This is a genomic window from Gemmiger sp. An50 (assembly GCF_002161595.1).
Lineage (GTDB): Bacteria > Bacillota > Clostridia > Oscillospirales > Ruminococcaceae > Allofournierella.
In genome coordinates, this window is the sequence record NZ_NFID01000019.1 from 1 (window position 1) to 80929 (window position 80929).

The 80929-nt window shown below is 54.0% G+C and carries 72 protein-coding genes, 1 tRNA gene and 4 pseudogenes; 38 read left to right on the plus strand and 39 right to left on the minus strand.

The window, feature by feature from the left end:
* Positions 1 to 142 precede the first annotated feature (142 nt).
* The 3 genes from groL to B5G03_RS14410 all read right to left on the minus strand — a co-directional run bounded on the left by groL (position 143) and on the right by B5G03_RS14410 (position 3432).
* Complete coding sequence (gene groL, locus B5G03_RS14400; protein WP_087182379.1) at positions 143 to 1774, minus strand: chaperonin GroEL; 1632 nt, start codon at positions 1772 to 1774, stop codon at positions 143 to 145.
* A 71-nt stretch (positions 1775 to 1845) separates the two neighbouring features.
* Entirely contained in the window at positions 1846 to 2133 is a 288-nt protein-coding gene (locus B5G03_RS14405) for a co-chaperone GroES (RefSeq protein WP_058963032.1), read from the minus strand.
* Between the two features lie 318 nt (positions 2134 to 2451).
* The gene (locus tag B5G03_RS14410) at positions 2452 to 3432 is read right to left on the minus strand and encodes a diacylglycerol/lipid kinase family protein (RefSeq protein ID WP_087182380.1); all 981 of its coding nucleotides are present in this window, start codon (positions 3430 to 3432) and stop codon (positions 2452 to 2454) included.
* A gap of 168 nt (positions 3433 to 3600) precedes the next feature.
* Here B5G03_RS14410 and B5G03_RS14415 point away from each other — a divergent pair, with 168 nt between their 5' ends.
* The gene (locus B5G03_RS14415; RefSeq protein WP_087182381.1) at positions 3601 to 4314 is read left to right on the plus strand and encodes a DUF421 domain-containing protein; all 714 of its coding nucleotides are present in this window, start codon (positions 3601 to 3603) and stop codon (positions 4312 to 4314) included.
* Positions 4315 to 4378: 64 nt separating this feature from the next.
* Here B5G03_RS14415 and B5G03_RS14420 read toward each other — a convergent pair whose 3' ends face one another.
* Both B5G03_RS14420 and B5G03_RS14425 read right to left on the minus strand, forming a co-directional pair.
* Entirely contained in the window at positions 4379 to 4918 is a 540-nt protein-coding gene (locus B5G03_RS14420; protein ID WP_058963037.1) for an NADH peroxidase, read from the minus strand.
* 141 nt (positions 4919 to 5059) lie between these two features.
* Complete coding sequence (locus tag B5G03_RS14425; protein WP_087182382.1) at positions 5060 to 5590, minus strand: Gx transporter family protein; 531 nt, start codon at positions 5588 to 5590, stop codon at positions 5060 to 5062.
* A gap of 214 nt (positions 5591 to 5804) precedes the next feature.
* Here B5G03_RS14425 and B5G03_RS14430 point away from each other — a divergent pair, with 214 nt between their 5' ends.
* The 5 genes from B5G03_RS14430 to B5G03_RS14450 all read left to right on the plus strand — a co-directional run bounded on the left by B5G03_RS14430 (position 5805) and on the right by B5G03_RS14450 (position 11463).
* Positions 5805 to 6287: a DUF4358 domain-containing protein gene (locus B5G03_RS14430; RefSeq protein WP_087182383.1), complete on the plus strand. Its 483-nt coding sequence runs from the start codon at positions 5805 to 5807 to the stop codon at positions 6285 to 6287.
* 80 nt (positions 6288 to 6367) lie between these two features.
* Positions 6368 to 7795 carry an MBOAT family O-acyltransferase gene (locus tag B5G03_RS14435; protein WP_087182384.1) on the plus strand — a complete coding sequence of 476 codons (1428 nt, stop codon included), beginning with the start codon at positions 6368 to 6370 and terminating at the stop codon, positions 7793 to 7795.
* A gap of 13 nt (positions 7796 to 7808) precedes the next feature.
* On the plus strand, positions 7809 to 8966 hold the full coding sequence (locus tag B5G03_RS14440) for a DHHW family protein (protein ID WP_087182385.1): 1158 nt from the start codon (positions 7809 to 7811) through the stop codon (positions 8964 to 8966).
* Positions 8967 to 9106: 140 nt separating this feature from the next.
* A complete protein-coding gene (locus tag B5G03_RS14445; RefSeq protein WP_087182386.1) occupies positions 9107 to 9784 on the plus strand; it encodes a winged helix-turn-helix domain-containing protein in 678 nt (225 codons plus the stop codon).
* Positions 9781 to 11463, plus strand: a complete 1683-nt coding sequence (locus B5G03_RS14450; RefSeq protein WP_087182387.1) for an ATP-binding protein — start codon at positions 9781 to 9783, stop codon at positions 11461 to 11463. The genes B5G03_RS14445 and B5G03_RS14450 overlap by 4 nt, the downstream gene beginning before the upstream one ends.
* Before the next feature lie 109 nt (positions 11464 to 11572).
* On the opposite strand, the gene B5G03_RS14455 is transcribed toward B5G03_RS14450, so the two are convergent.
* The 7 genes from B5G03_RS14455 to B5G03_RS14485 form a co-directional block, all read right to left on the minus strand.
* Entirely contained in the window at positions 11573 to 13465 is a 1893-nt protein-coding gene (locus B5G03_RS14455) for an ABC-F family ATP-binding cassette domain-containing protein (RefSeq protein WP_087182388.1), read from the minus strand.
* Between the two features lie 21 nt (positions 13466 to 13486).
* Positions 13487 to 14434: an alpha/beta hydrolase gene (locus tag B5G03_RS14460; RefSeq protein ID WP_162613427.1), complete on the minus strand. Its 948-nt coding sequence runs from the start codon at positions 14432 to 14434 to the stop codon at positions 13487 to 13489.
* Positions 14400 to 15140, minus strand: a complete 741-nt coding sequence (locus B5G03_RS14465) for a YjjG family noncanonical pyrimidine nucleotidase (RefSeq protein ID WP_087182390.1) — start codon at positions 15138 to 15140, stop codon at positions 14400 to 14402. Before B5G03_RS14465 ends, B5G03_RS14460 begins: the two co-directional genes overlap by 35 nt.
* A gap of 158 nt (positions 15141 to 15298) precedes the next feature.
* A complete protein-coding gene (locus B5G03_RS14470) occupies positions 15299 to 15625 on the minus strand; it encodes a hypothetical protein (RefSeq protein WP_087182391.1) in 327 nt (108 codons plus the stop codon).
* 72 nt (positions 15626 to 15697) lie between these two features.
* A complete protein-coding gene (locus B5G03_RS14475) occupies positions 15698 to 16660 on the minus strand; it encodes an NAD(P)H-dependent glycerol-3-phosphate dehydrogenase (RefSeq protein ID WP_087182392.1) in 963 nt (320 codons plus the stop codon).
* Positions 16661 to 16769: 109 nt separating this feature from the next.
* A complete protein-coding gene (locus B5G03_RS14480; RefSeq protein ID WP_087182393.1) occupies positions 16770 to 18407 on the minus strand; it encodes a GDSL-type esterase/lipase family protein in 1638 nt (545 codons plus the stop codon).
* 35 nt (positions 18408 to 18442) lie between these two features.
* On the minus strand, positions 18443 to 19090 hold the full coding sequence (locus B5G03_RS14485) for an HAD-IA family hydrolase (protein ID WP_242962476.1): 648 nt from the start codon (positions 19088 to 19090) through the stop codon (positions 18443 to 18445).
* Between the two features lie 149 nt (positions 19091 to 19239).
* Between B5G03_RS14485 and B5G03_RS14490 the strand changes: the two genes are divergently transcribed.
* Together B5G03_RS14490 and B5G03_RS14495 are read left to right on the plus strand one after the other, a co-directional pair.
* Positions 19240 to 20691, plus strand: coding sequence for an alanine/glycine:cation symporter family protein (locus B5G03_RS14490; protein WP_087182395.1), 1452 nt, complete (start codon positions 19240 to 19242; stop codon positions 20689 to 20691).
* A gap of 37 nt (positions 20692 to 20728) precedes the next feature.
* Positions 20729 to 21049 carry a DUF1904 family protein gene (locus B5G03_RS14495; protein WP_087182396.1) on the plus strand — a complete coding sequence of 107 codons (321 nt, stop codon included), beginning with the start codon at positions 20729 to 20731 and terminating at the stop codon, positions 21047 to 21049.
* A gap of 51 nt (positions 21050 to 21100) precedes the next feature.
* On the opposite strand, the gene B5G03_RS14500 is transcribed toward B5G03_RS14495, so the two are convergent.
* Positions 21101 to 21673, minus strand: a complete 573-nt coding sequence (locus B5G03_RS14500) for a chromate transporter (RefSeq protein ID WP_087182441.1) — start codon at positions 21671 to 21673, stop codon at positions 21101 to 21103.
* Complete coding sequence (locus tag B5G03_RS14505; RefSeq protein WP_087182397.1) at positions 21673 to 22248, minus strand: chromate transporter; 576 nt, start codon at positions 22246 to 22248, stop codon at positions 21673 to 21675. The genes B5G03_RS14500 and B5G03_RS14505 overlap by 1 nt, the downstream gene beginning before the upstream one ends.
* A gap of 257 nt (positions 22249 to 22505) precedes the next feature.
* On the opposite strand from B5G03_RS14505, the gene B5G03_RS14510 reads away from it, so the two are divergent.
* The 5 genes from B5G03_RS14510 (at position 22506) to B5G03_RS14530 (ending at position 28522) form a co-directional block, all read left to right on the plus strand.
* Positions 22506 to 24140, plus strand: coding sequence for an efflux RND transporter periplasmic adaptor subunit (locus B5G03_RS14510; protein ID WP_087182398.1), 1635 nt, complete (start codon positions 22506 to 22508; stop codon positions 24138 to 24140).
* A complete protein-coding gene (locus B5G03_RS14515) occupies positions 24137 to 24865 on the plus strand; it encodes an ABC transporter ATP-binding protein (protein WP_087182399.1) in 729 nt (242 codons plus the stop codon). The genes B5G03_RS14510 and B5G03_RS14515 overlap by 4 nt, the downstream gene beginning before the upstream one ends.
* On the plus strand, positions 24852 to 26159 hold the full coding sequence (locus tag B5G03_RS14520) for an ABC transporter permease (RefSeq protein ID WP_087182400.1): 1308 nt from the start codon (positions 24852 to 24854) through the stop codon (positions 26157 to 26159). Before B5G03_RS14515 ends, B5G03_RS14520 begins: the two co-directional genes overlap by 14 nt.
* A 94-nt stretch (positions 26160 to 26253) precedes the next feature.
* The gene (locus B5G03_RS14525; protein WP_087182401.1) at positions 26254 to 26964 is read left to right on the plus strand and encodes a response regulator transcription factor; all 711 of its coding nucleotides are present in this window, start codon (positions 26254 to 26256) and stop codon (positions 26962 to 26964) included.
* Between the two features lie 52 nt (positions 26965 to 27016).
* Positions 27017 to 28522, plus strand: coding sequence for a HAMP domain-containing sensor histidine kinase (locus B5G03_RS14530; protein WP_140401716.1), 1506 nt, complete (start codon positions 27017 to 27019; stop codon positions 28520 to 28522).
* 234 nt (positions 28523 to 28756) lie between these two features.
* On the opposite strand, the gene B5G03_RS14535 is transcribed toward B5G03_RS14530, so the two are convergent.
* The 6 genes from B5G03_RS14535 to B5G03_RS14560 are packed head-to-tail and all read right to left on the minus strand — an operon-like array spanning position 28757 to position 32916.
* Positions 28757 to 29398 carry an HAD hydrolase-like protein gene (locus B5G03_RS14535; RefSeq protein WP_206423633.1) on the minus strand — a complete coding sequence of 214 codons (642 nt, stop codon included), beginning with the start codon at positions 29396 to 29398 and terminating at the stop codon, positions 28757 to 28759.
* Entirely contained in the window at positions 29385 to 30212 is an 828-nt protein-coding gene (locus B5G03_RS14540) for a PTS system mannose/fructose/sorbose family transporter subunit IID (protein ID WP_087182404.1), read from the minus strand. The genes B5G03_RS14535 and B5G03_RS14540 overlap by 14 nt, the downstream gene beginning before the upstream one ends.
* A 1-nt stretch (position 30213) precedes the next feature.
* A complete protein-coding gene (locus B5G03_RS14545) occupies positions 30214 to 30966 on the minus strand; it encodes a PTS mannose/fructose/sorbose/N-acetylgalactosamine transporter subunit IIC (RefSeq protein ID WP_087182405.1) in 753 nt (250 codons plus the stop codon).
* Between the two features lie 25 nt (positions 30967 to 30991).
* The gene (locus tag B5G03_RS14550; protein WP_087182406.1) at positions 30992 to 31462 is read right to left on the minus strand and encodes a PTS sugar transporter subunit IIB; all 471 of its coding nucleotides are present in this window, start codon (positions 31460 to 31462) and stop codon (positions 30992 to 30994) included.
* The gene (locus B5G03_RS14555; protein WP_087182407.1) at positions 31462 to 31887 is read right to left on the minus strand and encodes a PTS sugar transporter subunit IIA; all 426 of its coding nucleotides are present in this window, start codon (positions 31885 to 31887) and stop codon (positions 31462 to 31464) included. The genes B5G03_RS14550 and B5G03_RS14555 overlap by 1 nt, the downstream gene beginning before the upstream one ends.
* Before the next feature lie 15 nt (positions 31888 to 31902).
* On the minus strand, positions 31903 to 32916 hold the full coding sequence (locus B5G03_RS14560; RefSeq protein ID WP_087182408.1) for an SIS domain-containing protein: 1014 nt from the start codon (positions 32914 to 32916) through the stop codon (positions 31903 to 31905).
* Positions 32917 to 33112: 196 nt separating this feature from the next.
* Here B5G03_RS14560 and B5G03_RS14565 point away from each other — a divergent pair, with 196 nt between their 5' ends.
* On the plus strand, positions 33113 to 33859 hold the full coding sequence (locus B5G03_RS14565; protein WP_087182409.1) for a GntR family transcriptional regulator: 747 nt from the start codon (positions 33113 to 33115) through the stop codon (positions 33857 to 33859).
* 14 nt (positions 33860 to 33873) lie between these two features.
* Entirely contained in the window at positions 33874 to 34575 is a 702-nt protein-coding gene (locus B5G03_RS14570; protein WP_087182410.1) for a GntR family transcriptional regulator, read from the plus strand.
* Between the two features lie 251 nt (positions 34576 to 34826).
* On the opposite strand, the gene B5G03_RS14575 is transcribed toward B5G03_RS14570, so the two are convergent.
* From B5G03_RS14575 to B5G03_RS14585, 3 genes are all read right to left on the minus strand, one after another.
* Positions 34827 to 35495, minus strand: a complete 669-nt coding sequence (locus B5G03_RS14575) for a PIN domain-containing protein (protein WP_087182411.1) — start codon at positions 35493 to 35495, stop codon at positions 34827 to 34829.
* A gap of 48 nt (positions 35496 to 35543) precedes the next feature.
* Positions 35544 to 37652, minus strand: coding sequence for a glycogen debranching protein GlgX (gene glgX, locus B5G03_RS14580; protein ID WP_242962479.1), 2109 nt, complete (start codon positions 37650 to 37652; stop codon positions 35544 to 35546).
* A 161-nt stretch (positions 37653 to 37813) separates the two neighbouring features.
* The gene (locus tag B5G03_RS14585; RefSeq protein WP_087182413.1) at positions 37814 to 38155 is read right to left on the minus strand and encodes an arsenate reductase family protein; all 342 of its coding nucleotides are present in this window, start codon (positions 38153 to 38155) and stop codon (positions 37814 to 37816) included.
* Positions 38156 to 38290: 135 nt separating this feature from the next.
* Between B5G03_RS14585 and B5G03_RS14590 the strand changes: the two genes are divergently transcribed.
* From B5G03_RS14590 to B5G03_RS14600, 3 genes are all read left to right on the plus strand, one after another.
* Entirely contained in the window at positions 38291 to 38773 is a 483-nt protein-coding gene (locus tag B5G03_RS14590; protein WP_087182414.1) for a GNAT family N-acetyltransferase, read from the plus strand.
* 66 nt (positions 38774 to 38839) lie between these two features.
* Entirely contained in the window at positions 38840 to 39601 is a 762-nt protein-coding gene (gene yaaA, locus B5G03_RS14595) for a peroxide stress protein YaaA (protein WP_087182415.1), read from the plus strand.
* A gap of 52 nt (positions 39602 to 39653) precedes the next feature.
* Entirely contained in the window at positions 39654 to 40118 is a 465-nt protein-coding gene (locus tag B5G03_RS14600) for a peroxiredoxin (protein WP_087182416.1), read from the plus strand.
* Positions 40119 to 40239: 121 nt separating this feature from the next.
* Here the strand turns inward: B5G03_RS14600 and B5G03_RS14605 are convergent, their stop codons facing one another.
* The gene (locus tag B5G03_RS14605; protein WP_087182417.1) at positions 40240 to 41526 is read right to left on the minus strand and encodes an L-cysteine desulfidase family protein; all 1287 of its coding nucleotides are present in this window, start codon (positions 41524 to 41526) and stop codon (positions 40240 to 40242) included.
* Positions 41527 to 41737: 211 nt separating this feature from the next.
* Here B5G03_RS14605 and B5G03_RS14610 point away from each other — a divergent pair, with 211 nt between their 5' ends.
* From B5G03_RS14610 to B5G03_RS14630, 5 genes are all read left to right on the plus strand, one after another.
* Entirely contained in the window at positions 41738 to 43849 is a 2112-nt protein-coding gene (locus B5G03_RS14610) for a sigma-54 interaction domain-containing protein (RefSeq protein ID WP_087182418.1), read from the plus strand.
* A 325-nt stretch (positions 43850 to 44174) separates the two neighbouring features.
* Positions 44175 to 45344 carry a MalY/PatB family protein gene (locus B5G03_RS14615; RefSeq protein ID WP_087182419.1) on the plus strand — a complete coding sequence of 390 codons (1170 nt, stop codon included), beginning with the start codon at positions 44175 to 44177 and terminating at the stop codon, positions 45342 to 45344.
* 53 nt (positions 45345 to 45397) lie between these two features.
* Entirely contained in the window at positions 45398 to 46663 is a 1266-nt protein-coding gene (locus B5G03_RS14620; RefSeq protein WP_087182420.1) for a dicarboxylate/amino acid:cation symporter, read from the plus strand.
* 144 nt (positions 46664 to 46807) lie between these two features.
* Positions 46808 to 47176 carry a RidA family protein gene (locus B5G03_RS14625; protein ID WP_058963076.1) on the plus strand — a complete coding sequence of 123 codons (369 nt, stop codon included), beginning with the start codon at positions 46808 to 46810 and terminating at the stop codon, positions 47174 to 47176.
* A gap of 33 nt (positions 47177 to 47209) precedes the next feature.
* Entirely contained in the window at positions 47210 to 47461 is a 252-nt protein-coding gene (locus B5G03_RS14630; RefSeq protein ID WP_087182421.1) for a glutaredoxin, read from the plus strand.
* Positions 47462 to 47706: 245 nt separating this feature from the next.
* On the opposite strand, the gene B5G03_RS14635 is transcribed toward B5G03_RS14630, so the two are convergent.
* From B5G03_RS14635 to B5G03_RS14665, 6 genes and pseudogenes are all read right to left on the minus strand, one after another.
* Positions 47707 to 47798: transfer RNA gene (locus B5G03_RS14635), tRNA-Ser, on the minus strand.
* A 133-nt stretch (positions 47799 to 47931) separates the two neighbouring features.
* On the minus strand, positions 47932 to 48258 hold the full coding sequence (locus B5G03_RS14640; protein ID WP_087182422.1) for an alpha-helical endospore appendage domain-containing protein: 327 nt from the start codon (positions 48256 to 48258) through the stop codon (positions 47932 to 47934).
* Positions 48259 to 48363: 105 nt separating this feature from the next.
* Positions 48364 to 48714, minus strand: coding sequence for a desulfoferrodoxin family protein (locus B5G03_RS14645; RefSeq protein WP_242962482.1), 351 nt, complete (start codon positions 48712 to 48714; stop codon positions 48364 to 48366).
* A gap of 145 nt (positions 48715 to 48859) precedes the next feature.
* A complete protein-coding gene (locus tag B5G03_RS14650) occupies positions 48860 to 50482 on the minus strand; it encodes a recombinase family protein (protein WP_087182424.1) in 1623 nt (540 codons plus the stop codon).
* A gap of 72 nt (positions 50483 to 50554) precedes the next feature.
* A pseudogene (locus B5G03_RS14655) lies at positions 50555 to 50872 on the minus strand (plasmid recombination protein); the annotation flags it as partial.
* 182 nt (positions 50873 to 51054) lie between these two features.
* Positions 51055 to 51306: pseudogene (locus B5G03_RS14665) on the minus strand (replication initiator protein A); the annotation flags it as partial.
* A gap of 133 nt (positions 51307 to 51439) precedes the next feature.
* Here B5G03_RS14665 and B5G03_RS18190 point away from each other — a divergent pair.
* The 8 genes and pseudogenes from B5G03_RS18190 to istB all read left to right on the plus strand — a co-directional run bounded on the left by B5G03_RS18190 (position 51440) and on the right by istB (position 57290).
* A complete protein-coding gene (locus B5G03_RS18190) occupies positions 51440 to 51679 on the plus strand; it encodes a DUF4241 domain-containing protein (RefSeq protein WP_481808420.1) in 240 nt (79 codons plus the stop codon).
* Positions 51573 to 52223 (plus strand): annotated as a pseudogene (locus B5G03_RS14675) (hypothetical protein); the annotation flags it as partial. The gene B5G03_RS18190 and the pseudogene B5G03_RS14675, both read left to right, overlap by 107 nt.
* Before the next feature lie 79 nt (positions 52224 to 52302).
* Positions 52303 to 53151: a hypothetical protein gene (locus B5G03_RS14680; RefSeq protein ID WP_087182426.1), complete on the plus strand. Its 849-nt coding sequence runs from the start codon at positions 52303 to 52305 to the stop codon at positions 53149 to 53151.
* Positions 53152 to 53176: 25 nt separating this feature from the next.
* Positions 53177 to 53527, plus strand: a complete 351-nt coding sequence (locus B5G03_RS14685; protein ID WP_087182427.1) for a DUF6547 family protein — start codon at positions 53177 to 53179, stop codon at positions 53525 to 53527.
* Between the two features lie 15 nt (positions 53528 to 53542).
* Positions 53543 to 54373, plus strand: a complete 831-nt coding sequence (locus B5G03_RS14690) for an immunity protein Imm33 domain-containing protein (RefSeq protein WP_343286907.1) — start codon at positions 53543 to 53545, stop codon at positions 54371 to 54373.
* Positions 54374 to 54401: 28 nt separating this feature from the next.
* Positions 54402 to 54680, plus strand: coding sequence for an Imm32 family immunity protein (locus B5G03_RS14695; RefSeq protein ID WP_087182428.1), 279 nt, complete (start codon positions 54402 to 54404; stop codon positions 54678 to 54680).
* A gap of 997 nt (positions 54681 to 55677) precedes the next feature.
* Positions 55678 to 56547: pseudogene (locus B5G03_RS14705) on the plus strand (Mu transposase domain-containing protein); the annotation flags it as partial.
* A gap of 2 nt (positions 56548 to 56549) precedes the next feature.
* Positions 56550 to 57290: an IS21-like element helper ATPase IstB gene (gene istB / locus B5G03_RS14710; protein ID WP_087182442.1), complete on the plus strand. Its 741-nt coding sequence runs from the start codon at positions 56550 to 56552 to the stop codon at positions 57288 to 57290.
* A 432-nt stretch (positions 57291 to 57722) separates the two neighbouring features.
* On the opposite strand, the gene B5G03_RS18090 is transcribed toward istB, so the two are convergent.
* The 7 genes from B5G03_RS18090 to B5G03_RS14750 form a co-directional block, all read right to left on the minus strand.
* Positions 57723 to 60902, minus strand: a complete 3180-nt coding sequence (locus B5G03_RS18090) for a suppressor of fused domain protein (protein WP_343286908.1) — start codon at positions 60900 to 60902, stop codon at positions 57723 to 57725.
* A 60-nt stretch (positions 60903 to 60962) separates the two neighbouring features.
* Positions 60963 to 61211 (minus strand): hypothetical protein, encoded by a 249-nt coding sequence (locus B5G03_RS14725; RefSeq protein ID WP_058964321.1) that lies wholly within the window; start codon positions 61209 to 61211, stop codon positions 60963 to 60965.
* Positions 61212 to 61220: 9 nt separating this feature from the next.
* Positions 61221 to 62225: a hypothetical protein gene (locus B5G03_RS14730; RefSeq protein WP_087182429.1), complete on the minus strand. Its 1005-nt coding sequence runs from the start codon at positions 62223 to 62225 to the stop codon at positions 61221 to 61223.
* Positions 62226 to 62236: 11 nt separating this feature from the next.
* Entirely contained in the window at positions 62237 to 64669 is a 2433-nt protein-coding gene (locus tag B5G03_RS14735) for a DUF6892 domain-containing protein (RefSeq protein WP_087182430.1), read from the minus strand.
* A gap of 66 nt (positions 64670 to 64735) precedes the next feature.
* Entirely contained in the window at positions 64736 to 65062 is a 327-nt protein-coding gene (locus B5G03_RS14740) for a DUF5713 family protein (RefSeq protein ID WP_087182431.1), read from the minus strand.
* Positions 65063 to 65073: 11 nt separating this feature from the next.
* Positions 65074 to 65643: a DUF6138 family protein gene (locus B5G03_RS14745; protein ID WP_242962485.1), complete on the minus strand. Its 570-nt coding sequence runs from the start codon at positions 65641 to 65643 to the stop codon at positions 65074 to 65076.
* Positions 65606 to 66115 (minus strand): TetR/AcrR family transcriptional regulator, encoded by a 510-nt coding sequence (locus B5G03_RS14750; RefSeq protein ID WP_242962486.1) that lies wholly within the window; start codon positions 66113 to 66115, stop codon positions 65606 to 65608. The genes B5G03_RS14745 and B5G03_RS14750 overlap by 38 nt, the downstream gene beginning before the upstream one ends.
* A gap of 341 nt (positions 66116 to 66456) precedes the next feature.
* Here B5G03_RS14750 and B5G03_RS14755 point away from each other — a divergent pair, with 341 nt between their 5' ends.
* Entirely contained in the window at positions 66457 to 68391 is a 1935-nt protein-coding gene (locus tag B5G03_RS14755) for an autotransporter outer membrane beta-barrel domain-containing protein (RefSeq protein WP_087182432.1), read from the plus strand.
* Positions 68392 to 69010: 619 nt separating this feature from the next.
* Here B5G03_RS14755 and B5G03_RS17645 read toward each other — a convergent pair.
* Entirely contained in the window at positions 69011 to 70357 is a 1347-nt protein-coding gene (locus B5G03_RS17645; protein ID WP_087182434.1) for a hypothetical protein, read from the minus strand.
* A gap of 523 nt (positions 70358 to 70880) precedes the next feature.
* Here B5G03_RS17645 and B5G03_RS14770 point away from each other — a divergent pair.
* From B5G03_RS14770 to B5G03_RS14790, 5 genes are all read left to right on the plus strand, one after another.
* Positions 70881 to 72413, plus strand: a complete 1533-nt coding sequence (locus tag B5G03_RS14770; RefSeq protein ID WP_087182435.1) for a type I restriction-modification system subunit M — start codon at positions 70881 to 70883, stop codon at positions 72411 to 72413.
* A complete protein-coding gene (locus tag B5G03_RS14775) occupies positions 72413 to 73513 on the plus strand; it encodes a restriction endonuclease subunit S (protein WP_087182436.1) in 1101 nt (366 codons plus the stop codon). Before B5G03_RS14770 ends, B5G03_RS14775 begins: the two co-directional genes overlap by 1 nt.
* 15 nt (positions 73514 to 73528) lie before the next feature.
* Positions 73529 to 74446 carry a dCTP deaminase domain-containing protein gene (locus B5G03_RS17165; RefSeq protein ID WP_140401718.1) on the plus strand — a complete coding sequence of 306 codons (918 nt, stop codon included), beginning with the start codon at positions 73529 to 73531 and terminating at the stop codon, positions 74444 to 74446.
* 110 nt (positions 74447 to 74556) lie between these two features.
* Positions 74557 to 75732: an HAD family hydrolase gene (locus B5G03_RS14785; protein WP_087182438.1), complete on the plus strand. Its 1176-nt coding sequence runs from the start codon at positions 74557 to 74559 to the stop codon at positions 75730 to 75732.
* A 12-nt stretch (positions 75733 to 75744) separates the two neighbouring features.
* Positions 75745 to 79122 carry a DEAD/DEAH box helicase family protein gene (locus tag B5G03_RS14790; protein ID WP_087182439.1) on the plus strand — a complete coding sequence of 1126 codons (3378 nt, stop codon included), beginning with the start codon at positions 75745 to 75747 and terminating at the stop codon, positions 79120 to 79122.
* Between the two features lie 87 nt (positions 79123 to 79209).
* Here B5G03_RS14790 and B5G03_RS14795 read toward each other — a convergent pair whose 3' ends face one another.
* Complete coding sequence (locus B5G03_RS14795; protein WP_087182440.1) at positions 79210 to 79401, minus strand: hypothetical protein; 192 nt, start codon at positions 79399 to 79401, stop codon at positions 79210 to 79212.
* Between the two features lie 499 nt (positions 79402 to 79900).
* Here B5G03_RS14795 and B5G03_RS14800 point away from each other — a divergent pair.
* Positions 79901 to 80929 (plus strand): hypothetical protein (locus B5G03_RS14800; RefSeq protein WP_206423635.1); only part of this gene is annotated, 1029 nt, incomplete at its 3' end.

Consider the following 80929-nt stretch of genomic DNA (forward strand, 5'->3'; position numbering starts at 1 on the left):
TAAAAAAGCAACGCCAAGTGCGGTTGGCGTTGCTCATTACGCACCTTTAGGTGCTGCTGGAATAATGGCCCTTATAGGGCCGTTCTGCAAACCCCACGTTCAACGTGGGGTTATGATTTGGGTTATGAGGTTTTGATACAGCTTAGTACATACCGCCCATGCCGCCCATATCGGGAGCAGGCGCAGCAGCGGGCTGCTCGGGCTCGTCAGCAACCAGGCTTTCGGTGGTCAGAACCATGGAGGCAACGCTGGCGGCGTTCTCCAGAGCGGAACGGGTCACCTTGGTGGGGTCCACGATGCCGGCCTCGATCATGTCGCAGTACTGCTCCTTCTGAGCGTCAAAGCCGTAGTTGGACTTGCCGGAGCTCAGGATCTTGTCGATGATGACGCTGCCCTCCAGACCGGCGTTCTGAGCGATCTGGCGCAGAGGAGCCTCCAGAGCCTTCAGAACGATGCGGGCGCCGGTGCGCTCGTCGCCTTCCAGCTCGTCGCATACCTTCTGCACAGCAGGGATGGCGTTGATGGCAGCAGTACCGCCGCCGGCCACGATGCCCTCTTCCACGGCAGCCTTGGTGGCGTTCAGAGCGTCCTCAATGCGCAGCTTCTTGTCCTTCATTTCCACTTCGGTGGCAGCGCCCACGCGGATCACGGCAACACCGCCGGCCAGCTTGGCCAGGCGCTCCTGCAGCTTCTCGCGGTCGAAATCGCTGGTGGAGCTTTCCATCTGGGCACGGATCTGGTTCACGCGCTCCTTGATCAGCTCCTTGGCGCCAGCGCCATCCACGATGGTGGTGGTCTCCTTGGTCACCTTGACCTGACGGGCACGGCCCAGCATGTCAACGGTGGTCTCCTTCAGATCGTAGCCCAGCTCCTCGCTGATGACCTGGCCGCCAGTCAGGATAGCGATATCCTGCAGCATTTCCTTGCGGCGGTCGCCGAAGCCGGGAGCCTTAACGGCCACGCAGGTGAAGGTGCCGCGCAGACGGTTCACGATCAGGGTGGACAGAGCCTCGCCCTCGATGTCCTCAGCGATGATGACCAGCTTCTTGCCGCTCTGCACGATCTGCTCCAGCAGAGGCAGCAGATCCTGGATCACGCTGATCTTCTTGTCGGTGATCAGGATGTAGGCATCGTCAATGATAGCCTCCATCTTCTCGGTATCGGTCACCATGTAGGGGGTGATGTAACCGCGGTCAAACTGCATGCCTTCCACGACCTCGGAGTAGGTCTCGGCGGTCTTGCTCTCCTCGATGGTGATCACGCCATCGGCGGTTACCTTCTCCATAGCCTCGGCGATCAGCTCACCCACGGTGGCGTCGTCGGCGGAAACAGTGGCAACACGGGCGATGTCCTTGGAGCCGTTTACCTTCTGGCTGTTGGCAGCAAAGGCAGATACAGCAGCCTTCACGGCCTTCTGCATGCCGCGCTTCACATCCATGGGATTGGCGCCGGCGGCAACGTTCTTCATGCCCTCGTGTACCAGAGCCTGGGCCAGAACAGTGGCGGTGGTGGTACCGTCGCCAGCGATGTCGTTGGTCTTGGTGGCCACTTCACGGACCAGCTGAGCGCCCATGTTCTCGAACACGTCCTTCAGCTCGATCTCCTTGGCGATGGTCACGCCGTCGTTGGTGATCACGGGGCTGCCGAACTTTTTGCCCAGCACCACGTTGCGGCCCTTGGGGCCCATGGTGATGCGAACGGTATCGGCCAGGGTATCAATACCAGCGGAAAGGGCCTTGCGGGCGGCCTCGCCATGCAGAATCTGTTTTGCCATAATGAATCTCTCCTTTTATTGCGGGATGCGCAGTGCGCATTCGATCAGTCGATGTTGAACAGGAACGGAGGTTACTCCTCCACGATGGCCAGAATGTCGCTCTGGCGCACGATGGTGCATTCCTCGCCGTCCACCTTTACCTCGGTGCCGGAGTACTTGCTGGTGAGGACCTTATCGCCCACCTTGACGATCATCTCCACTTCCTTGCCGTCTACCATGCCGCCGGGGCCAACTGCCAGCACCTCGGCCACCTGGGGCTTCTCCTTGGCGGAACCGGCCAGGATGATGCCGCTCTTGGTGGTTTCCTCAGCTTCAACGGTCTTGATCACAACGCGATCTGCAAGAGGCTTGATTTTCATGGAAGATATCCTCCTATTCAAAAATAAATTTAATGATAACAATTTGTTTAGCACTCATTCTCCCCGAGTGCTAATGTATATTTTAGTCGCTCTTCCCGGAAAAATCAAGTGGATAAATAAAAAAATTTTTGTGAACAAACCATGATTTTCCCTTGTGAAATTCCATTGTGCTATCCTGCACCTTTTTTCGATGTTATCTTTGTTCTTTTTTAGCAATACCGGCCTCCGCTTTGCTGACGCCCTCCATCCCCGCCGGCCGGCACAAAGAAAAGGCAGCAGGATGGAGCCGATCCATTCCCACTGCCCTTTTGTTTGATGTTACGAAAGCCTTTCAATGCAGGCGGTATCCCTGCGCAGCGCAGGAAGCTCCGCGCTCAGAACGGAACGCGGCAGCACAATCTGAGCAGCAGCAGGCAGCACACGTGCCCGCAGGCTGTTATAAGGGGCGCATTCCCCGTCCCGCGTTACCACGATGGGATTTCCATCCAGTGTGTCCAGCTGCAGGCGGCGCACCTTTCTGGCAATGATGATATCGCGGTAGGCGGGAGCCACCTGGCCGCCCTGCATGTGCAGGCCTTTTTGATAGTCACCGATCAGGCGGGCGATTTGCAGCCGGCTGATTTTTCGTACCAGGACCAGCTCCAGCAGGCCGTCGTTCATGCAGGCCTGGGGAGCGGCCAGAAAACCTCCGCCGTAGGTGGAACCGTTGCAGAGCGCCAGCATCAAAAAATCGCCGGTAATGACCTCGTCATCCGCACAGACCCGCAGCCGGTGACCCAACGGCCCGCTTACCGCCTGCAAAATGGAGAGCTTATAGGCCATGGACCCGCCGCACAGCGGAATCCGGCGGAACTTCGGAATGCCGTAGGCAACCTGGGCGTCCAAACCGGCGGAGCAGATCGCGGCTGCAAGACCCTGATCCGTCTCGATCAGATCCATGGGGACCGCATCGCCCTGAATCAGGTTTTCCAGATCCAGAAAGGGAGCGCTGCCCCCGAAATTACGCACAAAGTCGTTTCCGCTTCCGCAAGGCACACAGGCTGTCTGGGCGTTTTCGAAACCGTAAGCGCCTCGCAGCACCTCATTCAGAGTGCCGTCGCCTCCGCAGGCATACAGACGGACGGGCTCGCCCTGCTCTGCCTGCTGCCGCGCCAATTCCACTCCATGGCCGGGTCGTTCCGTCAGCAGGATTTCGTACTCTACCACCTGCCGGACCGCCGCCTGAATGATCTGGGGTACCAGCGAACCGCTGGCATCTGCCTTCCCTGAAACGGGATTTACAATAAAAACATGCCGCAACGGCCATGCCCTCCTGTCGGCGCTTCCGCGCACCATACTATGATGGACCTATTATACAAAATCCGGTCCGGTTCGCCAAGTCTTCCTTTTCATGAATAATCCCCGAATGCTTTGTTCATACTCACAACAGATACCGCGGCCTCCTTGCCGCAAGAAAGGCCGGATGCTATGCAGATCTTTACCGAAGTGGGAAAAATCACCATCACAAGTCTGGTTTCCATTGTGGTCCTGTTTGGTTTGTGCAAACTGGTGGGCCAACGCCAGATCAGCCAGATGAGCCTGTTCGATTACGTAACCAGCATCACCATCGGTTCCATTGCCGCTGAACTGGCTACCGACCTGGAGGCCTGGTGGCAGCCGCTGACCGCCACTGTTGTTTATGGAATCGCTGCACTGTGCATCGACTGGTTCACCTGCAAGTCCATTGCTCTGCGCCGCTTTTTCAATGGCCGTCCGGTGGTGCTGTATCAGAACGGAAGGCTTTATCCCGAAAATCTGCTGCGCGCCAGGCTGGATCTGAACGAGTTTTTGAGTCAGTGCCGTGTGGCCGGTTATTTTGATCTGAGCCAGCTGGAATCCGCTGTTCTGGAGACCAACGGACAAATCAGCTTTCTGCCCGCCGCTCAATTCCGCCCGGCCACACCGTCTGATCTTCAGCTTTCCCCTCAACCGGAAGGCCTTTGGTGCGCGCTGATTCTGGATGGCTCCCCTCTTGCGGATAATCTGGAGTCCATCGGGCACAATCCTGCCTGGCTGCAGGAGCAGCTGACGGCCCGGGGCTATAAAAGCCCGAAAGAGGTATTTCTGGCCATGTACGGCCCAGAGGGTCAACTAAAGCTTTACCCCAGGCAATGCCGCCCGGAACGAGATTGGTTTGAATAAGCGAAAAAGGGCGTGCAGCAAAAGCTGCACGCCCTTTTGTATTCCGTCAGTAACCGGGAACCAATTACTTGAAGTAACGGTTCAGCAGGCCCTGCATGCCGCGGCCGTGACGAGCCTCGTCCTTAGCCATCTCATGCACGGTGTCGTGGATAGCATCCAGGCCCAGCTCCTTAGCCTTCTTGGCCAGGTCCATCTTGCCGGAGCAAGCGCCGCACTCGGCGTCAACACGCATCTGCAGGTTCTTCTGGGTGCTGTCGGTCAGAACCTCGCCCAGCAGCTCGGCGAACTTGGCAGCATGCTCAGCCTCTTCGAAAGCGTAGCGCTTCCAGGCCTCGGCGATCTCGGGATAGCCCTCACGATCAGCAACGCGGCTCATAGCCAGGTACATGCCAACCTCGCTGCACTCACCGTTGAAGTTCATGCGCAGGCCCTCGATGATCTCCTCGGGAACGCCCTCCTTGGCGATGCCAACCACGTGCTCGGTCACGTAGGTGTTCTCGGTCTTCTCAACGAACTTATCCTTGGGGGCCTTGCAAACGGGGCAGAAATCGGGAGCAGCGCCCTCGGCGATGTAACCACATACGGTGCAAACAAACTTGGACATAGTATTCATCCTCCAATATTTTAAATTTCAGCTCAATGACTCGGAAGCGGCTCGTAAATAGGAACCGTTCTTTGTTATGGTTAAAGTATAGCATCAAAGTATAGTTTCGTCAAGCACTATTTTCAGATTATTTTAAAAAAATTACAATTTCTTTATATTGAAGCCCATTCGGCCCAGCGCAGGCAGCAGCGCGGACAGGCTGGAGCTGGTCACCAGGCCCATGGCGAGGCCGGAAACGATAAGCACCGGGGCGTAGGTCAGAGCCAGCGTGCTGCTGAGTACGATGCTGGCGCCGATGAGCTGCCCGATGTTATGGGCCAGCGCTCCGCAGACCGACAGAATAAAGTATGTGATGTGCTTGCCGAACAAACGGAACAGCACCCACATGACCAGCAGCGACAGCAGTCCCCCGCACAGCGACAGGAATCCAGCCACCACGCCGCGGGTAAGCATTACGAAAAAGGATTTGAGCAGCGCCAGGCTCAACGCCTGCTTTGCCCCCATAAAAAACAGCGCATACATGACCACGATGTTTGCCAGACCGATCTTTACGCCGGGCATGAGCCCCAGCATAGGCGCGATGGCAGATTCCGCAAAGGAAAGGGCCATCGCCAGAGCGAACAGAAGGCCCGACAGCGCGATCTGTCTTGTTTTGTTTTGCGAAGAACGCATGAATTCAAACTCCCCTTATAATATAGTGCCGATTTGAGGCGATAACAATCCAGTTTGATTGTAAAATGCCTGGCTGGTTCTGTCAAGCGCATCCCGAACCGGCCCCGGTGAATAAAGTGTAAATTTTCCGTCAATGCTACCGGTACAGCTTGCATTTCCACTTAATATAGTATAGAATCAATTACATAACTTTCCAGGAAAGGAAGAAGAATCAATGAAAAAACTTATCGCAATCGCTCTGTCTGCCGCCGTTCTTGCTCTTGGCCTGGTTGGCTGTGGCGGCAAGGAAAGCAGCAAAGCATATAATCTGAACGACATCGTTACCGCTGTGGAGAGCGCGAACCCCATTGCCAATCCCCGCGACGTGGACGACAACTTCATTACCCTGGACATGCTGCTCACCAAGGACAACATCGAAGAGTACGCCGGTAAGGTTTCCAACGACCAGGCCGACAGCGCTCTGATCGTTGCCGTTAAGGCTGTGGAAGGCAAGGGCGACGCGGTCAAGGCCGAAATGGAAACCTACAAGACCAGCATCTCCACCGGCGGCCTGTACTCGGAGTTTGCCGACAAGGAAGCTGCTGCCAAGGATGCCCGCATCGTACAGCAGGGCGACTACGTTGTGATGGTGGTTGCCAACACCAACGGTGCGGACTACAGTGCCATCGACACCGCTCTGGACGAAGCGCTGAAATAATCCCCCACCAAGACAATGCTTTTGGCCGGTATCACCAGACGGCGGTACCGGCCTTTTTTTTGTAAAGGAGTGTCGCAAGCTTGCTGTTCAGTACCATTCTGTTTTTGTTCCGCTTTTTGCCGATCACGCTGGCGCTGTATTACATTGCACCTTACAAGCTGAAAAACCTGGTTCTGTTCATCTGCAGCCTGGTGTTCTATTCCTGGGGTGAGGTACGCTTCTTCCCGGTGATGGTCGTGCTGATCCTCATCAACTATTTCTCCGGCCTTGCCATCGAACGGTTCGATCATTCGGACAAGATGCGCCGAGTCTTCCTGATCGTTTCCATTGTGGGCAGCCTGTCCATGCTGGTGTTCTTCAAGTACACCAACTTCATCATCAGCACCATCAATGCGGTCACCGGGCTTTCCATCGGTATGGTGGAAGCGGCTACTGTTCTGCCGCTGGGTATCAGCTTCTACACCTTCCAGACCATGAGCTACTCCATCGACGTATACCGCCGGGATGTGAAGGCTGAGCACAATATCATTGATTTCGGCGCGTATGTGGTTATGTTCCCCCAGCTGATTGCAGGTCCCATCGTGAAATACCGTGACGTGGCTGCTCAGTTGCATGTATACGAAAATCGTTACCGCCTGAAACAGATCGAAGAGGGCATCTGCCTGTTCGTATTTGGTCTGGCCAAAAAGGTCCTGATTGCGGACACCGTGAGCAAGCTGTGGTATGACATTATCGGCACCTACAACGACCAGCACGTTCTCACCTCGGCGGGCGTGGGACTGGCGAACGCCAGCACACCGCTGGTCTGGCTGGGTCTACTGGCCTATTCCCTGCAGCTGTATTTTGATTTCTCCGGTTACTCGCTGATGGGTATCGGTATGGGCAAGATGCTGGGCTTCGATTTCCCCATGAACTTCAATATGCCCTATATTGCCCGCAGCATCACCGATTTCTGGCGGCGCTGGCATATGACGCTGTCCGGTTGGTTCCGGGAATATGTGTACATCCCCCTGGGCGGCAATCGCCGGGGCCTGAAACGCCAGATCTTCAACATGTTCGTGGTCTGGACCTTGACCGGCATCTGGCACGGCGCCGACTGGAACTTCATCTTCTGGGGCATTTACTATTTCATCCTGCTGGCCATTGAGAAGATCTTCCTGCTCAAGAAGCTCCAGACCGCCCGTATTTGGCCCCACATCTACACCTTGCTGCTGGTGGCCGTGGGCTGGGCGCTGTTTGTGGGCAACGAAGACGGCGTGGGCCTGGCCCTGCTGATTCAGAAGCTGTTCATTCCCTCCGGCGGTGTTTCCTGCCTGTATTTCCTGCGCAATTATGGCGTACTGCTGGTGGTGGCGATCATTTGCTGCACCCCGGTGCCCCTGCGCATCTACGACTGGCTGAAAAAGCACACGGTGCTCAAGATCGTTGTGGTATTCGCCCTGCTGCTGATGTGCATCGCCTACATTGTGGCGTCCACCAACAGCCCGTTCCTGTATTTCCGTTTCTAAGGGAGGGGATCGCATGAAAGAAAAATTGAAAGAGCTGAAGCAGTATCCCCTGTTGGTGCTGTTTTTCCTGTTTATTTTCTGCTTTATGATTGCTGACGGGCTCTGGCCCAAGCGTGCGGAATCCGAGCTGGAGCGTCGGCCGCTTGCTCAATTCCCTGACTTCAGCTTCTCCAGCCTGGTGAAAAATGAATGGACCGCCAAATACGGTGAGTACACCAAGGATCAGGTGATCGTGCGCGACAGCTGGCTGAAGGCTCAGAGCCTGTGCGAAAGCCTGCTGTTCCAGAAGGAAGAGATCGGCGGCGCGATGATCGGCAAAAACGACGCGCTGTTTACCAAGATGTTCGCTCTGACCCCCACCGAAGAAAAGCTGCTGCAGAAGAACACCACGCTGGTACAGCAATTCATCGAAAAGTTCCCCGGTCAGGTTACCTTCCTGCTGGCCCCCTCCTCCAGTGTGATTAATGCGGAAGAGCTGCCCGCCAACACTCCCATGCTGGACGAGAACGCCCGTTTGGATGGGATTTTCTCCACCGTGAGCGAGGCTGACAGCCTGGATCTGCGGGATTCCTTCACCGCGGCCAAGGATGACGTTCAGCTGTATTACGACACCGACCATCACTGGACAAGCTACGGCGCATATCTGGCCTACCAGCAGTTCTGCCAGCTGCGCGGCCTGACTCCCATGGAGGTGACCGAGAGCAACTACACCATCGTGCCCGATTTCTACGGCACCACCTATTCCAAGGCGCTGTACTGGAAGAGCAAGCCGGATAGCATCGCGTATCTGGACCTGCCCAACGCCATGACCGTGTGGAACGTCTCCCCCACCTTTGAGCTGACCGAAAACTTCACCGCCACCATGTACGACAAGTCCAAGCTGGAGCAGGGCGACAAATACGCTATGTTCCTGTATGGCAACAACGGCTACTCCACCATTGAGGGCGATGGCGAGGGCAGTATCCTGGTGGTAAAGGACAGCTACGCCAACAGCTTTATCCCCTATCTGACCGCGAACTACGCCCGTATCGGAGTGATCGACCCCCGTGGCTTTGGCCTGAGCGTGGCGGACTTTGCCCAGCAGGAGGGCTACGACGAGGTACTGCTGCTGTTCAACTTCCAGTCCTTCAAGGAAAGCACCTTCCTGAGCTGCCTGAATATTCCCAATTGACAAAGCTGCATAGTATCGTAAACGGAGGGGCGTATTGCCCCTCCGTTTTTACGTAGTTTTTACATTGAACTTAATGAAAACATTGCCCAGATGTTTTATACTTAACATGAGCAACGATTTTGAGGAGGCCTTGAAAACCTATGATCTATATTCTGGAAGACGACAACAGCATTCGGGAGCTGGTTACCTATACCCTGAACCGTTCCGGCTATGAGGCCAAGGGCTTTGACCTGCCCTCGCTGTTCTGGGCCGAGATGGAAAAGCAGATGCCGGATCTTCTTTTGCTGGACATCATGCTGCCGGAAGAGGACGGCATCCATATTCTGAAGCGCCTGCGGGCAAATTCCGCCACCAGCCAGCTACCGGTGATCATGCTCACCGCCAAGGGCAGCGAGTATGACCGGGTGACCGGCCTGGACAGCGGTGCCGACGATTACATTCCGAAACCCTTCGGTATGATGGAACTGGTGGCCCGGGTAAATGCTCTGCTACGCCGCGCCAAGCCCCATACCACCCCTGACGAGTACCAGGTGGGTGAGATCGAGCTTTTCCCCGCCCGCCATCAGGTGCTGGTGAACAAGGAAGAGATCTCTCTGACCCACAAGGAGTTCGAGCTGCTCAGCGTTCTGATGCAGCAACCCGGCATCGTGTTCACCCGGGAAAAGCTGCTCAATCAGATCTGGGGCTACACCTTCGAGGCGGAAAGCCGCACGGTGGACGTACATATCCGGACGCTGCGCCAGAAGCTGGGCGAATGCGGCAGCTACATTGAGACCGTGCGCGGGACCGGCTACCGGATTCGGGAGAACGGCGTATGACAAAACGGATCTTCAGCGCCATTTTTACGGTTACTCTGTCCACCCTTCTGGTGGGAATGATTATCCTGATCGCCATTCTGATGCCCTATTTTGAGCAGCAGCTGGCCACCGAGCTTTCCACCGAACTGGGATATCTTTCCCGCGGGGTGTCCCAATACGGCGAGGACTTTCTTTCCACCATTGACCCGGGTAATAGCCGAATCACCCTGATCGATGCCGACGGCACGGTTTTGTACGACAGTTCACTGGATGCCTCCACGCTGGAAAACCACGCTGACCGCGAGGAAGTCAAGCAAGCGCTTGCCTCCGGCACCGGCGAAAGTGTGCGCTATTCCACCACCCTGCAGGAAAAGACTCTCTACCGGGCGCTTCTGCTGCCCAGCGGCGATGTGCTGCGCATCGCCTGTACCCACTATTCCAGCATGGGCATCTTCCTGCTTTTGATCCAGCCGATTCTTTTGATTCTCACCTTTGGCACGGTGCTTTCGGCTGTGATCTCCTACAAGGTTTCTCACCGGCTGACCCGGCCGCTGAATGAGATCGATCTGGAGCATCCACAGGTGCCCGAGGATTACGACGAGTTCACTCCCCTTCTGCGGCGGCTGAACCACCAAAACCGCCAGATCAAGGCTCAGCTGATGGAGCTGGGCGAGCAGCAGGAGCGTTTTGCCTCCATCACCGAAAATATGAAAGAGGGCTTTCTGGTGCTGGACCGTACCGGCACCGTACTTTCCCACAACACCAGCGCCGGACAGCTGCTCCATGCGGAAGCCCCTCTGATGGGCCGTGATATGACCCACAGCCCCATTGAGGAGCTGAACATCGCCATTTGGGACGCACTGGAGGGCCAGCACACCGAAACCCTGATTCCCTTGTTCGGCCGGATGTGCCAGCTGTTCGCCAACCCGGTCTACCAGCAGGATCAGCTCACCGGCACGGTAATCGTGCTTCTGGACGTGACCGAAAAGCAGGAGCGGGAAACGCTTCGCCGGGAGTTCAGCGCCAACGTTTCCCACGAGCTGAAAACTCCGCTGACCTCTATCTCCGGAATCGCGGAGATCATGAAGAGTGGCCTGGTGGACCCCAACGACGTACCCCATTTTGCCGGAAAGATCTATGATGAATCCCAGCGGCTGATCCATCTGGTGGGTGATATCATCAAGCTGTCGCAGCTGGATGAAAACTCCATCCCCTACACCGCTGCCCCGGTAGATCTGCTGGAACTGGCCCAGAACACCCGCATTCAGCTGGAAAATCCCGCCGCAAAGCAGCAGGTAACGCTGCAGGTAGAGGGCGAACCGGTGGTGATCGAGGGTGTGCTGCCGGTATTGGATGAGATGCTGTTCAACCTGTGTGACAACGCCATCAAATACAACAAGCCCGGCGGCCATGTATGGGTCAGCGTGAAACACACCCCGGACGGGCCCACCCTTACCGTAAAGGATGACGGCATCGGTATTCCCACGGAGGACCATGAGCGGGTATTCGAGCGATTCTACCGTGTGGACAAAAGCCACTCCAAGGCCATCGGCGGTACCGGTCTGGGCCTTTCCATCGTGAAACACAGCGCGGCCTATCACAACGCCCGCATCGAACTGGAAAGCGCCCCCGGCAAGGGTACCAGCATCCGGCTGATCTTCCCGCCCAACCGGGAAGTCCACAATCAGGAAGAGGACTGAGCCGGGTTTCTCATATGCGCCAACTAATTCGATAAAAAAGAACGCCCACGGCAGATATGCCGTGGGCGTTCTTTTTTTGCTTTTATGAAAATCGGGATACGAAATGGCGTCATTCCGCCTGTTCGTACTGCTCCTGCTCTTCCAGCAGCTTTTCCCACTCGTCGAACAGCTCCTGCTGATGGAACCGGCTGTCTTCCAGCTCGTCGCACTTGTCCCGCAGCAGCACATGGTCCCGCAGCACCTCCGGGCTGGCGATCTCGTTTTCCAGCTCCACGATGTGTGCGCCCAGAGTCTCGATCTCGTCCTCCACGGCTTTAATACGGGTGCGCAGCTCCGCTTTACGCCGACGCTGCTCCTTACCGTAGGCTGCTTTGCCTGCGGGGGCCTTCTCCTTTTCCTCCTTGGGAGCGGCAGCGGCCGGGTCTTCCCGGTGCATCATCCGCTCATAGCTGGGATAAAGGGTCGCGTTCCCATCCTCCACATACAGGATCGGGCATTCCAGACTGTTCATCAGATAGCGGTCATGGGTGATGAGCAGCAGGGTGCCCTCATAAGCCATCAGAGCCTGGGTCAGACTCTCACGGGTATAGATGTCCAGATGGTTGGTGGGCTCGTCCAGGAACAGCAGGTTAGGCCGTTCCAGAACAATCTCCGCAAAACGCAGCCGGGCAAGCTCGCCGCCGGACAGAGCGCTGCAGCTTTTGAACACCTCTTCACCACGGAACCCGAAACGGGCCAGGTGGTTGCGCACCTCCAGCTCGGTGAAACGGGGCCATTTATCCCAAATGGCGTCGATCACACGGCCACCCCGGCGCATCTGCTGCTGTTCAAAAATGCTGGCCTTTGCGCCCGCACCCAGACGTACCATACCGCCGGAGGGCTTACGCTTGCCATCCAGCACCTGCATCAGCGTGGATTTGCCCGCACCGTTGGGACCGGCAATTACCAGCCGTTCTCCGCGCAGCACCTGCAGGTCGAAGGGATGCAGCAGTACCCGCTCGCCGATTTTCACGCTCAGGTTCTTGATGGTGAGCAGCTCCTTGTAAGGAGTAACATCAAACTCAAATTTGAAGTTCAGCTGCTGGGGCCCGCTGCGTGGCTTTTCGGTAATTTCCATTTTCTCCAGCTGCTTGCGGCGGCTTTGAGCCATTTTGGTTGTGGAGGCACGCACCAGGTTACGGGCGATGTAATCCTCCAGCTTCTGGGCTTTGGCCACATCCGCGTCGTGCTGCTTCTGCTGCAGTGCCACCGCGGCTTCCTTCTGCGGCAGATAGGCGGAATAGTTGCCCTTATAGCTGGTGAGCTGATGATCCTCCACCTCCCAGATTCGGGTACAGACCGAGTCCAGGAAATAGCGGTCATGGCTGACCACCAGCACCGCACCGGAATAGCCTTTCAGATATTCCTCCAACCATTCCATGGTGGCAAAATCCAGGTGGTTGGTGGGCTCGTCCAGGATCAGAAGATCCGGCCCCTGCAGCAGAAGCTTCGCCAGACGCAACCGGGTGTGCTCACCGCCGGAAAGCACCGACACGCCCTTGGTGTAGGTTTCCGGACCGAAGGCCATGCCGCTGAGCACCTTCTTGATCTGGATGTCCATATGATATCCGTCCGCCGCGTCGATCACTGCCGAAAGCTCCGCATGCTTGGCCAGCAGCTGCTCGTCGCCGGGGTTCTTTTCCAGCTTGTTTTCCAGCACCTGCATCTGCTCCATGGCGCTGAGCACCGGCGCAAAGGCACTGCGCATCTCGCCGTACACATCCAGGGTGGGGTCCAGCTTGCTGTTTTGTTCCAGATAGCCCAGAGTCACTCCGCGGCTGATCTGATACTCGCCCTCATCGGGCAGATACTCGCCGCAAAGCAACTTGAGCAGAGTGGTTTTACCGGCACCGTTTTCGCCCACGATACCAATGCGCTCACCCTTTTCCACCGTGGCATTGATGTCGTGCAAAACCACGGTGTCGCCAAAGCTTTTTCCTAAGTTCTGTAATGATATGAGCATATGATTCCTTACTACTCTCGTTTATTCCTTCCGTTCCAGGCATTTTTCGGCCCAGGCCAACAGGTCCTGATAGACCTGTCGGCGATTTGTTTCGTTCAGCATCTCGTGACGGCCGCCCGGATACAGTGTAAGGCGAACATCCTTTACACCGGACTGACGCAGCATTTCCGCCACTTTTTTCACACCCCTGCCGTAATCGCCCACCGGGTCCATGTCGCCGGAGAAAAGCCAGACGGGCAGATCCCGGCGGATCTTCTGTGCCCATTGCAGGCTGCTCACCTGCTTCAGGGTAGAAAACAGCTCATGGAAGGCACTCACGGTAAACACAAAGGTACATTTGGGATCTGCGCTGTAGCGGTCCACGATCTGCTCGTCCCGGCTGATCCAGTCGTAGGGAGTACGGGGATTGGGAACCTTTTTCAGGTAGGTTCCGAAGGCTAATTTATTTACCATCTTGGATGTAAAGGAAGAACCCTTCACAGAGGAAATCCACCCGCTGAGACGGATTCCCACGTTCACCAGCGGGTTCGGCCCACCGGTGCCGCTGATGATCAGCGCGTCCATTCCGTCCGGGTATTCCGCAGCGAACCAGCGGGCAAAGAAGCTGCCCATGCTGTGCCCCAGAAGGATCAGCGGAAGGTCCGGATACCGTTTGCGGGCAAGCAGATTCATGGTGTGCAGGTCGCGCAGCACATAAAAGCGCCCATCCTTCTCGCCAAAGTATCCGTCGATGCCCTCTTCCCCACTGGTCTTTCCGTGGCCCAGGTGGTCGTTGCCGCATACCACAAAGCCATGCTGCGCCATAAACTCCGCAAACTCCCGGTAGCGCTCGATGTGCTCGCACATGCCGTGGCTGATCTGCAGGATTGCCTTGGGCGTGATGCCCGGCATGGTGTAGAAATATCCGGCGATGGCGTCCTTACCGTTGCTGGATTTAAAACTGATGCTTTCGGTTTTTAAGTCCGACATTTTGCAGCTCATCCTCCTCCATCACGATGGAATACAGTTCCTGCCAATTGTGAATGATATGGGTAGGCTTATTGCCCTCCTCCGGTTCGGGCTGTTGGTGAAAGTTACACCAGCAGGTGGCCAGCCCGGCGTTCTGGCCGCCCTTGATGTCGGCGCTGAGGCTGTCTCCTACCACCAGAACCCGGTCCCGGTGCTCAATGCCCAGAGTGCGAATGGCCTGCTCAAAGAAGCGGCGGTTGGGCTTTTCCACGCCCATCTTCTCGGAGACGAACACCTCATCCATATAGGGCTCCAGGCCGGAATCCCGCAGGCGGCTGACCTGTACCTTGGCCACGCCGTTGGAAGCGATCGCCAGGGTCGCCACCTCGGAAAGCTCCCGCACAGCCTCCAGCGCACCGGGAACCAGGTCCGGATGGCTGCCCAACCGGTCCAGGTAATAGGCGCTCATCTCTGCGGCAGAGCCTTTCCGCTCCAGCTTTTTCAAAAGGCGGGCGAATCGCTCCACCACCAGCTTGTCCCGCTTGATCTGGCCCTTCTCCAGCGCGGCCCAAAGCTCCTTGTTGATCTCCACATAGAGCATCTCGGTCTCGTGATCGCTGGGCAGTTCAAAATGCTCCAGCGTCTCCTGGATTGCCTTGTGCTCCGCTGCCTCAAAGTCCAGCAGCGTGCCGTCCATATCCAACAACAAACAATAATAATGTGCCATGGGTCGTTTTCTCCCTTTATAAAATTCGGTCTGCTGCCCTGCCGCGCGCGGCGGGCTGCCGATGTATCGTACCTTTTATTATCCCTTATTCTAACCGCTTCGTCAAGCAATACACATCAAAAGGGCAGAGCCTGGCTCTGCCCTTTTGATACATTCTGTTACAGCTGGACCACCGGGTAATCCTCTCCGTTTTCTTCTGTCACACACTCATCAACCGGAGGTTCCTCCACCGGCTGACAGGTACGGCAGTGTCTGCGGCAGCCACAGGTGGAGTCCTCCACCGGCTGACAGGTGCAGCAATCTTCGCGGCACCTGCAGGAAGGATTCTCCACCGGCTGACAGGTGCGGCAGGTTCTGCAACAACCGCAGGAGGGGGTTTCCTCGCTTCCCCAATCAAAATCGTAATCGTCCACGCTGCCGTCGGTCACGTTCTCGGCGCCGGTGTTCCAGGCGTCGATGATGCTAATGTCAAAACAACTGGCCATGCTACAAAGCACCTCCCCTTTTTTCGCCATTGTATGCGGCGGGGGCTTACTCTGTGCATGGAGGCAAGCGGGTCAGTAATCGAACTCGCCCTTCACAGTGCGCTGGAACAGGCGGGGCAGCGCACCCTTGGCACTGCAGCCCTCATACAGCATGCTGTAGATGGTCTGGCAGATGGGCAGGTCCACGCCGTGTTCCTCCCCCAATTTGACCAGCGCCTTTACCGTGGGCGCACCTTCGGCCAGATGATCAAAATGCTCCCCCTTCACAAAGCTTTCGCCAAACTGGCGGTTGTGACTGTGGGCAGAGAACAGGGTGGCCTCATAATCACCCAGATGGCACAGACCATAGGCCGACAGCTCATTTCCGCCCATGGCACGGATCAGCCGGGCGATCTCCCGTGCGCCGCGAGCCATGAGTGCGCCCTTCAGGCTGGAGTAGCCAATGCCGTCCAGCATACCTGCGGCGATGCCGATCACGTTTTTGGCCGCAGCGCCCACCTCAGTACCAATCAGATCCCGGCCCTTATACAGGCGGATCAGATCGCTGCTCAGATTTTCCACCACGTAGTCGGTGGTCTCCGGCTCGTCCGAATCCACCACCATGCAGTTGGGGATTCCGGCGGAGAAGTCCTGCACATGGCCGGGGCCTACCCAAACGGCCAGCCGCACCGGCTGGGTCACCTCTTCCCGGAACACCTGGGTCAAGCGCTTACCGCTTTCCACCTCGATGCCCTTCATGCAGAGGATAAAGGTTTTGCCGGCCACCGGCAGCGCCTGGATCTTCTTGGCAAGGTCTCGCAGCTGCTGCGCGCTGATGGAAATGATCACCGCCTCGGCGAATTCCAGCGCTCCGGCCAGATCTTCGGTGAGGCGCAGCTGCTCCGGCAGTTCGATATAGGAGTTTTTGCGCTCGGCCTTCAGCTGTGCCATTGCCCGGGAACCGGGGCGGCCCCAGAGCATCACCTCGTTGCGCGCGCTGTGGTAGCAGGCCAGGAAGGTGCCCCAACGGCCGCAGCCCAATACAGTCAGTTTCATAACAGAGCGTCCTTTCGTTTTGTTTTTCATAAAAATGACCCGCCCTGCCGGGCAGAGCGGGTCATTTGGTCGTATTTACCGGCGAATGTGCGCCGGAATGGGATTCAGTTTAGCCTTCGCCGCCCTCGGTGGGTTCAGAGGGGCTGACCGGTGCCTCAGTGGGTTCCGGAGTGGGCTCCGCTGTCGGCTGTGGAGTAGGCTCAGCAGTCGGCTCCGGGGTGGGCTTGGGCGTAGGCGTCGGAGTGGGCTTGGGCGTAGGTGCGGCGGTGGGCACCGGAGTGGGCTTGGGCGTGGGTGCGGCGGTGGGCGCCGGAGTGGGCGCGGCCTCTACCACCAGCTTGAAGGTGGCAGAAGAAAGCTTACCGTTCACATTGATGGACGCAGTGATGTCATAGGTGCCTGCCTTCCAGCTGCTCTGGCCGTAGCTGTAGCCAGTCTTGACCTTCTCACCGTTCACAGTCCACTGCACGTTGTCGTCGGTCACATTGCCGCCAACCGCATTGATATGCAGCGTGTAGCCCTCACCCTCCTTGATGGTGGCGGAGCTGCCCTCCTGGAAGGAGATGCTCAGCTTGGCGCTGAACATAGCGGTCACGTTCACATTCTGCTTGAAGTTCTTGTCGGTTCGGGTGGGGCTGGTGTTGCCGTCGCTCCATTTCACGAACTCGTAGCCGTCGGCGGCAACCGCCTTCACGGTAACGCTGTCGTTCTTGGTCAGATCTTCAAATTTCAGAGTGGTTTTGCCGGAAATATCCCCGCTAGTGAGGGTACCGCCAACGTTTTTGTCCACGTTGTACTGGGCGGTAAAGGTCTCATTCGGGTCCGGAGTTGCTGTTGCCTGATTGGAGTTGCCGGAGGTACCGCCGTTGCGTACCCGGGTGGGGATGTTGTCGGTATCCGGGCGGCGATCCTCGGTGCCGGTCCAGGCGTGGGTGCGGGCATAATCCATGATGCCGTTGAGGGCATCCTTCTTCAGATGGATATCGCCCTGCTGGTAGTAGCGGTCCTGACCGTAGCCATTCTCGCCCATCAGCAGCTCGGAGATGTTCAGGAACTTGTAACCGTTCTTCTGGCACATCTTCACCAGAGCCAGGTTGAACTCGTTGATGGTCTCCTGGCTCATGTTGGGATAGTTGCTGTGGTCCTCCGGAATGGGGGGAACAGCCGCCACGATCACATCGCAGTAGGGATAAGCCGTTACGATCTCGTTCAGTGCCGACTCATAGCTGCTGGCGAAGCTGTCCGCGCTCATGCTGCCGTCCGCATTGTTGGTGCCCATCATCACGATGATCCGGCGGGGCTTCATCTTGGCCAGCGCCTCGGGAATGGAATATGCGGTGCTGTCGTTCTTGAAATAGATGGACTTGTCGGTGGTGAGCTGCTGGATACCCAGGCCCTCCACGGCCATTACCTGATCCAGCGACAGCAGGCCGTTCTGATAATAACGGTAGGTGTTGGAATCGCCCACAAAGATCGTCTCATCAATGTAGGACTGACCCGCGTCGTCGGTCTCGCCCAAAACGGTGTCGCCGTAGGCGTTGGCATCGAAGCCGGAATCCAGCACAGCCTGAGAAGAGCTGGTGGAACCGCTGGAAGTGTCCTTCGATTTGTGGGAGGTGTTTACGATGATCACCACCGCCACAATGGTCACAATCAGCACCAGCGCACAAATGGCCAGCACCAGGGCTGCCTGCTTCTGCTTGGGGGTTAAGCTGAGATTAGAAGAATTTCTTCTTTTCTTAGCCATGAGTCTGCCTCCTTTTCGGTCATAAGGTCTTTTGATCAATCATTTAATATGTAATCGGCCAGCTGCTGGCAATCCTTCGCCATCAGCGCCGGCGCAAAGGGAGCAAGCTCCTGTTCGCTGCCGTAGCCGTACATCACTGCCGCTGCGGGAACGCCGCAGTCTGCGGCCCCCTTCATATCGTCGCTCCGGTCGCCCACCATCAGCACACGGGCACCCTCCAGCTCGGGCCGGGCGAGCACCAGACGCATCACTGCGGTTTTGGTGTCCACGCTTTTGTCCTCACTGGCGCCGCCGATAAAATCGAAGTAGTCCGCCAGGCCCTGCTCCTGCAGGATCGGCGTGACCACCACCGTGGGCTTGGAGGTGGCGGTATACAGCCGGATGCCGGCAGCCTTCAGCCGCTCCAGCATGGGGCGCACCCCTTCGAATACCTGGCAGTGGTGGCAGCCGTCCTCCGCATAGCGGGTGCGGTAGATATCCACCATCTTTTCCACCATGGCCTCGTCCGAGAAATGCTCGCCAAAGCTGCGCCGCAGCGGCGGGCCAAGATACCGGGTAAGGTCGATGCCGGCCGGGTCGATGCCTATCTGCCGGAAAGTATATTCCATTGTTGCCAGGATTCCCGGGCTGGAATGAATCAAAGTTCCGTCCACGTCGAACAATACTGCGTCATATCGTGCCACAACTGCACCATCCTTAAACACAATTTTATCTATTATACCACCAAAATACCGCCGCTACAATCCACCCGCCGTCTTTTTGCCGGTTTTGGGTTCTGCTTTGGCAAAAGCCGCGCATATATTGTGGCAAAACCTGCAAAAAGGAGCTCTCTATGGGGAATCTGATCACGGAATATTTTTCCGGCTGGCTGCGCTGGTGCAACGCCCTGCTGAGCCGGTTTGCCTGGGGCCCGGCCACCCTGTTTCTGCTGGCCTTATCCGGGCTTTTGTTCAGCTTCGGGACCGGATTTTTTCAGCTGCGCCGCATACGCCTGTGGTGGTGCAGCACTCTGGGCGCCTCGTTTCACAGCAAAAGCGGCCAGCCTCGGAAGGAAAAAGGCGGCATCACCGGGTTCCAGTCCGCCTGCACCGCATTGGCCGCCACGCTGGGCACCGGCAACATTGCCGGTGTGGCCACGGCCATTGCCGCCGGGGGTCCAGGCGCGGTGTTCTGGATGTGGATCTCGGCTTTTTTCGGCACCATGACCGGCTATGCAGAAAACCTGCTGGCCGGGCTTTACCGGGGCAAAAACGCCAAGGGCGAACCAATTGGCGGAGCGATGTTTTATATCGAACAGGGTCTTGGCTGCCGGTGGCTGGCGCTGCTGTTCTCCTTCTTCTGCATTTTAGGCTCTTTGGGTATGGGCGACATGGCCCAGGCAAATTCCATTGCCACCGGCCTGCAGGATGTCTTCGGCGTTCCCCCGCTGCTTACCGGTCTGGCCGTTGCGGGCGCAGTGGGCTTTGCGATGCTGGGCGGCATCCATCGTGTGGGGCGAATCACCGAGCGGCTGGTCCCCTTCATGGCGGTTGGGTACACTGCGGCGGCGGTATGCGTAATCCTGGCCAACTGGCATCGGGTTCCGGCGGTAGTGCACAGTATTTTGCAGCAGGCCTTTTGCGTTCAGGCAGGGCTCGGGGGACTGGCGGGCTACGGTATGAAGCAGGCGCTGCGCGTGGGCGTAGCCCGTGGAGTCAGCAGCAATGAAGCAGGGCTTGGTTCGTCTGTCATGGCCAACTCCGCCGCCGGAAGCCCACCGGTGGTCCAGGGCATGTGGGGAATCTTCGAAGTGGCGGTGGACACTTTGTTCATGTGTACCCTCACCGCACTTGCCATCCTCTGTTCCGGCGTATACGATCCCGCTCGTTATTCCGCCGCGCTCGGGACCGAAGCCTTTTCTTCCCTGCCCAACGGAGCCGCGCTCACCGCCGACGCCTTCCGCTCGGTCTTCGGCCCGGGCGGCGGGGTACTGATCGCGGTCAGCCTGATGCTGTTTGCCTTCTCCACCCTGCTGGGCTGGAGCTATTACGGCGAACGGGCGGTGGAATATCTGTTCGGCCCGGGAGCGCTCGTGCCCTATAAGCTGTTGTATCTGGCGTGCATCGTGATCGGCTGTGTGAGCCGGTTGGATCTCGTATGGCAGATCAGCGACACCTTCAATGGGCTGATGGTACCTCCGAACCTGCTGGCGGTTCTTTGGCTTTCGCCCCAGGTCTTCCGGGAAACGAGGCGATTTTTTCGGGTGAAGGAAAAACGCCGCTGTACGGAGAAGACTTCTGTGTGATAAAATAAAGGAAAACAAACAAAAGGAGCGACCTGTTATGCCGCAGATCACTGTAAAAGGATTCACCGACCAGCAAATGAAGACCGTTACCCCTGCTCTGAGCCAAAAGCTCTCCGCGGCCATCGGATGCCCGGAGGATTGGCTGATTTTCGAGCTCGTTCCCACCACCTTCTATGCAGGCGGCCAGCAGACTGCCGGGTTCCCCATCATCGAGGTTTCCTGGTTTGATCGGGCCGACGAGGTACGGGAAGAGGTTGCCGCCATTCTGCGAGACACCGCCTTTGAACTGGGCTACACGTTGGTGCAGGTGATCTTCACCACTCTGCAGCCGGACCGCTTTTACGAATTTGAGGTCTGATCCGGACAAAAAAATGCGCAGCTTTCAAAAAGCTGCGCATTTTTCTTTTTATTATACTCTCGCGAAGGAGAACACGATTCCCGCCAGAGCGGACAAGGCGATCCAGACCACCGGGTGGAGCTTTTTGGTCTGCGGAATCACCCGCGTGGCCAGTACCAGAACTGCCGCCAGTACCACCGCCTTCCACTGGATTCCTGCCAGAAGCCCCTCCGGGGCAGCCGTATAAAAGGTAATGGCAGCCACCGAAAGACCGGATGCTGCGATCAACCCGGTGGACGCCGGCCGCAGACAGCGGAACACGCCCTCCACAAAACGGTTGGAGCGGAACGCCTTCAGGAACGAGGCGATGACCAGAATGATCAGGATGGACGGGCTGACCAGGCCCAGAGTCGCCGCCAGCGCACCGGGAACGCCGCTGGTGGTAAAGCCCACATAGGTAGCCGTGTTGATGCCGATGGGGCCAGGGGTGGATTCCGACACCGCCACCATATCCATCAGCTGGCCTTGCGTAAACCAGCCGGTTTTGTCTGCCATCTGGGAAAGAAAGGGCAGCGTGGCAAGTCCACCGCCTACCGCGAACAGGCCGGTTTTAAAGAACTCCCAGTAAAGCCGAAGCAGCAGAATCATACCTCTCCCTCCTTTGTGCTTTTCCGGGCTGCCGGGGCAAACTGCTCCAGACCGATGCCCAGCACAGCAGCCACCACAACAAAGAGAACCGGCGAAAGATCAAAGAACAGAGAGCCAAGCGTAACCACCGCGAAAATTGCCAGCGCCAGCTTGCTTTTGACAGAACCCTTCCACAACTTGCACACCGCATTGAAGATCAGCACACAGACGCATACCCGAATGCCCGCAAAAGCATTTTTGACCACCGCCAGCTCCGCGAAGGTGTTGATGAACCCGGTCAGAATGGAGATGATCACCAGCGAAGGGGCTACAACGCCCAAAGTTGCCACAATGCCGCCCAGGATGCCCGCCTGTTTCTGTCCCACAAAGGTGGCCGTATTCACCGCGATGATACCGGGGGTACACTGTCCCACCGCAAAATAATCGGCAAGCTCCTCATCGGTGGCCCAGTCCCGCTTTTCCACGACCTCACGCTGCAGGATCGGCAGCATGGCATAACCGCCACCGAAGGTCAGACCACCCACCTGCATAAAGGTCAGAAAAAGATCCGTCAGGATCTTTACATTCTTCATTGAACAGAACCCTCCCTCTTTTATTTTCACTGTACCATGATAGCACATTCGCAGCAATATTGAAAATATTTTCTCGAAGTATCATAGAGAGCGTCGAGGGCGCCGCACCGGCATGCCCGTTTTGCAGCCATTGCCCGGCAAGCCCGGCGGGCGCCAAATCTTTATAAATCTTAAGCTTTTTTTAAAGGCCTGCTAAAGATTGCTGCGGTATCCTTTTTGCTGTAGAAAGCAACCACACAAAAAGGAGTCGAAGCGATATGGCGATCAAGATATTCTCCCCCATTTTAAAGCACAAGCGCGCGGCAGCTGCTATCCTGGCCGTGGCTATTCTGGCGGCAGGCGGTGCAGTCGCGCTGCGTGTCCGGATGTCCGCTTCAAAGGATAACACAGCGGAAAACCTGTCCTATGCGCGCACTGTGTTCCTGAAAAAAGAGGACCTGAACGAGTCGGTGAACGTTTCCGGCATCGTACAAAGCGCACAGGTTTCCTCGGTGACCACCGGTCTGAGCAACAAAGTTACCTCCCTGAATGTGAAGGTGGGTGACTACGTGAACAAGGGCGACGTGATCTGCACTCTGGACGATGCGGACATCCGCCGCGCCATTCAGGACAAGGAAAAGGAAATCGGCGAGGAGAAGCAGCGCCTGCAAGAGGCCTACAACAAAGCGGTCACTCAGGTGGATGAGGCCCGCCGCGCCAAGGACAACGAAAAGAAAAATCAGGACACGCTGGTCGATGCTGCCCGCGCCGCCCGGGACCGTGCCTCTGAGGCCCTGAGTGCCGTGACCCCTGCCTATGACGCTGCGAAAGCCAACTACGAGGTAATGGAGAAGGCCGTCGCCAGCGCTCAGAAGGATGTGGACGCCGCGACAGATGCCCGGCAGAAGGCCTACGACGCCTGGATCGCCGCAGGCGGCGCCACCGAGGGCGATGCCTATCTTGCCTACCAGAAGGCGGACGAGACCTTGAACGAAAAAAACACCGCTCTGGAAAGCGCACGCACCCTGTACAGCTACGACAGCTACACCCAGGCCTACAACACCGCCAAGCAGGCTTATGACGCAGCCGCGGCGGAGAGGGACACCGCCGAAAGCGCCTACAAGCAGGCGGATTCTGCCCGTTACCAGGCCCTGGATGCCTGTGACACCACCATCAACACCGCGCTCTCTGCCCTGCAGGAAGCGGAAAAGCAGCTGCAGAAGGGCGTGGACAGCAAAGCTCTGGACGATTTGAAAAAGAGCCTGGAGGATACTATCCTGAAGGCTGAGACCAGCGGCAAGATCACCGATCTGAAGGTGAATGTGGGCAGCATCTGCAAGGGTGATGTGGCCACCATTCAGTCCACCGACCAGCTGGTGCTTTCGGTGAGCATTCCGGAATACGCCATCAACAAGGTGCAGGTGGGCATGCCTGCTTCCATCACCAGCGACGCTGCCAGCGGTGAGATCCGGGGCACGGTTTCCCGCATCTCCCCCACCGCCGGAAGCGGCGACGGAGAGAGCACCGGCTCCTCGTCCGGCTTTGCGGCCGACATCGCCATCCAGACGCCGGAAAGCATCTTCATCGGCAGCAAAGCCAAGGCTGAGATCATTCTGGCTTCCAAGAGCAACGTCTACTCTGTACCGTTGGATGCTGTAGCTCCCGGCGATGACGGCCAGGACGTGATCTATGCCCGCCAGGGTGAGGGCGCATTCTCCCCTGTGACCGTGACCACCGGCATGAAGAACGACTATGCAGTAGAGGTCAGCGGTACTTCCCTGCAGGACGGCCTGGAAATCCTGGCCGACGCTTCCCAGATGCCGGACACCGGCGCACCCGTGCCCATGGGCGGCGCAGACAGTGCCAGCACCGACAGCTCCGCCAGCGCTTCCACCGGGGAGGTGGCGGAATGAACCAGTCCTTCCAGGCCCCGCTGATCGAGATGCAGGGCATTGTAAAAACCTACAACGTGGGCAAGGAAAACGAACTGGAGATCCTTCACGGCATTGACCTGGCCGTGTATCCCGGTGAATTCGTCGCTATCGTCGGTGAATCCGGCAGCGGCAAGTCCACCCTCATGAACATCATCGGGGTGCTGGATCAGCCCACCGCGGGCACCTACCGGCTGGACGGCGTGGACGTTCAGCGGGCCAGCCGGGATGAGATGAGCGAGGTGCGCAACAAAAAGATCGGTTTTGTATTCCAGAACTTTAACCTGATCGGGCGCACCACCGCCCAACGGAACGTGGAGCTGCCCATGCTGTACGCCGGGGTCGGCGCCCGCCAGCGGGAACAGCGCGCCCGGGAGCTGCTGGCCATGGTTGGCATGGAGCAGCGCCGCTTTCACCAGCCCAACGAGCTGTCCGGCGGTCAGAAGCAGCGTGTGGCCATCGCCCGAAGCCTGGTGAACGACCCGGCCATTCTGCTGGCGGACGAGCCCACCGGCGCGCTGGATTCCGAGACCAGCCGCCACGTGATGGATATTTTCCACACCCTGCACCGCCAGCAGGGTAAGACCATCGTTCTGATTACCCACAGCCAGGAGCTGGCCGCCGAATGCCCCCGGGTGATCACCCTGCGGGACGGCAACATCATCTCCGACCAGCGAAAGGAGGCGTATGGCCATGTCGATCTTTGAAAATGTACGCCTGGCGCTCACCAGCCTGCAAGCCAACAAGATGCGCGCTTTGCTGACCATGCTTGGCATCATCATCGGCATCAGCGCGGTGATCGCCATCATCACAGTGGGCGATTCCCTTTCCGGCTCGCTGGCCAAGGAGATGTCCGGCTTCGGCGCACGAAATGTGACCCTGTCTGTGGTGCAGAAGGATGACCCTTTTGCATCCGGCTCCTTTTCGTTTGAGGACAGTGAGGAAATGGACAAGGCGCTGGAGTCATTTGAATACAAGGAACCTTCTGCCAGTGACCTTATCAGCGATGCCATGCTGCAGGAGTATCAAAAGAAATTTGCCAGCCAGTTGCAGGCGCTGGCTGTGAACGAAAGCTTCGGCACCATCAACGCTGTTTCCGGCCGTCACAAGGCTTCCGGCCAGCTGATGGGCGTTTCTCCCGGGCAGCTGACTCTGGACAAAATGACCCTGCTGGCCGGACGCTTCGTTACCGATGCAGACAGCGTCAATCACCGGGCGGTGGCCGTGGTGAGCGACCGCTTTGTTACCCAATATTTCGGTAACAAGGCCACTCCGGAGAGCGCGCTGGGAAAAAGCTTCAAAACCGATGCTTCCGGCATTCCCCTGCGGCTTTATATCGTGGGAGTCTACGAGTACAAGCCGCCAGCAGGCCAGACCGTGACCCGAAATCTGGATACCAACATCTATATCCCGGTGGGCAGCGCTTTTCAGCTGCTGCAGCGGGACGGCGGTTACCAGACCGTGACCCTGCAGTCCCGGGAGGATGTGAACAACCAGATCTTTATGGACCGCACCCGGGAGTTCTTCAACAGCTTCTACAGCCACAACCCCAATTTCACCGTCTCGGTTTCCAGCCTGGACGACATCGTGAAATCCATGAACAAGATGACCCAGAGCGTGAAGCTGGGCATCAGCGCCATCGCAGCCATCAGCCTGCTGGTGGGCGGCATCGGTGTAATGAATATCATGATGGTCTCGGTAACCGAACGAACCCGTGAGATCGGTGTACGCATGGCATTGGGCGCAAAGGGACGGGTGATCCTGTTCCAGTTCATCGTGGAGGCAATCATCATCTGTCTGATTGGCGGATTGATCGGCGTAATCCTGGGCGTGGGCCTCGGCAGCGCCGGCGCCATGATGATGCACTACCCGGTCAAACCCTCGCTAGCCGCCGCGCTGGTGGCTGTGCTGTTCTCCATGGCCATCGGCGTGTTCTTTGGCTACTACCCCGCCAAGCGTGCCGCCCGCTTGGACCCCATCGATGCGCTGCGCTACGAATAATTTTTCCTTTTCACAGACAGCCGTCTGATGTACAATAAAAGTAACGGGCCGGAGCAATGGCTCCGGCCCGATTTTCAAACGGAGGTCACGATTTATGCCGCACACCATTTTGATCGCGGAAGACGACCAGGATATCACCACTCTGGTCAAGCTGTATCTGGAAAGCAGCGGTTACCGGGTGCTCTGCGCTCCGGACGGCGCAGCTGCTCTGGAGTTGGCCCGCACCGAGTCCATCGATATGGCGGTGCTGGATATCATGATGCCCCGCATGAACGGCTACGAGCTTACCCGCGAACTGCGGACCATCAGCAACATGCCGATTCTGATTCTTTCCGCAAAGAACACCGACAACGACAAAATCCTGGGCCTGGAGCTTGGAGCGGACGACTACCTGACCAAGCCTTTCAATCCGCTGGAAATCATCGCACGGGTCAAGGCGAATCTGCGCCGGTTTTACCAGCTGAACCCCGTTCCCCCTACCCTTCCCGGCCGCAATGTACTTTTATTGGGCCCGCTGCGGCTGGACCTGGACGCCATGAGTCTGACCAAAAACGGCGCGCCCATCGCCCTGACCCCCACCGAGTATAAGATACTCTGCTGCCTGATGCGCTCGCCGGGGCGCATCTTCACCAAGGTTCAGCTTTACGAGGCAGTGAGCGGAGCCTACTTTGAAAGCGACGAAAACACCATGATGGTGCACATCTCCAAACTGCGGGACAAGATCGAGGATGATCCGCGTCATCCGTGCTTCATCAAAACAGTGAGAGGGTTGGGATATAAAATTGAAGCGGTGGAAACGCACTAAATCCAGTTATTTTTCAGTTCTGCTGCGTTGCTTCGGGGTCTTTACCCTGTTTTTGGTAATCGCAGCGATCGCCCTGCTTTTCTGGGCGTTGATGGAAAGCAGCACCACAGTGATCAGCCTTTCCGATCGGGATCTGAGCGAGTATAACGAGCTGCTGCGGACAGAGCGGTACGACCAGTTCCCGGTGCGCACTCTTCTGGGAAAAACCGGAAGCATTGCGGTAACAGACGACAAAGGCCGGATTCTGTACGGAGAATCCCATAAGGATATTGATCCGGAGGCGCTGGCCTGCATTCCTCTGCAGGGGCAGTATGTCTACCCTACGGTTACTCATTGGTACGACAGGCAGGGCCGCCAGATGACGCTGGTGGCAAGCGACGGCTATTCCGGCATATTCCATCAGACACCCGTGGTGCTTGATGCTGACCATAAAATTCTCTACGGCTCCATTCCCGGTGTGGATACCGGTGTTTTGAGCGATGAAGCCTATGGCTACCTGACGCAAACGCTGCCTCAAGGCTACTACATCTGGAAATACCCCTTCCAGAATGAGGACGGCCAGTCGCGCTGGCTGATTTTATACGAGCAGATTCTTCGCAATGAGGAATACGCTCATCTGAGCATGATTTGGAGCCGTACCTTATTCCTGTTTTTGGGCCTTTATGTTCTGGTACTGCTGGCAATGGCGCTCTGGCTCAGCCGAAAGGTACGCAGGCCGCTAAAACGGCTGGAGCAGGGATTCACCGAGCTTGCCCAGCGGCATGACCCGCAACCCATCCAATGTCGGGGGCCACGGGAGTTTGAACAGATTTGCGGTGCATTCAACCAGCTCTCCGCTCAGCTTGCCGAGAGCGAACGTCAGCGCAAGGCCCTGGAGGACAACCGGCAAAAGCTGCTGGCAGATATCTCCCATGACCTGAAGACCCCCATCACAGTGATTCAGGGCTATGCAAAGGCTATTTGCGATGGGCTGATTCCGCCGGAAAAGCAACCGGAATATCTGGACACCATCTACCAGAAATCCAACCGGCTCACCGGATTGATCGACACCTTCCATGAGTACAGCAAGCTGGAGCATCCCCAGTTCACGCTGCAAACCAAGCGGCTGGATTTGTGCGAGGTCCTGAGGGAATATCTGGCCTCTAAATACAACGAGCTGGAACTGGGCGGCTTTGTACCGGAGATTGAAATCCCCGATGAACCCATCTGGTGCATGTTGGACAAAACCGCTTTCCTGCGGGTGCTGGAAAACATTGTGTCCAACGCCGTAAAGCACAACCCCGCCGGTACTGCCCTGTTTTTTGAACTGCAGCATCAAGACGGCCAGGCTGTGCTGACGCTGGCGGACAACGGCGTGGGAATCCCGCCGGAGATTGCTGGGCAAATCTTTGAACCCTTCGTTGTGGGCGATGAATCCCGCAACACCCGTCAGGGCTCCGGCCTGGGCCTTGCCATCAGTCACAAAATTGTGACCGCCCACGGCGGCACGATCCAGCTGGTACAGCCGCCCCAGCCTGGCCGCAGCACCCAGTTCCGGGTCACGCTGCCGATGGCCTGAAATCCCCCACCTGTTTTCCAATTGAAACCCTTTGCAAAAACAAAACCGAGCCATTCCGTGATGTTTGCGGTACGGCTCGGTTTTATTATTTGCTTTCAAAGACTTTCATAGTGAACAGGATAAAAAAGTGATCGGAAACTCCCAAGCAACTCCTGACGGATATCAAACAAAGAGACTGCTGCTCCACTTTGGGTTTGCAACAGTCTCTTCGTTCAACTTACAATTTGGAGATTTTCAGCTGTCCAACTGATTTACCAAGTCCGGAATTTCCAAAACAGACGCGGCCTGATACTCGCACCGCTCCAATTCTCCCGGCGCGCCGTATCCATACATGCACGCAATAAAAGCGATCTCATTTCTTTCCGCCGCTTCTCTGTCATAATCCCGGTCCCCCACCATGACTGCCCATTGCGGGTTACAGCATTCAAGAAGCTTTTTCAGACTTTCCTTTTTTGTGCCTTTCTCCGTTAAGCTTTGAATGTAATCAAATCGGCTTTTGATATTGAGAGCATCTAAAATCAGTTCCAATTCTTTTGGGTCAGCGTTTGAGCAAACAGCCAGCTGATATCCTTTTTGTTTCAGAGAATCCAGCATTGCATAGGTACCGGGATACACAGCAGCTTTTTTTCGAATTCCTTCAAACCAATATCTGGCTGTACATGTCAAAAACTGCTCTCCCAATGTGTTGGCCTGATCTCCCAGGAAGAAGCGAATGTCTTCCTGGAACGGAGCTCCAATCCGGCTTTTCAGTTGCTCATCTGTAAAATGATCCATCCCGATCTCGTGTAACGCCTTCCGGTAGGCATCTACCGCATATCGCTCGGTCTGATTCAGCGTGCCATCCACATCAAATATAACAAGCTTAGAATATTCCAATTGCACACCCCAGAATGCATACAGCAAAGATGCCCAAAATGATGTAAATGGTCTTTACATTTTTCTTATACAGCCACACGCAAAGGAAGGTTGCGCCAAGCGGAAGCAGTCCCGGGAAAATTTGATCAAAAATGGATTGCAGCGTGGTTTCCGTTTCGGCCAGCGTAAAGCTGAGGGTGGTTTCGAGCGACACCATTGATGCAATCATTGCGCCAATCACTGTCATTCCCAGTATGGACGCACCATAAGAAAGCTTCTCCATTGTGTGATTCTGAGACGCATTCTCCAGGAAGTCTGTACCCAGTTTGTAGCCGTATTTGCCAGCCAAAATCTTGGTAATAAAATGAATTGACGTATAGAGCAGGAAATAGATGATCGCACCCAGGATATTACCGCTTTGTGCGATGCCGATGCCGATACCTGCCGCAATCACGCGGAAGGTTCCCCAGAAGAAAGAGTCGCCGATGCCGGAGAGCGGTCCCATCAATCCAACCTTTACATTGTTGATGGAATCGGTGTCAAAGTCTTCTTTCTTTGCATTCTGCTCTTCCATCGCCACGCCCAGTCCCATTACAAACGGCGACACATGAGGCGTTATGTTAAAGGTTTCGGTATGCCGCTTTAATGCTGCATAATAATCGTCATCATTCGGATATATCTTTCTAAGCGGCTTTTCCAGAGCATACATATAGCCAAAGGCCATCATCTTATCAAAAGACCACGAGCTCTGTATGGTGAAGGATCTCCAGAAAATGCTTCTGTAGTCTTTCGCAGTCATAATTCCATTCTGCGATTTGTTTTTTGCTTTGCTCATCTCAGAAATCCTCCTCTGCCACAGTTTCAAACTTCATGCTATTCACTGCAATGATGGCAATGCAAAGACCCGCTGCTGCAACGCCAATTACATCCATTCCAAGATATACAACACAAATGAATCCCAGGAATAAGTAGGGGAGCACCTTGTTATTGGACATCATCTTAATCAAAAGAGCAAGACCTACGCAAGAGAGCACCCCGGCAGCAACATTGAAGCCATCCATAACAACTGTGGGAATTGCATTCAGCCCAGTGTTGATCATGTCTGCTCCAAATGCTACCGCTACAAACACAAGCAGCGCCGAGGGAATACCAATGGACAACGGTACAACCGTCAAATGAAGCAGATTCGCCTTTTTGAGGTTCCTTTCATTGACTGCTTTTTCAATCTGTTTTCCAGCCCAGCTTCCAGGAATTGCATAGCAGAAATTTCTCCACATCTGCAGGAAGACCGAAAGTGGCAATGCCAGGGCGACCGCTGCGCCAATGCCTGCACCCGACTGAATTGCAACTGCAATGCTCAAAACACTAGACGCATACACTTCCGGAGGAACCGCGCTGCCCACCATAATGGAACCCATGAACATCGCTTCCAGAGAAGCGCCCATGATAATACCTGTGGTCATGTCCCCCATAATCAAGCCTACCAGAGGACCGGTAAACAGCGGTCTGGACATCATAGATGCGCCAAAGGACTGTTCGTCAATTGCAGCAAGAAACGCCACAATTGATACCAAGAATGCCTGTAACATATCGTGTGCTCCTTTCTTGTTGAGGTCAGATCAATGTTGCTGCCATCACCTTTTTATCGGTCGGTACTGCACGGCATTCCACTTCTGCACCTTTTGCAATCATTTCCCTGATGTTCTTTACGTCCTCATCCGTTACGGCAACGGAATTTGTAATGGATCTTGCGCCCTCCTTCATCTTCATATTGCCAAGATTCACATGATCCACTTCCTCGACTGCCGATACCAGAGCCAGGGCATCCTTTGTGTTATCCACAAGGATGAACAGTTTGTATTTGTCGGTTTTGTGGCTATTGAGCGCCTCAATTGCCCCCTCTACTGTTTTCACTACAAATTTCACTGCCGGAGGCGCTGCAAGTTTCAGTGAAGTGGCGCGTAATTTGTCGGCCGCAACGCTATCATTCGCAATCAGAATACAGTCTGCAGATAACGAATTCGTCCATGCAAAAGCGACCTGACCATGGATCAGCCGTTCATCCAATCGCATCAATTTGATCATTAAAGATCATCCTCCTCGGAATTCATGTTTTCATACAGCACCTTGTTAACGTACACGATACCCTCTTGTGCAGTCTGCTGCGCGCTCTGTATCAATTCTTCCGTGCTGCATTCACTATTAATCAAATCGGACAACTCCAGAAGCATCGGGACATTTACACCTGTTAAAATGTGTACTTTTCCGGTAGGCACATACTCGGTAAAGGTATTAGCCACACTTCCGCCAAACAAATCTGCAGCCACAATCAATTCATCATCTTCCGCAAGCGCGTTGATATACCTTTCCGCTTCCTGCTTCATATCAAACGCTTCGCTTACATAAGCATTCAGCACTTCGACCTTACAATCTTCCCCTACGATAAACTTTAGCGTCTCTTGAATCCCTGCCGCAAATTTACCGTGCGTTGCAACCAATATCTTTCTCATTGTGCCTGTCCTCACTTAGTATTCCACGGTGCGGTAATATCTTCTGATATCCAAGCTATGATTTCTTACATGCTCAAAGTGAGCGCTTACGCGTTCCAGCTGAGAAGACATCACCATCGGGGCAACGAACTTGCGCATGTCTTCATCGATCCCCTCCAAAGCATAATCTTTGGTATCCCACACTTGAACGATATCGGAGTACTTGCGCACAAAGTTTTCCACTCGGTCCACAAGAGCTCTGGTTTCGTCTTCGCCCTTAAAGAGCATGAAGCTCATATCTTTTTCCGTCATCTCAACCGTTCCGTGGAAGAACTCTGCGGCATGAATGGACTTGGTGGGAATCCACTGCATTTCCTCCAAGACGCACATGGCGAAGCAATATGTCTCGCCCCACGTGTTGCCTGCGCCAACACACATGTGGAACTTTGTGTCCTTATGCTTTTCTGCAAAAGCCAGTGCGCGCTCATCATTTTCCTGGCGAACCTTCAACAGCACTTCCGGCATTTTTTTCAGATTATCCAGCAGCCGATCACATTCCGGGAACTCCCCGTTCCCTTTCATCAGCAGCGCGCCAATCGCAAACAGCTGCAAATAGATCTCCTCACACAGATTGTCATTGGAGGCCGCATTTGCAATTGCGTAGGTAGAGGCCTTCCCCAGCGGGCTGTCTGCTTCTCCTACCAAAGAAATCACCGTCGCACCAACACTCGTTGCGTACTCTGCCGCTTCAATGGTTTCCTTCGTTGTGCCAGACAGCGATGCCGTGATCATCAGCGAACGGTTGCCGAGCTTTTTGGGCTTTGCTTTTACCAGTTCCGCTGCAATTTCATAGTACCATTCCAATGTGGAATTGGTCTTAAACATATACGCCAAGGGGCTTACCATCGAGTAGGTGCCGCCGGTTCCAACAAGGAAAATGTTGCTGTACCCCTTCTGTTCAACTTCCGCGACCACCTGCTTGATCTGCTCGATATTGTTTGCAGCTCCACGCAACACGCTCAGATAGGTTTCGTCTTCAAATCCGTACATCTTTTTACCCTCCTGTAAATTTGTACCGTCATTTTGTCAGGCTCCATTTTAGAACCACTTTGTGTTTTCAATATACCACTTGTTCGTCCGTGTGTCAACCACTTTTTGTTTTTGTTAGACCAATATTTTTTTTGTCTTTATTTTTTTCACATTATTTGCTATAATTAGGTAAATTCTAGTACAAGTCGGTGATTTCATGAAAAATGAAGAGTGCGCGCTTCAGATTGCCAACACAATTAAAGAGAAGATCCACGACAAAACTTACAATTACGGCACCCCACTCCCTTCGGAAAGGGAATTTGCGGAGCTATTTCATGTGAGCCGAAACATTATACGTGCCGCAATTGAACATCTTGAAGAAGAGAAGTTGGTAAAGCGCATTCGCGGAAAAGGTACATTTGTAACCAAAACCAATATTGACGATTCATCCATCCACTTTAAAGGCATGACCGAGCTTTTGCACGAGGCAGGTTATACCCCCTCTTCTAAAGTTCTTAAAACGCAAACACGAGAAGCCGGATACAAATTCTCCAAAATATTTCATGTTCCTGAGGAAGAAAAAATCTTTCAAATCATCCGACTTAGAAAAGGCAATGATCAGCCCATTTCAATCGAAAACACGTATCTTCCTTTTAACAGTGTAAAAGGGATCGAATCAATTGATTTTCAAGTCTATTCTTTATACGATGTGCTTACAATTAACAAGATAAAAATCCACGATATCCAGCATATTTTTTCCGCTTCAAAAGTATATAATACGTTTTCTAAACTTCTGGCTTGTTCCGAAGGAAATCGCGTCATATCCATTCAAATCACATCTTCCACAATCGAGGGAACCATCGCTGAGTATACAGAGGTTATGGTTGTTCCTGAATTCGCCAAATATTATACAGATGGCGTTATCCGAAATGGAGAATTTCATCTTTCTTCTCAAATCATTTAGAAAGTGAGCATCTCATGCCCAAAATATACAATCTTCTTGCACTGGACATTGCAGAATATCTGGAGCAATATATTGAACAGCATCAACTGAAACCGGGAGACAAACTGCCTTCTGAACGAGAGCTTTCTGTTTTATTGAATGTGACTCGCGTAACTCTGCGAAACGGTTTGGAGATTTTGGCCAGTCAAGGAACTATCTTTCGCATTCATGGAAGCGGATACTATCTATGTCCCCCAAAGGTAAATCGGGAACTGATTCACTATTGTTTTCCATATAAAGACAGCCTTCTTCAAAAGCAAAAGTATCACCTTCTCCCTCTGGAATATATCCCTGAACCAATTCAGAATATTGCAGAAAGTGTTTTTGCTCCTGTCTCCATGGATTTAATAAAGAGGCACCGATTTATCGAATTTGTGGATAACACCCCCATCGGTCTCATGTACACGTTTCAAAATCGCAATACAGAGAATCTCCTTCCCGATTTTCCAAACACCAAGGAAATTCCAAACAGCGTTTATTTTTCCCAAACAATCCGTGTTTTTGATGAATCCATTGCAGCAAACGAAAGCTTAAAGGAATTGCTGAAAATTTCTGCAGACGACAGCTTGCTGCTGATCTCCACCTTTATTTGCCATCACAACGATGTCATCGCACTTTGCTTATCGATTTCTGTAGGAACACGGGTAAATCTTGTTTCCAACGTCAAGCTGCCTTAACATCTCCTTGATATTGCGGCAGTTCTCTGCAATAACAGCTTTCTTTTATAAAACACAAAAGCCATTCTGTGATTTATGCCTTATGAGTACACAAATCACAGAATGGCTTTTTTATACGCAATTGGAGCAGTAATGAAAGAGCTGCCAGACGGCAAAAGAAAAGAGCCACCACCCGGCGGCTCTTTTCTCATACCTGATCGAATATGCGGCGGCTCTGAAAAACAAGGTCACCGTTTGGCAGGAATCCACGCTCAGGGCTCCCGCAGCTTTTCCTGCCGGTCGAAGTAGATGCCGGTGACACCATTGGCCTTTTCCACGATGCTCTTTTTCTTCTTCTCGGCCATCTTTTTGAAGCGGGGTTCTTTTTCCAGTGCCTCCAAAAAGCGCTTACCCTTCTTTTTGGCGTTTTCCGGAATGGTCTCGCACACCCGGTAAACCAGCTCGGCGGCTTCGCTGTCGCCGTTCAGCAGTACCCGGATGCGCTTTTTGCGTGGATTCAGCTCCGGCTCGCGCACCGGCTCCGCCTTATGGGTTGCCAGTTCTTTAGCGTGAGCATAGCCCTGGCCCACCGCCAGCTTCTCCACCGTCACGCCCCGCTGGGCCCAGAAGCCGGACAGCACCTCATAGTCGCTGTCATTGGAAACGATATAAATCTCGCCCTCGCCGCCGGCGGCACACAGACCCACATAGGATGCAATGGCAAAATCCATCGCATTTTTGGCACGAACCTTTTCACCGCACCAGATGATCTCAATCTGACCGGAGGCCCGCATGCAGGTCTCCAGCATGGAAAAATTGATGCTCAGCTTTGCGTCGCCGGAAAAGGCAAACACGCACATTTTATCTTCGGGGCGCATCCTTTCCGCTACAGCAAGCCAGGCGGTACCCACGTTTTCGGTATCAACCAGATAAGTTGCCATTTGTTTTTTCACCTCAATGGTATAGTATACACCATTTTCCCGCCTGCATCAAATACCGCCATCCGTGGGAACCAGCCGGAACACCGCCGCACTGCGGGGACCCATCTGCATGGAAAGGGCGTTCAGTGGCCCGGCCGCGAAGGGGTCTGCCGCACCGGTGTGAAGTACCAGCTGCCAGAAAAGGCCCTTGGGCGGTGTGGGCAGCTGCTGGGGATGGGGCTCCCAGTGCATATTCAGCGCCAGAAGCAAGATATCATCATTTTGATCGGCCGCATCCCGCCCTGCAAACAGCACGCCGATCTGGCGGGTCTCGGGCAAGAATTCGCTGTTCCAGGCTTTGCCGTTGTTGTGCAGCGAAAGGTCCTTCCAGCCGCAGCAGCTGGGGGCAGTGGCCGCCCGCAGCACCGGGTGAGCCTTGCGCAGCGCGATCAGCTGCCGCACAAAATCGAAGAAGGGGCGGTTTTGCTCCAACTGCTCCCAGTTCAGCCAGGAGATCTCATTGTCCTGGCAATAGGCATTGTTGTTACCGCCCTGGCTGTTGCCGAATTCGTCTCCCGCCAGGAACATAGCCGCGCCCCGGCTGCACAGCAGCACCGTCATGGCGTTCATGCGCAGCCGGTCCCGCAGTGCGTTCACCTCCGGGTTCCGACTGGGGCCTTCCTCCCCGCAGTTCCAGCTGTTGTTGTCGTCAAAGCCGTCGGTGTTGTTCCAACCGTTGGCCTCGTTGTGCTTTGTGTTGTAGGCGTACAAATCATACAACGTGAAACCGTCGTGGCAGGTGATGAAATTCACCGTGGCGTTGGGGCGCTTGTCCGGTGGGTAGAGGTCCGGCGAACCGCAGATGCGCTGCACCGCCGCCTGGGCCAGGCCTGCATCACCCTTTAAGAATTTGCGCAGGTCGTCCCGATATTTGCCGTTCCACTCGCTCCACCGGTTCCAGGAGGGAAAGCTGCCCACCTGATACAAGCCGCCCGCGTCCCAGGCCTCGGCGATGAGCTTCACGTGGCTGAGCACCGGGTCGAAGGCCAGGCTTTCCAGCAGCGGCGGTTTCGACAGCGGGCTGCCGGTCTCATCCCGCCCCAGAATAGATGCCAGATCGAAGCGGAAGCCGTCCACCCGGTATTCCACCGTCCAGTAGCGCAGGCAGTCCAGAATGAACTGGCGCACCTGGGGGTGGTTGCAGTTCAGCGTATTGCCCACCCCGGAAAAGTTATAATAACGGCCGTCCGGCGTGAGCATGTAGTAGATGTTGTTATCCAGCCCTTTGAAAGAAAAGAAGGGACCCGTCTCGTCGCCCTCGGCGGTGTGGTTGAACACCACATCCAGAATGACCTCGATGCCGTTTTCGTTCAGGCTGCGAATCAGCCGTTTGAGTTCCATACTCTCCCGGTTGAGCTCCGGTTCGGCGGTGTAGTCCAGATTGGGTGCAAAAAAGCAGATGGGATTATAGCCCCAGTAATTGCGCAGCTTCTGACCGTTCACCACCCGCTCCTCGGCCTTTTCATCGAACTCAAACACCGGCATCAGCTCTACCGCGTTCACACCCAGCTCCAACAGATAAGGGATCTTTTCCTCCAGACCCGCGAAGGTACCGGGGAATTTCACCTCGGAGCTGGCATGCTGCGTGAAGCCGCGCACGTGCATCTCGTAGATAATCATGTCCGAAAACGGGATGCGCGGATTATGGACCGTTCCCCAGTCGAAGGTATCCTCCACCACCCGGGCATGGTAGGTTCGCCCCAGCCGCTCGCCGCCTGCCCAGATGCTCTGCACCGTGACCGCCCGGGCATAGGGGTCCAGCAGGAATTTGGTGCGGTCGAAAATCAAGCCCCGGGCGGGGTCGCTGGGACCGTCCATTCGGTAGGCATACTCGATGTCCTGAATGTCCAGATCGAACACGATCATGGAATAGGTGCCGCCCATGCGGCATTCCTCCGGGAAGGGCAGCACCGCGAAGGGCTCCTGGTCGGCCTGATGGAACAAACACAGCTCGCAGGCGGTGCCGTTAAAAGAATGGATGGTAAAGCTGACGCCGCCCGGCACCAGCGTGGCCCCATTGGATAAGAACAGACCCGGTCGGATCTGGAAACCGTTCACTTCGCCGGTGGCATGCAGCCGCCCGGGCAGCAGCGAACCGGAATGCGGTGTTCTGGACATGGGCATTTCCCCTCTTCCCGGAAACCCGCGTTTTCTGTATTTGCCGCGGGCCCTTTTCTTTCATGATACCAAAAAACGGACCGGAAATGGAACGGCGAAACTACCAAGAAAGCGCCCGTTTCCTTGTACGAAACAGCAAAGATTATTGGGCGTCTGGTCTGTCATTCCCAGGTCTGCCAAACCTCCGGGCAGCAGCCAACAGTGGCCTGCCGGCCGTTGCGCACAATGGGCTGGCGGATCAGCTGCTGATTTTCAAACAGCTTATCCGCCTGCTGTTCCGGGGCCAGAAAACGAAGCAAAGTCAGGGTATCCTTGTCCTTTGCGTTTTCATCCACCAGGTTCTGCCAGCCGCCCAGCGCACGGCACACGTTGTCAAACTCGCCCCGGCTCATCCCCTTTTCCTTCAGATCAATCATCTGGAATTTGATCCCCCGCTCCTTAAACCATCGCTGGGCCTTTTTGGTATCGAAGCTTTTGTTCGTTCCGAAAATCTGGATGTTCATGGTTTGCACTCCCTATTTTTGTTTGTTCACAGACAATATTATACCACAGGCCGTGAAAAAGCGGCAGCAAGGTCTGCCCCTCACTGCCGTTTTATAGTATACTGGTATCGATCTTAACCGAAAGGATGACCCGTTATGACCATTCGACATGCCCGCCCCACCGACCTGGACGCTCTGGACGCTCTGGAGCAGCAGTGTTTCCCGCCGGAGGAGGCGGCTACCCGCACTTCCTTTGCTCAGCGTCTGGCAGTATTTCCGGAGCATTTCTGGCTGGCGGAAGAGGATGGGCAGATCCTGGCCTGTGTGAACGGCTGCGTGAGCGATTCGCCCCTTTTGCAGGACGAAATGTTCGAGGATGCAGGCCTGCACAACGAGCAGGGTGCCTGGCAGATGCTGTTCGGAGTGGAAACACATCCCACCGCTCAGGGCAAGGGCTATGCCAGTGCACTGATGCGCCAAATGATTGCCGACGCCAAGGCGCAGGGCCGCCAGGGTGTGGTGCTCACCTGCAAGCAGGAGTTGCTGGATTTCTACCGCCGGTTCGGCTTTGAAAATGAGGGCGTTTCCGCTTCTCAGCACGGGGGCGCGGTCTGGTATGACATGCGGCTGCGCTTCTGATTTTGCCGCGGCAACATTCTGCGTCGCGCATCTCTGCTACAATAGGAACGAAAAGGAGGCCCTGCCATGAAGTTCATCATCTCCCCTGCCAAGACCATGAATGTGGATACCGACTCCTTCGCGCCTCATGATCTGCCCCGCTTTCTGGAGCAGGCCGAGGAATTAAAAAACTATCTGCAAAGCCTGGACTACGCCGCCTGCAAGGCTCTTTGGAATTGCAGCGACGCACTGGCGGAGCCAAACTTTGAGCGCCTGCAAAAGATGGACCTGCGCCGGGCCCTGACCCCTGCGCTTTTTGCCTACGAGGGGATTCAGTACCAGTACATGGCGCCCGGTGTGTTCACCGAAGAGGAGCTTTCCTATGTGCAGGAGCATCTGCGGATTTTGTCCGGCCTGTACGGCTTGCTGCGCCCGCTGGATGGTGTTACCCCCTACCGTCTGGAAATGCAGGCAAAACCGGCGGGCTTTCGCTGCAAGACCCTGTACGAATTCTGGGGCAGCCGCCTGGCGGACGCTCTGGCCGAAGAGACTGACTGCCTGGTAGACCTGGCCTCGAAGGAATACAGCAAATGCGTGATGGGCAAGCTGCCCGACTCCGTGCGCCGGGTACAGGTGACCTTCGCCCAGGAAACCGGCGGCAAACTGAAGGAAAAAGCCACCTTTGCAAAGATGGCCCGGGGGGCGATGGTACGCCATGCGGCGGAACAGAACTGCCAAACCCCGGAGGAGCTGCATTCCTTCCGCCGGTTCGGCTTTGCCTATTCCCCCGAGCATTCCTCCCCTGACCATTTAGTCTTTGTGCAGGACCCCAATTGGAAAGCCGACTGACCAATTTTGACCATTTTAATTTCCTTATCAAAAATAAAAGGAGCGATCATTTATGCTGCAAATCGGAACCCAAGCCCCCGACTTTACCCTGACCGATAAGGATGGCAACGCCGTCAGCCTTGCGGATTTCAAGGGCAAAAAGGTGGTACTGTATTTCTATCCCCGAGACAACACTCCCGGCTGCACCCGTCAGGCCTGTGCCTTCGCGGCCCGTCATGCGGATTTTTCCGCCAAGAACACCGTGGTGATCAGCGTCAGCAAGGACAGCGTTGCTTCTCACCTGAAATTCGCACAGAAATATGACCTGCCCTTCGTGCTGCTTTCCGACCCGGAGCTGCAGGCCATTCAGGCTTATGATGTGTGGAAAGAGAAAAAGCTCTACGGCAAGGTGAGCATGGGCGTGGTACGCACCACCTACCTGATTGACGAAGAGGGCGTAATCCGCTGGGCCAAGGAAAAGGTCAAGCCGGATGAGAACGCCGGCGAGCTGCTGGCTCTGCTGGAGCAGGAAGGCTGATTCTACCACTGAAAAATCATTCTATTGATGAAACGAAAAACTGCCGCATCGGTTTTGCCCGATGCGGCAGTTTTTCTTATGAGAAGAGAGAAAGGAAAAAGAAATAAGCAAAAGAAAGGTTTTAGCCCCGGTCCTTTTCCATCATGATGTCCAGGATGGTCTTGTCGGTGGCGGTCATGCCGGGGTTGCTGATGCGGCCCATATTGCGGATGGCCTTTTCGGGAGTAGTGTCGCAGATACCGTCGCTGGCGCTGACCACAACACCGCCCATAGCCAGATAAGCGCTCATGAGGGCCGCGTTGGATGCGGTGGCCAGTTTCAGCGCACAGCCGATCTTGCCGCCGTCACAAATCATGCCGGTCAGGTTGCCGCTCATGTTGATGATGGCCGCACCCATCTGAGCATCGTTGCCGCCCATCAGCCATACCATGGCAGCGGAGGCGGAAGCCGCAGCCGACACACCGCAGCCACAGGTGGCGCTGAGTTTGCCGGTAAACAGCTTGATGTAAACGTTCAGCATATGCGAAAAGGCCAGTGCCTTTACAGTTGCTTCCTTGCTGGCATTCAGGTGCTTGGCCATCTCCATAACCGGAATGATGGCGGTGATGCCGTGGTTGCCGCTGCCGGCGCTGCTCATGACCGCGTAGGGGCAGCCGGACATACGACCCTCAGCGCTGGAGGCCACACGAACCATGGTGTTGCTGAACAGGTTATCGCCCATGGCGCCGTTCAGCTGAGCTTTCAGAGTGTCGGCGATGCCGATGCCCAGCCGGTTTTCCAGGCCGTAGTCCGCCAGAGTCTCGTTCATCTTGGCGCCGTCCATCATGAAGGCCAGCTCCTCTTCGGTGGCGCTGTCCACCAGTTCGCGGATCTGTGCAACGGTCATGGTCTTCAGCTTTTCGTGCAGCTCGTCCTCGCCGCCCAGGGTGTATTCCTTTTCAAACAGCACCTGGTTGTTGGCACTGGTGTAAACGATGTTGGAATGGGTGTTGCGGATGGTGCTGATACCGATGCCCCGAGTGGTAATCACTTCGGCATGGGCATACAGCTGGGTCTCCTCCTCCGCGATGGTCACGCTCACCTGCTTTTCCTCCACCAGGCGGGTGGCTTCCTTGCTCACGATGGGAGTGATCTCTTCCAGCAGCTGCAGGCTCTTTTCCGGGTTGCCCAGGCAGGCGCCCAGAGCGGCGGCATATTTCAGACCCACACGGTCAAAGCCGGGAATGCCCACCGACATACCGTTTTTATATACGCCCGGGTTCACCTGCATCTTCACCGATACGATCTGCCCGCCAATGGCATGATAGGCGTCCGCTGCGGCCAGAGCCACACACACCGGTTCGGTGCAGCCCAGAGCGGGCACAACTTCCTGATGAAGAAGATCCAGCATTTCCTGTTTTGTAAGCATATTATTCGCGCTCCTTTTTCCTGTTATGTCTGCCGCGGTGCTGCGGCGTTGTTTCTTCTGCTCTCATTGTAGCAAGAACCGTGCCAACATCACCAATATGCAAAAAAACATTTTTACGGCGTTTTTTCTTGACAAGACGGTCAAAACAGGTTAAAACTGAAATTGTAATTGGTTTATTTGGTTACTAAAATTGGTTGCAGGTGAATTGTTTATGAAAAACATTGCGGTGATTTCCTGGGACCCGCTGGCAGGGCGGTTTTACGGCAAACAGGTAAAGGACTTGTTCGGCGACCAGGTGAGCGTTCAGGTTTACAGCGTACGGGATGGGTCCGTGAATCAGCTGCCCCGGCGGCGGTACGATCTGTATATGACCTCCACCGACGCCTTTGAATCCGGCAGCGATCTGCGGCAATATCTGCCCCTGGACGCAGAGATCACCGAGATCGAGCTTACCTTTTTGTGGGACGTGGTGCGCCGTTTGCAAAAGCTTCCCGCGGGAAGCCGGGTGCTGTTCGTAAACCTGAGCGACAAGATGAGCCGGGAAGCGGTGAGCCGTTTGAATCAGCTGGGCGTGAACCAGCTGCAGTTCGATCTGTATCATCCGGGCTGCCCCGAGCCGGATATGAATCTTTATGATTTTGTGATCACCCCCAACGAGCAGCGCTATGTTCCTGAGGGTGCAAAAGAGGTCATTGATATTGGCCAGCGCGTCTGCACCAGCGCCACCATGACGGAGGCCGCCCTGAAACTGGGCCTGGAAGATCTGCTGGAAACACCCCGCTTTCATCATTATCAGGAGATCGTGGCCACCAACACCTATAGCTTCGACCGGCTGTTCAACCGCAGCCGCCGTCTGGAAAGTCAGTTTGATATTCTGATGGACATTCTGGACGAAGGTCTGGTGGGCGTGAACGAGAAGGGCGAGGTATTTGCCTGCAACAAAAAACTGGAACAGATCACTCAGGTGAGCAACGCTCTTGCCCTGCACCGCCGGGCCAGTGACGTTTACCCCTTTATCCCCTTCAAGCAATGCCTGAAAAGCAAGGAGGCGATTCCCGCCAAGGTGGTGCGGGCAGGCGGTACCAACCTGACTGTGACCGTCGCTCCGGTGCTGCGAGGCGGGGTGTGTCTGGGTGCATTCGCCACGGTGCAGCGTTTCAGCGACGCAGAGCAGCGCCAGAATGAACTGCGCAGCCAGTTGAGCCCCAAGGGCTACCGGGCCAAATACACCTTTGAAAATGTGATCGGACGTTCCGCTTCCATCCAGCGCACCATCGAAATTCTAAAGAAAATGGCCGCCACTCCGCTGCCTATTCTGCTGATTGGTGAGACCGGTACCGGCAAGGAGCTGTTTGCCCACGCGGTGCACAACGCATCCCCCCGGGCACAGGGCCCCTTTGTGGCCATCAACTGTGCGGCCATGCCGGAAAATCTGCTGGAAAGCGAGCTGTTCGGCTATGAGGCCGGCGCCTTTACCGGAGCCCGGCGAGGCGGCAAGCCCGGTCTGTTCGAGTTCGCGCACCAGGGCACCCTGTTTCTGGACGAGGTGGAGGGCATGAGCCCTGCACTGCAATGTAAGCTGCTCCGTGTACTGCAGGAGCACGAAATCATGCCGGTGGGCGGCAACCGGATCATTCGCGTGGATGTGCGCATCGTGGCTGCCACCAACGAGGATCTGGAGGAGCTGGTGGAACAGGGCAGCTTCCGTCGGGACCTGTACTACCGGCTGAATACCCTGCCCGCCCTCATCCCTCCGCTGCGCCAGCGGGAGGGTGATCTTCTGTTGCTCATCGAGCATTTCCGCAAGAAAAGCGGGGTGGAGTTCACCCTCTCCCCCGAGCTGGAACAGATGCTGCTGGCCCATCAGTGGCGGGGAAACATCCGGGAGTTGCGCAACGTGGTGGAATATTTCAGCTACACCGGCAGCCAGGTCATCACTCCGGAGGACCTGCCGCCCACCTTCCATTACCTGCCCGCCGGAAGTTCCGGCGGCAGGCTTGCGCCGACGGTAAGCGTTGCGACAGCCGCCCCAGCCAACCTGCCGGACCCGACCTCTCCTCCGCCTCAGCTGAATGAAGAGCAATGGATGATTCTTCAGCTGATCCATCAGGCCGCCCGCCAGGGACGACCCGCCGGGCGGGACAGCTTGCTCTCTGCTGCCCGTCAGATGAACCGGCCACTCTCTCAGCAGCAGGTTCGCCGTTTGATGAGTGAACTGGCTCAGGCGGGATATCTGCGCATTGAACGTGGCCGGGGCGGCAGCCATCTGACGGAAGAAGGCATCCGTTTGCTGACTGCCCGCACATCAAACGACCAATTATGACCAGTTAACCTAAATCTTCCTTAGTAGCAACCAATATTTTTCGTTTATTGGTCAACCATTTTTCACCGCATTTTGTCTTATATATAAGGAACAGGCCGGTACCGCACAGAGCTTTCTGCGGTCCGGCCTGTTTTCTTTTTGGGCAGATGATTTTCTGACCTGCAAATTTCATCGTCAACTTGCTGCAAAGTACAAGTTCAAAACTGTGAAAACGCTGAAACGAGTGGTAACCTCGTCCGTTTCTTCGGTTTTGGCACGCCCCTTGCTATAATTTGGGCAGAGAAACGTGGCCGAGCGCCCAAACAGAAAGGCAGGAACCAATTTTATGAAATACGATTTTGACACCGTTGTGGACCGCAGCAAGAACAACGCCGCCAAGTATGACGAACGGATCAAAAAATTCGGCACCGACAAGGTGATCCCTCTGTGGATCGCGGATATGGACTTCAAGTCGCCCCAGCCGGTGATCGACGCATTGACCGCCCGGGCTCAGGAGGGTATCTGGGGCTACACCAGCCGCCCGGCCAGCTACTTTGAGGCCATCTGCAACTGGCAGCAGCGCCGCCATGGCTGGACCATCGACCGCAGCCTGGTGAGCTGGAGCCTGGGCGTTGTGCCCGCGCTGAGCATGCTGGTAAAGTTGTTTACTCCGGAAGGCAGCAAGGTACTGATTCAGACTCCCGTTTACGGTGAGTTCTACGACGTGACCGAGGCCTGGAACCGCACCGTGGTGGAAAACCAGCTGGTGGAAAAGGACGGCAAATGGACTGTGGACTGGGAAGACTTTGAAGCCAAACTGCCCCAGGTGAGCATGTTCCTGCTGTGCAGCCCCCACAATCCTCTGGGTATCGTGTGGACCCGTGAGGAGCTGACCCGCATGACCGACCTGTGCCGCAAATACGGCGTGCTGATGGTTTCCGACGAGATCCATTCGGACCTGGCGTTCCATGGCAAGAACCATATCCCCACCGCCAGCCTGTCCGAGCAGGTGGCCGGCGAGGTGATCAGCTGCATCTCCGGCACCAAGACCTTCAACCTGGCAGGCCTGCAGGCCTCCACCACCGTGTTCCCCAATATGCGGATGAAGGAGCTGTATGACAAGGCCTGGATGAACATGGACATCCACCGCAATAACGCCTTCAGCCTGACCGCCATGGAGGCCGCCTTCAACGAGGGCGAGGAATGGCTGGACCAGCTGCTGGAGTACATCGACGGCAACTTCAACTTTATCCGGGATTACTGCGCCGCTCACATTCCTCAGATCAAACCCAACCTGCCGGATGCCACCTATCTGGTATGGCTGGATTGCCGGGAACTGGGCATGACCAACGAGGAGCTGCGCCGTTTCATGATCGAGAAGGCGGGGCTTGGCCTGAACGAGGGCTGGAGCTTCGGGCGCAGCCTGAACGGCTTCATGCGTCTGAACGCGGCATGCTCCCGCAAGGTTCTGGAACAGGCCATGAAGCAGCTGGAAGAGGCTGTGAAGGCATTATAAAATCGTAACAACATCCCGTGCGGACGGGACGATAAAGGAAAAGGAGAATCATCATGTCTAACACTACCACCAAGAAAGCGTCCTTGTGGCAGCAGTACAAACTCCCCATCCTGCTGTTGGGCGGCATCGGCATCGGTTCCATCATCGGCGTGGTCTCCCCCAGTCTGGGCCAGACCCTGAAACCTGTGGGCCAGATCTTTTTGAACCTGATGTTCACCATCGTGGTTCCTCTGGTATTCGTCTCCATCGCTTCCGCTGTGGGCAGCATGGCCAACATGAAGCGCTTGGGCAAGATCCTGGGCAGCACCATCTTCAGCTTTCTGGCCACCGGCGCCATTGCAGGCGTCTGCGTGCTGGTTTGGGTCAACCTGTTCAGCCCCTCCGCCGGAACCAACATCCAGATGGGCTCCGCTGAAATGGGTGAGATGCAGAGCGTAAGCGAGATGATCGTGGGCTCCCTCACCGTGGACGACTTCTCCGGCCTTCTGAGCAAGGACCACATGCTGCCGCTGATCATCTTTGCCATTCTGTTCGGCTTCTGCGTTTCTGCCTGCGGCGGCGACGAGAGCCCGGTGGGCAAGCTGCTGGCCAACCTGAATGAAGTCATCATGAAGTTCATCGGCCTGATCATGTCCATTGCCCCCATCGGTCTGGGCGCATACTTTGCCAACCTGGTAGCCGAATATGGTCCTCAGATCATCGGTGACTACGGCCGCTCCATGGTGGTTTACTACCCCCTGTGCCTGCTGTATGTGGTTGTGTTCTTCCCCCTGTATGCCTTCTTTGCTGCTGGCAAGCTGGGCGTGAAGCGGATGCTGAAGTACATCTTCACCCCCGCTGTGACCGCTTTCGCCACCCAGAGCTCCGCTGCCACTCTGCCCGTCAACAAGGAAACCTGCGATAAGATCGGCGTTCCCAAGGACGTGAGCGACCTGGTTCTGCCCATGGGCTGCACCATGCACATGGACGGCTCCGTGCTGAGCTCCATCACCAAGATCGCCTTCCTGTTCGGCGTGTTCAACATGCCCTTTACCGGTGTGAGCACCTATGCCATGGCCATCGTGGTTGCTGTGCTGTCCGCGTTCGTTCTGTCCGGTGCTCCCGGCGGCGGTCTGGTGGGCGAGATGCTCATCGTGAGCATGTTCGGCTTCCCTGCTGAGGCCTTCCCCCTGATTGCCACCCTGGGCTTCCTGTTCGATCCCGCCGCTACCTGCCTGAATGCCTCCGGCGACACCATTGCTTCCATGATGGTCTCCCGCATGGTCGAAGGCAAGAACTGGCTGGTAAACGCCGTAAAGGCAAAGGGCGAAGCAGCTTAATGTAAATTCAAAAAGCTCCCGTTTCCCCCATTGCATTTTCCTGGCAAAGTTGTTATAGTTATAAACATAGGTTAAGCAGCTTCATCATTGTGCATTTTTGAACAATCGGCTGCACCAAGATTTCATCCAAGGAGGACTTCTGTCATGACTATTATCGATACCAAAAACGCTCCCGGCGCCATCGGCCCCTACTCTCAGGGCTTTGTTGTGGGTGATCTGGTGATCACCTCTGGCCAGCTGCCTGTCGACCCCGCCACCGGCACCATGCCCGAGGGCATCGCTGCTCAGGCTGAGTGGAGCTGCAAGAACGTGGGCGCCATTCTGGAGGCTGCTGGTTCCGGTCTGGACAAGGTTGTAAAGACCACCTGCTTCCTGGCCAACATGAGCGACTTCGCTGCCTTCAACGAGGTGTACGCCAAGTACTTCACCTCCAAGCCTGCCCGCAGCTGCGTGGCCGTGAAGGACCTGCCCAAGGGCGCCCTGTGCGAGATCGAAGCCATCGCCGAGAAGTAAAAATCAAAACACGATATAAAAGGAGTATTTACCGTGAAAGTTACTGTAATTGGTAGCCATCTGTGCCCCGATACCCTGTATGCCCTGAATCGTCTGAGCGAAGCGAAGGCAGAAATTGATTTTAAAAATCTTTCTGCCAGCTTGGCCGACCTGAAAGTATATCTGTCCCTGCGGCAGGATGATCCGGCCTATGCCGATGTGCGTGCAAACGGCGGCATTGGTATTCCTTGCTTTGTGCTGGAAGACGGCACTGTCACGCGTAACCTTGAGACCGTGTTGAAGTAAAAACACTTTTGAACAAACACCGCCAGGTATTCCTGGCGGTGTTTGTTTATTATCGGAAAACAGGCAAACTCTTATATTCAATGAAAATGCCCGGCAGAATCGCATTCTGCCGGGCATTTATGCGCTGTATTCGAGAATCAGCGCCGGAAGATTTTCTTCACGGCGATCACTCTTTTTGGTTTGAATCCCCGCCCAAGTCATTGTAAAACAAAAAATCCGCAAGCCTTTCAGCTTACGGATTTTTCTGGCGGAAAGAGAGGGATTCGAACCCTCGGTGGGTTTATGGCCCACACACGATTTCCAGTCGTGCGCCTTAGACCAGCTCAGCCATCTTTCCATCTGTTTTGCTGCGCGTCAACCGCGCTTGTATATAATACCGGATTTTATGCCGCTTGTCAACACCTGTTTTTCAAATTTTTGCAGAAAAATCCCGCGCCGGATGCACAAATCCGGCGCGGGAGCTGGGCGATTCAGCAGCCGCCGCAGTTGTTGTTGCAGCCGTCGTCACAGCCGCAGTTGGGATAGTAGAGATTGTTGGCCACGAACTCCAGCTTATCCTTCAGGATGTTCTCCAGGCCGCCGATCACGTTGACCATATTGGCAACAGACTCATTGACCTCCATCAGCTGACAGAAGTCGATATCCTCCATGGCGATGGCTTTCTGCAGCTTCTCGCCCTCGGCGTTCAGGATGTGGCTCATGGCGGTTTCCTCCAGAGCGATGCTTTCCAGCAGGTCGGTGATCGCCTGGTGCATGGTAACGGGATCGGGATTGCGTGCAATGCTCGGCATAGACATGGTTCATTACCTCCGTGATGTGAATTCCCCACACTTTGGTGTTGGTTATCCCACTATATGCCGTCCCCTGTTTTTTGTGAAAGAGTTCTATCTGCGGCCGGGCTGTCACAGCCGTTTACGCATCAGCCCATGCCGGTTGCAGTACAAATACAGATAACCATGCCCTCTCATATGCAGCCGGCACTGAGCGTTTACTTCCGGGTACAGCTTGACCAATTCCACCCGGTCGCCGGATACCCACGCAATAAAGGAGATAAAATGAGTCTTGCTCATGGGATGATCCAATGTGACGAACTGCTCATCTTCCACAGCTTCGATCCGTACCATATGTTCCCCGTTCATTTCCTCCGGCTCAAGCTGCGGCAGCGAAATGCCGCAGCAGCTGATCGCTGCCTGTCCGGCGGCGGGGATCACATTGCTGCAAACGGGGCAGACATAAAATACCGTGCGAAGCATATTCGCCGCCCGGTTATTGTTACTGATTTTATCCCCGGAAAGCAGTTCCATCAGGCTGACGCTCAATGCTGCTGCAAGAGGTTCGATCAGCGTGATATCCGGCAGCCCTTTTCTGGTATCACATAGTTAAAGATATTGGTGTCATTCAATCAATCTTGCCGATAAAGCGGTAGAAGATTTCTACCTCCTGTTCCCGGCTTCCGTCCTCACCTTTGACCGCTTCATGGACAACGATTTTTTCAATCAGCGTATTCAAAAGTTCGGCGGTCAGTTCCGTTGGATTGACATACTGTTTCATCAGACCTATCCACTTTTCAGCGTCAACCGCTGTCTGGGCGGCGGCCTCCATCGCTTCGTGAAGCCGTTCAATTTTTGCGTCCAATTCTCGCTGTTCACCCTGATACTTTTCGGACAGCATATTGAAATTGTATTCTGTAATGCGTCCGGCAAACCAGTCCTCATACATTTTTGCAAACAGGGTGTCTACTTCTGCTTTGCGCTTTTCCGCCTTTTTCAGTTCGGCTGTCTGCCGCTTCCTTGCGGTATTGCGTTCCTTGTCGCTGGCGTTAAGTAGCCGTTTCAGAAGTTTGTCCCCGTCCTGCTGTGCCAGCACAGACCAGTATTGCAGACGGGAAAGGACATAGGCATAAAGCACATCATAACGGATATAGTGCATGGAACACTGGTGCAATCCTTGCCCGTACTTGCTACAATGGTAGTGGGCATAGGGATTTTTGTTCTGACTGTTCACACCATAGGCCAGCGACCAACCGCAGTCCGCACATTTTACCAGCCCGGAAAATATCTGCGTTGTGCCGTTCTTCTGCCGTCTGCGCCTGTTGCAAATCTGCTCCTGTACTTGACGGAACACATCTTCGGAAATAATCGCTTCGTGGGTGTTCTCCACACGATACCATTCCTCTTTTGGCTTGCGTACTTTCTTCTTGTTTTTGAATGAAATGTTGGTCTGCTTATTGTGGACGCTGTGTCCGATATAGGTTTCCTCTTTCAGAATACTTTTTACCTGCGCTATCGTCCACGCATAGGCTTTTTCCTCCGGCGCTCCGGCATAGATATTTGCGAAAGTGCCGTATCTCTGGAAATTCAGCCAGCCGGGAGTAGGTACTTTTTCTTCGCCCAAAATCCGTGTAATGCTGGCGGCTCCCCGGCCATGAACGGCAAGGTCAAAAATCTTTTCGATAATCCACCTTGTTTCCGGGTCAACCAAAAGATGACCTTTCTTATCCGGGTCTTTGACATAGCCCAGCGGGGCATAGGCTCCATAGTGTGCGCCATTTGCAAACCGTGTCCGCATGGCCGCTTTTACCTTTTTGCTGGTCTGGCGGGCGTGCATTTCATTCAGAATGTTGAGGAATGGGGCAAGCTCATTCTCTCCGTTGATGGTGTCCACATTGTCATTGACAGCGATATAGCGGACGCCTTTGCTGGGAAAGTAGATTTCCGTGTATTGGCCGGTCAGAATGTAGTTTCTGCCTAAGCGGGATAAATCCTTCGTAACAACGCAGTTGATTTTCCCGTCCTCAATGTCATCAATCATTCTCTGAAAATCCGGCCTGTCAAAGTTCGTTCCAGACCATCCATCGTCGATATATTCATCTATGACATTCAGGCCATGCTCGGCGGCATATTGCCGGAGCATCATGCGTTGTGTCTGAATACTCCCGCTTTCTCCTTGCAGTTCATCGTCCCGGCTCAATCTCATATAAAGCGCCGTGTTGTAAATCGTAGTATTGTAAGGTTGTTTCACCGTTAAAAATCCTCCTTCTAAAGAAACAACCCACGCTTACAATACTTTTGCTCTATGGCAATTATATCATAAGTCTGCCGCCCTTTGGAAGAACGCCTGTATCTCCTTTGAGGATTTCCCCTTGAAAAACTCCGGGCTAGCGGTTATCAGCGTATCGACAAACCGTGTGCTGTCTTTCCTTGTCCGGCATCCGGCCTGCTCGATACGGCTCTGAATGAAGTGGTAATAGCGTCCCTTCGGCTTGACGATATGGAAATTGTATTTACTCCGGCTTGTGTCAATGTCGGGATTGCTGGCGTATTGTTCTTTCTGTCTTTCGTGATGGGCTTCCAGCGGCCTTGCCGGGTTGCCCTTGTGCTTCTCAAACCGCAAAATTGCGTGTTGTGCCATTCTGCTCCTTTCCCCATTCCTTTCCTATCCGGGGTTTTCCACAGGGAAAATCCCGCAGAAAATAGCTCGGATAGGATTGGAATGGATAGAATATAAATCAATCTTTTTATCTTTGTATTTCTATATACCGTCCGGTTTTCGTACGTCTCAGGAGTGATTTCCGTACTTCATGGGTACGGTTTTCAGTCCTCCGGTGTACCAGAACGGGATTTCTTGAAGTCGGTGTTTGGAACCGCTTCATAGGATTTTGGAAAAATGCGGTTGGGTTTTCCACAGCCCTGCTTCTGGATCTCCACCAGTCCGGCGTATTGCAGTTCCCGCAGGGTATTCACCGCTTTCTGCCGCCCACAATGGAGCAGTGTGACCACTTCACAGATAGGGTAATACAGGAAAATCCGTCCGCAGTCATCCGCCCACCCATTCTTGCGGGATATGCTCAAACCAAATCAACAGGAGGAAACGAGTATGCCGACAACAGAATGGCTGAACAAATATGAATCCGTTAAGGACAAATTGGCCTGTAAAACGGACCTAGACGCTCATTTCACTGAGAAAGTGATTGGGAATATGGGCGTGGATGTGCTGGACATCGGGGCCGTCCTCTTTCCTACCGGAACAATTTTCGCCTGCGATCCGCTGGTGGAGCTGGAGGACACACCGCCCTTTATACAGACAATCCCCGCCGGGACTTATCCCGTAAAGGTCTGTGTGGTGCCCAGTGAGAAATATGCTGGCGGGCCGGGAGTTGGAGGAACTGTACTGGGAGCCGGTCACAATGGACGATCCCAGATTGACCGCCCACCCTGACTGGCTGAAAAAGTTCCGGGAGTTTGCCTCGAGCGACCTTGACAGCCTTACTATGCACCAGTCAGCGCGCATTGAACGGACGGAAAAGGGCTTTCAGATCTGGATCTATAACCGCACAGACTACGATGCACTTCTTGCCGGGCTGGAAAAGCAGAGGCTCTCGCTGCCTACGGCAGACGAGTGGGCGTATCTGTGCGGCGGCGGATGCCGCACCCTGTTCCCCTGGGGAGATGGAATGGACTACTCCATGCACCTGCACCACTTCGAAAGCCCGGAGGATGAGGACAAGCCCTTCGATATGGAGGAGCCCAATTTCTTCGGCCTGTCCATCGCCTATGACCCCTATATGCGGGAGGTGGTGAAGGCCGGGCAGTTTACCACTTGCGGCGGGGATGGCGGGCGCAGCATCTGCGGCGGACTTGGAATCTTCCTCGGTTTTCTGCCCTGTTCGCCGCACTGCAAGCCGGAAGCGCAGGAGAACAAGGAACTGAACGGCGACTATGACTTCTACCGGCCTATTATCCGGGTGGATACGGACTGTTAGAAAGGAAACCTGGACACTCGGCTGTGAGACCGGTGTGGAACTTACTACTTACAGAAAAAAGGATAAAGGAGGCGTCAATATGGATGTCGTGAAACTCCCCAAAAAAGTCCGCATTGTCTGCTATGAGATCATGGATGGCAAAGAAGAAGCCTTGGACACGCTGGAATCCTTTGCCGATAAATATCCCCATCAGGTAGCGGCGATCAAGGCCGAGGGCGCATATTTCAACCTGGACTATGAAAAGGCGCTGGCTTTGGATCTGGCCATCCTTCCCTGGCTGGAGGAGTGGTATTACAGCAATGTGAGCGATGAACACATGATTGCCATGACGGTGGCCTCCATCCAGCTCCACCGGGAGCAGGAGCTGATTGAGGCACTGATGAAAGAACAGGCGCGCATCCGGGCTGAGAACGGCCTCCCCCAGCGGGATCGGTTCTGTGACATTCTGATGGACTACCTCAAGCGGGGCGTTATGCCCTTTGCGGACAACGACAAGAACCACCCCTACCATGAACCGGAGGAACCTCAAACGAAGGAGCAGCTCTGGGCAAAGCTGGTGGAACAGAATAAAAAGCTCTCGTCAGACGATCCCGATGCCAGGCGGAAGCTCTATAACCACTGCTGTATGTTCGGAACCGCCAGGGATGCCGTAGATCTCTTTGAGGAGATTCAAGGCGTGCCCATGGCTGACTCCTCATATCGGGACGCAATCGCCCGCTATCTCTATTTGGGCGAACGGGAGAAGGCTCTCCAGACAGCTGAACGGTTGGCAACATCGCGGCTGTGGGCGGTTGCCGGACCGACGCAGGTGCGTCCCATGTCCTTCTTTGAGGACCCGAATCTGCGGGAGTTTTTGCTGGAGCCGGAATCCCTCCGGCGCATCCGGGAAGCTGCCTTCATTGATGACGGGAGTTTGATCCGAAAGTAAATTGCTTGGGAATGGAGGATCTGCTATGAGCAAGGAGCTGGAACTGTATAAAGCATTTATTGACGGCCTTGTGGAGCGGAAAGACAGCATGACGGCACTTTGTGTCAAGGGCGGTGGCTTTCCCAAGACGGAGGACAACAAGGCGAAGAATGATCTTCTCGCCACACTGACCCCGGAGCAGAAAGATGTACTGGCCGAGATGCTTCAGGACGAACATATTGCGGGTATCCATACCACTCTTGCTTTTATCAATAAAATGATGGACTTGGATGGTTTGGAGCTTCATCAGGACGGTGAATCCTATCCCAACGACTATTTTGAGAGCCTGCACTATGACTTCATCAGCCGTTGTGACGGAGATGAATGGCCGGAATAATAGGAGGTGTGACAGATGTATATCAAAAAATACTGGGGCAACTTTATCGGAGGTTCGGATGACAGCCTGAACCTTGTGGCATTTTTGGAAGACCAGAAGAAAGATGAGATCCCCCTCAGCGAGATATTTGCCAAGATTGGGCTGGACAAACAACACTGGAACTTCCGCCAGACCGTGGAGTACCTGGAGTTCACCCACTCCAGTGGTGTGGAAATGGATTTTCACTTCGCTGTTGATGTGGTCACTGATCTGGCCGCCATCCTGCTGGAGTGCAGTGTCAGCGGCAGTGTAAACCTTCAGGATCTGGATGAGTACAACACCCCTTCCCGCCGTATCCGCATCGCCGCCACGCCAGAGGAACATGACGCCATGAACAAGGCCCTGGCGGATTTTGCCCAGAACCCACTGGAATATGACCTCAGCGAGATGATGGACAACGAGGAGATCCAGGAGATGGCTCGGGATGTGGAGGCGCTGCGGAAGGAGCTGTACGAGGCTGCTGGCCGCAACCGGGACTACCATGTGAAAGCGGAGGATGTGAAACCTCTACTCTCTGACTGGAAGGGTGCCGATGGCTGCATTGCCACCAACCGTATCACGGTGGAGGGCTGCAAGGTCGGCTACTGCTACCGGGAGAAGCCGGACGGCGACTGGGACAGTGGCTGGCGCTTCACCGCCGGTGATGAGAGCGAGGAGTACATGGACGACCCCAACAATGCCGGGATTTACAAGCTGAACACAATCTGCAACGACGATCCCGACATCATTGCGCTGCTACATCTGCAATGCTATCTGTTCCAGTGCCTCCACTGCGGGAAGCACCTGGTATGGATGGATTTTGATTGAGGAGTTTTCAAAAGGTGGGATACAAGCGATGAAACCCAAAACACTGACCATTCAACTGAATGATGAACAGCTGCCCATCCTTCCGGTAGAGCCGGAAGCCCACCTCTCCTTTACCACTCATGCCGATGGAAATGAATTGGAGCTAACGGGAAACCGGGCGGGGCTGCTCCTGTTGGCGAAAGCCGCTTTGGGAATGGCAGAAACCGTTCGTGAGGATGGATTCCATATCCATTTGGATGACCTCTATAGCATCAACTCTGAGGGAAAAAGTATCCTGATCCGAAGGGAGGAACGGGCAAAACCATGATTGAAAAAACCTTTATAAACCCAACCACGAATAAACAGTGGCGGATCGAAATTGACGGACATACCATCCGAACCTGCTTGAATGATGGGAAGGTCAAGGAAATCCTGTGCGACTCCGCCTTCCAGGTCAAGAGCAAGGCGGCCAGCGCCATGATGGGCCAGATGCGGAAAGGATTTGTCTATCAGAATCCGGATGCCGCTATTGGTCAGGCGCGGTGCCATCGGTTTGTCGGTAAGGACAGTAACGGTTTTATGCCCCTGGCTACCACCCTCACACGGGATGACTTCTTCCTGACGAGGGTCGTCGGAGATTTTGAGGACGAGACCCTCTATCACTTCAATGGCAGCGGGGAGATCCTTGAAACGGTCTCTCTGGGTGCCAAGCGGATGACTTATGAGCAGATCCTTTGCCCCAACGATACCCTGCTGCTAAACAACAGCTATCTTCTCCAGCAGTTCTCACTCCGCACCCATGAAATCACGCCCTTTGCCAACAAGAAAAACAGCATGAAGGCCATGCTGGATGCCAGCGGCGACTTGGCCCTCTGGTACACAGGCGAGGAGATCGTCGTCTTTGACTTTGGTAGCAACACGGAGGTGTGGCGGGAAACGGTAAAATGCAAGAAGTCAAAAGACCCGAATTTTGCCTATTACTGCTTTGGGATGCTCTCTCCCCGGCAGAGCAAAGCGGCCTACCGTGTCACCGAGGGTGAGTATGTGCTGGTTGATCTGAAGTCCGCCCAAAAAGTTGTGATCCCCAATGCGGGCTGGCATCCCTTCTTCTCTCCGGATGACCAGTGCTTCTCGGTGGGCGGCAGGTTCTATCTGACTCAGACCGGAGAGGAAACGATCACTCCCCTCCCCTTCCCTGTCCGGCAGGGACTGTATTTTTCAGATACCTGCATGGTACGGACAAACGGCAGTCTGATGGCTGTTCAGCAGGATCGTGGCAGCTCTCCCATAGAGCTGTGGGATACCGGCAGCGGCCAGCTGTTGGCCACCAGTCCTACCAGGAGATGGCGGAGCACTACGGCACCGCCATTCTCCCCGCCCGGCCCCGCAGTCCCAAGGACAAGGCCTTTGTGGAGGGCTCCGTCGGCGTGGTCTCTACCTGGATCCTGGCTGCTCTGCGCAACCGCCAGTTTCTGTCCCTTGTGGAACTGAATCAAGCAATCCGTGAGAAGCTGGAAATCTTCAACCACAAGCCATTTCAGAAACGAGAAGGCAGCCGGGCATCCTGTTTTGCCGAGGAGCAGCTCTTTCTGCAGCCGCTGCCGGCAGCTCCTTTCGAGCTGGCAGTCTGGAAAGTGGCAACCGTCCAGTATAACTACCACATCAGTGTGGAGCGCATGAACTACTCCGTGCCGTATGAGTACATCAAGCAGCAGGTGGATGTGCGCCTTACCCGGACCACAGTAGAAATTTTCTTCTCTGGTACCCGTATCGCCTCTCATCTGCGGCTTCATGGCCGTCCCAACCAGTACAGCACGGTGGAGGACCATATGCCGCCGGACCACCAGGCCTACCTGCAATGGAATGGTGAGCGTTTCATCCGCTGGGCGGAGCAGATTGGCCAGCACACCGCTGCAGTGGTGCGGCTTTTCCTCTCTGCCCACAAGATAGAGCAGCAGGGTTACAAGTCCTGTATGGCCCTGCTGAAACTGGCAGAGCGCTATTCCCCGCAGCGGCTGGAGAACGCCTGTCGGAAAGCCCTCTCTTACACATCTTCCCCCAGCCTGAAAAGCGTCCAGTCCATCCTGAAATCCGGACAGGACAAGCTGCTGGATGAGGATGCTCTACCCAAACCGGAAGCGCCCAAAGCCCATAAGTTTACCCGAGGCGCCGGCTACTACAAGAGGGGGGAATGACCATGCTGAGCAATGAAACCGTACGTAAGCTGCAGGAGATGCACTTGGGCGTCATGGCAGAAGCCTTTTCAACCCAGCTGCAGGACAGCCAATTCCAGACCGTTTCCTTTGAGGATCGGTTTGCCATGTTGGTGGATGCGGAGTGGAGCGCCCGGAAAAGCAACCGCCTGACCCGGCTCATCCGCAACGCCGGTTACGCAGATCCTGCTGCCTGCGTCGAGAATATTGAGTATCACCCGGAACGAAGGCTGGATCGGGAGCAGATCCTGCGCCTGGCCTCCTGCACCTACCTCCAGGAAGCACACAATGTCATCGTTCTGGGAGCCACTGGGGCCGGAAAGACCTATCTGGCCTGCGCCCTTGGCATGGCTGCCAGCCGCAGTTTCTATTCCGTGCGGTATATTCGCCTGCCCGATCTGCTGGTGGAGATCTCTGTGGCCCGGACCAACGGAACCTACCGGGACTATATGAAAAAACTCAGAAAAGAGAAACTGCTCATCCTGGATGAGTGGCTGCTCTATCCCCTCAAGGAGGCCGAGGCCCGGGATGTGCTGGAACTGGTAGAGGCAAGAAACAAGGTGGCCTCCACTATCTTCTGCTCCCAGTACGACACCAGCGAGTGGCACGAGAACCTGTACGATCCGACTCTCGCCGATGCCATCTGTGACCGGATCATCTACAACGCCTATACCATCCAGATTGAGGGCGAGTCCATGCGCAAGCGCAAGGGCATTCCCGAGTGATTCCCCGCATGGCGGCCCCGTGCACCACGCCTGCGGCCGCCATGCACCATTTCGGCGGAATTGGTGCACCATTTAAGCGGAGGTGATGCACCATCATCTGCGGTCAAGCTGCACTTTTTGAGCGGCGTATGCAGCGCAACAAAACGGAAGTCCAAGGGACAGATGTATGTCCCTTGGACTTCCGTTTCTTTTACCCTACTCGCTCAAACGGTATCACCTTGCCCCTGCTCTCCTCCAGTGGATCAGATAGTTCCGGTTTGGCCGTAGCTATTTCCATGAAGCCACTGCTCTTCTCCGCCGTACCTCGCTGCATCTCGTTGATGACATGTGTACAGGTATCGAGAGCGAACCCGGTACTGCAGTACCCCAGCATACTAGACAGGATTTTCGCGTCCACACCGTTGGAGAGGGCCATGGTGGTGAAGGTGTGCCTCAAATCGTAATATCGTCGGTGAACTCCTCCTCTGCAAGCGTTCCTCTGGTGATGGCATTCTGGCGGGTGGGGTTGACCACAAAACTGATGCCTGCCATCTTTTCCAGCAGAGCGTCCGCGTCATGCTCCATCTTATACTCTATTTCATTATGATAGAGCGGGATCACTTGATAGAAGTTGACCTCCTCGCCACTGGGCAAAGTGCAGACTTCGCCTCCGTTCCAGACAACATCCTGCGGGCCTACCAGAAGTGCGCCGCAGAGTGCCGTGTTCTCCGCAAAGGGCGACTGCTTGTCCATTGTATGGCCAAATCCCAGCCAGGTATCGTTGGAAATGGGCAGGCGGGCCAACACTTTCAAGAGGCCAATGGGCCAGTACCACCGCTCATCCTTCAGGGATTCCTCATCCAGTTTCCAATCCGGCGGCAGAGCGATGGCCAGTTCCGCTCGCTCCAGCTTGTATTCCTCCAGCTCCTTCGGCACATTCATCCGGTGAGCACCCATACCCATCGTTACCAGTGTGTAATAACCCCGTTCCTCAGTGGGAGGAACAATGCAGATGTCCACATGGATGTCGGGAGAAACCAGCTCATGGAATACATTCTCAAACTCACCAAACGTGTTTTTGATGTGCTGCTCTATCGCAGACATCTCATCCTCCGAATAAACCTCAGGCTCACGCCTGTCCGCCGAGGACCAGATGGCATCCGCCTTTGTGCCGTCCGGATTCATGAAAATCTGAAAATACTGATCGTCTCCCGGCTGCTGATAGACAAGACTGATGCGACGGTTCTGCTCCACGAAGACTGCAACCAAAGTTCCCTCCGATTCCCCTTCCGGGGTGTGGAGCAACCATTCCCCGCTGTCCAGCCGTTCTTTGAGCTGCCGCAGCCAGTCCGCTCCCATTTTGGAGAGCCCGGCTTCGTTCATACGGAAGGAAAGATCCACAAGATGTTCCTTCACCATGTATCGAAATTCGCAGCAGGGTGAATTTTTCTCATAGCCATACCGCTCCGGGTGGAACAGTTCATAAAAGTCGGCAAGCCCCGCTTTGTCTACTCGGATACAGGCCAGAGCATACTGTTTCCCATCCGCATCCTCGTCCAGTCCCTGCTGGAGCGTTTGGTCGGCATCCGGGTTAATCCAGTGGTATTCCATCTGCTCCAAAGTCGCTCCGGATTCGATCTCCTGCTGCAAGGTCAGGAACTCATAATCACCGGGTTCCAGTTTCAATCCTTGTTTAACAGCATCCAGCGCGCCAGCTTTGTCACCAAAATGCGCCCTCAATTTCCCCACCTGCAGCCAGATCCAGGGGTAGTCCGGCTCTTCCTGGGCTCCCTTCTCCGCATAGTTGAGCGCCTCTTCCAGCCTGCTGCAGTACATCAGCGCCACAGAATACCGATAGTACCAGGTAGCACAGCCTGCGGCATTTTTCTCAGAATCCTTCATCCACTGAGCTGCCTGATAATAATGGATATAGTCATCCAGATTAAGGCAGGCAAAAGCGTACCAGAGGGCAATCTGCAGGTCCTGGTGGGCCTGCTTTTCGGTGAATCTTCCTTCTTCAATGCCAGTTTTGATGAAATCCTCCAGCCATTGAAGCATTCTCCAGAAGTAGCCGGAAATTCCGTCATCATAAGATTCCAGTGTTTCAATATCCTCTGCTGAAAGCAGAGAGCCGGTTTCCTCATGAATGTCAGGATCCGGTTCCGCCTCATCCAGCAGCGGCACACCGCCCACATCTCGCCGGAATGCGTGGAAGTGTGCATAGGGCAGGTTGCTTCCCTCAAAGAATGCCTGTGCCGCTGTCAGTACAGCGGGCAGATCCCATGCGATAAAATCCAGATACCCATAGTACAGACCGGTAGCCCCACCCAGGAAGGTCACAGCTTCCGCTCCTGCCTCCCGCAGAATGGCATCTCTCAAATCATCCCGGAAGTCCAGAATGGCTTCGCTCCGCTCCTCTCCGGAAAACCCTTCCAATGGGTAGCAAAGGAACCCCGCTGCGATGCCATCCCTGTGGTACTCATCCACCGCATCGCTGCGGGCAGACAGATAGTCGTTGATGAGCACTGGCAGGCGGCAGGCGCCGGCATATACATCCAACCGCCAGTCGGCCTCCGGGTCCTCCACCGGTTCCAGCTCGTAGGTAAGATAGCTGTTCTCCAGATAGTCGCTGCCATCCCTCCAAAGGGAGAGTCCCATGCTCTGCAGCAACTCCGGCAGCTGGGTAAGGCGCATGGCCGGTTCGTCTTTCGGCTGAGCATAAACATCAAACCCGGCAACAAAGGCAATAGCGGAAACTTCTCCAATGGTTTGATCCACCAGCATCGAGAGGGCCCACCAGACCTTGTCGGTGTCCTCTTTCAGGATCGGCGTCAGCTTTTCACAGCAAAGAACCAGACTCACCTGTTGATCGTCGGTTTTCTCGGCCCACATCTGCACATCCTCAGCCCGAACCTTGATCTCTCCAGCCCGCAGCTCGAACCCCTCACAGGGCTGACGGCCTACCCTTATATCCCAATGCTCCAGCACCGATTCCGGGGCCTGCTTCTGGAAGTACACGAGCGGAAACAGGCGGGAGCGAAGGCCCTCCGGACTGAGGATCAATTCATACTTTTCGCCATTGAAACCCAGCTCAAAGGAAGTATCACGCAGGGCCGTCTTGAGCGCATTCCCGCATTTTTCAATCAGTTCTTCGCCGCGTTGGCGCGTTTCGTCGATATCCATGATTTGACGCAGCTCCGCCTCAATCTGAGCAAAGGCCGCCCACGCTTCCTGCGTTCTTTCCCGGAAGTTCTTTTCAAACCGGGGCAGGGACAACCGACGTCGGCAATCGTCTATGTACTCCTGAGTATCTTTGTCGCCCGGGCGGGCTTTCAGGGCACTTTCAAAGTAACGCAGGGCGGGGCCTTCCTCGTCCAGATAGTAATAGGCCGAAGCGATCCGATAATTCCAGCAATGATCTTCGGCAAAATACTCCTCATGGGGGGCCAGAAGTTCCAGCGCCTTTTCAAAAGGCTCCCGTTCTCCTATATGTGCAACGGCAATATATGCCTTGGCCAATTCGCTGTCCAGTTCCGGGGTGCGCTCCTCAGCGGGAATTGCTTCCAGGGCGTCGATTACCTTCTGCACCTCGTCCTGCTCAAACCAGAGCTGGCATTGTTTCAACAAATCCATATCCGTACCTCCTTTATTTCGGCTTTTCTATACGGTTGTTATTTCACCGTAAATCATCGTTCAAATATCCCAGTCTATAAAATCTTCACGGTTCCATACAAAGTGCTGATACAGGCACTTCAAATTCCCCTGTTCATCCCGTGAGAGCTTCGCCCCGTTTTCATACCGCAAAGTGTCGGCATACAGGATAAAACCATCCACTTTCCCAGATAAAGCCCGAAACTCACCGTTTCCAATAACGGCTATATTGCCACATTCAAATGTAACCGAAGAAGATGTGGTGTGGATTTTCGTAATTGCTTCGATCATATGGGAATATCACCTCTCCTCTCCGGTCGATACCATTCTCCACCCGGATGTCTGCACTCGGATCACTGGACGGAAGAAGTCGTAGTCATTGTGGATCTCATTATCTTCCCGAACCTCCGGTTTACTGTGAGGGGAACAGGGCAAATATCCAAACAAAGATCCCATGCCACCGCAGATATTGCAGCCGCCGTCGCCGCCGCAGGTGGTCAATGTTTTCCCGTCTACCAGCTCCCGCTTATAGGGGTCATAGGCAATAGACAGGCCAAAGAAGTTCGCCTGCTCCATGTCGTATGGCTTGTCCTGGTCTTCCTGGCTTTCAAAGTGATGCAGATGCATGGAATAGTCCAGTCCATCCCCCCAAGGAAACAGGGTGCGGCATCCGCCCCCGCACAGATAGGCCCACTCATCCGGCGTGGGAAGGCTGGCCGCCAGCTCCCACAACAGGGATCGCTGAAACTCCGGGTAGGTCATTGGATGGCACAGCCAAGCTCGCCAGCTATCACCATTGCGCTCAAAGCGGACCGTTTCGTGTATTTCAAAACTCTGGCTGTTCTGGCCTGCCCATTTCTGCAAGTTCTCCAGCCAGTCGGGGTGGGCGGTGATGCGTGGATCGTTCATGGGTACGCTTTCCCAACCGATCTCCTCCAGTTTTCTGCCCACGAACATGGGGCCGATGGTCACCTGGCGTACTGGAGTCATTCCCTGCCGGAGAAATTCCTCCGCAGTGCCCTCGTATTCGATTTCCGCAAAAGTATCCGCCAGTTCCTCCTGGTTGGCCTTATCCATCCCTTGGACAAAGCTCTCCCAGCCAAGAATCACGGTATCGCCGGGGACAAAGACAAACTCCCGGCCACCTTTTTCAAACAGACCGGTGGTGCAGCTTTGTCCCCAGCGGGAAAAGGCGTACAGTTCCTTGAATGTCAAATGATAACGAGTCGCCAGCGTCTGCATCAGCCAGAGCTTATCGGATAGTTTCAGTGCATTAAATTGTGGGCGAAATAGTTTTTCGTTCATAGCAGCGCACCTCACAGCAAGTCCACTTCGATGCCGCACCGCTCCAGAATGGGCAGCACCTGTTCCGGCTTGGAGGACATGAGGGTAATATGTTTGAGATTGGGGAACTGGCGCAGTTCTGCCTCCGTAATGGTGTTAAGATCAAAAGCTCCATCCTCGCCATCCCAGAACGGACAGAGCTGGGTATAAATCTCGCTGCCGCCATCCATCTCGATTTCTGTGACCGACCGGGCCAGCCGCTCCGGGATCTGGTATTTCTCCAGCCACTTCCGAATCTCCGGGATGGGTTCATACCCTTCCGCGTCAATGTCGATCTTGCGCCGGCTATATTCTCTGGCAAACTCATGGGCATCCAGTTTAGGCGCCAGTAAGCCTTTCTCGTACATCAGGACTTCCATGACCGCGAGCTTGAAGTTGAAGGTATCAAAGTGCAACACTGGTTCCGTCGGTTTGGATAACTTGTATTTCTGTGCTTTCGCCGCCTTTTGCTCCGGCTCTTTCCAGCTGATCTGTACCATGGCGGAGAGGGCCTCCAGCTTTACTTTCTGCGCTGACTGCTCCTCCGGAACAGGCCCCGGCAAGCGGGTATAAACGGTAAAGCCGCCTAATTTGAGGGTATGGGCAAATCCGGCGAAATCCTTCCAGCCGGCCTCCCGGTAGTCCCTGGATCCAATCCAAACCGCTCCGTCAAATGTCTGCCGGACCGCATACTCTCCCTGCGCCGCTACCCGGACACCAAGGGTTTTGATGGTCTGCTCATCTTCATCCAACCAGCCCTGGAGTCCAAGTTCGTCCCACAAAGCAAGTGCCTGGGTATAGGGGCTCTCCCTGTCTGTAATGGGGCTTTTCCGTGTTCCATTTTGCAGGACAATGCGGGCGGACCCCAGCTTTTCCGCAAGTTGCGACAGGGTAAACGGCGGCGTAAATACCGATCCCAGAATAGTCAGGCTGTCTTTTTTGAGAATGATTTTTCGCTCCGTGGTCTTGGGCGGAAGAAAGATTGGCAGATTCGGGTACACTTCTTTGTACTCTCGCCATTCCAGCTTTTTGGGCTTGTTTGCCGTCCGAAGGAAACCCCAGAAGTCGATGGGATAACGAAACACCGGCCCAACCCTATCCCGCCGGGTGACGATCACCACCGTGCCATCGGTGAGTATTCCAATGTGCTGCATTTTCTCCCCGCCGAACATTCCCGGACGGATACGCAGCACTTCACGGGTGTTCCTATTGATAAGCTGGGCAAAGTCATCGGAGAGGATCTCGCCGTTCCCCTGCACCAGCAGCCAGTCCCCGGTAAACCAGCGCAGTTTCAGTCCCTCGCCCATTCCGGGCAGCGGGGCAATGCGGCACCGCCCGGTGTCCATGTCCAGTTCCAGCAGGCATTCTTCCATTCTCCCCTTGCCGCTGACTGCGTGGATCATGGTAATGCGGCCTGTGCCGGGAACGGGAACGGCCTCGGAGAGATGGTCGTATCCATTCAGAGAGAAGGTGTGTTTTGTTACCTTGCCGTTTTCCCATCGGTAAATCTGCCCCTTGTACCACTCGTTGGAAAAGTAGACCCGGCCCAGACCGTCTGTCACGATGCCACAATGGTATTTGGTGCTCCATCCATCTTCCGGCAGGGGCCAGTTTTTCACATCCTGACAGGTGCCCCGGTCGGTGAGTTCAATCCGTGTGGCGTTGGTGGGATCGCCCACCCAGAGGGAATGGTCAGCCCAGCACAGGGTCCGGGGCGGACCGTCATATCCAACGGGGGACGGTTCGGCCCAGTTGAGCGTGGCTGGATTCTTGCTCAGTAATGCCCGGCCAATCGTCCCGCTGCCAGTGGCTCTGGACGCGGCATAAAGTTCATGTTTCGTGGAATAGGTAAGGCACCCAAAGTGCGGCAAGCTGTGGGAGCGGATTACTTGCGGCGGACGGTAGCGCAGATCGGCCACACAGCCGTTTTTCCATTCTTCTGCATCCTGGTTTTTCCATTCGCCCGCCGCAAAATCACCCGCCAGGGAGTTGAAGAAATAATCGTACTCATCCTGAAGTATGTACTCCTCGCAGGGCATCAGCTTCCCAGGGTCCTGCTCCTTGGCATGGTCGCCCCATTTTCGCCCTTGCTGTTTCATCAGGTGGCAATATTGCCCCTGCTTTTTGCAGTAGCGTTCCCATTCGCTGCGTTCTTCTTCTGGGATCAAGGCAAACAGATACTCGTCCTCATCGTCCAGGTTATACAACGCCCAGCCGAAGGCAGAGAGTTCCTGCCCCAAGGCCGCCGCTCCTTTTTCATGGGGCAATTTCATATATTGGATGCCGATGGCGTCAAAGCGTTCATCCAGCAGCGCCGGGACCTGTGCGCCCCATTTTTCTCGAAGCTCCGCCAGAGTGTCCTGTACGGCTCCGTCAAATTTCAGAATGTCCAGCGCATCCTCTATGATTTGTTTGAACTCTGCCATCGGTCGTTTCCCCTTTTCCCAATTCCCACATCATAGCGACAGCCATGTGGTCAAAGCACTGAAAAATTACCAGTCCCGTTCCCGGATGGCCTCCTCGGTGTCAATGGGAATGTCAAACCACTCCAGAATGTAGGCAACGGTATCTCCAATACAATCCCTCGCCACCGTTTCAATCTCGCTGTCGTTTTCGTAAAATTCATCCTGAAGATCGTTGATGCCGCAGACCGCCTTATCCAGCGTGTTCTGTATCACTTCAGTGTCGGTTTCGCCGCTCTCCAGCAGGTCAATGACTTTTTGAAGTTCATCCTTTACCTTGTCTACCAGAAAAGCAGGATAATAATCATCCTGATACATCTCGTCCAGTAATTTATAATCGGGATCAAAGGTTTTCATATTGTTTCCTCCTATCGAAAAATTTCCTGATACCGCTCTCTCAGTTCCACCGGAGCTGCTTCCACCACTTTCTGGCCACCCTTGGCGCTGGCTTTGCCCCAGATCACATAGCAGACCGTTTCCCATGCGTATTGCAGCACTTCCTCCGGGCTGGCTTCTGTTTCCTCGGCGGGTTCCTCGTCATCATCGTCATCCTCGTCGGAGGAAAAACCGCTTGGAACGATCTCGGACAGGTGGCTTTTGGCCTCCAGCAGAGCGTCCAGGCTTTCTGCATTTGCCATCCACGCGGCATAGTCCTTGGAATACTTCATGTTCTGCATGGACAGCACCCCACGGACAAATACAGGGACGGTATCGGCGGTAAATCCGAACTGTTTCACATACTCCCGGAGGAATTTTTCCTGTAAGTGGGAGTGCTCATCATCGCAGAGATCGAGATAATCCCATACCAGCTGCCGCCACTCTTGCCCCAGCATTCCCAGAGCGAACACAGCAAAACTTCCGGGAAGCGCGCACTGCTCATCGCTGAGATTGGTGTACTGCTCATATTGCCGCATGGCAAGCCGGGCGTACCGTTCCATCAGGGGGTGGAGGCCAGGGTATACTGTCTGTGGGGAGGCCAAAGATGGAGAGCAGTTTCCCATAAAAACTGACCTGATCCTGTCGGAAGGCCTGAAAATTCTCCTCGGAAAGGCAACGGCGTACTTGCTGCTCCTCCTCAATGGACAAAACAGCGACTCCGCTTTTGGCACCGTAGCAGCAGTTTTTCAGGAAGGTCTCCACGCCCGCCCGCCAACTGAGCGTTGGGTCTTTCATCAGCTGACGGGCGTAGTCCAGCAGTCTGGGCTGCTGATATCGCAGGGCGTAGAGCACCAGTTCCTCCTTGGATGAGAAGAAACTGTAGAAGAAGGTCTTGGAGATCCCCACTTTTTTGCAGAGAACATCAATGCTGCTATGGATCAGCCCCCGATCCGCGATGCACTGGATCATGGTGACCATCAGGGCTTCCTTCACCTGCGCCCTCTCCTCATCGGAGTACGCCTTTCTTGCCACAAGCTGTCACCTTCTCATATAAAGTATAAAATTAAAAAATAGTCTTTATTTGTATTATAGCGAAACTCTATTGAAATGCAAGACTGTTCAAAAAATAACTCCCCCCAGTGCACCGCACTGAGGGCATAGCAGGCTGCGTTCAAGTATGCCAAAAAGCAGCTATGTGACACCACTTCCCTCGACGCTGTCTCCATACTCCTTTTCCTGTGTTCACAGCGCGGCATCCTGCAAAGCGATACTTTCGCCCCCTGTGTTCTGTATTTTAAGTTTCAATTAAGTTTCAGGGAATATGATAATGCTGTTCTCAAGCGAACAATCCACAATGAGAAAGGAACCTTCCCATGAAAAAGCAGCTACTTGCAATGGTTACCGCCGGTGCACTTCTGCTTTCCGCAACCGCCTGCGGCAAAAGCGAAAGTGAACAAAGTGTCACGGTCAGCCTTGCAGAACAGACCTTTACCGGCACGGTCAACGCCATCAGTGCCGATGAAATTTCCTTGACCACAGAAGACTCCGGTACGGTGATCATTCCCCTTTCCCCTGACACCATATTTCAGCAAGGGCAGCCCGGCATGGGCGGTCAGGCTCCCGGTGGCTCTGCTCCCGACGGCGAAGCTCCGCCGGACGCACCGGACGGTACAATGAGCAATGGCGAAACTCCTCCGGCTGCACCAGACGGCGCAGCCTCCGGCGAGGCGAACGCCCCTGATGTCCCGAACGGCGCCGCTTCCGGAGGGGAAGAACCTCCCGCTATGCCGGAGAACGGAACAACTTCCGGGCAGACTCCTCCGGAAATGCCGGAAGGCTCGGCCCCCGCAGACATGACGCAGCCCTCCCTGAGCTATAAGGATATTTCCCAGGGCGATACGGTAACCGTGGAAGTGGGCGATGATGGTATTGCCACATCAGTCACCCTTTCCGGCGGCGGGCCCGGCGGTGGCGGTATGGGCGGTGGTATGGGTGGCCAGTCCTCTGCACCGGACAGTTATGACGCTGCCAGTGAATATACCGAGGATTCCGAGGTTGCCAACAGCCAGCTGTCCTCCACCGGAACCGATGAAAATGCCGTTCTGCTTGCCACAGAGGGCGTGACCGCTCAGCTGAATAATGTGACCATCACCCGCCAGTCTGACGACAGCACCGGCGGCGACAGCTCCAGCTTTTACGGCGTGGGTGCTGCAGCTCTGGTGACAGACGGAACACTGGTCATCTCCGACAGTACCATCACCACCGATGCCGCAGGCGGCGCAGGCGTCTTTTCCTATGGCGACGGTATCGCGTATGTGTCCGACACCTCCATCACCACTGCACAGAACACCTCCGGCGGTATCCATGTGGCCGGTGGCGGCACCCTCTACGCCTGGGATCTGAGCGTGGTGACCGAAGGCGAATCCGCCGCGGCCATTCGTTCCGACCGGGGCAGCGGTACCATGGTGGTGGATGGTGGCAGCTACACCTCCAACGGCACCGGCTCACCCGCTGTTTACAGCACAGCGGACATCACCATCCACAACGCCGCATTGTCCGCCACCGGCTCCGAAGTCATCTGTATTGAAGGACTCAATACCATCCGACTCTTTGACTGCGACCTCTCAGGAAACATGAGCGATCTGGAGCAAAATGACTGCACCTGGAACGTGATCCTCTACCAGAGCATGTCCGGCGACTCTGAGGTCGGCAACAGCACCTTTGAAATGATGGGCGGCAGCCTTACCGCAGAAAACGGCGGTATGTTCTACACCACCAATACCGAATCCACCTTCGTCCTCTCCGGTGTGGACATCACCAACGCCGCCGACAGTGAATTTCTGCTGCGCTACACCGGAAACGCCAACGACCGCGGCTGGGGAACCGCCGGGGCCAACGGCGCAGACTGTCACTTCACCGGCATCCAACAGACACTGGAGGGTGATATCATCTGGGATTCCATCAGCTGCTTGGACTTTTATCTCACGCAGGGCAGCACGCTCACCGGCGCTGTGCTTCAGGATGAAAGCTATGCCGGCAATGGCGGCGACGGATATGCCACCCTCTATATCGATTCCGACAGCACCTGGGCAGTCACCGGTGACAGCACTCTGACGAATCTTCAGTGTGCAGGAACCATTGTGGACACCGCCGGGAACTCTGTATCAGTCGTGGGAACGGATGGCACCGTCTATGTGACCGGTACCAGTGATTTCACCATTACGGTGGAAACCTATTCCGACAGCGCGGATCTTTCCGGCGCATCCACCGCAGAAACTTGGAGCGACTACGAAGTGTCACAGTTCTGATCCCCCCAAACAGAAGCGTTGCGAACACAAAAAGCCCGGTTTGCAAAAAGCTCCCTCCCTTTTCATTCCGCAGGAATGGATCGGGAGGGAGTTTTTCTGTTTTGCGCCCTGTTTCTTTTTCTTTTCTGTGCAGCTGCGTTATGGCTTCATCAACATATATCATCTTGCCCGACCGTATGAACTAAAACGCGGGCAGCATCAATCTTTTTTCAAGAGACAAATTTCAAATGACCGGTTACGAAATATCTCTGGGCAGAGCATAGCGTACGAATTGCAATTTCACCATCGATTCCCTCGCCACTGCCAACGATGAACTGAAAGCCGCCGAACGGGCTCTGAATAAGCAGGTGGTAGGCGAAGGCGCTGTACTGCTGAAACATGCCGACGGTTATCTGCCCACACCCTCTTCACAATTTTGCAGCCTGCCAGTGGATGCAGGTTTTTATCCTGTTGGCAATGTATGCCCGGTCCCTTTCGGCATAGAACTTTAGCGGCTCCTCCAGTGCAGCAGTTATTTCGGCAACCGTAAAAGTCCATTGCAATTGGGGACCGTAGAGGGATCTGGCCGCCCGGACCTGTCGTGTGAATGTTGTGTTCAGCGGCTGCGCCCGCAGCAGCTTCATGTGGGAACGAGGTTCAATATCCATGGGATAGTCGCGCACATTGGAAAGAAGTCCCGCACCAAAGTCAAAAATGGGACAGTAAATGCATTTTTATTGATGGTTTCAAATGTGGTTTCACCAAATTCTATAGATGAGAAAAAGTCTGCAATGCGTTCCTGTGCAGATGTTTCCTTTTCGACGGTCTCCTGGGATTTTTGCGAATTCTCGTAATTCTTTCTGGCCCGCTCAACAAACCGTTTGAAAATGCCGTCCTTCAACTCAAACCCCATGGAGCCATCCGCATTGATTTTAGGGCGCAGGCCTTCCACAAAATCCGAATAGTCGTAGCTGGGGTGGAATTGCACGAACTCCACCTGCTCCTTTTGTTCATCCGTGAGCATGGAAAAATCGTCGAAATATCCATCGCTGATGATATCAGCGGCGATTTCTCTCGCAAGGTAAGTCTTACCGGTTCCCGGCGCACCACGGAAAATGATGTTTTTGGACTCAATCAGCTTGTCCGAATACGGATTGCGGTAACCATTGAAAACACGTTCCTTCTCCGATTGCTGCGGAGAGAGAGTTTCTGTGCTGTTTTGCTCAGAGACTTTTTCCTCCTTATCCTGCTTCTCTCGATAGGTAAGTACAAATCGGTCACCGGGTTCACCAAACCGCTTCAGACATTCCTGAATAAATACAATGGTAGAGAAAATATTCCAGGAATATATCACGAATTTGCGATCATTGTCATAACTGTAGGTAAGATACTCAATTGAATTGTGGTATTTTCGATATTCCTCTGCACTTGAAAAAATTCCTCGAATCACTCCACTATCCGGGCTATACTGACATACCGGAAAATTCTCCTTTTCTTCTACAGACAACGCCCGGATCTGCTTTTCGTAAATCTGGAAAGCCAGCTTTGGCATCGTCTGATTGGAGTTTCTTCGCTCACCTTTGGCGTAGTTTCGCTTGATTGTTTGCCCGTTCGCACCTTGAAAATACACACCAAGTGGGACAAAGTTATCTCCCAATCCTAAGCTGTCTTTGTCAAAGCACTCGTCCGTAGATGTGACTTGTTCAGCTGTGATCGTCAGCTCATACTTTTCCTGGTTGCCGGTAATGGTAAATCCTTTATTTTTGAGATAGTTTTTCGCTTCTATCGCATTGTAACCAGAGGTATCAATGGCAACTTCGTTTGCAAGATGGTTTGCAACGGCAATGACATACTTGGGCGGATAGAATTTTCCGTTCTCGCCCAGCAGGAAATACCGCATACTTTGGTTGTGATGGGGAACGCCGTTTTCATCAATAAATTCAATTGCTTTTAGAATGTCTTCCCGACTCACCTTTGGAATTGCCATTGTTGTTTCCTCCTATGTGATTCTGTCTCAAGAATGTTTTCAGCCTTATCAAAAAAGATTGGATGTAACTACGTTTTACGATTCATCTTTTTAAGAATAGAAGGTGCAGAATTCATTCTCTTTTTCAACTTGATTAGCGGATAATCATTCACCCTTACTACACATTCGCTTCGGCCCATAAATGGCTTCTTGCCTTCAAGAAAAGTCCTCACAGAACTCTATAAATTCACCTCTGAAATACCTTTATTATACAATAAAATACACATTTTCACTAGAAAAACGCGCTTATTCGTTTTAGTCGCATATACACTTCACAAAGAACCGTTTTCAGCTTCCACCCAATGTGGGTATTCTACCTGTACCTCGGCCTATCATAAAGAGTAAAAATTCATTTGTTAATCGAAGCGCGATATATTATAATTAAACTTATAAAAACAATATGGATGAGCCTCTTTTGCGGACATTGCTCATGGTTCATTCAGTGGGGTTTTACTCCCAGCACAGGAAACGGAGGAACAAACGCATGATAACAGGCGTGATTAAAAATAAGGTTGACAAAATATGGACTGACATCTGGGCGGGCGGTATCACCAACCCCCTCACCGTCATTGAACAGCTGACCTATCTCATGTTCATCCGTTCTCTGGATGAGAAAGAGCTGGAAACCGAAGAGTTCGAGAATATGACCGGCGAGAAGATGGACAAGATTTTCCCCCAGTCCGCTGTGGGGCAGTCCATGCGGTGGAGCAAATTCAAGAACAACGACCCCCGGGAGATTTACGATGTGATTTCCCGGCGGGTATTTCCTGCCATCAAGAGCATGAAGCACGGCCACCTGCCGGACTTCGACGAGCAGGGCGAGCTGGTGGAGGTCGGCGACGATTCCGCCAGCGACACGCAAAATGAGACCGCCTTCGCCCGCTACATGAGCGACGCCATGTTCCTGATTCCCACGCCCCAGGTGCTGCAAAAAATCATCACCGGGCTGGATGATTTGTATGAGCATGACATTGCCGACCGGGATATGCAGGGCGATTTGTACGAGTATATGCTGGGCAAGCTGGCCACCGCCGGGCAGAACGGCCAGTTCCGCACCCCCAAGCACATCCGGGAGATGATGGTGGAGCTGTTGCAGCCCACGCCGGACGATACCATCTGCGATCCGGCCTGTGGCACGGCGGGCTTTCTGGTCTCGGCCGCGGAATACATCCGCAAGCATTACGAGGACACCATGACCGCCGAGCAGTGGGAACATTTTGCCGGGGACGCCTTCACCGGCTTTGACACCGACCGCACCATGCTGCGGATCTCTGCCATGAACCTGATGCTCCACTCCATCAGCCACCCGGAAATTGATTACAGCGACAGCGTTTCCAAGCAGAACCAGATCAGTGACCGGTTCACCATCTGCCTGGCGAATCCCCCCTTCAAGGGGACTGTGGACGCGGAGAGCATCCACGACAACCTGAAGGCCGTGACCAACACCAAAAAGACCGAGCTGCTGTTTCTGGCGCTGTTTTTAAGGATGCTGAAAAAGGGCGGGCGCTGTGCCTGCATCGTGCCGGACGGCGTGCTGTTCGGCTCTTCCAAGGCGCACAAGGCCATCCGCAAGGAGCTGGTGGAGAACCATCAGCTGCGGGCGGTGATTTCCATGCCCTCCGGCGTGTTCAAGCCCTATGCGGGCGTGTCCACGGCGGTGCTGGTGTTCACCAAGACCGCCGCAGGCGGAACCGAAAACGTCTGGTTCTACGATATGAAGGCCGATGGTTTTTCTCTGGACGACAAGCGCAGCGAGGTTGCGGAGAACGACATTTCCGACATCATCGAGCGGTTCCATCATCTGGACAAGGAAACCGACCGCCAGCGCACCGAGCAGAGCTTCTTTGTGCCGAAGCAGGAAATTGCGGACAATGACTATGACCTGTCCATCAACAAATACAAACAGGTGGAGTATGTGCCGGTAGAGTACCCCTCGACCACGGAACTGATGGCCGACCTGCACGAGCTGGAAATGGAAATCACCACAGGGCTGGCAGAACTGGAGGGGATGCTGTGATGGCGAAGTTGGGGGATGTTTGCAAAAAGGAAACTTCCAATATTTCACAAAAAGATTTAGAGGGACGTAGAGGTAACTTCCCTATTTATGGAGCAAGTGGCTTTATTGCCAATGTGGATTTTTATCAACAGGAAAACCCTTATATCGCAGTCGTAAAAGATGGTGCAGGAATTGGGCGTGTTATGAAGCTACCTGCAAAATCATCTGTAATCGGAACCATGCAGTACATTATTCCAAACGATGCGGTAGACATTAGCTATTTGGCTTATGCAATGGAACACATGAATCTCTCCAAGTATTTTACTGGGGCAACTATTCCGCATATCTATTTTAAAGACTATCAAAAAGAAGAACTGCTACTCCCTCCCCTTGACGAGCAACGCCAAATTGCGGCGGTGCTGGACAAAGTGAGCGACCTGATTGCCAAACGCCGCCAGCAGCTGGACAAGCTGGATGAGATGGTCAAGGCAAGGTTTGTGGAGATGTTTGGGGATATGATTTATAATCCGTATAATTGGCCGACTCAACAGCTGGAAGAAATTGCGGATATAGTTTCTGGTATTACCAAAGGAAGAAAAGTTAAAGAACAAAGTTTGATAGAAGTTCCTTATATGGCCGTATCCAATGTGAAAGACGGATATATCGACTGGAAAACAGTAAAAACGATTTTGGCTACACAATCTGAAATAGAGCAGTATCGTTTATTGCCCTATGATATTCTTATGACTGAGGGTGGCGATCCAGATAAATTAGGTCGAGGTGCTGTCATTCAAAATCCACCCAAAAACTGTATTCATCAAAACCATATTTTCCGCGTTAGATTGAACGAATCAATCTTGTTGCCCAGTTATTTTTCTGAATTTTTGAAACACCAAAAAGCAAAGCAATATTTTCTAAGATGTGCAAAACAAACAACAGGTATAGCAAGCATAAACATGCGGCAGTTAAAAGGGCTACCGATACTGTTGCCTCCCGTTGATTTGCAAAATCAATTTTCTGCCTTTGTTAATCAAATAGAAAAAACAAAAACCACAATCAGTATCAATCTCAAGAAATTAGAAATATTAAAAATGGCGTTGATACAAAAACATTTTGGGTGAGGTGTTCTCTAATACATGTTAAGTCGTAGAGATATAGAGAAGGAAATTGGAAAAGGGTTATGTTTTTATCCTCTTAAACCATCTAATATAAAGGAAAACTCAGTTAATGTTACGATAAGTAAATATGCATGGTGTCAATCCGATGCAACAATATACTGGTATGGCAAAAACAAGTTTAGTCTAAGTAGCAGTCATGGAACGATTAGAAAAACACTGCATTACAGAAAAGGGCAAAGAATAGTTTTTACTGACTACCACAAAGGTGGACACAATTCTCAATACCTCTTGTTGTTGCCTCACCAAACGACCATTGTGGAAACCGAGGAGGTAATCGGTATAGGGAATCACATTGGTGGAGCTGTACACTCGAAAGTTGGGGTTGTCGCGCAAGGAGTTGGTGATACTGGAACAATGTTGGGTCCAGGATATTGTGGTCACCTCATGATTTCACTACACAATATTACTGATGACGTTATCGTTCTAAATGTTGGCGACACGTTTGTATCATTGACCTTTGATTATTTAACCACAAGCGTAATAAGGACTAGCGCCACCGTTTCCAGTCACTATGATAGACTGCTTGAACATTCTTGCGACATGAATTCCGATGACAAAGATTACTTTTCTCAAGATTGGAAGTCGACTTTCAACTCAATATCCGAAAAAATGTGTAGCTCTGCAGAGTTCCTCGAGTATAAAAAGACTCTCCAAAAAAATCGTTTCAAAGAGTTTCGAAAATACATAAATAAAAGGAATATATTTGCTGTAATTTTAGTTTGTATTGCTTTTGCTTCACTTTACGGTGGCGCTCTTTTTTTAGACACTTTGGGTACAGATCCGGTGTGGGTAGATAGGTTTTGGAATGTGGGTTGCTCCGGTTTGATTGGGTCGTTTTTGATGTGGTTATGGGGATTCCTCAAAGACAAAAAGTGAGGCTATACAATTTTCTCTTTCTAAGAATAACAGTAAATGTATTCTGCTTTAGTTAATTACATACACGCAAGGATATTTTTAAAATTATTTTAGAAAAAAGAGGTATTCTTATGGCTGACAAAGAATATATGCGAAAGCATAAAGAATCTTTTCCTGTTGTCGCAATTTGTTATGACTTTGACAAAACATTATCTCCGGATGATATGCAGGCTCAGGGATACATCCAATCGGTCGGATACGACATCCCCGATTTTTGGAGAAAATCCAATGATCTTGCCAGTGATAATGAAATGGACCAAAATCTCGCCTATATGTTCACAATGAAGCAAGAGTCGGAAGGGAAAGTTTTATTCACAAAAGATACTCTTGAAAAATACGGTGCCTCTGTCGAACTGTTTCCAGGGGTTGAAGAATGGTTTGAACGCATTCGTGAGTATGGGACAGAAAAAAATGTTATTGTGGAGCACTATATCATTTCTTCAGGATTAAAAGAAATGATCGAGGGAACTTCAGTGGCAAAAGCTGGGGCTTTTGAGAAAATTTATGCAAGTTCTTTTTATTACAACGACAATGGAGTAGCTGTATGGCCTGCTCAGGTTGTGAACTATACAAATAAAACTCAATTTTTGTTTAGAATAGAAAAAGGTGTTTTGGATATCAATGATCCTGCCGTTAATGAATCTTTTTCTCCCGAGGAAATGCGAGTTCCTTTTCGCAATATGATTTACATTGGTGATAGCGATACAGATATTCCTTGTATGAAACTCGTCAATTCTTATGGTGGTCATTCTATTGGTGTCTACAATGCTAAGACTAAAGATAAAAGCAAAGTTTATAAAATGATGCGTGATGGTAGAATCAAATACTTTGCCCCTGCTGATTACACAGAAGGCACAGAACTGGATGGTTTGGTGAAATCTATCATTGATCGAACCGCCGCAAATGAGGCATTAGAAGCACTGCATTACAAATACAAAATAGAGCGAATTAAAGCAGATAAAGGAAGCAATGATGAAGCACGCAAAAAAACCGACTTGCTAATTGCCTTAGAAAACAGCCGAAGCTTTACAACAACTCACAATGTCATTGAAAAATTACAAGCAATTGATGAATGGTCATTCGACGAAAAAGAAATTTTATTTGAAACCGCTTATAATAATAGTCAGGTTCGCTATATATTAAAAGATTTAGATGTAGCAAATTTCTATAAAAAACTATTAAAAAGTGTGAGAGCAATGACGCCAACTATTCAGAAAATCAAAGATCTCTTAGAGAATGATAATTGAGGATGTGTTTTTATGGGGAACTTTGTTTTTCTCCAGCCAAAACCCGAATACTCCCTCTTTGCCCCTGCCTGCATAGAAGCCGAGAAAATCTATTCCTCTGCTCCGGCCATGTGTGCGGTGGGCTGCCGCAAGGCGCTGGAGCTGGCGGTGAAGTGGGTCTATGCGGCGGACAAGTCCATGAAAATGCCCTACAAGGACAATCTGCAATCCCTCATTCACGAGCCGACCTTCCGCTTTGCTGTGGACTCCGACACCTGGGGCAAGATGCCGTTTATCATCAAATTGGGCAATCTGGCGGTACATACTGAGCGCAGCGTTCAGCCGAGCGATGCGCTTGCTTCCCTGCGCGGTCTGTTTGAGTTTGTGCAGTGGATTGACTACTGCTATGGCGCGGACTATCAGGAGCGCACCTTTGACGAGAACCTTGTCCCCACCGAAAAGGTGGCGGTGGACACCCGAAAAATCAAGGAACAGGAAAGCCTGCTGGACCAGAAGGACGCCGAGATCGAGGCGCTGCGCAAGCAAATCGAGCAGATGTCCGCCCGGTACACCGCCGAAAAGGAGCAGCACCAGAAGGAACGCACCTTCCAGCCGGAGGACCTCTCGGAATTCAAGACCCGCAAAATCTACATCGATGTGGATCTGAAGCTGATGGGCTGGAAGTTCACCGGCCCGGATGCTGATGTGCAGGAGGAGTATCGCGTGGAGGATATGGCCGGAGTACCCGGTCAGCCGGGCTTCTGCGACTATGTACTGTTTGGGAAGGACGGATTACCCCTGGCGGTGGTGGAAGCTAAGCGCACCAGCAAGGACCCCAACATCGGGCGCAAACAGGCGGTTTTGTATGCGGATTGTCTGGAACGGAAGTTTGGCCGCCGCCCCATGATGTTCACCACTAACGGCTTTGAAACCTACTTCTGGGATGACCAGACTGCCCCACAGCGGAAGGTCAGCGGCATTTTCAGCAAGGATGACCTGCAAAAGCTGATGAACCGCCGCACCGAGCGGATGGATTTGATGGGTGTTTCCATTGATGACAAAATCACCGACCGGTATTACCAGAAGGAGGCCATCCGGGCGGTGTGCGAACAGATTACACAGGGGTTCCGCAAGCATCTGCTGGTGATGGCCACCGGCACCGGCAAAACCAGAACCGCGTCCAGCCTGACCGATGTGCTCAGCCGCGGCAAATGGGTAACCAACATTCTGTTTTTGGCCGACCGCACTGCGCTGGTGAAGCAGGCAAAGGACGATTTCAAGAACTATCTGCCGGATATGTCCCTGTGCAACCTCTGCTCCAACAAGGACGACCGGAACGCCCGCATTGTGTTCTCCACCTACCCCACCATCCTCAACGCCATTGACGATACTAAATCCAAGGACGGGCGGCAGCTGTTTACTCCGGCGCACTTCGACCTGATTATCATTGACGAAAGCCACCGGAGCATCTTCAAAAAGTACCGGGCCATCTTTGAATATTTTGACGCCTTCATGGTGGGCCTGACCGCCACGCCGAAAACCGATGTGGATCGGAACACCTACGATTTCTTCGAGATGGAACACGGTGTGCCCACCTATGCCTACGACTATGAAACGGCAGTGCAGCAGGACCATGTGCTGGTTCCCTATTACAACTACGAGGTCAAAACCCGTTTTCTGGAGGAAGGCATCTCCTACGATGATTTGTCCGAAGAGGACAAAGAGCGATATGAGGATGATTTCATCGAGGACGGTCAGCTGCCGGACTTTATCCCCTCCGCTGCCCTCAATAAATTTGTGTTCAACGAAACCACCGTGGACATCGTGCTGCAGGACCTGATGGACCGGGGTATCAAGGTGGCGGGCGGCGACCGTCTGGGGAAAACCATCCTGTTTGCCCAGAACAAGCGACACGCGGAGTTTATTCTGGAGCGGTTTAATAAGCTGTACCCCCAGTACCGGGGCAGCTTCGCCCAGCGGGTGATTTGCGACGACGCCTATGCCCAGACCATCATCGACGATTTCAAGCTGCCAGAAAAAGAACCGCACATTGCCGTATCGGTGGATATGATGGACACCGGCATCGACGTGCCGGAATGCGTCAATCTGGTGTTTTTCAAAAAGGTTCGGTCAAAGGCAAAGTTCTGGCAGATGATTGGCCGCGGCACCCGGCTGTGCAAAGGGCTGGCCTGCGTGGACCAAATCGACGGAACCTATACCGACAAGCGGCGCTTCCTGATTTTTGACTACTGCGGCAACTTCGAATACTTCCGGCAGCACAAAGAAGGCTACGAAACCAGAGAAACCAAAACGCTGTCGGAAAACATCTTCGGCAAGCAAATCAAAATCGCCATGGCGCTGCAGGAAAGCGCCTTTACCGGGGAGGATTATCAGGCATGGCGTAAGGAGATTGTCAACACCTGTCACCGGCAGATTCTGGCCCTCAGCCCCGACCTGATTGCGGTAAAACTTCGGATGAAGGCGGTGGAGAAATACAAAAAGCCGGAATCGCTTGTGTCCATCAGTGAGGGCGACAAGGGCGAACTTCTGACGCAGATTGCACCGCTGGTGCGCTCCGAAGAATCGGACGAGTTTGCAAAACGGTTTGACAACTTCATGTATGGCCTGATACTGGCGCACATCGAACAGATGCCCGCGTTCAAGTATGCCAAAAAGCAGCTGTGTGACACCGCTTCCCTGCTGGAACGCAAAGCCAGCATTCCGCAGATTCAGGAAAAGCTGCCGTTGCTGCGAGAAATCCAGACCGATGGGTTCTGGGATGCAGGCGATGTTCTGTTGTTTGAGCGGGTCCGGGAAGAGTTACGGGAGCTGATTCGCTTTTTGGACGAAGGCGGCGGAGAGCAAAAGCGCATTGTCACCAAACTGACCGACCCGATCATCGACAGTCAGGAGGGAATCCAGTTGGATGCCGCCTATGATTTCGAGGATTACCGGTTAAAGGTCAACCGGTATGTCAACGAGCATGGCGACACGCTGGCAATTCACAAGCTGACGCACAACATTCCGTTGACGCTGGGCGATTATCAGGAGCTGGAGCGGATATTGACCAGTGAACTGGGCAGCAAAGAAGACTATGCCCGCGAGTTTGGTGATACGCCCTTTGGTTTGCTGATTCGTAAAATCACCAAGCTGGACCATGAAGCGGCAATGCAGGCGTTTTCCTCCTTCATCAATGGCCAGTCGTTGAATCAGCAGCAGATTGCGTTTGTGAACAAAATCATCCATCACATTGAACTGAACGGATACATGGAGAATGTGGCGGAGCTGACAAGGCCGCCCTTTGACAAGCCGGTCAGCTTCATCAAGCTGTTTGACGCAAAAACCAGAACCTCCTTGCTGGAAACAATCAATCAGGTTCGTGAAAACGCCGTTCAGATCACGGCATCATAAAAACAGAAAACCAGGCGCAGAGATTCACCTCAGCAGGTGACTCTGTGCCTGGTTTTTTATTAATATGTATGGCTGTGTTTTTTCGATTCACTCTTCAAGCAAATTGCTGCCGGCCAAATCCTCTTCAATCAGATCCGTAATATAGCCGTTCACACTCTTGTTCAGCTGTTCCGCCCGCTTCTGAATGATTTCTTTCTGCCCTTTCTTCACCCGAACCCGGACATCATCGTATGCTTTTTTGTTATAGCGATCCTTTACTTCAGCAGAGGTTTTCCCCACAGATAATCACTTCCTTTTCTAAAAATATATTTAATTAAGTATAACACACCGTTTTTGATGGTACCAGTATGCAATATGCACAAATGCCCGCATGGTGGTACCAGTATCATTTGTGGAATCAGCGAATATACATGGTGGTACCAGTATGTTATAATTTAACCATAGACAGGAGACACGCTCTTGCTAATCAAAATAACGTGAGGTATCAACATGAAACACATCCGCACCCACTTCATCTATGAGGTGGACAACATCCCGGATCACCGAAGCAGGCAGTTTGGTCATTGCCCCTGCCTGCTTGCCGTGATAAAGTCCCCTGCCCTTCTAACAAAAAAGCCGTATCTGAGCGGCAACTCAGACACGGCAAACGCAAAATGAACAGTCCGTTAAAACAATCCAATCTGCCCTCTCATCATAACATGCCGGCCGCAACAAAACAAGCCGGAAAAGGGCAATGGATTACCCACATTCCTTATAAATAAGAAAGAGAGGATTCAATATGAACAACCAGAACATGAACAACATCACCGCTTGCACCAACGAGAGCCACGAAATCGCCATCAACATCACCCGCAAGGCTTTTGTCGGGTTGGCCCGTCAGGGAATGCTCTTCCATCAGGGTGTCCTCGAGGGGTGCGATGACGCCCTCGCCGCCGTACTGGAGGGCGAAAAGGCCCGGATCTGCGTGGCGCTGGCACCTGATGCGGACAAGAACTATATTCACCTGGCAGTGGCCGACTGGGGCTGTGGCATGGATCTTGCCGCACTCACCAATGCGCTTCAGCTGGGCAGTGCTCCGCTGACCAACAGCCGTCTGAATGAGCACGGATATGGTCTCAACAATGCGCTGGCCTGTCTGTCCGGCGGCACCGGTGACTGGTGCATCTACACCCGCAGCCAGCCGGGCCCTTATTACAAAGTGAGCGGCCCCTTTGACCTGAAGATGACCGTAACCGAGGAAAACAATCTTCAGCTGCCCGAGGGCTTGAATCTTCAGTGGCCCGATCCTTCCACGGTTATCTATGTGCGGGTGCCGATGGCCATTGCCCGCACCCTGCAGCGGCAGGGCAACCGAAAGCTCAGTGATCTGGCCACCCTGCGGCTGTGGCTGATCGAGCATCTGGGCGTTGCCTACCGGGGCTACCTGGAACTGAATCCGGTCACGCTGGAGCCCAGCGCCAAGATCGCGGTAACGGTAGGTCAGAGCAGCATGCTGGTTCCCCCCATCCAGGTTCCCATGATGATGGCCCGCACCGAAAAGCTGGAAGTGGAACTGGGTGGCCAGATTGTACCGGTGATTTACGTCCATGGCACCCTCGATAAATCCAAGCGGGATCATCTGGTACTGGGCGGCAAGTCCCGGTATTACTATCAGGGAACCCAGCCCACGCAGGGCATCGATATCCGGTTGGGCAAGCGGGTGATTGCCACCGCTCAGCTGGGTGAGATCTGGCACAAAGAAGACGGCACGCCCATTTCCCGGCACAACAGCTACAACGATTTTGTGGGCGAGCTGATCCTGCCGGAG

Excerpts from the sequence above, each read along its gene's own strand:
- B5G03_RS14495 (WP_087182396.1), top strand. The coding sequence starts at position 20,729 with ATGCCGCAGATCACTGTAAAAGGATTCACCGACCAGCAAATGAAGACC.
- B5G03_RS14570 (WP_087182410.1), top strand. The coding sequence starts at position 33,874 with ATGCCCAAAATATACAATCTTCTTGCACTGGACATTGCAGAATATCTG.
- B5G03_RS14735 (WP_087182430.1), bottom strand. The coding sequence starts at position 64,669 with ATGGCAGAGTTCAAACAAATCATAGAGGATGCGCTGGACATTCTGAAA.
- B5G03_RS17645 (WP_087182434.1), bottom strand. The coding sequence starts at position 70,357 with ATGGCAATTCCAAAGGTGAGTCGGGAAGACATTCTAAAAGCAATTGAA.
- B5G03_RS14775 (WP_087182436.1), top strand. The coding sequence starts at position 72,413 with ATGGCGAAGTTGGGGGATGTTTGCAAAAAGGAAACTTCCAATATTTCA.
- B5G03_RS14575 (WP_087182411.1), bottom strand. The coding sequence starts at position 35,495 with ATGGCAACTTATCTGGTTGATACCGAAAACGTGGGTACCGCCTGGCTT.
- B5G03_RS14565 (WP_087182409.1), top strand. The coding sequence starts at position 33,113 with ATGAAAAATGAAGAGTGCGCGCTTCAGATTGCCAACACAATTAAAGAG.
- B5G03_RS14745 (WP_242962485.1), bottom strand. The coding sequence starts at position 65,643 with ATGGAACGGTACGCCCGGCTTGCCATGCGGCAATATGAGCAGTACACC.
- B5G03_RS14525 (WP_087182401.1), top strand. The coding sequence starts at position 26,254 with ATGCCGCACACCATTTTGATCGCGGAAGACGACCAGGATATCACCACT.
- B5G03_RS14625 (WP_058963076.1), top strand. The coding sequence starts at position 46,808 with ATGACTATTATCGATACCAAAAACGCTCCCGGCGCCATCGGCCCCTAC.
- B5G03_RS14540 (WP_087182404.1), bottom strand. The coding sequence starts at position 30,212 with ATGAGCAAAGCAAAAAACAAATCGCAGAATGGAATTATGACTGCGAAA.
- B5G03_RS14590 (WP_087182414.1), top strand. The coding sequence starts at position 38,291 with ATGACCATTCGACATGCCCGCCCCACCGACCTGGACGCTCTGGACGCT.
- B5G03_RS14440 (WP_087182385.1), top strand. The coding sequence starts at position 7,809 with ATGAAAGAAAAATTGAAAGAGCTGAAGCAGTATCCCCTGTTGGTGCTG.
- B5G03_RS14490 (WP_087182395.1), top strand. The coding sequence starts at position 19,240 with ATGGGGAATCTGATCACGGAATATTTTTCCGGCTGGCTGCGCTGGTGC.
- B5G03_RS14510 (WP_087182398.1), top strand. The coding sequence starts at position 22,506 with ATGGCGATCAAGATATTCTCCCCCATTTTAAAGCACAAGCGCGCGGCA.
- B5G03_RS14450 (WP_087182387.1), top strand. The coding sequence starts at position 9,781 with ATGACAAAACGGATCTTCAGCGCCATTTTTACGGTTACTCTGTCCACC.
- istB (WP_087182442.1), top strand. The coding sequence starts at position 56,550 with ATGCTGAGCAATGAAACCGTACGTAAGCTGCAGGAGATGCACTTGGGC.
- B5G03_RS14455 (WP_087182388.1), bottom strand. The coding sequence starts at position 13,465 with ATGCTCATATCATTACAGAACTTAGGAAAAAGCTTTGGCGACACCGTG.
- B5G03_RS17165 (WP_140401718.1), top strand. The coding sequence starts at position 73,529 with ATGTTAAGTCGTAGAGATATAGAGAAGGAAATTGGAAAAGGGTTATGT.
- groL (WP_087182379.1), bottom strand. The coding sequence starts at position 1,774 with ATGGCAAAACAGATTCTGCATGGCGAGGCCGCCCGCAAGGCCCTTTCC.
- B5G03_RS14555 (WP_087182407.1), bottom strand. The coding sequence starts at position 31,887 with ATGAGAAAGATATTGGTTGCAACGCACGGTAAATTTGCGGCAGGGATT.
- B5G03_RS18090 (WP_343286908.1), bottom strand. The coding sequence starts at position 60,902 with ATGGATTTGTTGAAACAATGCCAGCTCTGGTTTGAGCAGGACGAGGTG.
- B5G03_RS14545 (WP_087182405.1), bottom strand. The coding sequence starts at position 30,966 with ATGTTACAGGCATTCTTGGTATCAATTGTGGCGTTTCTTGCTGCAATT.
- B5G03_RS14405 (WP_058963032.1), bottom strand. The coding sequence starts at position 2,133 with ATGAAAATCAAGCCTCTTGCAGATCGCGTTGTGATCAAGACCGTTGAA.
- B5G03_RS14770 (WP_087182435.1), top strand. The coding sequence starts at position 70,881 with ATGATAACAGGCGTGATTAAAAATAAGGTTGACAAAATATGGACTGAC.
- B5G03_RS14550 (WP_087182406.1), bottom strand. The coding sequence starts at position 31,462 with ATGATCAAATTGATGCGATTGGATGAACGGCTGATCCATGGTCAGGTC.
- B5G03_RS14520 (WP_087182400.1), top strand. The coding sequence starts at position 24,852 with ATGTCGATCTTTGAAAATGTACGCCTGGCGCTCACCAGCCTGCAAGCC.
- B5G03_RS14430 (WP_087182383.1), top strand. The coding sequence starts at position 5,805 with ATGAAAAAACTTATCGCAATCGCTCTGTCTGCCGCCGTTCTTGCTCTT.
- B5G03_RS14475 (WP_087182392.1), bottom strand. The coding sequence starts at position 16,660 with ATGAAACTGACTGTATTGGGCTGCGGCCGTTGGGGCACCTTCCTGGCC.
- B5G03_RS14640 (WP_087182422.1), bottom strand. The coding sequence starts at position 48,258 with ATGTCTATGCCGAGCATTGCACGCAATCCCGATCCCGTTACCATGCAC.
- B5G03_RS14695 (WP_087182428.1), top strand. The coding sequence starts at position 54,402 with ATGAAACCCAAAACACTGACCATTCAACTGAATGATGAACAGCTGCCC.
- B5G03_RS14685 (WP_087182427.1), top strand. The coding sequence starts at position 53,177 with ATGAGCAAGGAGCTGGAACTGTATAAAGCATTTATTGACGGCCTTGTG.
- B5G03_RS14420 (WP_058963037.1), bottom strand. The coding sequence starts at position 4,918 with ATGTCCAAGTTTGTTTGCACCGTATGTGGTTACATCGCCGAGGGCGCT.
- B5G03_RS14415 (WP_087182381.1), top strand. The coding sequence starts at position 3,601 with ATGCAGATCTTTACCGAAGTGGGAAAAATCACCATCACAAGTCTGGTT.
- B5G03_RS14425 (WP_087182382.1), bottom strand. The coding sequence starts at position 5,590 with ATGCGTTCTTCGCAAAACAAAACAAGACAGATCGCGCTGTCGGGCCTT.
- B5G03_RS14480 (WP_087182393.1), bottom strand. The coding sequence starts at position 18,407 with ATGGCTAAGAAAAGAAGAAATTCTTCTAATCTCAGCTTAACCCCCAAG.
- B5G03_RS14600 (WP_087182416.1), top strand. The coding sequence starts at position 39,654 with ATGCTGCAAATCGGAACCCAAGCCCCCGACTTTACCCTGACCGATAAG.
- B5G03_RS14725 (WP_058964321.1), bottom strand. The coding sequence starts at position 61,211 with ATGATCGAAGCAATTACGAAAATCCACACCACATCTTCTTCGGTTACA.
- B5G03_RS14645 (WP_242962482.1), bottom strand. The coding sequence starts at position 48,714 with ATGCTTCGCACGGTATTTTATGTCTGCCCCGTTTGCAGCAATGTGATC.
- B5G03_RS18190 (WP_481808420.1), top strand. The coding sequence starts at position 51,440 with ATGGGCGTGGATGTGCTGGACATCGGGGCCGTCCTCTTTCCTACCGGA.
- B5G03_RS14585 (WP_087182413.1), bottom strand. The coding sequence starts at position 38,155 with ATGAACATCCAGATTTTCGGAACGAACAAAAGCTTCGATACCAAAAAG.
- B5G03_RS14505 (WP_087182397.1), bottom strand. The coding sequence starts at position 22,248 with ATGAAGAATGTAAAGATCCTGACGGATCTTTTTCTGACCTTTATGCAG.
- B5G03_RS14785 (WP_087182438.1), top strand. The coding sequence starts at position 74,557 with ATGGCTGACAAAGAATATATGCGAAAGCATAAAGAATCTTTTCCTGTT.
- B5G03_RS14560 (WP_087182408.1), bottom strand. The coding sequence starts at position 32,916 with ATGTACGGATTTGAAGACGAAACCTATCTGAGCGTGTTGCGTGGAGCT.
- B5G03_RS14460 (WP_162613427.1), bottom strand. The coding sequence starts at position 14,434 with ATGTCGGACTTAAAAACCGAAAGCATCAGTTTTAAATCCAGCAACGGT.
- B5G03_RS14445 (WP_087182386.1), top strand. The coding sequence starts at position 9,107 with ATGATCTATATTCTGGAAGACGACAACAGCATTCGGGAGCTGGTTACC.
- B5G03_RS14465 (WP_087182390.1), bottom strand. The coding sequence starts at position 15,140 with ATGGCACATTATTATTGTTTGTTGTTGGATATGGACGGCACGCTGCTG.
- B5G03_RS14680 (WP_087182426.1), top strand. The coding sequence starts at position 52,303 with ATGGATGTCGTGAAACTCCCCAAAAAAGTCCGCATTGTCTGCTATGAG.
- B5G03_RS14620 (WP_087182420.1), top strand. The coding sequence starts at position 45,398 with ATGTCTAACACTACCACCAAGAAAGCGTCCTTGTGGCAGCAGTACAAA.
- B5G03_RS14755 (WP_087182432.1), top strand. The coding sequence starts at position 66,457 with ATGAAAAAGCAGCTACTTGCAATGGTTACCGCCGGTGCACTTCTGCTT.
- B5G03_RS14730 (WP_087182429.1), bottom strand. The coding sequence starts at position 62,225 with ATGAACGAAAAACTATTTCGCCCACAATTTAATGCACTGAAACTATCC.
- B5G03_RS14690 (WP_343286907.1), top strand. The coding sequence starts at position 53,543 with ATGTATATCAAAAAATACTGGGGCAACTTTATCGGAGGTTCGGATGAC.
- B5G03_RS14470 (WP_087182391.1), bottom strand. The coding sequence starts at position 15,625 with ATGGCCAGTTGTTTTGACATTAGCATCATCGACGCCTGGAACACCGGC.
- B5G03_RS14615 (WP_087182419.1), top strand. The coding sequence starts at position 44,175 with ATGAAATACGATTTTGACACCGTTGTGGACCGCAGCAAGAACAACGCC.
- B5G03_RS14790 (WP_087182439.1), top strand. The coding sequence starts at position 75,745 with ATGGGGAACTTTGTTTTTCTCCAGCCAAAACCCGAATACTCCCTCTTT.
- B5G03_RS14515 (WP_087182399.1), top strand. The coding sequence starts at position 24,137 with ATGAACCAGTCCTTCCAGGCCCCGCTGATCGAGATGCAGGGCATTGTA.
- B5G03_RS14605 (WP_087182417.1), bottom strand. The coding sequence starts at position 41,526 with ATGCTTACAAAACAGGAAATGCTGGATCTTCTTCATCAGGAAGTTGTG.
- B5G03_RS14610 (WP_087182418.1), top strand. The coding sequence starts at position 41,738 with ATGAAAAACATTGCGGTGATTTCCTGGGACCCGCTGGCAGGGCGGTTT.
- B5G03_RS14740 (WP_087182431.1), bottom strand. The coding sequence starts at position 65,062 with ATGAAAACCTTTGATCCCGATTATAAATTACTGGACGAGATGTATCAG.
- yaaA (WP_087182415.1), top strand. The coding sequence starts at position 38,840 with ATGAAGTTCATCATCTCCCCTGCCAAGACCATGAATGTGGATACCGAC.
- glgX (WP_242962479.1), bottom strand. The coding sequence starts at position 37,652 with ATGTCCAGAACACCGCATTCCGGTTCGCTGCTGCCCGGGCGGCTGCAT.